Consider the following 115,343-nt stretch of genomic DNA (forward strand, 5'->3'; position numbering starts at 1 on the left):
AACGAGGTAGCTTTCCATACGCCAGTTCGTTGACCAGGGTGCTTGGGTCGCATCGATGTAAAAACCAGCGCCGATGCCAAAGTCCCAGCTATCGCTGGCTCCCGGCAAGGCTTGCAGCGCTGGGCTCCGCGGGCTTGTGTCCGGCGCAATCAGTGCCAAACCTAACTCGCTGGCTAGGCGCTGCGCCCCAGCCTTAGTAGTGAAGGTCTCTTCGTTGCAGGTCAGACCCGCAAGATAAAGCAGCGCAGGCACACGGCTTTCCGTCGCCTGCGGAGGCAGGTAAACCGAGAACTTCACCGGCAAACCGATTTCGATCGAGTCATGTTGAAAGAAGCCCTGCACGCCACCAAAACAGTTGTGCTCGGAAATAGTAGTCAGCATGTCCATCAGAACAGCACCACACCCCGGATCGATTCACCACGCTTCATCAAGTCAAAGCCCTTGTTGATGTCTTCCAGCGGCATGGTGTGGGTGATCAGCGGGTCGATGCTGATCTTGCCCTCCATGTACCAGTCGACGATCTTGGGCACATCGGTGCGGCCGCGGGCGCCGCCGAAGGCCGAGCCTTCCCATTTGCGGCCGGTGACCAACTGGAAGGGACGGGTGCTGATTTCAGCCCCGGCTTCGGCCACGCCGATGATGATGCTGCGACCCCAGCCCTTGTGGGTGCATTCCAGCGCCTGGCGCATGACTTTGGTGTTGCCTATGCATTCAAAGCTGTAGTCGGCGCCGCCATCGGTCAACTGGACAATCGCATCGACGATGTTGCCACCCGCGGCTTCGATGTCCTTGGGGTTCAGGAAGTGGGTCATGCCGAAGCTGCGGGCCATGGCTTCGCGGGCGGGGTTCAGGTCGACACCGATGATCTTGTCGGCACCGACCATCTTCGCGCCCTGGATCACGTTCAGGCCGATACCGCCCAAACCAAACACCACCACATTGGCACCGGCTTCCACCTTGGCGGTGAACAACACCGCGCCGATGCCGGTGGTGACGCCGCAGCCGATGTAGCAGACCTTGTCAAACGGGGCATCCTTGCGGATCTTGGCCAGGGAGATCTCGGGCGCCACGGTGTAGTTGCTGAAGGTACTGGTGCCCATGTAGTGAAAGATGGGCTGGCCACCCAGGCTGAAGCGGCTGGTGGCGTCGGGCATCAGCCCTTTGCCCTGGGTGCCGCGGATCAGTTGGCACAGGTTTGTCTTGCGCGAAAGGCAGAACTTGCACTGGCGGCATTCGGGGGTGTACAGGGGGATGACGTGGTCGCCCTTCTGCAATGTCGTGACGCCGGGGCCTACATCGACCACGATGCCCGCGCCTTCATGGCCGAGGATGGCGGGGAAGATGCCTTCGGGGTCGGCGCCACTGAGGGTGTAGTAGTCGGTGTGGCAGATGCCGGTGGCTTTGATCTCGACCAGCACTTCGCCGAACTTGGGGCCTTCCAGGTCCACGGTTTCTATGGTCAGGGGGGTGCCGGCTTTCCAGGCGACTGCGGCTTTGGTTTTCATGGTTTAGTGTTCCGTATGGTTTAGGTTGAAATATGCGAATGGCTAGATGCCGTGGAGAAACCAGCCTCCGTCGACCAACATGTCGGTTCCAGTCATATAGCTCGCCATGGGCGATGCCAGGAACAGCGCCGTGTTAGCGATTTCGTAGGGCTCAGCTTGTCGGCGCAGAGGGATGTTGTTCAACACACCACTGTCCTCCAACTGCCGAAATAGCTCCGGCTTGAGATTGCCTGGTGTCGCGGTCAATCCCGGAGAAATGGAATTCACACGGATATCGTGGGGGGCAAGTGCAATCGCAAGATTGCGCGTCATCGCAATCACTGCGCCTTTGGAGGCGTCATATGCGCAATGGTTGGCCATAGGCTTATGCGCACATATCGACGACAAGTTGATAATCGCGCCACCGCCTCCCTGCTGCTTCATCCGCCGCCCAGCAGCACGCGCACCAAAGAACATTGCCTTGGTGTTGACGGAGAACATTCGATCCCAGAAGGCCTCGTCTATTTCGTCTATCGGCCGTAACGGGTAGATGCCGGCGTTGTTCACGAAAGCATCAACAGATCCATGCGCGCCAATGGCCACATCGATCAGGGCTTCAAGGTCCTCCTCACGGGTCACGTCAGTGCGAACATAGCGCACGTCGAAGCCTTCGTCTGCGAGGACTCCAATACGTCCGGGCTGGATATCTCCAACAACCACAGAGGCACCCGCCTCGGCAAAGCGGCGCGCTATAGCAAGCCCGATGCCGTCGGCCCCGCCTGTCACCACAGCAGTCTTGCCGCTGAAATCAAGGAGGTCCGACAATGGAACATACGGCCGCTGTTGGTAAGAAGGCTGTTTACGCATGGACTGAGTCACGTTAGGTCTAGTAGATGGATCGGACGATTCCACCGTCGACACGCAATGCAGCACCATTGATCGCACTGGCTCGCTGACTGCACACGAAAGCGACCAAATCTGCGACTTCGACTGGATCGATGAGACGAGCAATAATCGAAGTGCTACGGTTTTCAGCAACGAAGCGCCGTTCAGCCTCTTCATACGACAGTTCCGGAAACAAGCCCTGCACAAAGGTACGCACACCCTCTGTCCGCGTCGACCCTGGAACAACAGCGTTTACCGTAACGGCAGTTCCCTTGGTCAGTTCCGCCAATACGCGGGAAACCGAGAGCTCCATGGCCTTTGAGGCGCTGTAATGCGGCAACTCCGGCGCAGGTGCGATCGCGGCCTCACTCGCCAGAAAAACGATACGGCCACGTCCTTGCTTCAGCATGCCCTGGATGTAGTGCCGGCTCAGCCTCACACCGCTCATGACATTGACGTCGAAGGTCTCCAGCCACTGCGCGTCGGTCGTCTCCGTAAACGGAATGGCTTCATAAATACCGAGGTTGTTCACAAGGATGTCGACAGCGGGCAGCAAGGCGATGGTCTCGCCGCAGCCTCGCGCATCGCCATTGTTGGCCACGATGCCTTCCAGGCGGGCGCCGCTTACGCTAGTACGTATGTCGTTGATGGCGGCATCCACCGCTTGCACGGTCCGTCCATTCACGTAGACAGTAGCGCCTTCACGCGCCAGTGTTCTGGCGATTTCTCGCCCGATGCCACCTGTAGACGCCGTCACAAGGGCGTGCTGGCCATTTAGTCCGAGATCCATGATCTTTTACTTTCAAAGTTAGACAATTGGAGAAAGACGTTCGAGCTATCAACCGTCGAATCGGGGGGCACCGTTGTGCGCTGTCAACCCACCGTCGACAGGTAAGTTGACCCCGCTAATAAACGATGCGTCATCCGATGCGAGGAAGGCTACGGCTGAGGCAACCTCCGCTGGCTCTGCAATGCGGCCCATGGGATAGGCCTTGGCGAAAGCCTCATCGACTTGATTCGGATCAAGCTTGGCAATCGCCGCTTCAAACATGGGGGTTCTGACCGAACCTGGGCACACCGCATTCACCCGAATACCAAACTTCGCGAGATCCAAGGCCATACTGCGCGTTAGATGGGTCACGGCGCCCTTGCTAGTGGCATAGGCTGCCTGGCCAAAATCCCCCCCTAAACCAGAAATCGATGACAGGTTGACAATCGCAGTTGGACGGCCAGCTGCTTTGAGCAACGGCAGTGCAGCAAGCGAAAGCCGCATCGTGCCGTCCACATTAACGGCCATGAGATTGCGCCACTGCCCCATGTCTGTGTCTTCGAAGCTGCCTCCATAGTGGATTCCCGCGTTATTCACCAGTACGTCGAGGCGTCCGTGCAGTGCGCGGACCTCTTCAACGATCTGGAGAACCTGCGCCTCGCTCGTCACGTCCAATTCGACTGCCGATGCGACGAAGCCTTTGGCATGCAATGCGGAGACAACGGCGAGCGCTGCCGGATAGTCACGATCTGCAACAAGCACGATCGCGCCCTCTTGCGCAAGCCGGGCCGCTATAGCCGCGCCAATGCCTGAACCGGCACCGGTGACCAGCGCGACGCGTTGATGAAACCGATCCATCTTGCAGTTCCTCACACAAACTTGGTTACGCCACCATTGATCGCCAGCTCAACACCCGTGATGAAGTCCGCCTGGTCAGAAGCAAGAAACAGCACCGCTGCAGCGACGTCCTCAGGTCGTCCGAGACGGCCCGAGGGAATGTTTGCGGTTTTCAAGAAGATATCGATGGCCTCCTCCCTGCCGGAACCATATTTGGCAGCCAAGGAGTCCAGGAATCCTCCGGGGCGGTCCCACAAGGCTGTACGGACATGGGCTGGTGAGACGACGTTCGAACGCACGCCCTGTCCGGTGAACTCGGTTGCCAAGATCTTCGACAACATCAAGATCGCTGCTTTGGAAACGCTGTAGTCCGGCAAAAGCGGGTGGGGAATGCGTCCGGTCTCAGAGGCACAATGGATGAGGGCACCACGTTTGCGTTCCAGCATATGGGGCAAGACCGCGCGGCTCATGCGTACATAGCCCATCAGATTGAGGTTGAAGGTCGCTTGCCAGTCCTCGTCGCTGATCTTCAAAAAACCATCCCGTGCGGTCGCAACACCAGCGTTGTTGAAGAGAATGTCAATCTGGCCAAAGCGCTCCAAGGCCTCGCGCGTGAGCAGTTCAGCAGCAGTCGCTTCGCGCATATCCACCTTCACCGCGTGCAAGGCATCGTTCGGTTGCGCGGCAAGTGCTGAGATGTCCAGGTCGGCCGCAACCACCCGCACGCCCTCGGCAAGAAATTGTCGCGTCGTTTCGAATCCGATGCCGGCGCCCGCACCAGTGACGATCGCTACTCGGCCGCTCATACTTTTATCCATGTTTATCTCCGTTTAGTTATCAGGGAATGATTCGTTCGTGGCGCAACTGGTCGAATAGATCCAGGAACGAACGCTGTGTGTCCTGGAAGCCCAGGAAGCCGAAATTCCGGCTCTTGTTCATGTCGTTAACGCACTCCATGGGACGGCCAAGATCCAGATCCGTATGCCAAGCGGACGCCAGCTCACCAAGACGGTTTGGCTGCAGGCGCTGCGTCTGCACAAGCAGCTCCCAGAGTGGCTCCATGTCCGCCATCTGTTGCTGCAATGGCACCGGTGTGCCTGGATAGGGTGCGGCATCAATGCCAAAGTAGCCGCCTATGGCTCCCCAGAGTCTTTGCCAGCGAAAAACATCACCATTGGCCACGTTGAATGCCTCATTGCGGGCCTCTGGCGTAACGGCTGCCCATGCAATGTGCCTGGCAAGGAGCCGGGCATCTGTGACATCCGACAGGCCTGCGTACTGCACGGGTGATCCAGGAAAGATGAAGGGCCGTCCAGTAGCCTTGCAAACCGAGGCGTATACCGCCAAGGTGACGCCGATGTTCATCGCATTGCCCACCGCGTAGCCGACGATGGTGTGCGGACGATGAACGCTCCATCCATAGCCGTGGCGCTCCGCCAATTCGAATACAACGTCTTCCTGGACGTAATAGAAGTTGTCGATGGGTAGGCGTGGCTGGTCTTCACGGAACGGTGTCTCCGGCTTGTTCCGCGCATACATCTCGAACGGGCCTAGATAGTTCTTCGTGCCCGTGACCAAGGCCACATGCTGAACAGCAGCATGCTTGGCACCACAGACTGCCTGCAGAACGTTACGCACCATCGCACCATTGACTCTGCAGTTCTCAACCTCACTGGACATTCGGGTCCAGGTGCAAAAAAAGACATGGGTGATGGGTGTCTCCGCAAGTGCGTTGCGCGTTGCCTCTGCATCAAGCACATCGACTGCGATGTGCCGGAGTTGCGCTAGACCTTTTGGTGGTTTACGGGAAATCCCATGGACCTCCCAGCCCCCTTCGGATAGCAGCTGGCGTGCGAGGTTGCTTCCCACGATTCCAGTGACGCCAACAATAAGTGCACGTTTTATAAACATGAGAAATCCTTCCCAATCAGATGAAAAATAGGGCCAGTGGTCAAGCCACTTGCTTTCGGCTGTACAGCCCCACCATGACGAGAATGACCAAGCCATAGGAGATCTGCTTAACCGCTTCAGGCACCCGCAGGAGCGACAACATGCTGCTCATCAAGGTGATGAGTAGGACGCCGGCAACCGTTCCGCTGTAACGTCCCCGCCCACCCAAGATGCTGGTGCCGCCCACAACCACCGCGGCGATGCCCGGCAGCAGGAAGGGGTCCCCCATGCGCTGGTACGACTGGCCTGCGTAGCCCGCCAGAAGCAGCCCTGCCAGCGCACTGCAGATACCGGATGCAACAAAGGCCCCTAGGATGACCTGGCGTGTGTTGATCCCCGACATGTGGGCGGCGATCTCACGTGTGCCAACGGCATAGATGTAACGCCCCATCAAGGTCCGCCGCAAGACCCAGACAATGGCGATGGACACGACGATCCATACCAAGACCGCATTGGGAACAACTCCGAAAATCTTGCCCGATCCAAGAAGAGCCATTCCCGGGGAAGGAGCGCTGGACACAACAGTATTCCCCGCATAAAAGGCCACGGCACCAAGCAGAATAGTGTTGACCGCCAGCGTCCAGATCAGCGAAGGAATGCGCAGGTACGCGACCCCTACCCCGTTGAGCAATCCTATGCATGCACCAGCCACGAGTCCTGCAAGTGGTCCAAGCTCTGCCCAGATGCCGCCGTGTGCACGGGCAACCGACGTGGAAACAGTGGCTGCCACAGTCAGCGTCCAAGGTACAGAAAGGTCGATATGCCCAAGCAGGATGACCAGCGTTGCACCTGCGGCGATAACCCCTAAAAAGGCACCACTCTGCAGCTGCAGAAGCAAATACGTTGGCGAGAAATACTGGCTGTTAATGGCTCCGCCTAGTAGCAGGAGCGCCACGAGCGCCAGCAGGACGGCACCGGTTGGTGTCTTCAGTTGATGTTGCATTGGCAAAGGAATCATTTGAATATCTCCAGACGGTTGCGGATACGCAGCAGGCGAACGGATCCCAGGGCTACAGCGCAAATCAATACCAATCCTTCAAATAAAGGTTGCGCTAGCGGTGGTACACCGGTGAAGAACATCAAGCTGCCGATAGTGCGGAGCATGAAAGCCCCAGCGATCGTGCCGACCACACTGGCGACGCCCCCGCTAAGTACGGTGCCACCGAGCACTACAGCGGCGACGGAATTCAGCGTGTAAGGAAGACCTACAGAGGCGTCTCCACTGGCCGTCTGGAAGCCGAGGAAAAGACCGGCCATTGCGGCGAACAGACCAGCCACTGCATAGGCCACAACCTTTGCTTTATCGATCGAGAGTCCAGACATATAGGCCGCCTGCTCCGCGGAACCCAGTGCGAATAAAGTGCGTCCAGTTAAGGAACGGCGAAGCGGCTCCCAAACAAGAATGACGACAACAGTTAAGGCAATCAGCGAAGTGGGGACGAGATCGCCCAAAGTGCCAGTCATGGTGTCACTTAGGCCCGCGCTGACCTCTCCGCCCGGTGTCGGCCTCACCAACAGTGCGATTCCGGTATAGATCGTACCTGTCGCCAATGTGGCAACAATCGGCTGAATCCGCGCATAAACAATGATCAGCCCGTTTACCGTTCCACACGCCGTCCCCACTAGCAGCACGGCGGCCACTCCCAGCGCCACCTGGATAGGATCACCCTGCACCAGCTCCGACGCCACGCAGTTGCTCAAAGCCATGATGGCACCGATGGAGATATCTATACCACTGGTCAACACCACAATCGTCTGACCAATCGCGACCAATGCCAGGGCGACGCCCTGGTTGGACCACGCTGTGAGTACGGTTGGCGATACCCCACGCGGGTGAATCATCAGAAAGGCGACCAAGAGTCCCGCCAACAATGCTAAAGCCAAGAGCGTCCTGGCGTTGTGCCGCACATAGAGGGTTGTATTTCTCATGCTGCGCACTCCCAGTTCTTAACGCTCGCCGAACTGTCATTCGCCGGTGCATGGCCGAGCCCACGCAGTTGCTCCAAGTTCATGGCATGCATGAGTATTTTTTCCTCGTTCAGCTCACTACCTGCCAACGATGCCCGAACCTTGCCGTCGTACATCACCAAAACCCTATCGCACAGACCAATCAGCTCATCACAGTCCGTGGAATAGAACAAGATCGCGAGGCCCTTCGCGGCAAGATCGCGAAAGAGGCGATAAATTTCCTGCTTGGTCCCGACATCTACGCCGCGCGTAGGATCCATCAGCAGCAGCAACCGCGGTTCCGTCGCCAGCCATTTCGCAAGCACGACCTTCTGCTGGTTGCCACCCGAGAGCGTTGAAACAGCGATCCCGGTATCCGGCGCTTTAATCTGAAGCGTCTTCACCAAGTTGCCTATCAGCGCCATTTCCTCGTCATGATCGACAACACCCCAGTGGCTAACTCGGTCTAATGCCGCAATACCCAAGTTATCGTGAATTGACTGCGCCAACATCAAACCCTCGGTTTTTCTGTCTTCAGGAATCAGTGCCATACGGTATGCGTGATGCTTACCTCCACGGGGACCACTTGGTGCTGCGGGCTGCTCGCCAACACGGATATCGCCCCGTACGTCCCGCAGTAGACCGCCTAGCGCGAGCATCAGCTCACGCTGGCCCTGGCCATCCAATCCACCAAGGCCAACGATTTCGCCTGGACGCACTGAAAGGTCAACCCCTTTGAGTTGGGTTCCGAAGCGCAGATCGCGCACTTCAAGATAGGGCCTAAATGCAACCGCTGGGGGTAAAGGTTTGGCAGGATAGACCTGCGCAATGGGGCGTCCGATCATGAGACGGACGATTTCCTCGTGTGGCTTCGATCCCGCGGGAAAGGTGCTCACATGCTCACCATTACGGAACACGGAACAGGTGTCCGCAAGCGCATCGACTTCATGCATACGGTGCGAAATAAAGAGCACGCAGGTACCTTCATCACGCAGTCTACGCAGCAGGCGCATCACTTTCTCCACATCCTCGGCTGTTAATGCGGACGTCGCCTCGTCAAGAATCAATACGCGTGGACGGCGAATGACGGCCTTGGCGATTTCAACGATCTGACGCTGTGAAAGTGGCAGATCGATGCAACGCTCCTGCAGATCAATCTGTCGGTCACAACCGATCTGGGCCAGCGCCTCGCGGGCGAGTTCGCGCTGCCTGCGGCGATCTATGAGTCCGAAGGCATTTCGCGGCGGATTGGCGAGGCATATGTTGTCGGCTACGCTCAGGTGCGGAACCAAAGACAGCTCCTGAAATATGCAGACAATGCCCTGATCCAGCGCATGTAGAGGACCAGACATGCTCAGTTCAGCCCCATCTAGACGAACCACACCGGAGTCAGGTCGCACGACACCGGCCAGCGTCTTCATCAGCGTGCTCTTGCCAGCGCCGTTTTCTCCGAGAATGGCGTGAATGGAGCCGCTGGCGGCTTGGAAGGACACGTCGTTCAGCGCCGTGATGCCTCCATACCGCTTGCTCACCCCTATCAACTGCAGGTAGTTCGTATTCACACGTATCTCCACTTGGGTGGTTCGACTAGGTTGTCCAAAATCCTGCTCTCAGTTGTTGTCGGGGTTGAACTTGTTAATTTCGTCAGGGGTAAAGCTGATTCCACAGCTGCCGTAGCTGGACACCGTTTCATAGCTGTCTGGGAGGTCCGGGAAGTAGTTGACGTTTGCCTTCATATCCTTGGTCAAGACGTTAGGAGTCGGCAGGTTCACGAGAGAGGGCAAAGCTTTCCCTTGCAGCAAGGCGATAGCCGCATTCATGGCAACAGGGCCCTGGCCAGGGGATGTGGACACAGAAATGCCTGGAATCTTCTGATCGACCAAGGCTTTGACAAAGCCGTTCTCTGCGTCGCCCCCGACCGGGACCGGCGGATGGTTTGCGGCTTTCATCGCGCTAGTCACACCCCGGCAACCGTGTTGGCACACCACGGCATCGAACTTCCCGTTGACGGCAATCGCATCAGCGACGACTTTCTGGACCGTTCCGGTATCCCAGTTGCCAGTTACTTCGACGACCGAAATGTCCTTGTACTGGTCGAGAATCTTGCGTACACCCGCGTGGCGATCGCGATCGGTTGAATTTCCAGGGAGACCGCGAACTTCCAGTACCCGCCCCTTTTTCACAGGCATCAGGTCGACAACGGCCTTGGTCTTGATGTCGCCCTCGAACTCGATCCATTCGGGTGTGATCCGCACCACATCAGGGCTGTCCACCGGGTTGTCGAATGAGACCAGTACAGTGCCAGCCTTTTTCGCACGGCGGATGACCGCATCGAACGCCTTGGGATTGACGGCGATGAACGCGATGGCGTCGTAGCCTGCCTGTATGAAGTTGTCGATGGCCGCGATTTGGCTGGCGACGTCCGCCCCCGTGCTGACAACCTTCAGCTCCTTGATGTCCTTCGCAACATCAGGTCGAGCAGCCCAGGCGCGGGTTTGCTGAATCATCTGCATCCGCCATGGAATACCCGTATGCCCGTTGACCAAGGCCACACGATAAGGACCCTTGCGTGCCGGATAGCTGATGGTCGATGAAACCCCTGCGGCAGGCTTGTAGCAGGCGGGCATAAAAGTATCCGCTGCATGGGCGAGTGATGCGGTTGCAGCCAAGGCCACGGTCGTGATGAGTGGCAAGGTGCGAAGCAGGTATTGGTTCAGCTTGGGGGTCATGGTTTGTCTCCGGTTTTTTTAGAAAGGCAGTGGAAAAATTGAGTCGCTAGGCGACTTCATGGGCGGGAAAATTCATTTCAATCGTCACCCCTGACGGGTCTTCGAAAAAGACCTGGTGCAACCCAAGGCCAGGCACGGTGCGCTCCCGAAAAGCGATCTCATCACGCTCCAGGCGTGCTCTGAAACCTCGAACGTCGGTTGCAATGAAAGCGAGATGATCAATCGCACCGGTCCCGGTCGCATCAGCCTTGTCGCCCAGGTAGTCGAGTAAACCCTGCGGGCTGTCTAGATCTACCCCAATGAGGTGGACCACGCCAAAGTCCGCTTCGTCCGCACCGTTGTAGAGCCACGCACCCGGAAAGTTGAAGGCTGGTCGGAAGCCCTCACGCAGCCCCAATACCCGTGTGTAAAAACGCACGGCCGCCTCGAGGTCCGCAGTTCGTACGGAATAGTGGCCCAGTTTTGAGATGGACATTTTTCAAACCTTTAAATGATCGATTGATCAATAGTAATTTTAAAAAAACAGTTTTTCCATATGGTTTTCCCTAATCCCCCCGTGCTCGCATCGGGCTCCACAATTTGTCTACTGCCATTGAATAGCAGTTCTTCTGGGCTACTTTCCAGAAGGAATCTCCTCTGAAATCGCACGTAATCGGCAAGATCGCCTAACATGCACCCACACAACTTTTCTTCTTACGCGTTAGTAGAGAAAAGGCCTAAGAAAAATAATGTTCAATTGATCATCAATGAAAAATAAAACCATTGCCGGTGTTGCGCAATCGATAGCGGACGTAGTTGCTGTGGAGGCAGTGGCTCCGGCTGTGCGCCGTCGCCTGGCACCGGAGGACCGCGAACATTTGATCGTTCAGAAAGCCATCGCTTTCTTTGCAAACCATGGCTTCGAGGCGAGCACGCGAGACCTCGCCAAAGAGCTGGAGATCACGCAGTCACTGCTCTACCGCTACTTCCCGACGAAAGATGCGTTGGTGGAGCGTGTATATGAGGAGATCTTTGTTCGGCGCTGGAATCCGGAATGGGAGGAGTGGCTTGCGGACCGCTCTATGCCGCTGGGAGATAGGCTCAAAAAGTACCTACAAGACTACGCACGCTTCATTCTCCGTAGCGAATGGGTACGCATCTTTATGTTCGCAGGCCTCACGCGCGGAGGGATCAACCAAAAATACCTTTCTCGGCTGCGGGAGCGACACTTCAAGGTGATTGCCCGCGAGATGCGGCACTCCTTCAGCATTCCTGACCCCGCAAATGCCCAGGAAGAAGAGGACGAACTTGAGCTGGTTTGGGCCATGCACTCCAGCGTCTTCTACATCGGGGTCCGCAAATGGGTCTATGAGCAACCCGTCCCCAAAAACCTGGATCGGGCCATTGCCTTCCGCGTGGATGCGTTCCTGGGTGGTACCCCCGCTGTGCTGAAAGAATCGCGCAGCGATCGCGCTTAGGTCAAGGCTCAATCTTCACGGTTTCGTACAGGAAATCGAGTACTACACGAACCCTGGCAGGCAACTCCAGTCCAGGCCCCACAAAAACCGCGTGGACGGCCTCGACATCGCCTGGATTGAACTGTTCTAGCAATGGAATCAATCGCCCCGCAGCGAGGTCCTGGGATACGTGGAAGTGGGCGAGACGAGCAATACCAACCCCTTCAAGCGCGAGCATACGCATAGTCTCGCCGTCGCTGACTTGCAAATTTCCCAGAGGTACCACGGCAGCGCGACCACCTGCATCGGTGAATGGCCATGTCCGGGTGTGACGGGAAAATCCGAACTCCAGGCAGTTATGCGCCGCAAGGCTAGCAGGCTCGGTCGGAACTCCATGGCGCAAGAGATATTCTGGCGAGGCCACCACCACGTACCGACTGGAACCCAGATCCCTGCTGACCAAGCTCACGTCTTTGAGCGGCCCAGTTCGGATGGCAATGTCAGTTTTTTCCTCCCGCACATTTACGACCTGATCACTTAGCACGAGGTCAAGGCGGATATCGGGATAGCGCTGAAGCAACGTGGGAACGAGAGGAATAAGGCAGTGCCTTCCGAACGGCACATTTGCGTTGACGCGAACCTTGCCTCTCGGTGTCGATGTGCGAGATGCTTCCCTTTCGGCTACCGCCATCGATTCCAGAATTTCCTTGGCACGGGCTTCAAAACTGGCCCCCTCTGGGGTCAAATAAATTCCGCGTGTCGAACGAACTAAGAGACGTGCGCCAAGGCGCGCCTCCAGCCGAGCGACCAACTTGCTCACGGCCGACGGAGTCATGGACAGCCGCCTTGCCGCCGCAGAGAAATTCTGGGACTCCACGACCTGCACAAATACTTCCATCTCAGCAGAACGGTTTATTTCCTGGCGACTCATGTGAATCTATTTCATAGTTGTTGTTCCAATTGGTAGTCTAGCGCGCATAACGGGAACCCCATAGAGTTGTCGTCATTCGTCAACAAGGAGTTCCACATGCTATTTACCCCCCATAAATTTGGTCGACTTACGCTCGAGAATCGCGTTGTTATGGCCCCCATGACCCGTTCACGAGCAGACCAGCCCGGCGACGTGCCCAACGCGTTGATGGCAACCTACTATGCGCAGCGTGCGAGTGCTGGCCTGATCGTTAGCGAAGGAACCCCGATTTCAGAGGTAGGTAGAGGCTACTCGATGACCCCAGGTATTTACTCACCAGCCCAGGTGGCAGGCTGGAAAAAGGTAACCGATGCGGTACACCGCAATAACGGGAAGATCTTTGTACAACTATGGCATGTGGGCCGTCGCTCCCATTCGTCAATTTCGGGGTTCACGCCGGTATCTGCTTCGTCAGTCAAGGATCCGGACAAGGTCTACGGGCCCCTTCCAACCGGTGGTTTTGGAATGATTGAGACTGAAAAACCGCGCGCAATGACGCTCGCGGATATCGAGGACACCATCGAAGACTTTGTGGCGGCAGCCGAAAACGCCATGGAGGCCGGTTTTGACGGCGTGGAGCTGCATGCGGCTCACGGCTATCTGATTGACCAGTTCATGCGGCTTGGGAGCAACACCCGGACCGACGTCTACGGAGGTAGCCAGGAAAAGCGGATTCGCTTGCTTGTGGAGATCACCGAAGCAGTCGTGAGTGCGATCGGTGCGGACAAGGTCGGGATTCGTGTATCGCCATTCGTGACAGAGGGCTATGCGGAAGAGGATCTTGAGATTCCTGCGGTGACATTGAAAGCCCTCAAGGCATTGGCGCCCTTGGATCTAGCCTATGTCCATTTTTCGGAAAACATTTCGCGGTATACCCCCATGCCGGAAGAGTATCGAAAAAGCGTCCGCGAGATCTATCGTAACCCGATCATGGTGGCCGGTAAATACACGCATGAAACCGGACGGGCAATGCTGGAAAGCGGACTCGCCGATCTCGTCGCATTTGGCCAGCCCTTCATCACAAACCCTGATTTCGTTACACGAATCCAGCAGGGGCACGAACTCACGCCGGTGAACTACGACGCACACGCGACGTTCTATGGCGGGGATGGAAAAGGTTATATCGACTATCCAGCGCATGCGACTACCGGTTCGGCTTTGGTCTAGTCTGCCAAGTTAGCACGAAGGCTGCTCAACATCGTGAGTAGCGTTGGTGGCACGTCATTCAACTGGCGTGCAATGGACTACCCCCAGCAGGTGCCGGCAGTTTGAACTGCCGGCACCTTATTAAACTCTAGTGCGCAAGTTCAGCGAATAACTATCGAGGGCCCCATCGCCCGTTCGATGCCGGCGCCAACCGTAGCTACCGTTTAGCCAGTGCTTTGATGACCTTGGCATGCGTTGCCATGACGCGCTTCGCGGCGGCCATTACCCCCCTGATCCCTCTTTGCCTGTCAGGTCCATGTGCACCGGGCGCACCGGCTCCCGCTGCTCCTTAAGAACTAAGCCATACGTTTTCTTCATGATGGACCTACTGGATGTGTTGGGTTGTGCTTGCGCGCCATAGTGGATGCCAGAGCTGAAATGCACATACAAATGGAATGCCGTCGGTCACCGAATCCGCCAGATCGGTTCCTTGAATTTCACCCACTCCCTGTAGCCCGCCCTCAACGCTCTGGCATCGGCCAAGGCATGGTGAGGGAGAAGTCCGTCCGTGTAGATGCCCGCTTGTGCATGCTCAAATACGGGATGGTTAATGGTCGTGCGTCCAAGCAGCCGCATTTCAGCAACTTTGGATGGAACCAGCTGATCGCCTTTCATTGCTAGGGTCTCCGTGAGCAAAACGCCGTCGCCAGAATAGTCAAAGATGACGATCGCTGGCTCCGGTAAAGCTTGGAGCCAGGCATGGATCCGAAAGGCCAATTCGACGCGGCTGCAGGCGGCACCCGCCACGCGACCCAGCTGGGGTAATACGTTCTCACGAACGAAATCGCTACAGCCCTCGGCCGCGTAGTCGTTCCGCTCAACGTAGAGCTCCCTACCGTCGTCGGCCGCTAGTGCAAGGCTGATCAAGTCCGGCTTCTTGCCAAACCCTGTGAATTCGGTGTCAAGGAATACAAGCACGATTGAGTCCTCAGCTGTTCTCAAAGGTCACGGCCCATACCTGGTAGCCGGCATTTTGCGCCCGGGGCGCCCCTGTTCATATAGGCCTCGCTTCCGTCAAAACTGAAGTGGGAAACCTCGCCGGCAAAGTTTTTGGTGTCCGAACGTGGACGCACACCCCCAGGAGCTCACGCAGCTCATGGCGGATAGCAAAAATGCTAAAAGATGTGGTCTTCGGCGTTGGATCGATCAAAATCTCCAGGTCACCTTCCTCGCTGGCATCATCCCCAGGACCATGGCCGATGGCGCGTGGATTAGAGGCGTGGTGCGCCCCCACAATGCGATGAATGTGGTCGCGGTAAATTTTCACTGCTTCTGACGGTCTCATTGATTCAAAGGCGAGTTCCGCCAGTTGCGCTGCTCCAAGCACGATAGCCTGCCATCAACGCGCGGGCATCTGCAAGGGCATGGTGGATCGGAAGTTCTTCCGTATAAGCCGCATGCGCAGCGGCCTCAAACGCCGGATGTGCGAAAACCGAACTGTCCACAAACAGTTGCTTCCCGAAGGCACCAGGCGGATCTTTCTTAGGCCTGCCCAGCAAGGCTAGGGCCAGCAAATGCCAGTCGTGGTGCGAATCAAAAACGAATGTCGGTGGCTCTGGAAACTGCGCCAACCACTCTCGCAAACGGTGGGTCAGATCCATGCGGCTGCAAGTTGCACCGGGGATCCGACCCAAAAGCGGCAATACCGTTTCCTGTACAAAAAGGCTGCAGTCCTTCGCGTGGAAGTCGTTTCGCTCACTGTAGAGCCCCCTGCCGTCCTCGGTCACCATCCCGACGCTGATCAGATCGGGATACGTTAGCCGCGTGAATTCGGTGTCCAAAAAAATCAGCATGCTTCGGATTTCCTTAGGTTTTCCAGCTTCGAGACCAGCTGCGCCAGTGCGGCAGGGTCCGACAGTCCTAAATTGCCGTCCGTGTGTACTAGTTTGTCCTGGTCTTCGACAGTCCAGCCTTCAGGCTGATCGTCCACAGCGACCCAATGGGTCAATCCTGCGCGCCCAACGTATCGCTTGATTTGCTGGTACCGCGTTGCCTGGTCGTACCAAGTGAATCGCATGCGGAATCCTGCCAGCGGCGCGGCCATGGCGCTGTGCCAGGTCGCGCCGACGACGTGCGCGCGCAGCGCAGGCGGCAGCCAGTCACGGGCGCGGCTGTACGACAGCTCTCTTGCCCAGCTCGTGCTGAGAACGATCTTCACCTCGGGGAAGTCAGCCAGGACTTCAGTCAGCAACGGCGCCCACATGAACAACTCACCGTCCCCCTTTAGCATGGGGCGGCCATTGATCAAATATGCCGCATCGGGGTGCAACACGCCATCGAAATCCAAAAACAGTGTCATGTGTGCGCCTGGCTCCTTCGATCGTTGGTATGTGTACCCGCTGCCATCGCTTGAAGCGGGCTCCTCATCGCAATCTTCATGATGAGTTGCCGACCGCCAAAGTCCAGAACTCCCGCACTGTGCAATCCTGCAACGAAGTCGGCACCATCGAGATCTTGGAACACCAGACCCTCCGCTCTATCGATCGGCTCCCGCACCCGCCAGATTGAACCGACCTCGCGGCTTGACCACCGGCCAGTGGCGGAACTCCACGGCGGCACGATACAAACTAATCCAACCAGTGTTTTGCCGTCAGCGTGTTCGAGCCGATCTACAAGATCACGATCTGACGACACGCCCCAGGTTGCGTGCCGTGCGGCATCGCCGGATCCAACGAGGAAAGTCGCCACGAACCAGGGATGGGAATAGGTCAAACGGAAGGCGAGCCAATGTTGGGCACCCAACGCCACCAAGGCCTTCGGAAATGGAAATGCGAGCTCGGGAACGGTTTCAAACATGGGATCGGACTCGCGAAAATGGGCTTCGATGCAAAGAATATGGCTGCGTTATATAAAACGCGTAAATTATGCAAGCCCATCCTCATAAGTGCTCCGAGATTGGGGATACACGACCCCGAGGCCTGTGGATAGATTCGCTTTCGGAATACGGGCCAATCTGCGCTACGGTGTCTGCCCATGGTGCCCAATGCTTAAGTCTCTACACAGTCGACACAATGACGTTTTCCTAGGCCTGCTGCGAAGCAGGCGTGAATTGCTGCGCCTGCGTCAGTTGGATCTGGCGACGCGCCTTGGCCGTGGCCAGGCGACCGTCAGCAAGGTGGAACGTGGCACGCGTCGGCTGGATGTTGTAGAGCTTTGGGCTTGGCTGAACGCCATGGACATCGACTTCGTCGAGTTTGTCCGGGAGCTAGACCAACGACTGAAACTGCACTCCGTGCCAGAGGCTAGGTTCAGAGCGGGCAGCCATCGGATTGCACCCGTAACGCGCAGGAAAAGGCGGAGCACGGACGGCTAGCGCTCTACGTCGAACGATCCGTCCAATGCGTCCGTTTGGTCGCTGGATAGCAATCTGAGCGTTTATTCCGGTCAACAAAGCCCGCCAAAACACGGAGGTTTGAAATGAGTAAACCAGCCCCGCCGCCTGATTTCCAGTCTTGGCTCGACTACGCAATCGCGACTATGGACATCGGAGGTGCATGCCTGGAACACATTTTTAGTGAGGACGAGGCGCCATTTCAGGACGATATCCGAGCTGCAGCCCAGGAAGAACTTGACCACCTCCGAAGCAAAGCAGCCATGCCGTGGATCGGTATTCTGGAGAACTGGCAGATGGCACTTTCAAAGAAGCTAGGGCGCTCCGCCGAAGACGTTCTGGAAAACAACCTAGTGGCGACGGATTTTTCAGATGACGGTGTCCATGTCCAATTTCAAGATGGCTCCGATCTGACGTTTCGGCGGGCGTTTTACGTAGGCGCAACACCCGCTGAGGGAGCCATTTATCGTGTCGCAGTGTTTACGGAGCATTGCGGATACCACGAGTTCTGGATCGGACCAGGGGACCGGATTTCGGCAACGTCAATATCTGGCGCTTCGTACACACCCTCCGACTAAGACTTGGCATGGGATTCCATGACATCAGTCGGTGGTGAATTTGGAAGCCCTGAATTCGACAAACTGATGGACGAAGACACGCAGAAATTTGCGTCAGACTTGGCCCGGTGGATCCAACACAGCAGCGCCTCACATGTGGCTCTGCAACTGGAGGAGGACGAGGCAGCAGACGCACGCAATGTCCAACTTGCATTGCATGAGCTCGGGCAAGACGTCACCATTGACGTCGCCGCTTCGGTTTGGAAGCAATTTTCACACAATCCTTGATGGCAACCTGGATGTCGGGCGCGGAAACGGTTCAGTCGGCGGCCAGAACAATATATCTAAATTGCCCAAGAGATCAGTCGAACCACGAATTTTGAACGGCGGCTGACCGACCGCCCGAATCGTGAGACTAGCCTGCCCGGAAGCTTGTACTGGTGAGGATCGCCCCTGCTCGATCTCACTGCATCAACTTGCGGCGACTCCAGTACTTGGGGAAAAAAAGTATTGTTCTGCGTTTTAAATAACGTGGCCTGAAAAGGACGAAAACGAGACGCTTGGGCTGATGCCCTCCCGTCTTAAGAACTCTCCCCCCGCTCGCGGCAGACCACCGGGTGCAAGAAGCTTTGATGCCAACGTGGCCTCGGCCTTCGGTTCAATCGTGCGGGAAGATCGTTTGGCCGCGGGAATATCGCAGGAAACTTTGGCGCATTTTGCTGACGTCGAACGGTCGTACCTTGGGAGGATCGAACGAGGGGAAAGTCAACCCACCTTGTTTGTTGTACTGAAGATTTGTTCGGCCCTAGGTAGCGACAGCGGGAGCGTAGTTAGCCGGGTCGAAGATTTCATGCGACGGGGAAATCGGTCAGCTTTATCTAAATCAAAGTAAGCGGATGCTAGGTGACCAAGCGCCAAGTGTTGCAGTCAGTTTGACCAGGTGGGCCGGAAACACTTGACCAACCAAGTTACAGAATTGTCAGTGCTTCTAAGGGCCCTATGACAAATGGCTCTGATCAAAGAAAATCGGTAGAGTGCTCACACCCCATAGACAGAGCTGGTAGGTCCAACAATAGCAACAATTTTTTGGATAGCGGTCACGTAGCCGATCTTATAGATCACACGCCCCTTGGCATTCAAAACTCGTCCATGATCGTCTTGTGTCCACCCTTCATCCTGCATCAGCTTGTCGCTGATAGAGTGTCGCAGCGCTTCGCTCTCTGAGTCGGTGAGGCCGGTGGAAGCCGGCAGGATCTGGATCGTATCCCTGGGTTGGCTCGCACTCGTGATTCTCTGGTCGATCACCACTTCGGTGTTCGCCTTCAGCAAGTTCACTTCGCCCCGCAGCTTCCTGTTTTCAGCCAGCACCGCGCCCATGACGGCGCGCACAGCTGGATCGGGAATCTTGTCGAGAACAGCATAAACAGGGTTCTCGTTGAGCTTGCGTACCTTGCGGGTTGCAACACCGGTATGGTCAGCCCATGCTTTGATCAGACCTTTGAAGTCATCGCCGGTCTTGTTATGAATGGTTGATTTGACCGGTCCACCACGCTCCTGCGCGATCTTGGAAATCATCGCCACCGAAAAGTCTTTGCTGCCGCGCTCGTGCTGCTCCCGGCACACGGCATGGATGATGTCGAGATTCTTGATCTTGCGCGGCGTTGCGCTGGCCTTGAGTTGCTCCAGTAGTTCATCAGGGTGCATCGTTGTCTCCATGAGGTGCGTGCAATACGCGTTCGGCACGCACGGCATCAAGGACTTCACGGGCGGGCGTTCCGGCGACCTTCTCGGCGAGCAGATCCAAGGTTTCGTCGACAATGCCTAAATCGCGCAGCCGACGCGAGCCTTCCACGTACTCCAGTGCGCCCTGGAGTGAGCCAGTGCGCGCCTGAATAAGTTGCATTACGGCATTGCCCACCGCCAGTTGTTGCGTGGGGTCCAGTCGGAAAAAGACCGGCGGCATTTTGTTGAATTCGAGCATGCAATCCAGTAGTTGACTGCGCCTTAAAACCGGTTTACGGGCATCGATCTCCGGGTAGATCACGGCGTTTTCGCAGAGGACTTCGATGTGGTGCAGTTCCGAGGAGGTCTCGGTGAGGGCCACTTTAATGTCGCGCATTTCGCCGACCGCCACCAACTGCACCCCGTCCTTGTTCGCGTCCTGCATGATCTCCAGCGAACGCGCGATCAGGTAATAGGTGGCCTGCATGTCGTTGACCAGCATTCCCATCGCTTCCGCCTCCGCTTCGTAGCGTTGCGAGAGCCGTTCCAGCTCGCGGGTTTCGGTGAACAACTGCCTGCCACGCTCACAATCAGCACGCCGGTTTTCCATCAAGGTGACTTCTTCGTGCAGCTCGTTATGGCGTTCAGAGCGTTCGTACGCCTCGTAGCTGACGGCGTGGAAATGCGCCTGCAGGCCCGGCAGGAAGGCGGGGCCAGTCAAAAAGAAACGGCAACGCACGCAGTTGCGCTGCTGCGGGTAGCCAGAGACGGGGGCATAGAATTTTTCAGCCAACCGCATCGTGATTTCCTCCCCTCCGACGTCACACATGGAGCCACCGACCGGACAGATGCCCTTGTCCTCGAAGACGAAGGTGGCCGCCGACTTCTGCCCTATAGCACTACGCAGGGCATCGACGCTCACGCTGGCGAAGCGCTGGCTGACCTGTTCCATCGTGGCATCCATTAAGAAGCGCCGATGGTTGGACTCGTCCGCCGCCAATACATTGCGCTCGGCAGCATTCAGCACCTCCTTCATATAGGCGTGCCCGAATTTGGTGTAGTAGAGAGTCATGATGATGCGGGCATGCCCGGCGATCAGCTTGGAGACTATGGCGATGGGTAACTGCAGATCCAACACTAGATAGCTGATCAAGGATACCCGCAGTGCATGTGGAGGATAGTACGTCGTTGTTGAAGTGGAATGATCCACAAACTGGATGGGCGTGCCGTCGTCCAGCGTCTCGCCACGCTGTTCAAGGCGGGCAAGGAGCAAATACCAGGGACGATCGAGCGCGCCCTGTGTCAGAGGCTTTCGCCGATCAGTGCCTTCAGAATTAGCAGCCGCGTCGCGGAACAGAAAGCAAGCGGTGCCGCGAGCTTCCAGCACCGCGGGGTGGGGCGGGGTGCGACCGAAGTGCTTGGCTTCCAGGTCGCACCACTTTGTCGGTGTACTGATCGGGTTGTAGCGCTCCTGCCACCGACGCAATTTTTCTAGCCAATACAGCACCGTCTCGTGGGCCCAGGGAATGACATAGCCTTTGGCGTTCTCCGGCTTGTTGATATCCGCGGTTTTGTTGGTGTTGATGAACAGGCCTGCGCCGGATTCGTTAGCGCTGCGGTGGAAAACGCCGCGTTGGTAGGGACGCGTGATGCTGCCGGTGGCGAGAGGACTATCGTTCAGCACGAAGCTGCCGCCTTGCGCACCGTGCACATAGCGCCAGGTGTCGGCTTCGCCGGAGTCCAACATACGTACCTGAGACGTGCGCAGCGGCAGCTCCAGTTTCACGTAGAGCGCCACAGCGCGTACCGGCGACCAGATCTCGGTCACGCGGGGCGGGAGCACAAGTACTTCCTGTTCGTACTTGGTCGTATAACGCTCGCGCCACACGCAGTCCGGGTCGTCGACGTTAACGAGGTGGGGAAACACTAGCAACCAGTCCCCACTGCGGCCCCCTCCCTCCAGCGCCTGCTGCGCCCAGACCCAATCTCGGAAATTCGGCCCCTCGGCCAGCATCCTGCGCATTTCCTTGATGTAGCGGATCGAAAGGGAGGATTTGGTGGTTTCCGAGGGTCTGGCGATTCCGGACTTGGACAGTCGCACCACGGGATTGTGCAGTTCGTACGGCACGATCCGGGGCCCGTGATCGTCCTCAATGGAGAGTTTTGCAAGGAGCGCCCAGTCGATGAAGTCGACGACATAATTATTGAATCTAATGTCCGCAGCGCTAAGCGAACCGACTGACCCTTTCGATTTGACCTTGAGCAGCACTTCACTGCAGTTCGGTTTGGGGGTGCTTCGGGTCAGAAACACCATGGGATGGCGTGATAGATCGCAGCCCAGGATGTAGTGAATCAGAAACTTGTCGACAGCCATGCGGCGACCGGCCACATCTGCCTTCTGAGCGCCCAACCACTCAGCAGCGAGCTCCTGCCAATGCAGCATGCGCGAATCAAGGATCAGAACGTGCGCGAACGTGAGGTCTGACTGCTGGCCAGTTTGCTTGGCTCGAAGACGCGAAAAAGGATTTCTCAGTTGGATGGGTACCACCCGATGACCAGCGGCATCGGGTGGTGCCAGTTTCGTGCGGAGAACCCAGTCGAGAAAATCGAATATCTTGTCGTGCAGTGCTTTTGCTCCCCCTTCGCTTTTCGAGTCCAGCTGCAGCGTTGCCCAGAGGTCGGGCAGCTGGATGCCGGCGTCAAACAGGGTTGCAGGGTGCTTGTTCAGTGACTGAGCGTGTAGGTAGCGCAAGAAAAAGGCGCGGAGCGCAGCGGTCGTGTTGCTTGTGTGTTTTTGCTGCGTGTACCACTCGGCGACCAGCACCCGCCAGTCCTCGAAGGCCGGATCGAGGGCCAGCAGGAAGCGGAACTCTGGCTCGAAGTTTTGGTCGGTCCCTTTGATTCTTTTTATCATCTCAGGGTCTCCTCAACAGTTTCGGGTTCGGGCCACTCATCAGTCCCAGTGGGTCGACGTCCTTGAAGCCATAGCGCAACAGGTCGGGTAGCGGCAGTACCGCGCCGGCCTTCTCGCGCTCAGCAGCAGCCTCCAGTGCCCGCATGAGCTTGGCCCGATCCGGCTCGGTATAGACCACCTGCGATTCGAGCGACTTGTGGTGCAGCGCCTTCTTGCGGTAGATCGGGTCAATCCCGGCATCAGCCAGCGCCTGGCCGTAGGCATGGCGATGCCCATGCGGCGAAGTGCCCAAGGCTTTGGCGGATTGCAGCCCTATGCGCTCGACGGCACGACGATGTTGGCGCTCGAACGAGTCAATGGCATAGGGCTTGCCTGTCTTAGTCACAAAGGCAAAGGGATGGTCACAGTCCAGTTGAGCCCGCTGCGCCATGTACAAAACCCAAAATTGCCAGAACAGTTCACCCACCCGTTGCGGATACCAGGTGACGTACATGAAATGTGCTTTGGAGTCGAGCGCATTGCCTTTCCAGCCCGCGTGCCACTGGTCACTGCTGGCATATTCATCGCGTGGCCGCATGGCGTACTTGCCGCTCAAGTACGCCAGACGGTTGCATTTGATGGGTTTGCCCTTGGCATCCGGCCAGTCCGGTGGCGCGGTGCCCAAGCTCGGGTGGTAGATGCGCACCTGGGCCCCATCCGCCTCGGATATCACGTCATGTACATAGAGATGAAACGGCTCGGACATGCGTAGGCCACCGTAGTGCATGAGGAGCGTGATCAGAATGTCACGCAGATTCAACCGTTCTTCCAGGCGCGGACTTTTCTGCTTACCCGGCACGATAAATCCCTTGAACAGCAGATCATTGATGCGCTCCTCGGGAAACTTCTTGACCGGCTCATGGTCAATGATGGGCGTGCGCTTGAGCAGGACATTGCGGGCTCGGGTCATGCAGAGCGAGGCGGTTTCGCGATCCCAGGTGTGCGCAAGAAAGGCGCGGTCCCGTTTCTGGTGCCACGCCGCCCAGGCCAGCATTTCTTCGCTGCGTGTAGCCTGGCGCCACGGGTTGAGCGGCTTGGTGCCGTCGGCACAAGCCATCCAGTCCGAGAACCCCGAGATACCCTGAACCAAGGCCTGCACGACCGCTTGGCTGCGGCCCTGCCAATACAGTCGGCTGGGATCGGTGCCGTCGTTGCCCACGGTGCCGGTATACAAGCGCTGAGAGAAGGTTTGGAACAATTCCTGAGGGTTTTCAAAGGAATCGTGATTTGCTGCTGCATAGTCGATCAAAAGACCAACCGCTTGGGTGACCTTGAGCATCCACGCATGGCTACGTACATGTGCATGCGCCAGTAAGTAGTCGACCAGCGGCTGCAGGGGGCCATGTTCGGTCACAAGGATGGGGATTTCCGTGACTACGCCAGTATTGTCACGGTGTACCTTGCCACGTACGGTGGTGTGCTGCACGCAGGCCATCCTTTCAAATTGTCCGAGCAGCCACGGGTTAGCGCGGCATATCAGTGATCTGGATTGCTATGGCAGATTTTGCAACTTCTGCTTCGCCGATAGAAGCCCCTCCGTTCGGGCAGCTTCAAGGTAATCGGCTTCATGATCCTGGAAGCAGGATCGTGTATGGGTACATACAACGATCGGGGGGCCTCCGGCGGCCTGGCAGGGGCCTGACAAAGAACTTCCGGAATTCGGAATCCCGCTGGCCGGACTAGTAACCGGCTTACTATTAGTACTCTCTTTACACCATAGCTATTGGATCCGGAAATAAAAAAGCCACTCTCAAGATCGAGAGTGGCTTTTTTTGGATATCAATAGTAACGACTATCTACACCATATATCCGAAGGTGGTTCTTTACTTTGCTGGCAGCGCACCCTACAAAACGGCGGACTCTTTAGCTCTCGCGAAACAGTCCGGGCGGTTTGCTTAAAAGATTTAAGCGGCTACAGGTGCGGCAGCCAGTGCCTTCACCTTGGTGCTCAGGCGGCTCTTATCGCGAGCAGCCTTGTTCTTGTGGAAGATGCCCTTGTCGGCAACCGTGTCCACCACGGCTTGCATCTTGGCAAACAGCTCGGTGGCTTTGGTCTTGTCGCCAGCGAGAACGGCTTTTTCAACGTTCTTCACCGCGGTACGGTATTTGGAACGCAGCGAGGTGTTCGCAGCGTTGATCTTGATGTCCTGGCGGACGCGCTTACGGCCCGACGCAAGGCGTGGGTTCTTTTTCTTTGGTTTGGTTGCCATAATAGTATTCCTTAGGTGTTAGAGGATGTTGCCAGCAAAGCCCACGATTATAGCAGCCAGGCTGGCAGCTTGCCCGACCGGGCTACACTGGGCAGGTGAGTCTCTTCAAATCTGCTTCCACCATCTCCCTGTTGACCCTGGCGTCCCGCGTGGCGGGCCTGGTCCGCGACCAGCTGTTTGCCGCCACTTTTGGCGCCAATGCCATGACCGACGCCTTTTACGTGGCGTTCCGCATACCCAACCTGTTCCGCCGCCTGTTCGGCGAGGGCGCGTTCAGCCAGGCTTTTGTGCCGGTGCTCGCCGCCAGCAAGGCCAAGCACGGGATGGAAGCCACCAAACTGCTGATCGACAGCGTCGCCACCCTGCTGACCTGGGTACTGGTGTTCACCTGCGTGCTGGGCGTGCTGGGGGCGCCGCTGCTGGTCTGGGCCATGGCCGGCGGCTTGCAGCAGGAACCCCAGGCCTACGGCGCCGCCATCACCATGACCCGCTGGATGTTTCCCTACATCCTGTTCATCTCGCTGGTGTCCATGGCCTCCGGCATCCTGAATACCTGGCGCATCTTCGCCGTGCCCGCGGCTACTCCCGTGTTGCTGAATGTCGCCATGATAGGCGCCACCGTGTGGGCTACGCCCTGGTTCCGCAACCACGGCATCGAGCCGATTTATGCGCAAACCGTGGGCGTGATGCTGGGCGGCGTGCTGCAGCTCGGCGTGCAAATCCCGGCGTTGAAGCGCCTGGGGCTGTTCCCGAAAATAGGGGCCAGTTGGTCGGTAGTGCGCGCTGCGTGGGAAGATGAAGCTACCAAAAACGTAGCAAAACTGATGGTACCCGCACTCCTGGGCGTGGGTGTGGCGCAAATCTCGCTGTTCATCAACACCCAGATTGCCTCGCGCTTGGCGCCGGGTAGCGTCAGCTGGCTCAGCGGCGCCGACCGGCTGATGGAATTCCCCACCGCCATGCTGGGCGTGGCCCTGGGCGCAGTGTTGATGCCGCAGCTGGCCGGCGCCAAGGCCGCCAATGCGCCGGAAAAATACTCGGCCATGCTGGACTGGGGTCTGCGCCTGGTCGTGCTGCTGGCGGTGCCCTGCTCGGTCGCCTTGCTAACCTTTGCCACGCCGTTGGTGGCGGTGATCTTCCACTACGGCGCCTTCACCGAACGCGATGTCGGCCAAACCGCGCTGGCGCTGATGGGCTGGGGCGTGGGCTTGCTCGGCGTGGTGGCCATCAAGGTACTGGCGCCCGGCTTCTACGCCAGCCACAACATGAAAACCCCGGCGCGCATCGCCATCGTGGTGCTGGTCATCACGCAGCTAATCAACTTGGCGCTGGTACCCCTGCTCCAACACGCGGCGCTGACACTGTCGGTCGGCCTGGGTGCACTGATCAACGCCTTGTGGCTGCTGATCGGCCTGCGGCAGCGCGGCAGCTACCAGCCACGCCCCGGCTGGTGGAAGTTCAGCCTGCAGGTAGTGGCAGCCAGCGCTTTATTGGCAGTATTTTTGATCTGGGCCGCTGGCGCGGTGCCATGGACCCGCTTTCCGGACGCAAAATTAGAAAGAATTGGGCTTCTAGCGCTTGTACTGCTTGCGTCAGCAGCTATTTATTTCGTAGCACTTTGGGCTGCAGGCCTGAAGTTACGTAAATTGCTCCGTCCGGATGGCAATCTAGCTTGACGCTGCCCCAGCGCTCCACTACAAACACGTTATGCAGATCCGCTTTGAAGCCCCCACCGCTCTCGAGTATTTCTCTACCCTGGTGCAGAGCGACGAGCATTTCCCCCTGCTGGAAGCGGTCGCCAGCCTGGCGCAAGACGAATACCCCGAGCTCGACATGCAGCAGGTGCTGGGCGACGTAGACCAGCTGCAGGCACGCATGAAGCGCCGCCTGCCCAGCGATGCCGCCCCGCTGCAGCGCCTGCGCGCCCTCAACCAGTTCTTCTACCGCGACCTGAACTTCGGCGGCAACGTCAACGACTACTACGACCCCGACAACAGCTACCTGAACGCCGTGCTGCGCACCCGCCGCGGCATCCCCATCTCGCTGGCCGTGCTGTGGATGGAGCTGGCCCAAGGCATAGGGTTGGTGGTGCGTGGCGTGGGCTTTCCGGGCCACTTCATGGTCAAAGTCAACCTGCCCAAGGGCCAGGTGGTGATGGACCCGTTCACCGGCCAGTCGCTCAGCCGCGAAGAGCTGAGCGAACGCCTGGAGCCCTACACCCGCCGTAGCGCCCTGGTGGATGATTTTGAAGTGCCGCTGGGCCTGTACCTGCAATCCTCGCCGCCGCGCGACATCGTGGCGCGCATGCTGCGCAACCTGAAAGATATCCATACCGCGCAAAGCGACTGGCCACGGCTGGTCTCGGTGCTGAACCGGCTGATCGTGTTGCTGCCTGAGGCCTGGAGCGAATACCGCGACCGCGGCCTGGCCCATGCCGCACTGGGCCACAGCGCCCTGGCGGTGACTGATCTGGAAAAGTACCTGATCTGCTCGCAAGACGCCCTGGACCTGGACGCGATCTCCGAACGCCTGAGCCTGCTGCGCCGGGCCAAAAACTGACCTCCCCGTTGCCGCAAGCGCGCGGCGTAGGCCGGATCGCACCGCGCCTGGGTTCCGACCGAAAGGCAATGGTCCATTTAGCGCAGACAACTTCTGGCTACAATGTTTTTCATCTGTAAAGATTTATCTTTTGCCCTAAAAATTCAAATAAACCCAGTTATTAATGACTAGATTCCTCCAAATACTATTCATTTTCTTTCTGGGTTTGGCAGTAAATGCAGTGGTTCTTTTAGAACCCAAAGCGATTAGTGGTCCTGATTTACGCATCCACTACCAATGGACGGTGCAATTCATCGAAGCCCTGCGCGAAGGCATTATTTACCCGCGCTGGGCGGCGCTGAGCAATCTCGGACTGGGTGATCCGACATTTATTTATATCCACCCCCTGTTTTATTATTCTGCTGCGGCAGTGCACAAGCTCACGGGCAATATATGGAGTGCCATTCTGTGGGTTCCTGCGCTGTCCAATAGCGTCGCTGCGGTAATTGCATTTATTTCACTCAGCCGCGCCGTCAATACCAGCATTGCATTTGCGATGGGCGTATTGGTCGCACTGTCGCCCTATGGTTTTCATTTGGCACATTACCAGCAATTCTTGCCGATGCACTTCGCTATATACGCGCTGGTGCTCTACATGGTGGCCTGGGCTTTGCGGACCGGGCTGGCACGCATGGTGTTGCTGGCCTTGGCGGTGGGCATGCTTGCTGCGTCCCACATTCTGATGGCTTTCATGGTGCTGATGGTGACGGCCCCCGTGGCTGTGCTGCATGCAGCCCGTGAAGCGCCCAAGCTCAGGCTCCGTGCCCTGGTCGGCGATGGCCTGGGTGTGGCATTGGGGCTCAGCCTAGCGGGCGTGTACCTGTTGCCAGCGCTGACGTCGCAGCAGTTGATTTCGCCCTCGGGTTGGTACCAGCCCACTTATCTGGATTGGCGCAACTCTTTTCTCTTCCAGTTTTTCACGTTGCCGCCCACAGGTTTCCGCTGGTTCCACTTGCAATGGACCATCCCCGCCTTGACTCTGGCAATTACGGTATTCAGCATCTTCGCCATCTGGCAAACACGGAGTCAAAAAACGCGTGTCTGGTGGCTGGCTGTGGATGCCACGGCGATCACGCTCTTGGCACTGCTACTGGGTTCCGAGCTCAGCTATGGATTGTGGGAGCATTCTGAAACATTGCGGCGCCTGCAGTTTCCGATTCGCTTTCTCGGCGTGGCCAGCATCACCAGTCTTTTCGGTTTGGGATATGCGGCACCCCTACTGCTCGCCACGCCCCGGCGCATATGGGCGATGGCCGCAGTCGTCTGTGCATTGCTGGGCTCTGCGGGCTTGCAAGGCCTGTTGGAATTCAAGTTCTCCCAGGAAGCGCAAAGCGCTCCCAGCCTGTCCATCCCAAGGGATAAATTCATGGGCCAGCCGGAGATGAAGCCTGCGGGTGCCGGCGACGCATGGAGCAGCTATGCCAAAGCCGGGGGCCTTGCAGCCGAATGCAAAGCGCAGAAGCTGGCTTGCGCCACCACGCTGGACCTGACACACCACAAGATGTGGGCTATCCATGCGACAGCCCGCACCGCATCCCTGCGCTTGCCGCTGCTCTGGTATCCGGGGTGGGAAATCCGCGTCGGCCCACAAGCCGTACCGCAACCCAAAGACCCGGCCAGCGGACTGGTCACGGTACAAGTCCCGCCGGGCGACACTGTGGTCGAAGCCGTCTGGGTAGGCCTACCGGCCCAGAAAATCGGCGCCATCCTATCGCTGAGCGCCTTGATTGCCCTGTGCATGATCACGCTCAGCCTGTACCTGCAGCGCTTCAAAAGCGCGGTGTAAGCGTTTGAATATGTGGCGCCAGTTTTTACGGTTTGTGAATAGCGGAGCCATTGGCACCGCGGTGCACTACACGCTGCTGTGGCTGCTGGTGAACCAGTGGGCGGTACAGCCGGTATGGGCGTCCACCTGTGGCGCAGTGGCGGGTGCCGCCACGATCTACGGCCTCAACTATGTGTGGACTTTTGCCAGCGATCTCCCGCATCGCCGCACCTTGCCGCGTTTCATCGCCATTGCGCTCACCAGCATGCTGCTGAATCTGGCCATCATGTATGCGCTGACGAAAGGTCTTAAGCTGCACTATCTGCTGGCCCAAGTCGTGGCCACCGGCGTCTGCCTGGGTCTGAACTACCTGGCCAGCCGGTACTGGGCCTTCAAGCCGACTACAACCTAGACACTCCAGACTACAGCTATGAACAACGATTTTCTGCTCTCGGTTGTCGTACCCGCCTACAACGAACAAGAAGTATTGCCCGAGCTGCACAAGCGCCTGAGCCAGGTGCTGCAGGGCATGGGCGGCCGCTATGAAATCATCATGGTGAACGACGGCAGCACCGACAGCACGCTGGCAGTGATCAAGGCCTTGCAACAAGCAGATCCGCACATCGGCTACGTCAATCTGAGCCGCAATTTCGGCAAGGAGATTGCCATGACGGCCGGCCTGGATACCGCCAACGGCGACGCGGTCATCGTGATCGATGCAGACCTGCAAGACCCGCCCGAGCTGATTCCTGAACTGGTGCAAGGTTGGCGCGAAGGATTCGACGTGGTCTTCGCCCGCCGCCTGAGCCGCGACGGTGAAAGCTGGTTCAAAAAGGCCACGGCTGCAGGCTTCTACCGGGTGATCAAAAAAGTCGGCCGTGTCACCATTCCCTCGGACGTGGGAGATTTCCGGCTGCTCAGCCACCGGGCGATCCTGGCCCTGCGCGAGCTGCGCGAGCGGCACCGCTTCATGAAAGGCTTGTTCGCCTGGATCGGTTTCCCCCAGAAAGCCGTGGACTACAAACGCGATGCCCGTTTTGCCGGTGAGACCAAATGGAATTACTGGAAGCTGTGGAACTTCGCCCTGGACGGCATCACCTCTTTCAGCATTGCGCCGCTCAAAGTAACGTCTTACATCGGCCTGGCGACAGCAGGTATCTCGTTTCTCTATGCGCTGTTCATCCTGTACAAAACCATCATGCATGGCGACCCTGTTGCCGGCTATCCGTCTCTGATGGTGGTGATGCTGTTCCTGGGTGGCGTGCAGCTGATTGGCATCGGCATCATTGGCGAATACCTGGGGCGCATGTTTGACGAGACCAAAGGCCGGCCGCTGTATTTGCTGGACGAGGTCGTGCTGTCGCACCATGCACTCCTGGCTCAGCAGGTCGCATCGCCCACGCTCCACGTGTAAGCTATCAACCGATGCCCGACGAAAGACCGTCGGTACCCGACAAAGCCCGTGTGCAGCAGTCGTTCTTTATGGAGCCCCAGTGAACAGTAGTTTTTCCGTTTACCTGGACCTGATCCGCATTCTGGCGGCCTGCTTCGTGGTGTACGCGCACTCCAATCTGCGCTGGCTGATCCCTGAAAAACTGCCTCTGGCCGACCATGCGCATTCGGCGGTGACGGTTTTTTTTGTGCTCTCGGGGTTTGTGATCAGCTTCATATCCGAGCGGCGTGAAAATTCGGCCAACGACTACATCGCCAGTCGAGCCTCGCGCATCCTTTCACTCTCTGTCTTGGCGGTGCTGCTGACACCCATACTGGACATGGTCAGCCGGCCGGCATTCTTCGCTTTTTTTTCCAACGCCGTGCCCAACGACCATTGGCCGGTTCGTATTGCGGCCAGTCTGGCCTTCGTATGCGAAATCTGGGCCGTATCGATCATGACGTTTTCCAACGTCCCGTATTGGTCGCTGAGCTACGAGGTCTGGTACTACGTACTGTTTGGCCTGTACCTGTTTGCGGCCCCGAGCAAGCGCTGGTTGTGGATCGCCGCGGTCAGCCTCTTCATCGGCCCCAAAATTCTGCTGATGGCCCCGGTTTGGCTGGCCGGCGTGGTGGCCTACCGCTGGCGTGCCGAAGACAAATGGCCGCTGGGACTGGCCGTTGCCCTCTGGGTGCTGTCGGTACTGGCATTTGGGCTGTACCACTACTTTGACCTGATGCGGGCCTTCAGCGATGTACTGCTGCAACTGGTCGGCGAATGGACGCACACGCACCTGACCTTCTCGCATTACTTTGGCGCAGACTGGCTGCTGGGCGCCATCGTGATGCTGAACTTCATGGCCGCCCGCAGGATAGCGCCCCACCTTGCGCAGTTGCCGCATGGCATCGCGAAAGCGATTGGCAAGGCCGGCGGCATGACCTTCGCCCTGTACATCATCCACTTCCCGTTTCTCTACTTCTGGGGCGCGGTGCTGGGGCGCCAGACACCGGGCTGGGGCTACTACGCCGCCGTCATCGGCTGCACCGTACTGTCCACCCTGGCTTTCGGGCTGCTGGGCGAATGGATACGCCCGCGGTTGCGCAAAGCCATCACCCAGCAGCTGCAGCGCTATACAGGCCGAATCCAGGCACCCGCAAAGCCCGCTTGAGCGTGGAAGAACGTGTTCACGCAGCCGCCAGATGAACCTGCCGCTTGCGGTACAACACCAGGGTCGCAATCAAGCCGCAGGCGGCGGCGAATGACATCCACAGCGCAGGTGCCGCCTTGTTCCCGGTGGATTCAATCAAGGCCGTGGCAATCGCCGGCGTGAAGCCGCCAAAAATCGCGGTAGCCAGGCTGTACGCCAGCGAGAAGCCCACCGTACGCACCTCCACCGGCATCACCTCGGTCAGCGCCACCACCATGGCGCCGTTGTAGCTGGCATATAAAAAGGACAGCCACAGCTCTACCGACAGCATCTTGTAGAAGCTGGCGTTCTCGGTCAGCCAGGCCATGGCGGGGTAAGCCGTCAGGATGGTCAGCACGGTGAAGAACAGCAGGATCGGGCGGCGGCCGATGCGGTCCGACAAGCTGCCCATCACCGGCAACCAGATGAAATTGGAGATACCCACGCACAAGGTCACGACCAAGGCATCGGGGGTGCTCAGATGCAGCACGCTCTTGCCGAACGTGGGCGTGTACACCGTGATCAGGTAGAACGACACGGTCGTCATCGCCACCAGCATCATGCCCGAGACCACCAGGCCCCAGTTGTCCAGCATGGAGCGGAAGATCGCCCGCGTATCCGGGCGGTGTTTACGCTGCTTGAACTCTTCCGTCTCCTGCAGCGACCTACGCAGCACAAACAGCACCGGCACGATCAGGCAGCCAATCAGGAAAGGGATGCGCCAGCCCCAGGCGCCAATCTCCAGCGGCGTGAGCCACACGTTCAGCGCGTAGCCCAAAGCCGCCGCCACGATGATGGCCACCTGCTGGCTGGCCGACTGCCAGCTCACATAAAAGCCTTTGCGGCCGGGGGTAGCCATCTCGGCCAGATATACCGACACCCCGCCCAGCTCGACACCCGCCGAGAAACCCTGCAGCAAGCGGCCCGTCAGCACCAGCGCCGGCGCCAGGTAGCCAATCGAGGCAAAACCGGGCACGCAGGCGATCAACACCGTGCCCAGCGCCATCAGCGCCAGGGTCACGATCAGGCCCTGGCGGCGCCCTACCCGGTCCACATACGCCCCCAGAAAGATCGCGCCCAGCGGGCGCATCAAAAAACCCGCGCCAAAAGTCATAAAGGTCAGCATCAGCGATGCGAACTCGTCCCCCGCCGGAAAGAAGGTCTTGGCGATATAGGTGGCGTAGAACCCGAACAGAAAGAAGTCGAACATCTCCATGAAGTTGCCGCTGGTGACACGGAGTACCGTGCCGAACTTCGAGGGAGCCGGTGCAGTGGAAGCTGTCATTTTTGTACGTTGTAAACAGTGGGGAACGGCTATAGCCTGCTTAGACCAGGAGATAGCCCTGGGCGCAGTAAAGACCGGCGCCAACCGGTCTGGGTTCCACTCTTTACCTGTTTACCGCCCAGCTTTACACACCGGGCGCCCGCGTCAACGGGTAGCCGGTTTGTCGGCCAGAAACAGCGCTTGCAAGTCGTTCAAAAAGTCAAAGCCGCGCTCGGTCGGCCGCACCCGCACACCGTCGCGCTCCAGCAAGCCTTTGCGCTCGCCCTCGGCCAGGCCTTTCTGGATGCTGGTCAGCGGCAGGCCGGTGCGTTCGGTGAACTTGGGCAGCTCAAAACCCTCGCGCAGGCGCAGCGCGTTCAGCATGTACTCGAACGGCAACTCGGCGCGCGGGATGTCGTCGTCCTGCGCCACAGCCTTGCCGGCCAGCGCGTTGTCCATGTACAGCTTGGGTTCGCGAAAGCGCACCTGGCGCACGATGCGGTGGGCAAAGCTGAGCTTGCTGTGCGCGCCCGCACCAATCCCCAGGTAGTCGCCGAACTGCCAGTAGTTCTGGTTGTGCACGCAGGCATGGCCGGGCAGCGCGTAGGCCGAGATCTCGTAGCGCTGCATGCCGGCCGCCGTGGTCATCTCCGTGATCTTGTCCAGCATGTCGTAGCCCAGGTCGTCCTCGGGCACCTGCGGCGGAAACTTGGCGAAGTAGGTATTGGGTTCGATGGTCAGCTGGTAAATACTGATGTGTTTAGGCCCTAGCGCAAGCGCTGTCTGCATATCCCGCTCTAAATCTTGTAGCGTCTGGCCGGGCAGCGCATACATGATGTCGAGGTTGAAGGTGTCGAATGACTGCGCCGCCTCCTCCACCGCCGCAATCGCCTGGGCGCTGTCGTGGACCCGGCCCAAGGCTTTCAGATGCGTGTCGTTGAAGCTCTGCACGCCGACGGACAAACGCGTCACTCCGGCGCTGCGGTAGGCGCGGAAGCGGTTTTTCTCGAAGGTGCCGGGGTTGGCTTCCATGGTGATTTCGCAGTCCGGCTCCAGCTTGAGCCGAGCGCGGATGTCGCCGATCAGCCGGTCGATGGCCTGCGGCGAAAACAGACTGGGCGTGCCGCCGCCAATGAAGATGCTGTGCACGGTGCGGCCCCAAATCAGCGGCAGCGCCGCTTCCAGGTCGGCCATCAGCGCGTCGATATAGCGCTGCTCGGGCACTTCGCTGGTCGGCACGGGCGCGGCCAGGCTGGCGGCCGGGTGCAGAGTCTGCGCACCATCGGCCCGCAGCTCGTGCGAGTTGAAGTCGCAGTACGGGCACTTCTTCAGGCACCAGGGCAGGTGCACGTACAGCGACAGCGGCGGCAGCGCGGCCAGCTGCAGCAGGCCGGGGCGCACGTAGTGTTGCAGGTCTTTCATCACATCCAGCGTTCACGTATCAGCGCCAGCATGGCGCGCGACGACTGGCCGCGGTGGCTGTTGGCGTTCTTCACCTCGGGGCTGAGCTCGGCAAAGGTCTTGCCGAACTGCGGCAGGAACATCACCGGGTCGAAACCAAAGCCGTTCTCGCCCTGCGGCGCGCGGGTGATCTCGCCCACGGCGCGGCCGACAGCGATCAGCGGCTCGGGGTCCTGTGGCGAGCGCACGGCCACCAGGGTGCTGACCAGCGCGGCGCGGCGGTTCTCGATGTGTTGCATCTGCTCCAGCAAGGCACGCACATTGTTGTCGTCGCCCTTGGGGTAGCCGAACTGGGTGGCGTAGTACGCCGTCTGCACACCCGGCAGGCCGCCGAAGGCATCGACGCACAGGCCGGCATCGTCGGCCACGGCGGGCAGGCCGCTGTGCTCGGCCGCATGGCGGGCCTTGGCAAGGGCGTTTTCGACAAAGGTGTGAAACGGTTCTGCGGCTTCGGGAATGCCGAGTTCACCTTGCGCCACCAGTTCCAGGCCCAACGGCGCGAACAGGGCCTGCAGTTCGAACAGCTTGCCGGCGTTATTCGATGCCAATACGATTTTCATAAAAAATAGGCCTCTAGCGCTTATTTCATCTGCGGTAGCAGCTCTTATTTCGATAGCGACTGCTGCTGCAGGGCCATCAGCTCGACAATGCCTTTTTCAGCCAAGGCCAGCAGCGCGTCCATCTCGGCGCGGGTGAAGGCCACGCCCTCGGCCGTGCCCTGCACTTCGACGAAATGGCCGGCGCTGGTCATCACCACATTCATGTCGGTGTCGCAGGCCGAGTCTTCGGTGTATTCCAGGTCCAGCAGCGGCGTACCACCGACGATGCCGACCGAAATCGCCGCCACCGGCTGGGTGATGGGCGTGGCGCTGAGTCTGCCGCTGGCCAGCAAGGTGTTGACCGCATCCTGCGCCGCCACAAAGGCGCCGGTGATGGCGGCGGTGCGGGTGCCGCCGTCGGCCTGGAGCACATCGCAATCGAGGTGGATGGTGCGCTCGCCAAGCTTCTTCAGATCGAACACGGCGCGCAGCGAGCGGCCGATCAGGCGCTGGATTTCTTGCGTGCGGCCACTCTGCTTGCCACGTGCGGCCTCGCGGTCGCTGCGGGTATGGGTGGCGCGCGGCAGCATGCCGTATTCGGCCGTGACCCAGCCTTCACCGCTGCCCTTTTTGTGGCCGGGCACCTTTTCTTCGACGGAGGCGGTGCACAGCACCTTGGTGTTGCCAAACTCGATCAGCACCGAGCCTTCGGCGTGGATGGTGTAACCGCGGGTAATGCGCACCGGGCGCAACTGGTGGGCGGCGCGGCCGCCATTGCGGAGGAATTCGGTCATGGTCTGGACTTTAAAAATAGGGGAACACAGGGCCTGAACGCAGCGATTCAGGCGCGGAAATTCAGGTGCGCTTGGCGGCGGTGCGGCGGATGGCTTCGTTGATCTCGGCAATCGAGCGCTCGATGGCTGCATCGTCCAGGTCGTCCATGCCGCTGTCGGTACCGCCGGCCTGGAACGAGGAGGCAAACGCCCCATCCTGGATGGCGTCGGTGGAAATGCCACGGGTGGACTCGAACATGTCCGGGGTTTCCCACTCCAGCGCCATCACGGTGACGTTGTCGCTGCGGGCCCCGGCCACGCGCAAGGCCTGCTCGACCAGGTCGGGCACGGCCTGCGATACCGGCCCGGAGCTCAGGCCCTTGACGATTTCTTCGTCGCTCAAGCTGTCCCACAGGCCATCTGAACACAGCATGATCTTGTCGCCCTGGTGCAGCACGATGGGGCCGCCAACCTCGAAGGCCGGCTTCACCGGCGAACCCAGGCAGGTGTAGAGCACGTTGCGGTTGATGTTATGGCCCAGCTGTGGCCCGCCTTCGGCACGGTGCTGTTCGGCGTAGGAATGGTCGCGGGTGCGGGTCAGCAGCACGCCGTCGCGCACCACGTAGAGTCGCGAATCGCCGCAGTGCACCCAGGTTGCGCTGCTGCCCTGCACCACCGTCGCCACCAGGGTGGTGCGCGGGGTGTCCAGCATGCCTTGCTTGCCTGCATAGCGCAGGATCTGGTCGTGCGCCGCCAGCAGTGCGCTGCCCAAGAAGGCGCCCACCTGGGACAACAAGGGGCGGGCCTGCTTTTGGTACAGCGCCGACATGGTTTGCAGCGCCACCTGGGCGGCAATCTCGCCCTGGGGGTGGCCGCCCATGCCGTCGGCCAGCAGGAACAGACCCGAGCCGCGGGTGTAGCAGTAGCCCATGCGGTCTTCGTTTTTCTCGCGGCCGCCCTTGCGGCTTACCTGGAATACGGAAAACTTCACTTGGCGGGCGCTCCGAAGCCGGTGGCTTCACGCACGTTTTTCTTGGTGTCGGACACCAGGGTGTCGAACTGCAGGCGCAGCTTTTCGGCCACGGTCAGCTTGGTGTAGCGGCGCTCGCCTTCGCGGCTGAGTTCTTTTTGCAGCGCAAACACCGACTGCGGGCGCGACAGCGGGTCGATGGACATGCACCATTCGACCACTTCGATCAGGTTGTCAGAGTACACCCCGCGCAGCCGCGACAAGGCCAGGGTGATGCGGTCTTTTTCCACCCGCTGCGGGGCTTCGTTCGGCGGATAGCCCTGCATGCAGGCATAAATGCAGGCGCCAATCGCGTAGATGTCGGTCCACGGACCCATGGAGGCATCGCGCCGGTACATCTCGGGGGCGGCAAAGCCGGGGGTGTACATGGGACGGATGAAGTTGCCTTCCTTGTTCAGCACTTCGCGGGCCGCGCCGAAGTCGATCAGCACCGCCTTGTTGTCGTCGGTGATGAAGATGTTGGCCGGCTTGATGTCCAGGTGCAGCATCTTGTGCTGGTGCACGATGCGCAGGCCGCGCAAGATCTCGTCGAACAGGCTGCGGATGGTGGATTCGCGAAAAACCTTTTGCTTGCGCAGGTCGCGCGAGGTGATGATGAAGTCCTGCAGGGTCGCGCCCTCCAGGTAGTTCATCACCATGTAGACGGTTTCGTTCTCGCGGAAGAAATTCAGCACGCTGACCACCGACGGGTGGGAAATCTGCGCCAGCGAACGGCCTTCTTCAAAAAAACTCTTCAGGCCCAGTCGGTACAGCGACAGCTTTTCGGGTGGCACCTGCGGCAGCAGCTCGCCCGTGGCACGGGTGGCCAGCGAGCTGGGCAGGTATTCCTTGATGGCCACCTGCCCGCCCGAGGTATCGCCGGCCAGGTACACCACGCCGAAGCCGCCGGACGACAGCCGCCGCACGATACGGTAACCACCAACTACGGTGCCAGGGGGAAGCGTGGCCGGCTTGATCTTGGACATAAATTTGGGTGGGTGGGGCAACGCCGCAAGCGAACCAGTTATTCTCGGGCCATTGCAACGATATGTACCTCTAATGCCAGTTTACAGCATGACCGGCTACGCCAGTGCCCAGCACAGCAGCGCCACCAACAGCCCGGAATCCGAGTCCAAAAGCACGGCCAACCGCCGCCTGGGCATCGAGATCCGCTCCGTCAACAGCCGTTTTCTGGACCTGTCATTCCGCCTGCCAGACGAGCTGCGCAGCCACGAGCCAGCGCTGCGCGAAAAGGTCATGGCCCAGCTCAAGCGCGGCAAGGTTGAAGTGCGCGCCGCCATCGAAAGCAGCGGCTCCAATACCCTGCCCGACCCCTCGCCGCGCCTGATGCAGCGCGTCAACTCGCTGCAGGACTCGGTCAAGGCCTGGCTACCCCAGGCTGCACCGCTGAGCGTAGCCGATGTGATCCGCCTGGCCAGCAACGAACAAGCCCCAGCCCACGACTGGGCCGAAGACGTGCTGCCGCTGACCGATACCGTGCTCAAAGCCCTGGTCGCGGCCCGCCAGCGCGAAGGCGACCGGCTGGCGACGATGCTGGTCGGCCACCTGAAGCAGCTGCGCAGCCTGGCCGCCAAAGCCCTGCCGCTAGTGCCCCAGCTGGTAGAACAGCAGCGCCAGCGCTTCATCGAGCGCTGGAAGGAAGCCATGGCCCTGGCCGATGGCGCCACCCTGCCCGAAGCCGCGCAGGACCGCGCGCTGACCGAAGCCACCGCCTTCGCCATCCGCATCGACGTGGCCGAGGAACTGACCCGCCTGCACTCGCATCTGGACGAGATGGAAAACATCCTCAAAAAGGGGGGCGAAGTCGGCAAACGGCTGGACTTCCTGATCCAGGAACTGCACCGCGAAGCCAACACCATGGGTTCCAAATCGGCCGCCCTGGAGCTGACCCGCATCTCCGTGGACATGAAGGTGCTGATCGAGCAGATGCGCGAACAGGTGCAAAACGTCGAGTAAGCCACGATTGCTATACTATGTATAGCAATCTGCGCTTAAACCATAAGCGCTGGATGCCGATTTAACCCAAATCCCGGCTGACCGGGCACTGCATTCGCGGTGCCCACCCTCCATGAAACTGACATCCCTCCTGCTGCGCTGCGCGTGGCTGCTGTACGGCCTGGCACTCTGGGCCGCTCCCGCGTCGGCAGAACCCGTGGCACTGGATGCCCGGCTGCTGGACGCACCCATGGCCTCGCTCAGCCCCAGCCTGGCAATCCTGGAAGACCCCGGCCACAGCCTGGCCCTGGCCGATGTCATGCAAGCCCGCATCGCCGAGCGCTTCCAGCCGCCGGCCAGTGCCAGTGCTGCGCTGAATCTCGGCCATTCCCAATCGCGCTACTGGCTGCGCCTGCGCTTGCAGAACCCCAGCGGCCAGCCCATCGAACGCATGCTGGAGGTCGGCTACGCCCGCCTGTCCCAGCTCACGCTGTACCAGCCAGCGGCCGACGGCGGCTACCAGGCGCAGGCCACCGGCAATGCGCTGCCGTTTGCCACGCGCGCCTATGCGAACCGCTATTTCGTCTTCCCTATCGCCCTGCCCGCCCATGCCGACCAGTGGCTATACCTGCAGGTGCAGTCCAGCAGCCCCCTGATCGTGCCAGCGCGGCTCTGGACGCCACCGGCCTTCCACGCCTACGAACGCAACGACTACAGCGCCCAGGCCTTGTACTTCGGCATGGCGCTGACCATGGTGCTGTTCAACCTGCTGCTGTACTTTGCGCTGCGCGACCGCGTGTACCTGCTGTATGTGCTGTTCGCCAGCTGCTTCACCCTGACCCTGGCCGAAGAAAACGGCCTGGCCAAGGAGTTTCTGTGGGGCGACGCGCCGCTGTGGTCGAACATCGCCACCGGCGTCGGCTTCTCCTGGTCCTGCGGCATCTTCCTGGTCTTCATGCGGCAGATGCTGAACACCGCCACCATGCTGCCGCGGCTGGACCGGGCCATCCGGCTGCTGGTGGCGCTGTTCCTGCTGTCGCCGCTGGCTTTTCTGGCCTATTTCGACGCCGTCATCCAGCCCGCCGTGGCGCTGTGGAGCCTGACCATGCTGCTGATTCTGGGCGTGGGCCTGTACGGCGCGTTCCGGCGCCAGCGCACCGCCTACTTCTTCGTCGCGGCTTTCGCCATCGGCTGTTTTGGCGGCATTGCGGCAGGCCTGAAGGCCCTGGGCTGGATGCCCAGCAACCTGCTCAGCGTGAACCTGCTGCAGCTGGGCTCGGCCATAGAAATGCTGCTGATGGCCCTGGCCCTGGCGGACCGCTTCAACCTGATCCGGCGCGAAAAAGCCGCCGCCCAGCAGGCCGCGCTCGACGCCCAGCAGCTGATGCTGCACAACCTGCAATCGCACGAGCGCCTGCTCGAAGCCCGGGTGGCCGAGCGCACCGATGCGCTGCAGCTGCTGAACCGCCAGCTCGAAGCCCTGAGCACCACCGACGGCCTGACCGGCATCGCCAACCGGCGCCATTTCGATGAAGTGCTGGCCCGCGAATGGCGCCGCGCCGCCCGCACCGGCGAGCCGCTGGCCCTGGCCATCCTCGACGTGGACTGGTTCAAGAAATACAACGACCACTACGGCCACCAAGCCGGCGACGACTGCCTGCGCCAGGTGGCCAGCATTTTGGCCAGCCACGCCGGCCGCGCCAGCGATCTGGTGGCGCGCTACGGCGGCGAGGAATTCGTGCTGGTGACCCCGGCCACCGACGGCCACCGCGCGCTGCAGCTGGCCCAGCGCATCTGCGCCGACATCCAGGCACTGGCCTTGCCGCATGCGGTGTCGGAGTTCGGCTGCGTCACCGCCAGCGTCGGCGTGGCGGCCCTGCTGCCACAAGAAGGACAAATGCCCGAGCTGCTGCTGCACAGCGCCGACAAAGCGCTCTACCAGGCCAAGGCACAAGGGCGGAACCAGGCGCTACTAGCTTAAACCAACGCTACAGTTAATATAGCTACCCGCGCCGGTGGGATATGCGCCAGGGCCGTATTTTATTGAATTACAAGCGGACGGGAATGCCACGCTCGGCCATGCGCGCTTTGGCCTGGCCCACGGTGTATTCGCCGTAGTGGAAGATGCTGGCGGCCAGCACCGCATCGGCACCGCCCAGGCTCACGCCGTCGGCCAGATGGTCGAGGTTGCCAACGCCGCCCGAGGCAATCACCGGCACGCTGACCGCATCGGCCACAGCCCGGGTCAGGGCCAGGTCGAAGCCCGACTTGGTGCCATCGCGGTCCATGCTGGTCAGCAGGATTTCGCCGGCGCCACGGCGCGCCATCTCGGCGGCCCAGGCTACGGCGTCCAGGCCGATGTTCTTACGGCCGCCGTGGCTGTACACGTCCCAGCCCGGGCCACGGATGGCCGCGTCCTCGGCACTGCGGCGCTTGGCGTCGATGGCCACCACGATGGCCTGGGCGCCGTACTTGGCCGATGCCGCGTCAATCACGTCCGGGTTGCTGATGGCGGCGGAGTTGAAGCTCACCTTGTCGGCGCCGGAATTCAGCAGCCGGCGCACGTCTTCCACGGTGCGCACGCCGCCGCCGACAGTCAAGGGGATAAAGACCTGCGAAGCCACGGCCTCGATGATGTGCAGGATCAGGTCCCGGCCGTCGCTGGTGGCGGTGATGTCCAGAAAGGTCAGCTCGTCGGCGCCCTGGTCGTTGTAGCGGGCAGCAATCTCCACCGGATCCCCGGCATCGCGCAGCTCGACAAAGTTGATGCCTTTGACGACCCGGCCTCCGGTCACGTCCAGGCAGGGGATGATGCGTTTGGCGAGCATGGAAACTCCAGGAGAAACAGATTAAACGAGGCTCAGGCTTTGCCAGCCGGTCCAGTGCGCGTCGGCCGCCAGCGTGATGGGCGTGTTGACCTGCGCGGCCTCGACGCAGACCATCTGCAGATAGCCATCGGCCGGCATGTCGGCGATGCTGGCGCACTTGGCCGCGCCCGGGTTCCAGACCACGGTATCGGCCAGGTTCTCACTCTGGGCAATGCGCAGCTGCTGCGCGCCATCGACCAGGATCAGCGGGCCGGCAGGTGCCTGGTAGACGCGGTCGACCTCGCCGTCCAGCCGCACCACGCCGGGCTCCAGCCGGTTGGTCTGAGCCACGTCGTCCCAATAAGGTTGTGCGGCCAGGCCGTGCAGCTCCAGGCGGGCCAGGTTCTGCACCCGCAGATAGGTGTGCAAGGCCAGCGCAAAGTCCAGCGGCTGGCTGCCGGTGTTGTGTACCGAGAACGCGAACTTCAGGATGCCAGGCGCCAGTTCGACGCGCAACATGGCGCGGAAGGCATACGGCCAAAGGGCCAGCGTGGCCGGGCTGCTGTGCAGTTGCAGTTCCAGCGCATCCGCCTCGGCATCGGTGGCCGTGCCGGCCGTCCAGGCGCTGGTGCGTGCAAAGCCGTGCTTGGGCAAGGGGCCGCGCATATTGAACTGCGGAAAGCACAGAGGCACGCCGCCGCGCAGCGCGCTGCGGCCGTCGAACAGTGCATTCGGGCTCAGGTACAGGCGCTCGCGGCCATCGCTGGTCCACGACAGGATGTGCGCGCCGTGCACAGCAACCAGCACGCTGTCGCCACACGCGTGGCGTAAGCGCAGGCAGGGCTGGTGGTGGAGGGTTTCGGCGCTGATCTGCAGATCAGACATCGCCGTAAAAGGTGTCGGCGCGCTCTTGGGCGGATGCGAAATCCAGGTCGCCGGTGTAGATGGCGCGGCCGCAGATCACGCCTTCAATACCTTCTTCTTCGACTTCGCACAGACGTTCGATGTCGGTGATGTTGCTCAAGCCGCCGGATGCGATCACCGGCGTGTTCAAGGCCTGGGCCAGCTTGACCGTGGCTTCGATGTTGATGCCGGTGAGCATGCCGTCGCGGCCGATGTCGGTGTAGATGAAGGATTCGACGCCGTAGTCCTGGAACTTCTTGGCCAGATCGACCACCTCGTGGCCGGTGAGCTTGCTCCAGCCGTCGGTGGCGACCTTGCCGTCCTTGGCGTCCAGGCCCACTATGATGTGGCCGCCGAACGCGGTGCAGGCGTCTTGCAGGAAACCGGGGTTCTTCACCGCTGCCGTGCCAATGATGACGTAGCGCAGGCCGGCATCGAGGTAGCGTTCGATGGTGTCCAGATCGCGGATACCGCCGCCCAGCTGCACGTCAATCTCGCCGCCCACTTCTTTGAGGATCTTGCGGATGGCCATTTCGTTCTTGGGCTTGCCCGCGAACGCGCCATTCAAGTCCACCAGGTGCAGCCGACGCGCGCCCTTGTCCACCCAGCTACGGGCCATGGCGGCGGGGTCTTCGCCGAACGTGGTGGTTTGGTCCATGTCGCCTTGTTTGAGGCGCACGCAATGGCCGTCTTTCAGATCTATCGCAGGAATGAGAAGCATGGTGCCGTGAACAGCAAGTGGAGAAAGGAGATTAAGGGGCCCAGTGCAAGAAGTTGCGGTACAAGGCTAAGCCGTGCTCAGCACTTTTTTCTGGGTGGAATTGGGTTGCGAAAATGTTATCACGTGCAATGGCTGCAGTGAACGTGTCGCCATAGTCCGCCAGGCCTGCGCTGTGGTGCGCATCCGACGGTTTGACATAAAAACTGTGGACAAAATAGAAGTAGCTGTTGTCCGGCACCTCGCCCCACACCGGATGGCGCTGGCCGCCGGGGCTTTGCTGCTGTACCTGGTTCCAGCCCATTTGCGGCACTTTGAAGCGGCTGCCGTCGGCCTGCAGGCGGCCAGCCAGGTCAAAACGCAGCACACGGCCAGGGATCAGGCCCAGGCCGGGTGTGTCTTGCTCTTCGCTGTGGTCGAGCAGCATTTGCATGCCGACGCAGACGCCCATCAGCGGCTTGTTACGGGCCGCATCCAGCACGGCTTCTTTCAGGCCCGAGTCGTGCAGCTCGCGCATGCAGTCGCGCATCGCGCCCTGGCCGGGCAGTACCACGCGCTCGGCGGCCAACACGTCTTCGGGTTTGGAGGTGACCACCACGGTGTAACCGCTGGCGACAGCCACATGCATCACTGCCTGGGATACGGAAAACAGGTTGCCCATGCCGTAGTCCACCACGGCGACCGTTTTATTTGCTATCAATGTCATAGCTGCTTGCGCAGAAGGAATGTGCTTGAAAAGCCGATTCTACTGAAAACTTTACAGAGAACCCTTGGTCGACGGGATCACCCCTACCGAACGCGGGTCCAGCTCCAGCGCAGAGCGCAGCGCGCGGGCAAAGGCCTTGAACACGGTTTCGGCCTGGTGGTGGGCGTTCACGCCCTTCAGGTTGTCGATGTGCAAGGTCACAAACGCATGGTTCGCAAAGCCCTGGAAGAACTCGTAGGTCAGCTGGCTGTCGAAGCTGCCGATCATGCCGCTGGTGAACGGCACATGCATTTCCAGGCCAGGACGGCCCGAGAAGTCGATCACCACGCGGCTCAACGCCTCGTCCAGCGGCACGTAGGCGTGGCCGTAGCGGCGGATGCCCTTTTTGTCGCCGACCGCCTTGTGCACGGCCTGGCCCAGGGTGATGCCCACGTCTTCCACCGTGTGGTGGCCGTCGATATGCAAGTCGCCTTCACAGGCGATGTCCAGATCGATCAGGCCGTGGCGGGCGATCTGGTCCAGCATGTGGTCAAAGAAGCCGATGCCGGTACTGAGGGTGGACTTACCGGTGCCGTCCAGATTCAGCTTGACGGTGATTTTGGTTTCGGCCGTGTTGCGGCTGACTTCGGCGGTGCGTTGCAGAACTGGGGCGGTGGGGGTAGTCATATGGAGGTTTGGAAAGCGGCCAGCATGCGTTCGTTCTCTTCGGCGGTGCCAATGGTGATGCGTACGCAATTTGCCAGCAAGGTATGCATTTTAGAAACGTTCTTGACCAGCACGCCCTGGGCCTTCATGCCATCGAAGGTTTTTACCGCATCGGGTACGCGCACCAGCAGCATATTCGCGTCGCTGGGCCAAACCTTGACACCGGGCAAAACCCCCAACGCTGCGGAAACGATAGCACGCTGCGTACGTATTTCCTGCGCCTGCGACGCAAATACCTCTAAATGCGACAGTGCGAACAACGCGCACTCGCAGTTCAGCACGCTGACGTTGTAGGGCGGGCGCACCTTGTCGATCTCAGCCACCAGCGCCTGCGGGCCGATCAGGTAACCCAGGCGCACGCCGGCCAGGCCGAACTTGCTCAGGGTGCGCATCAACAGCACATGGGGATGGCGCGCCAGGCGATCCAGGTAGCTTTTGCTGGAAAACGGCTGGTAAGCCTCGTCGATCACCACCAGGCCGGGCGCGGCCTCGATAATCTGCTCAATGGCCGCGTCGTCCCACAGATTCGCCGTCGGGTTGTTCGGATAGGCCAGGTAGACGATGGCCGGCTGGTGCTGGGCCATGGCGGCCAGCATGGCGGGCGTGTCGAGCTCGAAATCGGCCGTCAGCGGCACGCCGACGAAGTTCAGGCCCAGCAGCTGTGCGCCCATGGCGTACATCACGAAGCCCGGTACCGGGGCCAGCACGGTCGCACCCGGCCGGTTGCAGGCAATCGCCAGCAGATTGATGATTTCGTCCGAGCCATTGCCCAGGATCAAGCCGTAGCCCGCCGGCAGGCCAGTGTGCGCGGCCAGCACCTGGCGCAGGTAGTCGACTTGGCCGTCGGGATAGCGGTTCAGCGCGACTTCGCCCAGGCGCTCACCCAACGCGGCCTGCAGGGCGGGTGACAGCCGGTGTGGGTTCTCCATCGCGTCCAGCTTGACCATGCCGGTCGCATCCTGCACCACGTAGGAATGCATGGCCCGTACATCGGGGCGGAGGGTGTCTAAAGGGTTTCTCATGGGGCTCTTTTTGCGTAGCGTTGGGCCAATACCGCGCAGACCATCAGCTGGATCTGGTGGAAGATCATCAAGGGCAGCAGCATCACGCCGACGGTGTGGGCCGCAAACAGCACCTTGGCCATGGGCACACCGCTGGCCAGGCTTTTCTTCGAGCCGCAGAACACAATCGTCACCTCGTCCTCCTTGGAGAAACCGAGCCAGCGGCTACCCCAGGTGGTCAAGGCCAGCGCCAGGGCCAGCAACAGGCAACAGGCAGCCACCAGGCCGATCAATACGACGGGCGGCACCTGCTTCCACAGGCCTTCGACCACGGCCGCACTGAAGGCGGTGTAGACCACCAGCAGGATCGAGCCCTGGTCGACAAATTTCAGCCCGGCCGCATGGCGCTTCACCGTGTCGCCCACCCAGGGCTGCAGCAGCTGGCCGGCCACAAACGGCAGCATCAGCTGCAGCATGATGCGGCCAACCGCATCCCAGGGGTTGGCGGTGGACACGCCGCCCGCCACCACGATCAGGCTGACCAACAGCGGCGTGATAAACACCCCAATCAGGCTGGACGCCGATGCGCTGCACACCGCCGCCGCCACATTGCCGCGCGCCATCGCGGTGAAGGCGATCGCCGACTGCACCGTGGCCGGCAAGGCGCAAAGGAACAGCATGCCCAGCGCCAGATCGGGCGTCAGCATGGCCGAGAACAAGGGCTTGAGCCCCAGGCCCAGCAAGGGGAACAGCACGAAAGTGCAGCCCAGCACCAGCAGATGCAGCCGCCAGTGGCTAAGGCCCGCCACCACCGCCGCGCGCGACAAGCGCGCGCCGTGCAAAAAGAACAGCAGCGCAATCGCCGCCGTGGTCAACAGCTCAAAACCCTGGGCCACCAGGCCTTGCGCGGGCAGGATGCTGGCCAGGGTGACGACGGCGATCAGCACCAGGGTGAAGTTGTCCGGCAGGAAACGGGGGCGTGTCATGGGATTCGGGTGGGCAGTGTTGGCCTATGCGCTACTGATTTAATAGCTACACAGGAACGGTGGATATGCGGCAGCAGCCTATTTTACGTTTGGATCTGACACCCTTGCAGGGGCCGGGCTAAGGCCGCAGCACCTACAGCCCCCAGTAGTCCGCCAGGATCAGCGCCGCCTCGGCGGTAAACGCGCCCTGCTCCATCTGCTGCAGCGTGGTCGCCTGGTCCCAGAGTTCGAAATGCTCGACCTCGCCGTCCTGGTTTACGGGTTCCATGCCCTCCGGCACGGTGCAGGCGAACCAGTCTATGTGCTCGACCACGTAGCCGGCGCCACCACCGTCGTCGGCCGGGCGACGCGTAGTGACTTGGCCGCCGTAGCGCAGGCCGTGCAGTTGGTGAAGATGCAGGCCGGCCTCCTCCCAGGTTTCACGCTCCAGCGCGCTGTCCAGCGTGTCGGCGGCCGAGACCATGCCGCCCATCAGCGTGTCCCACAGGCCAGGGTCATTGGGCTTGCTGAAGGCGCGCTGCTGCAGCCAGACCCGGCCATCCGGTGCCGCGCCGACCAGATGCACCGCGCGGGTTGTCGTGCCGAGCACGCGGATCACGGCGCGTTCTACGGTGGCGACGACCTGGCCGTCGGCATCGGGCACCGCCAGCTGCTCGTTGCGCCAGACGTGGGCCAGGCCAGCGTCGCGCAGGGTGCTGGCTAGCAGGGCCAAACTTTGCGTGGCATCGCCATGGAGTTGCCAGCCCGAAATCCCTTCGTGCTCCACTTTAGATAGCACCTCGCGCAGATTAAATAAGTGCTGCGGGCCAACTTGGCTTAAAAACCCGGGCTCCACCGAACCGATCTGCGCGCTGCCGGCCCACAGCGGCACGCGCGTTCGCAACGGCGGCTGGTTGGCGCCCGCACGCAGTCCGTCCAACCAACGCGCAAACGACGGCGTACTCACAGCGTGAGGATGGTGCAGCCGGTAGTCTTGCGTGCTTCCAGGTCGCGGTGCGCCTGCTGCACCTCGGCCAGGGGGTAGCGTTGACCAATGTGGATCTTCACCTGGCCGCTGGCCACCACGGCGAACAAATCGTCGGCCATGGCCTGGGTGCTTTCGCGCGTCGCCATGTGGGTAAACAGCGTGGCGCGGGTCAGGTACAGCGAGCCCTTGGCACCGAGCACACCGGGTGCGAACGGGGGCACCGGGCCCGAAGCATTGCCGAACGAGGCCATCAGGCCGAAGGGGCGCAGGCAGTCCAGCGACTTCTCAAACGTGTCTTTGCCCACCGAGTCGTAGACCACCTTGACGCCAGCGCCGCCGGTGATCTGCTTGACCCGGGCGACAAAGTCTTCTGCTGCGTAATTGATAGCATGTGCCGCGCCATTGGCGAGCGCCAGAGCACATTTTTCTGCAGAACCCGCGGTACCGATCAGCTGCAAGCCCAGGGCCTTGGCCCACTGGCTGGCGATCAGGCCGACGCCGCCGGCCGCGGCGTGGAACAGCACAAAGTCGCCGGGCTGCAGGCCGCCTTGGGGCTGGGTTTTCTTCAGCAGGTACTGCGCCGTCAGCCCCTTCAGCATCATTGCCGCGCCGGTCTCGAAGGAGATCGCATCGGGCAGCTTGCAGACGCACATAGCCGGCATCACGCGGCGCTCGCAGTAGCTGCCGGGTGGGTTGCTGGCATAGGCGACGCGGTCGCCGACCTGCAGGTGGGTTACGCCCTCGCCCACGGCTTCGACCACGCCGGCGGCTTCCATGCCCAGCTGCACCGGCAGGTTCTGCGGATACAGGCCGCTGCGCTGGTAGACGTCGATGAAGTTCAGGCCAATGGCGTGGTGGCGGATACGGATCTGGCCCGGGCCGGGTTCGCCCACGGGCACCTCGACCAGGTGCAGTTCTTCGGGGCCGCCGTGCTGGCGAATCTGTACGGCTTGGCTGGAATAGGACATCAACAAGGCTCCTGAAAATAGTTCGCCCGCATGGTGCCACGAAACACGCGTTACAGTGCGCGCCATGCACCAACGCCTGACATTCCAAACCGCCTTGCTCCTGACCTTGCCGCCCCTGCTTTGGGCGGGTAATGCGGTAGTCGGCCGGTTGGTCCACACGCTGGTGCCACCGGTCACGCTGAACTTCATCCGCTGGGCGCTGGCCTTTGCCATCCTGCTGCCGCTGGCCGGCTGGGTGCTGAAGCGCAACAGCGGGCTGTGGTCGCACTGGCGCCGGTTTGCGCTGCTGGGCCTGCTGGGCGTGGGCCTATACAACGCGCTGCAGTACATGGCGCTGCAGACGTCGACGCCGATCAATGTGACCCTGGTGGGCGCCAGTCTGCCGATGTGCATGCTAGCCGTGGGCGGACTGTTTTTTGGTGCCACGGTGACGCGCCGCCAGGTGCTGGGCGCCCTGCTGTCGCTGGCCGGCGTACTGCTGGTGCTGAGCCGCGGCGAATGGCAACAGCTGCTGGGCCTGCGCCTAGTGTTGGGCGACATCTTCATGCTGCTGGCCACGCTGTCCTGGGCGTTCTACAGCTGGCAGCTGAGCCAGCCGAAAGACCCTCCAGCGATACGCGCAGACTGGGCGGCCTTCTTGCTGGCGCAGATCACCTTCGGCCTGCTGTGGTCGGGTGCGATGACGGCGGCAGAATGGGGCTTGGGCGCGGCCCCCATCCAGTGGGGCTGGCCGCTGGCCGCCGCGCTGGCCTATGTGGCCATCGGCCCGGCGATACTGGCCTACCGCTGCTGGGGCGCGGGGCTGCAGCGCGTAGGACCGAATGTGGCGGGTGGCTTCATCAACCTGACGCCGCTGTTTGCCACGGTGCTGTCAGCTGCCTTTCTGGGCGAATGGCCGCACCTGTACCACGGCCTGGCGTTTGTGCTGATCGTCGGCGGGATCGTGGTGTCGTCCAAGCGCTAACGCCGAATGACTTTACGCAGCAGGTTCTTCACATCGGTATAAAACGGCTGTGGGTCGCCTGCGTTCCACACGTAGTAGCCAACGCCGGGGCGGAAGAAGTCGCGCACAAAACGCCATACCTCGGCTACGGGACGTACCGGAAAGGTCCGATCGACGATCTTGCCCGGCTGCAGACAGATGCGCACCAGGCGCTTGAGCTCGGTGCTGACCATGCGGCAGCGCTGGCCCCAGCGCACAGGAGGCAGCACCGGCATGTCCAGACCACTTTCCAGCGCATAGGAGATCACGCCGAACCCTGCGCCGCATTGCACCGCCAGCGGAAAGCTGCCCCAGTAGCGGCCATTGATTTCCATCAGCACGGCGCGGCCAGTGGCGGCGTCCCAACGGTACTCGACCATGGCCACACCTTCCCACCCGATATGGCGCAGCAAAGCAATCGACTGCTCTTGCAGGTCGGCATGCTGGTCCAGCGGCACGGCATCGCAGACGCTGGAGAAACCGCCCTCGGGCGGCCACTCGGCCACGCGCAGATGCTGGAAGCGGCGCACCGCCTGGCCTTTGTGCATGTAGAAAAACTGGCCCAGGCCGGTGCCAGGGCAATAGGCTTGCACCATTGGCCATTCGCCCACCGGCTGGTAGCGCGCGGCAGCAGCCAGGAACTCGGCAGGGGTGTAGACGTATTCGGCCTTCAGCAGCTCCAGCCCAGCCGGGCCGAGCTTGCGGGCGATGGCGTTCGGGTCTTTCCACTTCAACACCGCAGGGAAATGAAAGCGCGCAGCCAAGGCCTCGGCCTCGGCCATCGATGTGGGTTCGGCGGTCTCGGGCACAGCAATGCCAACCTCGCGCGCAGCCTGCAGGGTGCGCTGCTTGTCCAGCACCATGGTCAGGGTTTCGGGCGTGGGCACTACGGGGCGCACGCGGCCGAACGCATGGCGGTTCTGGGCCAGCCAGCCCATGTTGACCTCAGACACGGCGATCAGACAGCAGGGACCAAGCTCTTCGCCCAGTGCCACGATGGCGGCGATCAGCTCGGGGCTGCGCGGCTGGGTGATCACCAGCTTACGCGCCAGGTAGCGCGACGACAGGCCGATGGCATCCGGGTCGTAGGCGATGCCGATGACGGTGACGCCCGCTCGGCCGAGTTCACGCACCAGCCCCAGGCCGATCTGGGTTTCCAACCCCAGCACGATGCAGGGGGGACGGGGTTGGGGAGTGGGAGACATGGAAGCAGTCAAGGTAAGCGCCGTAAAGCTTGTTCTACATAACGGCGAGCAGTCGACGTCCAGCCTACCCGCGGCTGCGAGACCTTGGCCGGGCCGATGGCGGATGCGGGGCCAAAGCTGCCAACGGTGAAGGTATCGCGGTGCTGGCCCAAGAAGGCGCAGAGTTGCGCAAAGCGCTTCACCACCACCCAATCGGGCTGCGACAAGCCGGGCTTGAGCATTTCAAAGTTGTGCGATACCAGTACGAAGTGCGCCATGCCCGCCCGCTGCGCGCTCCACAGGGCATCCCGCATTTCCGCAAAACTGCAGGCGCCCACCTGGGCAGGCCGGTCTTTCCCGAAACCATCCTGGAACACCGTGACCGGGAAGGAGGTGACACCATCGACAGCAAACACGGACTCCAAGTCGCGGCCCTGCAACAGATCCGGCGCGCTCACCGCATGACAACGGTTTAGGCTGCTATCGAGAAGCAGCTGATTGCGATGCAGCGCGGTAAAGGTGTCTTGGTTGGCCGCAAAGCTGCCGGAGCGGAATGCAGTAATAGGACCGCTGCCCGCGGCCTCCAGCATCTGTTTGCCGCAGGCTATCAGCGTGGTCTGCTCTTCCAGGGTGTAGTAACTGAGATGCTGGCGTTTGCTGGCGCAGTCGGGAATCAAGGGCTGCAGGGCTTCGTCGGTCCACTCAGGGTGCAAATGCAGCTGTACATCCTGCCCAGCGGCGCGGATCAGCCCGACGATGGTGTCCAGGTACGGCTGGCCAAATCGGGCTGCAAACAGGGGCTCGACAAAGAACACGCCCTTTAGACCGTGCTGGTTGAGCAGCTCCAGGGTTTTGGGCAGGGCATAGTCGCCGTGGGCAGAATGGCCGTAGACATAGCGCTCGAAGCAGGCGGGGAATGCCCGGTCCAGGTCATTCCAGCCGTTGCACCAGACTTCGATATCGAATGTCAGGTAGACATTCATTGCTTGATGCACGGGCTGCCGGCCGCGCGCAGGTCGGCGACCAGGCCGCTGACCGCCGAGTGGAGCAAGGTGAAACAGGTCCGAAAATAAGCATCCGACAGCACATGGGGGTCATGCAAATGGATGCGGTGCGGTGCCGCCCAATGGCCCAGCAAGGCAATCGACGCAGGCGGGATGCCCGCGGCACGCAATTGCTCTGCATGGCGGATCTCCATGACCAACAGCAAATCGGTAGGACGGAACTGGTAGTCCGTCAGGTCGGTGGCGGTATGGGCAGACAGGTCCAGGCCGAATGGACGGGCCGTCGCCACGGCTTTATGGAACGCCGGTTGCCCGGTCATGGTGGACAAGCCTAGCGAACAAGTGCTGACGCCTTGCGCCCGTGCCACAATTTCCGAGAACGCGCTGCGGTTGATATTGCCCAGGCAGACGAAGACCAGGCGGTCTACGTCCTGCAGGCGCGGGTGCAGATACTGCTCTACACGACCCGTTGCAAACTCCAGTTGCCCCAGCACGACCCGCACCCAGCCGCGCACGGTGCCGTAGTTGGTGTCGACCATCTTCTGTAGACGGGCTAACCAACGGCTCACGCGCGGACTCCGGTGAAGATCCAGTGGCAACTGCGCTGATGCCGGCAGTTAAGCCGAGCCGAAGGGAAAAAGAGAACCATCATGTAGCGAAAAAGTACCAGAGTTGCAGCTTGCACAAGGAAGCTAGGTGGGTTTTACGCGCGCAGCAGATTGCCCGCAAACCGCGCGCCGAAACGCATCTTGCTGCGGTCCCAGGGCGTGAAGCGTGGAATCTGAAACAGGTCGGTCTCGACATGGGATGCGCCCCAGGTGGTGGATACCGCGGCATCGAAGCCGAGGTCACGCACGATGGATACGCTCTCCGGTGAATAGTCGGCACCCGGTTTGCCATTCGGGTAGGCAAAAAGGCCTACCCGCTCACCCAGTATCTGCTCCAGCAAGCGGCGACTATCGGCGATTTCTGCATGGGCGGCATCCGCGCCCAGCTTGGCCAGAATCGGATGGGAGCGGGTATGCGCACCAATTTGCATGCCCGCACTGCGCATCTCACGCACCTGCTGTGAGGTCATCATCAGATCATTGGGCAGCTGCACGCCTGCACACACGGCGATTTGCTCGGCAAGCGCCTTGCGCTCCACGACGGGCAGGTACTTGATGTGGCCAATGATGGACTCGATAGCCTGGCGCTTTTCTGGCAATGTGCCGAGCGCATGCACGCCCAAGTGCCCAGAGCCATCGGGCTTGGCCAGGCTTGACAAATCAAGCTCCGCCAAGGTGCAGCCACGCACTGACTCAATGACCGAGTCGTTCCACATGCGACCGCCATCGAGGAAGTCGGTGGCGATGAAGAAGGTTGCGGGCAAGCCATAGCGCGCCAAGATGGGCTGGGCGACGGTACGGTTGTCGGCATAGCCGTCGTCAAAGGTAATGGCGACGGCCCGTTCGGGCAGTGTCCGCGACTGCAATTGCTGAGCCGCCAGATCAAGCGGCAATACATTGCACCAGGATTTCATCCACCGGCAAATGGAATCAAACGTGATGGCATCGACTTCGCTGGGGAATATCGGATCTGACTCGGGCAGTACACGGTGAAAGATCAGGACCGACAAGCGGCCACGTGCACCGGCAGGCGACAGCTGCTTCAAAACGGTTTTAAACATAGCTTTAGACCGCGGCGGGCTTGCGTGCCAGCCCGGGGATATTTCTCCAGCCTGGCACGTAGGCGGGTTCGCGCTGCCAGCTACGTTTCTCCACCCATACCCGGGTAAGAACCACCAGCACCATCACGTTGTAAGGCAAGTCAAAATAGGCGAGGCTCAGGAATGCGCCACCCACGGCATAACCGACCAGGCAGACCTGGCACATCGCACCGAGGTCGGCGCACCAGGCGGCTTCTGGAATTTTGGCTGCCTTGGTGCGCAACCATCCAGCCGAACGCCAGGTTGCGATCCAGAGAGTTAAAAATAAGAACAATCCGACAAAACCGTGGTTACCTAAAACCTGAAAATAGATGCTGTGCGCAGCATGCACCTTGTCTGGGTAAGGCGAGTAGATAGCAAACAATTCAGGTCTAGCCGCATCAAAACCGACACCAAGTGGGTAGTGGAAAGCTATGTTCCAGGCATTCCACCACGCAGAAATGCGGCCCATGGATGAGTCATCTTCCTGATAGTCCCCCATAGAAGACATACGCCCCATCCATGCATCAGGCATAAATGCCACCAGCAAGGGAACCACCAGAGCCAAGGCGGCGCCCACCATAAGCTTGTTTTTGCCATTCCACCAAAGGAAGATCGCCATAGAACTAATGGCCAGCAAGGCCCCGCGTGAATAGCTGCCGAGTGACGCAACCGCACACAACACAATACCAACAGTCATAGCATAGCGGGCCCAACGCCCCACCAATTGCATTTGCAAAAACCGTAGCAAAGGAATAGCCATCACCAAAGACAACGCAAACTCGTTGTTGTCTTCGATAAAAGAACCCGGGGGACCCCAGACCCTAAAGTTCCCGCCCGTCAGCAAAGTAAATAACCCCCCCTTAGCTCCCAGCAATGCCAGTGAGCCAGCAGCCACCCACATCAAAGCCAGAATATGCTTCTTGGAGTGCAGCAGCGTCAAAGCCACCAGAATCATCATGTCAATCTTCATGACCTTGTTCCATTGCCAGTAGTCTCCAGCTCTATCGACCCCGAACAGCATGGATAAGGTCATCCAAATCATGAAGATAAACAGTACAACGACCACCCGCGATTTGAATGGGGACGCTCGGTCTTTAGTAATAATTAAACCCAAGACTGTTGCGACAACAGATATTGCAGCCAGCGGTGCATCGTACGCAAACCCATACGAATAGCGATGTGGGTTCATGATGCTCAACCAAGTCCAAAGCATGACACCAATCCAAGGCTGTCGCAGTGCAGCGATGGCACCTGCGAGCACTATGGCTACGATAAGAATGTCACGCATGTTGGCGGCTACCTTGTTTAGACAGCATGGCTGATGATGTAGCGAAATTTACCGGATTTTTCTGCCGCGATGGAGTCCACCAACTCCACCTGCACTGCGACCCCCTGGCCCAGCCGACGCCGGAATCCGGCCACGATCTGGTCGACCATAGATGGCTGAAACTCAGGCCCTGCAACCACTTGCACGCGGGTCAACGCACGTGACTCTTGCACTACCTTGAAAGACTGCACACCTGCCAGATCGCGCAAGATATAAATGAGCGAAAGCCCATGCATGACCGTGCCATCGGCAGCAATCACGAAATCGGTACTGCGACCCTGGATTTCCTTGAGCATGGGCAAGCCGCGGCCACAGCTGCAAGTACCAGTGTCTAACACGCCGATGTCACCCGTGCGGTAACGAATGAAAGGAAAGTCGCCGGTTGCCAGATGGGTTACGACAATCTCGCCCGCAACGCCTGGCGGCTGCACCACACCCGCTTCATTGACGATCTCCACGATCAGATCTTCGGCCGTGAGATGCATGCTACCTGCGGGGCATTCGTGGGCGATAAAACCGGCGTCTCGCCCACCATACCCGTTAGCGACTGAGCAGCCAAATACTTGGCTAATGGTGGCACGCTGGTTGTCGTACAGGCGCTCAGATGTGACGAATGCGACTTTGATGCCCAGGTCGTTCATGGCTACACCCCGCTTCTGTGCATGCTGGGCAATATGGGTCAAAGCCGAGGGGTAACCGAAGAGCATCTTCGGCCGGGTACGGCGAATGGAGGCGATAAAACTATCGAGTTTGGCCTCGGACATTTCAAAAGCAGGCAGCAATTGGGTACGAAGTATCTGATCACGGACATGCTTGATACGGTCTTGCCCGCCCAGTTCGATTGGCGAGCCCCACACCACAATTTCGGCGTCCCCAATGTCCACATCCCACCAACGGGTGGCTCGCCATTTAGCGGCCACATCATGGCTGACACGCTGCCTACCAATATAAAAAATCAGCGGCTCGCCACTGGAGCCACCGGTATTGAAACGGGCCAATCCTTGGGCGTTATCGGCTTTCAATGACTCGGTATGGGCCCGGATCTTCGATTTATCAAGAAACGGAAGTTGCGCGAGCTCGGCCACATCGCGAATTTGGTCCGGCTGGAAACCGATCTCGGCAAACATGTTCCGGTAGTAAGGAACATGGGCTTGGGCATGGCTCAGCAATTGGCGCAGCCGCGCCAACTGGAGTGCACGAAGCTGGTCCACTGGCCACCACTGGGATGCGTCCATCTGCTTGCGTACAGCTACCGTGGTGTGTTTTTTCAAACGCTCGTGCAGTGGAAAAAACAGCCCCGAAACCAAGCGCGTATAGAGTCCAGACATGGTTTTAAGGTCCCTTGGCGGACGTGGGCTGCAGAATCAGCTCTTGAGCAGAACCCGCTGCAATGGCTCGGAATTCCTGCAACAGTACAGCGACCCGCTGGTCCCAGGAGTTGTCACGGGCATAGTCCATGATGAGCTGTGGATTCCAGGTTTGACCAAGCGCTTTCTGCATGGCCTGCAACAAAGCGGCTTGGTCTTCAAAAGGAACGACATAGCCCAGATCGGGTTGGCACACCACCTCGCTATTACCGCCCACATCGGTGGTCACCACAGGAAGACCGCACGCCATTGCTTCCAAGAACACATTGGCCCAACCCTCGTTACGGGTGGAAAGCACAAACAGATTGGCTGCAGACAAAGGCAGCTTGAGCTTATCGGGAGGCATCGCGCCCAAGAAGTGCACGACCTCCTGCATACCTAAATCGGCAACTTGCTTATGCAGCTGCGCCGTCCAATCCCCTTCTGCGCTAGGGCCTCCGACCACTAAAAACCGGATGGCCGGAAATATCTTCTTCAGGTCGGGTAGACAGGCAATCACGCGGTGAAAACCCTTGCGCTCACACAGTCCACCAACAGACACCAATACCGGGGCGTCCAACGGCAATCCCAAAGCCTGCCGCGATTGGACTTGCGGGAGCGCATGAAATTTTGCTAGATCAACCCCATTGCCAACCACGCGGACTTTGTCTGCAGGTACCCCCATCTCCACTGCTGTTCGCTTCAATGCATCTGCAACTGAAAATATCCGTGCGGCCCGGGCCATGGCCTTCTGCATCAAACGACGGTGGGAAGGACTCTTGGCCAGGCGTGCTTCGGTGCCCCGCAAAGTAATCGTCACGGGAAGCGTCAGCCAGCGTCCCAGAAGCGTGGCCGCATAGCCATCTGGATACGCAAAATGGGAATCAATGATTTGAAAGTCAAACTGGCGTTTAAGGCGCCACAGCGTGGACAAACTGCCCAGCGCCATGAAAAGCCCGTCCAAGGACTTGAAGATACCCGGCACAGAAAAATACCGCGGGTAAAAGATCTCTACACCTGATTGCAACTCTGACCGCGGGGCATCTGGTCGGAAGTGCGGACGCCATTTGCGAATCAGGCTTTGAAAAGGAAACCATGGAACAGGAGCCACCACTTTCAGTGGCAAAGCTTGACCCACGCGGAACATGCGCTCACGGATAAACAGCCCAGCATTCGGCTGCCCTGGGTGCGGAAACAGCGAGCTGAACACAACAAGCCTCGGCTTGTTGTCACGCATGCTCGGCTCGCTGGGCAAGCAATCGCTCATACACAGGACGATAGCGTGCAACGCTGACGGGCCAATTGCGCTCAGTTTCTACAAAAGAGCGCGCTTGGGCTCGCAGTGCGGGCCAGCGATCTTGATTCGCCAGCAAATCAAGTACCTTGCTTGCCAGTGCATCCGCGTCATCCGCCTTGAACAAGGTCCCTGTTTTACCGTCTTGTATCAACTCCAAATGTCCACCGACGTCGGACGCCGCCAATAATCGGCCCTGTGCCATGGCTTCCAGCGGCTTCAGCGGAGTTACCAACTCTGTGAGACGCATGGAGTGCCGTGGATATGCCAAGACATCAACCAAGTCGTAATAACGACGCACCTCGGCATGTGGCACACGCCCTGTAAAAACTACTTTGTCTTGTATACCCAAGGCTTGTGCCTGGGCCTTCAGAGCCGCGTCTTGTGGCCCGCCTCCCACCAGAAGCACCCGGACATTAGGCACGCGTTGCAGAATCTGCGGCAAAGCATTTAACAGTACATCCAGGCCTTCATAAGCGTAAAAGGAGCCAATGAAACCAAGGACCGTGCTACCGGCCAGGCCCAATTGGCTCTTGAGCGCCATATCCGGCACGCCCCCAACATCAAACGATTCGATATCCACCGCATTGGGAATCACCGTCACGTTCTCGGCAGGAATTCCGCGTGCCACGATATCGGCCCGAAGGCCTTCACAGATGGTGAACACATGGTTGGCGCGCTTGAGCGCCCTGGTCTCGAGCCGGCGCGTAAATCGGTAGCGTAAACTGCCCTCCTCGGTTGTTCCATGGTCTACGGCCGCGTCCTCCCAAAAAGCACGCACTTCGTAAACGACCGGAATTCCCAATCGCTTGCCAACCCGCAGCGTCGGAAGCGCATTCAATACGGGAGAGTGCGCATGCAGTATGTCGGGACGTACCAGTTCTGCGACCTGTTGCAAACGACGTTCCACTTGGCGCATCAATGCCAGTTCGCCCAAACCAGGTAAACGTCCAGCGACAGCGGGCGCAGCAGTGCGATAAAAGTGCCAACCGTCTACGGTTTCTTCCAGCGGGCCATCCGCAGTGTGCTTGGGTGTCGTGAGGTGAAAAGTTTCCCAACCCAGCTTGCGTTGCTCTCGCAAAATAGACAGCGTTCGAAAGGTATAACCACTGTGCAAGGGAATGGAATGGTCCAGCACATGCAATATCCGCGTCATACGGGCGCAGCCTCCATCGGAGCAGACACCTGTACATCCGACTGCATAACATTGCGCAAAAATGCCTCAAACATCAGCAGAGTCCACAGCGGAGCGCTGTAGTCACGCGCGCCCGAATCATGAGAATCCACCAAATGCTCAAGGTATTTGCGGTTGAACCATCCCGTTTCCGCTAACCGTGGGCCGAGCACGGCATCACGTACCCGCTGGCGCAGTGGCCCCCGAAACCAGCGGGCCAAGGGTACTGAAAACCCCATCTTGGGGCGGTACAAAATATCGTGGGGCAGACGAGGCTCCATGGCCTTCTTCAACAGATACTTGCCTTCTTGCCCCTGGACCTTTAACGAAGATGGCAGTGTCGCCATCCATTCAACCAACTCGTGGTCCATCAACGGCTCTCTTACTTCCAATGAATGGGCCATGCTGGCACGGTCCACCTTGGTATTAATGTCACCCACCAAATAGGTTTTCAAATCGAGGTACTGAATCAGCGCGAGTGGATCATCGGTATTCGCCCGGCCTGCATGGTAGTTAAATACTTCCTGCGCGTTGTATCCCGCAAGCTCGGTCTTGAATCGGCCACTGAACAACTGCTCACGCATCGGGTCACGCAAAATCGACACGGAGTGGAAATAGGCTTCTACCGAGTTGCGAGAAAGACCTTCAAAAGTAGTTTTTGCCCTGAACATCCGCGGCGCCCAATCGGCCTTTGGATACATGCGCCCCAGGGTTTTAAACAGAGGTTGCCGCAGCGCCAACGGCATAGAGGAGCGCATTTTCTCCTCCATCAAGTGCAAGCGGTAACGCCGATAGCCACCAAAGGTCTCATCTCCACCATCGCCAGATAAGGCTACCGTGACATGCTTACGCGCCAATTGACATACACGGTAGGTAGGGATGGCTGAACTGTCCGCAAACGGTTCGTCGTACAAACTCGCCAAAGTGTCAATCAGATCAAAGTCATCACTTTTCACCATCTCCACATGGTGATTGGTGCGATAACGATCCGCCACCGTCTTGGCGAACTCGGATTCGTTGAAAGCCGGATCATCGAAAGCAATCGAACAGGTATTTACCGGCTCCGTGGATATCTGGGCCATTTCGGCCACCACAGCGCTAGAGTCAACGCCACCGGAAAGAAACGCACCCAAGGGCACTTCGGCAATCATGCGCAAGCGCACCGACTCCTTGAGTCGCCCATCAAGTTCGGTACAGGCCTCTTCCACGCCGATCTGGTTGTCCAGCGAGAAACGCACATCCCAGTATTGTTCGGGATCCGGGATCGCATGTCCACGGAGGATGGTCAATGTGTGGGCGGGAGACAGCTTCTTGGCCTGCCGAAAAATCGTCCGCGGCTCGGCGACATAGCCCAGGGCAAAATACTCCTCGACGGCCAAAGGATCCATGTCACGCTTGAGGCCACCATGGGCCATAAGGGATTTGAGCTCCGAACCGAAAAGCAACATGCCGTCGTCCAGCAAGGCGTAGTACATCGGCTTCACCGCCAAGCGGTCACGGGCCAGAAAGAAGGTGCCTAGATTGCGGTCCCACAAAGCAAAAGCAAACATGCCGCGGAACCGTTTGACGCAATCCTTGCCCCAGGCCTCCCATGCATGAACGATGACTTCGGTATCACTGCGGGTGTGGAATACATGCCCCAGAGCTTGCAGCTCAGGAATTAGCTCTTGGTAGTTGTAAATTTCGCCGTTGAACACCACCACAACCGAACCATCTTCATTGAAAAGCGGTTGCTGGCCGGTAGCGAGATCAATGATCGATAAACGTCTATGCCCCAAGCCAACACCAGGCTCCAGATGCATTCCGCCCTCCACAGGTCCCCGATGGCGCTGGGATTCATTCATCCGGTGCAAAACAGCCCGATCTATGTCACGGCCACCACGAGTATCAAAAATGCCGGTGATTCCACACATGGTATTTATCTGGTTGTTGGAGGTAATTGCAAATTGCCCAACGCGGGGCGCAGCAGCTGATCGTACAAGCCTTGGTATGTACCAACCATCGCTTGCAGACTAAATTTTTCTAGAACGCGCAAACGACCTGCAAGGCCCATGGATCGGGCCAGTTCGGGCTCCGAAGCCAACTGCAGCAGACTTAATGCCATGGCTTCAACATTGGCCGCCGGGATGATGTGTCCGGTAATTCCATGAACGACCAAATCGGCATTACCTCCAACGTCGGTCGCGACAACCGGAAGACCACTGGCCATCGCCTCCAAAATAGTGTTGGAAATGCCTTCGGCCAAAGATGGCAGCACAAAACAATCCAGACTTCGCATAATGTCAGGAACATCACTACGCTCACCCGGCAACCAGGCAAGATCAGCTACGCCAGCAGCGTCCAGCACTGCCTGACACTGGGTACGCAAGTCACCATCACCCACCAAAACAAGACGCAAGCGTGACCGGAGTACCGGCGCGATTTCCAGAACACGGACAAAAGCGCGCGCCAATGTGACCTGGTCCTTCACTGTTTGCATGCGGCCGACCGTACCGGCAATCCACAAGCCAGAGCCGGTAAACGGACATCCTGCGACCACCAAAGAACACCCCGGCTGCGATGGCGAAAACAGAGCCAAATCAACACCGTTGTAAACCTGAGTCACTTTAGAAGAAGGCACTTTTACCTTCTCTACCAAGTAATAAGCCAAATCGCGCGATAAAGCCAAGTAATGGTTAACAAATGGGCTGTAAATACGACGTATCCATTGGAACTTTCGATTACTACCGTCTAAATCCCCCACGTCTCGGCCATGCTCACCGTGAATCCGGACACCAACACCGGCAAACCAGGCTGGAACGACAACCTCCAAAGCCGCAAGATTACGCGTATGGACAATATCCGGGCGCAATTTCCTGAAAATTCGAAATAACTGGGGATACAACTTGAAAGCATGGCCTGGGGATTTATTCAGAGCAAAAAAATCCACATCACCTCTAGTAATTCTATGGTGGAAATCAGTAACTTCCGTCAAGGCCAAAACCACATGTCGATAAGAATCAATCGACATATGATTAATCAAATTGACAACTCCATTTTCCAGCCCGCCAGTATCAAATCGATACACAACATGCAGTACCAGAGGACGCTTATCCTTTACAGTCGCCACAATTTATAGCCGGCGGCTTGTATTGCACCGCTATCAAATGCCGATTTAACATCAATAAAAGCGCCACCTTTAATTAATTTTTTCCCGAAATCCTCTACGGATAGCTCCGCATACTCTTTATGAGCAACGGCAGCCACAATGGCATCAGCGCGAGGCAAATCATCCCACGACAATAATCGAACGCCGTATTCGTGCATAGCCTCTTCAGCCTCTGCTTGCGGGTCAGTTACAAAAATCTCAACGCCGTAGGATTTCAACTCATTAATAATATCAATTACTTTAGAGTTACGTAAATCACCACAATTTTCCTTAAAAGTCAATCCAAGTATATTAACGCGAGCGCCTTTAATATAGCTACCCGCGGAAATCATATGCTTGATCGTTTGTTCGGCAATAAATTTACCCATACTGTCATTAATTCGACGACCCGCCAAAATAACCTCCGGCTGATAGCCCAACATAGCAGCTTTATGGGTAAGATAATAAGGATCCACACCGATGCAATGCCCGCCAACCAAACCCGGTTTAAACTTCAAAAAGTTCCATTTTGTTCCGGCCGCCTCCAAAACTTCGGTAGTATCAATTCCAATTTTATCGAAAATAATTGCCAACTCATTCATGAGTGCAATATTCAAATCACGCTGTGTGTTCTCAATAACCTTGGCAGCCTCAGCAGCCTTAATTGAAGATGCGCGATGAACGCCAGGAATAATAATTTTTTCGTAAAGCTCAGCCACTTTTTTTAAAGTAGTCGGAGTATCACCCGAAACAACTTTTAGAATTTTTGTAAGCGTATGCTCTTTATCGCCAGGATTTATACGCTCGGGCGAATAGCCCACAAAAAAATCCTGCTTCCATTTCATACCGGACTCACGTTCAAGAACCGGTATACAAACTTCTTCTGTAGCACCAGGATAAACCGTAGACTCATATACGACAATTACTCCCTTCTTCATGTTTCTACCAACACTGGTACTAGATCCAATGAGAGGATGGAAATCCGGAATATGCGCAGCATCGACTGGTGTAGGAACGGCAACAATAATAATATCTGCCTCGCCCAGCATTTTCGGATCAGACGTATAAACTGCGCTAGATGCCGCACGCATCTCCTCATCAGACAATTCTCTAGAAGGATCTACACCCTTTTGGCAAGATTCAACTTTGGAAATTGAGATGTCAAAACCTATCGTTCGAAAATGCTTACCAAACTCAACGACCAAAGGTAAACCAACGTAGCCCAAACCAATTACTGCAACAACGCTCATATCAAAATCTCATTCAAAATTAAGACTAAAAACCACTCTTTAGATATTTATCAACGACATCAAAGTTTTTATTCAGAAATTCATTCAACAGAAAAACTGATTTACCATCACTTTTTTTCTCCGTATATAAAATTATGACGGCAGAATCGTCCTTGTGCCCAAGCAGTCTTTGCAGGACGCTATAGATTTTAGCTAAATGATCATTTTTAGTGAGTATTCCATTTATCCAGTAGACCTGCCAGACAAGCAGCCGAGCGTCAGTTAGTTGCCCCCCTGCGGTGGTATCTCGTAACTCTGTAGCCTTGACTGGAAATCGGATAGGACCCGCCTCAGCCTGCCCGCTTGCCACGCCGACTGGCGCCCAGTATCGATCATTACTTGCAACCAATACGTTATCAGAGCTTACCAGCTTCTTATCATAACTTTGCTCATGATAATAACCAATATACAAACCAACATTATCATTCTCATTATTAGAATAACAATTATTTAGTTCAAGTGAAGCATTCTTAAAAACAGGCTTCAATTCTGCACACGAAGACTTGGGGGAAAGTACCCAGCCAGTCTTTAAAACCAAAGATGTTTCAGAGGGAGAAGTATATGAATAATTTTTATTATATAAAAATTTCTGCACCAACCAAGGCAGAGAAATAATAATAATTAAAAAACAAGACAATGCGATCAAAGGAACAGAGTGAAAAATCTCCGAAGATAATTTTTTTTCCCCAACGGATAATTCAACAACACGAGATGGCTCAGCCCATCGTGCACCCGCCATAAACATTAAAACAATGACCAAACCAAAAAATAACCATCCATAGATAATATGATCAACTCCCACCGCAAGCTTATTCCCCGAAAAATGTCCTAACATGACAATGAGATAAGCGCGAATCCAATTCGCAAAAATGGGAACAATGATTGAAATCAGTATAAAAAAAACTCGGCGACGGAAAGACTGGTAGTTGAGATAAGCAAAAAGAGTTCCCACTGTCAACGAGGCAATCAGATAACGCACTCCACTACAAGCTTCCACAACTGACCAATTTCCAGAAGGAATAACAAATTGCAGTCCTTCACGGTAAACAGGAACACCACTAAGTCGCAATGCAAAAACTGTGAAATTAGCGGTCCATTCCATCAATTGAGGAAAAAGAAACTCACCAAGAGGTACGGAAAAAAATAAAAAGAAAAGGGGGAAAATAATTATCGATGTGATAGCCCATCCAAAAATAGCAGGTACCAACAATACCAATAATGCGACCACACACAATTGTGTAACAGAGTTCACAAATGCCAGGTCACCCAAAGACCAAAAGAAAATAATTCCAAGTAAAGGAATTAAAACCCAGAAATTAACTTGAGGAACTCTTGTGGAAATCAATACTCGTTGTCGCCAGATAAGCCAAAATACAATAGGGGCAACAAAAAAACCGTGTGTAAAAGTTTCGGAACGAAGCCAAATAGATACCATTCCCCAGAAAGTATCGCGGAACAAAAATAATACCAAAATAAACAGCACGGCAAAAGCCAATATAGATTGGCGCCAAGCTTTAGAATAATTATATTCGTCTTGATTCACAACACGCACCGAGTTTCAGGAATATCAAGGTATCTATTGATTCCCATCAAGTGGGCCGTCCAACTGTAGCTCTCTAAAACTTTGAGCCTGCCGGTACATCCCATCTCTTTAGCCAGATTTGGGTTATCTAGCAGCATACTAATTTTCAAAACGAAATCATCAACGGTCTCAGCAGCAAAAATTTCCTGACCATTCAGTGCATCGATGGCGTCAACACAAGTCGCTGAGGCAACTACTGCTCGGGCCATTGCCATAGCCTCCAAAATTTTATTCTGAATTCCACGTGCAACTCGCAACGGAGCGACGACAACCGAAGCATGCTGTAAATAGGGCCTCACATCCGACACAGTGCCAGTAACAATAACGTTGTCCGAAGCCAAATCAAGCACAGCAGACGTTGGATTTCTTCCCACAATATAAAAAAATAATTGTGGATATTTTTCACTCAACTTTGGGAGTATTTCACCCACAAACCACAATACTGCATCAATATTTGGCCAATAATCCATCGCTCCAGTGAATACAAGAGAATACTTAACGGAGTCTTTCAAATTCGATGAAAATGGCGATGCACGTAATTCACGCGGTGAAAAATACTCGGCATCAACCCCATTATTTAATGCACTTATTTTTTCCGAAAAATCAAATGACAACCTCTTAAATAAATTAACTTCATTTTCAGTTACAAAAAATGAATGCTCAGCTTTTTTAGAAATTTCACTCTCATATCTCAATAAATTCCGGCCTTCCCTGCGATACAACCATGACATAGGCCATTTATGTCGATTAGCATACTCAGTCCATTTAGCTGAATCGACATCCACAAAATCTACCAAAAATCTAAAATTCGGTATATCTGATACATACTGAGCCATCGCAGAGGAAAAAATCACTGCTATATCGATATTATTTTTTTTCACAGCATAGGATACCCATTTTTCAAAAGACGAACTACGATAATAGGTCAACGAAAGAGAGTCATTACCTAAAAGTCCGGCAACACTACGTACTTTCGAAAAAATAGGATTTAATTTCTCTATATGTGCATCAACACACATTTTTTTTACAACATCAATATATTTAAAATCATCAGGATCATCAACAAATGTTCCAAGAAATATATTGTATTGAGAAGAAAGATGTTTAAGAAGATTGTACGATCTAACCTTATCACCTTTATTTGGGGGATACGGAAGTCGATGTACCAGATATAACAAATTTTGCAAGATACTCAGCCCAAGCTTCTAACTATAAACGGGCCAATTGCGTTTGCCATAGAAATAGGCATACGACGCCAAACATTAATTAAAAACTTATATTTAACATTACTGGGATTATTTTGTGGAACATCGTCACGTTTGTATAAGCAATATTCATAATTTAAAGGAGTAGGCTCAAACCCCCAGTTTTTCTTAAAAGAAAATGAGCCGGTACCATTTTTACTACGTCCGTAATCAAATATTTTCAATCCACGAAGACACGCCCGACGCATCAACTCCCAATATTTGAAATCATTTGCCGCCAATTCCCGAGCAGACAAATCATCACCCGCATAATAAGGAAGAACTTCATTTCGGAAATAAAAACTAAACACACTACTTAATGGTCGCCCATCGGCGGAAGCAATTGTTAATATTTCACAGCTATCGCCAAATTCATCTATTAACGCTTGAAAATAAGATATTGGCATTGCAGGTGTTCCATGCCTATGTACGTTATCTGCATACAAATCGAAGAATCGCTCTACGCCAAAATCTATTTCGCTGGTCAAATTATTTTTTATCCCTTTGCGAATCATGGCACGCTGCTTCCGCGGAACCGCCAATAAATTTTCCTCTTCCGTTGCAAATATTTCTTTTCGAAAGGTAACGTATAAATCCTGCAAAGGCCAATCTTCATGTTGGCGAACGGTATTTCTAAACTCCAAATGTGAAACTTGAAGTCGGATCGCTATTTCTTTTGCCTCATTTTCCAACGCATCTATGACCAGGGAATTTGATGCAGCACATCCCCCATAAACAGCAAATGGCAAGCTAGCCAGTGAATTGCCAAAGAGCAAGCTGTTTACATGAGCCAAAGGTAAAACACCTCCAATTTCCCCATTGGCTTCCGCGTACAAGAAATAGGTATCGTGTCTAAATACTTTCCGTATAACGTTTTGCCATCCCGCAAGATGAAAAAATGTAGCGGTTGAGCACTTAGATACAAAAGCATCCCAACGCTTTGCTGTAGCAATATCTCCAAATGCAAGTCGCTTGATTAGCAGCACGGGCGCAGACTCAGACACTGTCGACACCATTATATTCTTTATTCAAAAACACATAATCCATTCTATCCCAATGAAAATCATTTAACAGTTTATGCAAACGATTCTCCATTTTATTGATGTTGATGTAATGTCTGAATTTTGTCTTTTGATTAATACCAATCACACGTGGTTGCTGAACATCGATCTCCCAAGGATGAAAATAAAAAATAGCTGGTTTATTTTCTTTGTTATTTATTTGATTCAAAAGCCATTTTGACAAAAAATATGGAAAGAGCCTAAAGTACCCACCCCCACTTGATGGAAGATTTTCATTAAATAATTTAACGGTTGTGATCGGTATTTCCAAAAAATTACCGCTAATTTTTACGGGGTATCTAGAAAAGTTTGGCATGCCATAATGGTCATGCTTAATAGGATAGATACTTGAACTATATCTATAGCCAGCACGCTCCAAGCACTCAAACACCCAAAAATTACTAGCGCCAATAGAAAAACTGGGCGCTCTATAACCTTTTATTTGCACGCCAGAAATATCTTCAAGAATCTTTTTTGATGAATCTATATCAATAAAAAAGTCTTTTTCCGAAAGATCACTAGCTCTTTCATGTCCGTATCCATGACTCGCTAGTTCATGACCTTCACTAACAATATCTTTGACTAATTGAGGATAGCGCTCAGCAATCCATCCTAAAGTAAAAAATGTCGCCTTAACATCATGATGACTCAATATTTCCAATATTTTATTTACATTTCTCTCAACGCGACACTCACAATCATTCCAGCTAGAGCGTGCAATATATGGTGCAAATGCAGATACCTGAAAGTAATCTTCTACATCAATAGTAAGTGCATTAAAAATAGTATTATTTTTCACAAAAATAACTATGGAACTAGGGTTGCATCCACTGAGCCAAGTCGGCTACGATACGCTTAGCAGCATTACCATCCCAGAACTCTGGAATATTTCCGTGCTTTCCATTACCTAAAAATATTTCATTTACTCCAGAAATAATCGCATTTCGATCTATCCCAACTAGGGTATTGGTACCTTGTTCAATCGTAATAGGTCGCTCGGTATTCTCACGCAACGTCAAACACGGAACACCCAAAGCCGTTGTCTCCTCCTGCAATCCACCAGAATCGGTCAATACCACAGAAGCATCAACCAACAAGCCCAACATTTCAAGGTAGCCTTGGGGTGGTAGAAGAACCATCCGGCTCGAATCGATCAGGGATGACAATTCAAACTTGTCAATATTGGCTCGAGTACGAGGATGAAGTGCAAAAATCAAAGGCAACTTTTTGGAAACTTCAGCCAAAGTTTCTAGTAACCCACGCAATGTCTCAGGTTGATCGACATTGGAGGGGCGATGCATAGTCACAACACCGTAAGGTTTACCAACTCCAAACAGGCTGTGATTAACACCGGATGAGCGCAAAGTTTCCATGAAGCTACGTGCATGTGCTCGACTGTGTAGCAATGAATCAATCATGACATTCCCAACGAAGCACAGCCGATCAAGGCCAATACCTTCACGTCTTAAATTGTCTTCGGCGCTACGCTCCGTGGTGTACAGCCGATCCGCAATCTGGTCGGTCAAAATACGATTTATCTCCTCAGGCATCGCGCGATCGTTACTGCGTAAGCCTGCTTCGACGTGTGCAACAGCAATCCCTTTCTTGACAGCCACCAAGGTACAAGCCAGCGTTGAATTAACGTCACCCACAACAATGACACACCGCGGTTGGTGCGCATCAAGAATGGGTTCAAAACGCCTCATGACCTCTGCTGTCTGCACCGCGTGGGAGGCAGATCCCACTTCCAAATTGATATCCGGACGAGGCAATTGCAAATCGTCAAACAACTGGTCACTCATATCCCGGTCATAGTGCTGACCTGTATGAACTAGCAAAAAAGGCAAAGGAGGCACGTGTTGTGCTAGAGCGCGTAAAATAGGCGCCATTTTCATAAAATTAGGTCGGGCACCTACTACGCAAATAATAGGATTAGAATTAAATGAAGTTTTATTCAGCATTTTTATTTTCTTCTGCGGATTGATCTATTGGCTTAAATATTTCTTTAAAAAAAGATAACATTTCTGAATTCACTCTCTCCAATCGCAACATACTTTGCTCCAATCGATCAAAGCGATTTTCTTGCTGAGCGCTCTCAATTTCGTTTATTTTACTTACAATCGATATATCTAAATTCTGATTCAAGTTAAATTTTTTCGAAGTCAAAATCCGACCCATATTAAATCCAACCTCCTCTCTTTGAGGTAATGAATTTAAATACGTTGGGAATATAGATTTCTGAGCAGGTCCGGATTCCTCGTGAATTTCACGAGCAACTTCACTTACATCAACAGCTGTGAGTGCATCTTTATTCTCTAAAAAACCCAACAACAATAATCTATCACACACAGAATTTATACGTCTTGGTATTCCACCACTCACATTAAAAATTTCATCAAATGCGGCTGCATCAAAATTGGGCCGGCCAGTACCACCCGCACATTTCAAGCGATGTTCTATATATCCCTGCGTTTCTTCCAAGTCCATGGGACCAATGTGGCAGGCAGCAATAACTCGTTGTCGGAGCTGTTGCATTTGTGGATTCTGTAAAATATCCCGAAACTCTGGTTGCCCCACTAAGAAACTTTGAAGCAATGCCTGCTTGCCAAATTGAAAATTTGACAACATTCTGAGTTCTTCCACTGCCCGAGGAGTTAAATTTTGCGCCTCATCAATAATAAGCAAACAGCGTTTACCTAGACTTGTTTGACTCACTAAAAATGCCTCTAAGGCCATTAATAAATCAGCCTTAGACACATCTTTAGTTCGAACTCCAAATGCGGCGCCTACCATGCGCAACGTATCTTCTGCATCTAGCTGTGTACTAACAAGATTTCCTGCAACGACTTTTTCAGAATCTAAACTATCTAATAATCCACGAACAATAGTTGTTTTTCCGGCACCTATTTCACCCGTGATTACAATAAACCCTTCGTTACGAAGAACACCATACTCAAGATATGCTTTAGCTCTTTTATGTTGCTTACTAGCAAAATAAAAAACAGGATCCGGATTGAGCTGAAATGGTTTGGTGTTTAAACCATAAAATGATTCGTACATAAGCTAGAACTGAACAGTTAAGCTGCCTAAAACAGCAGTTTCTTGATAGGGATTAACTGTACTTGACGACAATACACGCCGTGCCCCGACTGTAGCAAACATCTTTTGCGATATCTTAGAAGATATATTTAAATTTATCGATTTTATCTTTGAACCTTGTGTGACAGTGTCACCATATGTTCTCTGTATTGAATATTGCGAACTTAACGAGGTATCTGGCGTTAACTTATGAGAATAAGTGGCGCTTAATCCATTTTGTCGAATATTTCCAGATCTAGAAAAATCATCCACGTTCACCGAAGATCCATTAATACTTTGACCAACACTTCTGGTAATCGAAAAACCAACTGTATCCCGAACACCGAGCAACATAAATGACAAATCTTTTGTTCGCTGTATCGACGCACTTGAGGTCAAATAGCCATTTATAGTTGATGGATCAGAAATCAATCCATTATTCTGTAAAAAATCTCGAACCAACTGAGCTCTCTTAATTGGGTCTGGTTCAATTGAAGAAAATTGCAGGAAAAGTAAATCATAGAGAGAACCGGTACCTGCATTCAATGTATTGCTACTTGACACAGATACATTTTTTGAATCATTAAACGCCCAACTTGTGCGCGGCGTACGATGTTCAATAGTCAATCGATGCATTTTACCCAGAAGCTTATTTTCAGCGTTAAACGACAATTTTGTGGTTTCTGCTGGCGTCCAATTAACACCATAACCAGAAGTTCTAAAACTTTGCTTTTCAGCGACTACGTAATTCGCCGTTTCACGACCGGTAGTAGCAGAAAAACTTAACTGCCTATTTAATGAATAAGTTAAGGATAACTTGAGATCATCAACTTGAGTTTTTTCACCATTACTTCGTGTATTTTCTTGGCGTGAAATATTTGTACCCCAGCGCAACCTCCCAAATAACTCATCACCATTTACTGCTAAAGAGTACTGATTTTGATTCGAGTTTGCACTTTCTAAAGTTTTCGCACGTGTCGAAGAAAACCCGTATCTTGCTTCATAGTTTGCATTATTCAAAAATCGTCCGCGCAAATATGGAGAAATATTGTAGGTAGAAACTTCAGTTTTATTTGAATTACTCAAACCCGACGCAACCGATTGGGATCCAAATGCTGAAATAGTTTGCTGCGAAATTGCCGCTGAAACATCAATGAATGCGAAATTATCTAATACTTCAGCCGAAGCGGAAGAAGCTAGTAAATTTTGCAATGAATTCTTGGAATTTCCACTATAGATATATTGATGCAATGAATAATCAACATATCCTCGAATACGGCCAGAACTCCTGTTAAATTTAATACCTGGACTTATTTCACTAATCCACCCAGAGTCGCCAGATCCACTTTTAAGCGATACATTATTGCTCCAAGTTTCCCCCAAAGATAGACGAGGAACTATTGAAATACCTAGAGAAGAGGCAACAGCGGATTTAAAAGAATCTGGAATATCTTGAGCTATCGAATTAGACAAGTTAAAAATATACAATAAAACAATAGAAGAAATGCGTGATCTTCCAAAAATGTATTTTGTCGCTATTTTATTCATGAATAATTTTCAATAAATTAATCACGCACTTTGTTGTCCATAGCCGTATCCATATCCGCCATATCCGCCATACCCACCTTGGGAGCCACTTCGAGCTTGGTTTAATACCATCAACTTTACTGGACAGGCCTCAATTGAAGAGAGTGCATGTTGTACATCTGCCTGCAGTGTTTTTTCAGCATGCACCACCATGACGATTTGCCCCATATGTGTGGCCAAAACTCTAGACTCGGTAGTAAGTAACAGTGGTGGAGAGTCAAATATGATAATTCGATCAGAATATCTATTTGCTATATTTTTTATAAGTTGACTCATGGCATCACTGGCAAGTAGCTCTGTGGCACGCAGATGCGGAGTTCCACTTGGAAGCAATGTAAGTTTGTCAATGTTAGTTTTCAGTAAAACACTTGATAAATCGTCCACATCGCCAACTAACAAATCTAATAAACCGGGACTAGCTGGCAAACCTAACATCCTTAGCACCGAAGGTCGAGCAACATCTGCATCAACAAGCATTACGGTATTATCTAGCTCAGTAGCTATGCTCATAGCCAAGTTAATTGCTGAAAAGCTTTTTCCCTCGCCTGCCAACGCGCTTGTGACCATAATGAGGTTACCATTTTCAATGGTAGAAGCACCTCGCCCCATCGCATTGGTGATGAGTGGACGTTTAATGACGCGGTACTGGTCAGCTATCTGGGAACGTGGCGCATTGGGACTTACGATTCCGGCGGCAGCAATCGCATCTAGATCTAAAATAACTTTCCGAGATACAGAGATAGTTTTTTTTGAAGAATCCTGTGAGATGATTGGTGCCACGGGATCAACTTCGACGTGATTCACCCGATCCTCTAACTTAATAGCAGGTATAGGTTGCACGTTGTTTTCTAGATCAACACCTGCACGACGAAGCTGCTCTAGGCGCTTCGTAGCCTGTTCAATTAAGCTACTCATGAAGTTAACCCACCTGTCCAGAAATGAAGGCTAACGTACCAATAGCCACGATAAAAAAACCAATTAATCCGCACGAAGCAAATGCGAACTTTCTTAAGTCTGAATGTTCACGCCTCTTTGCTGCGTCATTCATAACTAATGTGACCACGCCCAATAATGGGAGATCAACTGCACTACGCAAAGCTCTCGCATCATGGAAAACAGGACGCAACTGACTTGCCGCAAATGATGCAAAACCACCTGCCCCCAGAGCCACCGCTAAAGCTAAAAGCAATAATAGCAAGCGATTTGGTGCTACAGGTTTCGGAGAAACGCGAGGAGGATCAATCAATCTAAAATCGGCGACACCTGCCGCAGATTCCAAATCACCAGATAAAGAAGCAGACTCTCGACGACTTACCAGATCTTCATAATTCTTCTTATTAATTGCATAATCGCGATTCAACTGTGCGTATTCCGCCTCAGTTTGTGGTGCGGTCTTCATAGATTCACGAGCACGTTCATAGCGAGAACTATATTCGGCAACCCTAGCTCTGAGCGAAGCAACCTGCACTTCAGATGTGGCCAAAAGACGGCCTAACTCTTGTACAGCTAAACTATTATTTGCCGGAGAAACTGGATTAGCTATAGCCGTCTTACGCAGCTGCAAAATCTCCTTTCGTTTCAACTCCTCTAATTCTTTTATCATCCGGCGTGCACCAATTACGTCCGGATGTTGTTCGGTAAATCGTTGCAGCAATCCATCCAAGTTTCTTTTTTGAGTCTCGATTCGAGAATCAATTTCAGGCGTTGCCAGAGATTGAGCGGACTCCTGCAATAAGCTTTTGGAGGAATTATTAGCATTTTGCGCCTTCTCTCCTTCCAGCTGGACTTTCGCAGCGTCCCGAGCGTTTTCGGCCTCCCTCAGCTCCAATTTCGCTTGGTTAAGCTGCGCACTAACCTCACCCAATCTCCCTGCAATATCGGTGCCACCATTTGCGGTTTGTACTTCAATATTTCTTAATTTAAATTCTTTCAAGCGTGCTTCAGCCGATTCAAGCTTCGCCTCATAGGTTTTTATTTGCTCATTAATAAACTTCTTTGCAGCATCAGTATCTTTTCGACTATCTCCAAGACTAGATTCAACAAATATAGACACCAAAGACTGAACTACTCGTTTGGCCTTCTCTGGGTTCGAATCTTGGAATGAAAGAGTGTACAAATTATCACGAGCGGTACTCTTTATCTGAAGTGTACTCATCAGGCGTTCGATTAGTCCGTCCTGTGCACTTTTAGACGCATTACCCAGATCAAGATCAGCCATGCGAATTAGTTTTTCAACATTCGGCCGAGTTATGAGTGTTCGACTCAACATTCCCACTTGCTGATCAACATTAGGCTGTACTGCAAGACCCGACATCAGGGGCTTAAGAATAGATTGGGTGTCAACATAAATACGAGCGGATGCCTCGTATTTATCAGGAACACGCAATACTATACCTGCACCAACCAATCCGACAAACCAAGCAACTATTACACCAAGCCAACGATGTTTCCACGCACCTTTGGCAAAGGTTAAAATTTGGCCAATTAACTCGTCCATTGATTTATTTATTTAATGTTAACTAAGTATATTCGACAGTATTTTTCCAGTAACATTATTAATTAAAACCAACCCTGCGGAATAATTAAAATATCACCAGGCCTCATTTCCACATTTCCGGAAACATCGCCACGTCGAATTAAATCTTTAAGACGAACCGAATATCTTTTATCCCCTTCGGAAGTGCGCAATATGGTGGCACCATTTCCATCAGCAAAATCTGTTAAACCGCCAACCGCAATCATTACATCTAAAACTGTCATCTTGTTTTTATAGGGTAAGGTTTGTGGTTTAGCAGCCTCCCCTACCACACGAATTTGTTCACTATATGGCCCAATAAACCCAGTAACAATGACAGTCACCACCGGGTCGCGAACAAATTTAGACAGTGCGCCCTCAATTTCACGAGCAACTTCGACAGAAGTTTTCCCTTGTACAACTAATTCATCGACCAACGGCGTAGTCAGTTTTCCGTCAGGGCGTACTGGTACTGACATAGATAATTCAGGATTACGCCAAACAATAATATTAAGAGAATCGCCGGGGCCAATAATATAGTTATAGCCGGAGGCAGCAGCAGCGGCGGGCGCTGCAGGAAATTTGGTTGAGAAAGTGGAGCATGCCGTCAATGAAAAAACAGCAATTACAAGAATCAACCGAATACTCTTTGTCAAAACAGCGTTGAAATTTTTCAAAATATATCCCCTGTGCATAACTTAAATTCTACCTATCGCGTCTATGAATGTAGCTTATTTCACACTGCGCACGTTATCGAAAATTCATCCTTTTCACACTAAGTCACGCCATCAGATCAACTGCTACCACACAAACGTGTCAGAACCACCACTTGCATACCCTAAACCCGCTACGTCAAGGTAATTTTCCATGCAAAATAGGTCTAATAAATTTAAGAAGAAGGCGTTGAAGAGGGTTGGAGTTGCCAAAAGGACGCCAGGTAAATTTAAGCCGTTGATGGTAGCCGTCAAAGTGCATGCCCCAAGGAGCAGCTCTGATGCCCCCACGGCCCAACAACACCTTGAGCACCGAAGTACCCATGACGCCGGAACACAGATCACATGCCATGATCGTGGATGGCCCACGCTTTTCTTGGAAATTTACCGCCTCGGGAGCAACCAGATAATTCCGATTAAGCATGGCTGGAGATAAGCCGGCAATGAAGCGGGCGTACTGCTCCTGCTGATCGAAGCCCTCGACCTTAAAGTAGTCCTCAAAGCTCATTCCATCCGGTCGAAAGTATAAAAATGCAACGCCCATTCCCAGAGGTGCAGCCGTCAACGCGGGTATGCCCTTTTCACGACATTTAGCAAACACCAGGCGTCGAGCTGGTAATGCAAAGAAATCTAGACTGTCGACATAAACATCAACATCACGCAAAAACTCATCTACGTTGTCCGCGTGTACGCCATCGGGCAGAAGTCGCAGATCCAATTCTGGATTGATATCACGTCCCATGTTAGCCAAGGTATCGAGCTTGGACTGCCCCATCGTCGACATGAATGCACCTGCTTGGCGATTGATGTTATGCACATCAAACTCATCAAAGTCACTGATAGTGAATTGACTAATCCCAAGCCGTGCGAGCGTCAACAAGTGCCCCCCACCCACCCCCCCTAATCCAGCTATCGCAACACGAGATTTGCGCAACTTATCCTGCTCAGCGAGCGTGACCCAACCAATGTTGCGCGAAAAGGCGCGGTCATAGTCGAAGGTGATCGGGTTAGCCATGGACGCGCTCACTTCCTAAATTTTTGTATTGTGCCCCGACGTCAGAAGGAGTCATCGCTTATGTATCTCGTTATAGTAGTCATGCAACATTAGATAGTGGCGCAGATGGCGCATTCACAAGGAAACCTTCGTGAGCAGTGACACACTGACGCATATTCTCGAACTCGCTCGCTGGGCACCGAGCGGGGACAATACGCAACCATGGCGATTCGAGATAGTGAACGACAAGCAAATCCGGGTGTATGGCAACGACACACGCGAGCATATCCTTTACGACTACGATGGGCACCCCAGTCACATTGCCCATGGCGCTTTGTTGGAAACGATGCGGATCGCCGCGTCGGGTTTTGCACTGGCAAGCCAATGGACTATTTCTTCGCCGAACGACGATCGCAATCCCATCTACGATGTTCGGTTCGAAAGCAATCCCACCATGGTCCGCGACCCGTTGTTCAACTCCATCGAAGTGCGAACAGTACAACGCCGTCCAATGAGGACTTCCCCGCTTACCAACCACCAACGCAAGGCACTTACTGACGCTGCAGGTACAAATTTCAGCGTTGAATTATTCGAATCGCTGGATGATCGCATCCGGATAGCCAAACTACTCTGGCACAGCGCAAAAATTCGTCTGATTTGTCCGGAAGCGTATCCAGTACACAAGGATATTATTGAATGGCGTGCTCGTTACAGCAAAGATCGCATCCCTGAGCAGGCCGTTGGCGTTGACCCCGCTACTGCCCGCCTAATGGAATGGGTCATGGAAAGTTGGGAGCGGGTTAACTTTTTTAACCGGTATCTTATGGGTACAGTAGCACCTCGCATTCAACTTGATCTGCTGCCGGCAATCTGTTGCGCAGCCCATTTACTGGTTAAGCCGAAGCACAAACCCGCAGAACTTATTGACTGGGTAAATCTGGGTGTAACGGTGCAACGTATCTGGCTTACCGCCACACGAGAAGGACTTCATTTACAGCCGCAAATGACTCCCATAATCTTCCGCTGGTACGCTCGCGCAGGACGCCATTTCTCCAAGGAGCCGGGCTTGTTTGATTTAGCTCTCAAATTGGCAAGTAACTTTGAGCGGCTAGTCCAATCACCTCAAAATGAAGATTTTGGATTTTTCGCCAGAGTTGGCATATCACAACAACCGAAAAGCCGCTCCATCAGGCAAGACCTTGCTTCACTGATGAAGGCTTGAGGTGCAACAGTGCCGTCCCTCCAACAATCAGCACAATTCCAAAAGCACGGAGGGCGGTAATTTCCTCATTAAAGATTGCCGCACCCGCAAGCACCGTAACGGCATTAGCCACAGCAAGCTGTAAAGGCACAATGACTGCAGCCCTACCACGCTGAAAAGCGGCTTGCAATAAGATCAGGCCGAATACGTTAGCCAAGATAACCGCCAATAACAGAGGATCAACTATGACGGCCCACGTCATAACAGTTTGTCCAGCAGCGGAATAGGCTACGGTCATTGCCTTCGTCAAAACCGCGCCAGAACCAAAGCAAAGCCCCACAACCAATGCCAGAAAAACCTCTGGCCGAAGTGCCCAACGGTTGGCGAACAACAACGTCAATCCGGCTAGCACCGCGCATACCAATAATATTTGCAGATGCATCGTATTAAATGAAGTGGCATACGACACCTCCGCATTCCAAGCTAGTGCGACTGCTCCCAGCACCGTCATCAACACGCCCCCCCACTCAACTATCTGAAGCCGTTCTTTGAGGAATACCACGGCCAAAATAACTAGCAGTAAGTCACCTGCAGACATCAGCGGCTGCACCAAGCTGATATCGCCAAGGGCCGTTGCTTGCACAAACAGCACCCAGCCGAAACTCGTCATGACGAACCCGAGTACCCAGCGCCAATCCGTCGCAAGTGAGCGGATTACTTGCCATACCGGTGCACCGCCAATCTTTGGCTGACCGTCGGCCGACAATTTCCAGAGAAAGTAGCCCAACTGAATCAATACAGTAGCGGCTAGCGTGATGAAGACTACGGCCATACAGGGTGTGAAATTGTGAGCCCTCATAATATACGGAGCGCAGCCGGCACGACATCAAATTGCTGTCGATATTTTTTACACCAACTCCTGAGGCGCAAGCCTACTTCACCATATTTTCTTCGCAAGCTGTTGATTTGTATAGGAAATTATCAGATTGGCACGGACCATGCATTTGTTCCATAGGCAGGTGCGGGATTGTCCTCACTGGCAATCAGATCTTCAACAGGTTTTCAGGAGTTAACGAAATGAAAAAATTTACAAAGTTCGCTTTGACAGCATTGATCGCAGGGATGACGATGGCTGCTCAAGCTTCGGTTGTCATTGACGACTTTGACGTCAATCAAGGTGTGGGTCAATTGAGCGATGCCAGCGCCGATGGATCTGGCGTTTACAACAGCGTTACCGGCCCTGCCTCAAGCATCTTGGGCGGCGAACGCGACATGTTTATTACAGCCCTGACTACCGACGGTTTTGGCGCACAAGTTTCGACCAATGTGAGCGGTGGCCTGCTGAAGTACAGCACGGACACCGGTGCGTCTGGTCGCTCCATTCTGAAATGGGACGGCGTTAACGGCGTCGCAGGCGTATCAACTGGTAGCGAAGCGAACTATCTGGCAACCCTGAATCCTACCGGCTTGGGTGGCCTGAATCTGGCTGCAAGCGGATCTGGTTTCAAGATTAAGGTCAAGGAATCTGATCTGGGCTTTGATTTCGCAATCACAGTTTACACAGATGCTACCCACTGGACTACTCTGGTTCTGTCGTCGGAAGCCCATCACAACTTCCTGCCTGACAACACTCCTATCGATTTTGCTGACTTCTTCGGTGTAGCCAATGAAGCAGGCACGATCCTGAGCAGCGGAGCACTGCGCTTCACCGGCACCGGCGGTTCTGCCGATTTGTCCAGTGTTGGTGCAATTCTCGCAACGATCAATTTCACCGGTAGCGAAGCCGAGATCGATCTGCAAATCGGCGACGTGCGTACCGTACCTGAGCCAACATCGATTGCATTGTTCGGCGCAGCTCTGCTGGCCATGGGTGCAGTTCGTCGCCGCAAGACTGAAGTTAAGTAATCAGCTTTCTGCTTGAAAAAAAGGGCACTTCGGTGCCCTTTTTTATTATCTCGGTGTGATTGAGCAGCCATCTACGGAAGACAACTAGACAAAGAACCCCACCCAGTCAATCGCAAGTGGGTCGGGATCGAGGCGCTTCTTAACGGAAGTAAGCAGGGACGAATGGACAGGAATTTTCTGAATCGCGATAAGCTGCAACGGGTTATCCATCAAACTGGCGATTCAAGTACGGGGCTATTCGACTCTATGTCGTGACCGGCACCCAGTACCGCTCTACAGCTTCGGCTTTGCCCTGCATACGGCCAGCATAGGCCTGTAGGGTTGCTACACAGTCCTGTCGAGACGTGAAAAACTCATTAAATTGGCTGCTGTAGAGCGCCATGACATCTATTTTTTTCCCCAACCGATCTGATATCTGAACCACCAAGGGTTCAAGTGCCAGCTCTGGCTCCATCGCGATTTGCTTGCGATATCGCGCCATCAGACGATATAGATAAATACTCACAGCGGGGACCGCTAACTGACGGACGACCCACGGCTGGAGGTTCTTCATCAATGCAGTCTGTCCATACGCGCTGGCTGCTTGCCGCCAGGCGTTTAAGGCATTGGCCGGAGCCAGACTGAGATCCGCTAGACCACGCTCATAATGAGCAATCTCATTGAGGCGATAACGGGTGCTATGGGGTATGCAGCAATAGGGAGCATCCTCATAAAAAAGCAGGTTTTTACGATCAATCCAAGGCTCGAAAACCAAGTGTGCCAGCACGTGGTCCACGTGCCAGCCTATGCCCAACGGCACGTAAATCTGTTCAAAATCCAACTCGTCAAGCAACGCGAACAACTTTTCGCGTAGGGTTGGCAGCCATTCCATATCTTGCGCGACGGGCGGACGAAACAGGTTTCCCAAACGCTGATAAGCATCGCGGCGAAACGGTGCGTCCAACTCCTGCAAGCTGAACGATTCAAACCCCAAAAATCCAGCCGCATCGGCCTCCTCTTGATGCCGTTCATCGCCCAAAACGGCGCCATGCAATTTCAACCCCGACAAGTACCGGGTGAACAAGTTGAGCACCAACACTGGCCCTTCCTCAACTAGCTTGGAAATGACCCCGCCGCACGAAAAAACTGCATCATCCAGATGGGGAGAGATAAAAACAGCGCGGTAATGCGTGTGGCGAGGCTTATCCATGGTGACCTAGCGCAAGCACATTGCGGTAGGCGGCCCCCAATGCCTCCACCACCAACTCCGGACGATAGGCACTGGCACGCTCACGGCCCGCTTCGCCCTGCGCGGCACGGGTAGCAGGTTCTGCTGCCAGCAGCAGCAAACGCCGGGTTAAATCATTGACCGAATCCGGATCAACGATAAAACCATTGACGCCTTGCGCAACCAACTCCTCTGCAGAAACGATAGCGCTGGTAACAATGACAGGACGCCCAAACCACATAGCTTCCATCACCACCAAGCCTTGTGTCTCCATCAAAGATGGCAACACAAACACATCACAGGCAGCGTAGTAGCGCGCCAGTGTCGGATGATCAAGAAAGCCTAGGAACTTGACCTTATGTTCTATGCCCAGCTCGGAACACAACGCTTCCAATGCATCGCCCTCGGGCCCATGACCGGCAATCCACAAGAAAGCGTCCGACACGCTTCTTTGTAACTCTGCAAAAGCCTTGATGAGATAAGGAATATTTTTCTCAGGCCCAAGTCGTCCAGCATACAAAATTGTGAAACCAGATGGGCGTTCAGCAGGCACCACATCTGCGCTAGCTTTGAACACCACAGGGTTTGTAATGAAGCGCACAGGGGTTTCCACGCCCTCACTGGATATTTGCTGCGCCAACTTGAGTGAAGGCGCAATAACCAGATCAAAACGATTGTTAAAAGCCACCATCATCTTCCGAATCAATCCTCGGAATGGCCGCATGGGCAATGGCTGCGTCAGGACCTCCGCACTGAAATGGTAGGTGGAGATCTGAGGCAGCTTGAGTGATTCGGCAACGCGACACACCTGCCACATCATGAAGCCCACGTAATGGTGGTGCACAAGATCCGGTTGTATCTGCTTGAGGATTCCACGCACAGTCGCGGTCGAAGGTAGTGCCTGATAAAACCCGTATGCCTTAAGAGTAAACACCCGATAAACGGTAACTCCTTCCCATTGCTCGATTTCAGGTTCACCTTTGCGTCGGGTGGTGATAACGGCAATTTTGTGACCACGCCGGGCCAACTCAGACGCAACCAGCTTGATATGAACTCCAACCCCGGTCGCTGCAGGCAAAAAATCGTCGGAAACCATGCAGATGCTTAGCGGTGTTGACATATTCAAACCTCAAAAATAATAGGTTCCAAGCATTTGTATGACGCGACGATCGGGCAGCACCCCGTATTCGCTGGAAGGCCGGCCCATGTGTTGTTGAAGCTGTAGGGCCACATCGAATTTGGACCAATGGTGCCGCAGCTCAACCCAAGCCAATCGACTGTGGTCACCCGCATTCACGCGCAGGAAAGCTGTCAAATCCAGATCCTTGAGCCAGAGGCTTTTCTGGGTCACATAAATCAAGTAAGCCTTACGGGATACCAGCTCCTGGAGCCGCTGGGCCTCCAGCAAGTAGGCGACCTGGCTCGCAGGCATTGCCCCCACAGCAGCCCAATCGGACTGCTTCAATGCAAAGCCGTTGTACTGGTACTCGGTCGTAACAGAAAGCTTGCCAAGCGTTGTGTAAGTAACACCACCGGTAAATCGATTCCGGGCGACGTCAGTGCCCGGCAATGCCAATGCACGACTCAACAGATCCGGCTCCTTGCCACGCGACCATTCCAGATGGGCAACAGCAGCATCCGACAACAACGCCGTAAGACTACTCCCCACAGTCGCCGGCTTATCTTGTTCCTTGTAGAGCAATACCTGGCTGCTCACACGTTGGGAAAACTGTGTACTGAGGGCCATCAGACCACGGTTCCGATTGTTGGTAGACCCAAGGTCGAGGCTCCAGCCATCGCTACTAGGTCGATTGGCTAGTTTTGGCGAATATGCCACCGACAACGCACCGTCGGACCACAGCCGCTGGCCGCGCAACATGACGGTGCCAAGACGATTTTCCCGCAGTGCAAATGGATTGGCTGTGGTCTGGTTGCGCAAGCTGCCATCGCGAAAGAAGTCGGTCGGGTTGTAGCCATAGCCAGGTCCATAGCGCAGATTGATTCGGCCAAACTCCACGACCGTATTGTTGCCTTCGGGCTGCCAGCTCAGATAGGCCTCGCGCAAACTATTGATGGTTGCGTCAGCACCGGCATCTGCAGGATAAACATGGTCAAGACGATCAGAGACAACAGCGCTATAACCCTGGCCAAGCTTCATAGAGTGCGAGAAGTCGAACGACGCCCGTCCGATATTGTTGCTATCCGTCTGGTAGCGCTGGCTGGCATTGCCCAACGCGCCCTCGACAAAAATCTTGGTACGTCCGCTAGCTTCGGGGGCAACTTCGGTGGCGCTTTCGAGACTGAGTGCATCTGCATCCATATCAGCGCACTGCGCAGGCAGTGCCTGCATCAACGCCATAGCAAGGGCAGAACAAAGCACGGAACGATTGAAAAAATGCATGGGCTTACTCGGGTTGGAAACGAGGCAAATAATCTCGCTGCAGCCATGTATCGGGAATGGCGCGTGCGACATAGTCAGAGAACCGCATCAGCGTGACCGATTGCGGATTGAGCCCGTCAATGATGACGGTCTCGGTGGGGCGCTCTACACCGAGTTGCGACTGAAATCGGCGGTAGTAAGCTGTCTTGAGCAAGCGCGACGACTCGGCAAAGAAGCGTGCCTTGATTGGCCGGTTGTTCTCCACATCGACCCACATTTCTATGCTGGCGTACGTTACATCCGGTGCCGATGCGGTAAGACCCAGCTTATGCGCCTTACGCGTACGACGCTCACCATCCTGCACTTCTTCTTCGCCCAGCAAGGTTGCACGGTAGTCCTTTGCCCAGTTCACGGTCGCCACGTCACCGTTCGATGCCTGCCCCAGCAGCCGCTGTTGCGGCGACAAGCGAACACTCGCTTTCGCCACCGGGTCGTAAAACCAAAGATCATTGCCATTCTTGAGCATCAACTTTCCCGCATCTCGGGCCGGCAGGACAAACCGGATCAGGCTGGAGAACTGTCCACTTTGCGGCAATGTGCGGGAATAGGTGACCAGCGTGCTGGTGTCAACTTGTTTGCTGGCCTGAAACTCAGTCAGGGTCACAGTCACGCTGAAGGGTCGCCCGGGATTGCGGATCGCATCACTCGCGGCCAGGATTTCGTCCGCATCGGGTGCGGCATATACAGCCCCACTACCCAGCATGCAGGAAAAGAAAAACACAAACAGAGACTTCATGGTGATGCAGCTTCCTTTTCAAACGTGGCGCAAAGCCTCCACGACGTCCAGCTTCGCGGCCCGGTGCGCAGGCCACCAAGCAGACAGGACGGCAATGCAGATGAGGCCAAAGGTCGTGCCTAGGATCATGCGGGTTTCGCCCCAGACCGTCAGAGTCAGCGGCAAGGGGTCGACTCCGCCAGGTGGTGACCATGTCAAGCCCATCTGGTTGGCTATGCCGGAGACGAGCAGCGCCACCACGACGCCAAGTACTGCTCCGCTCATGCCAAGCAACATCCCCTCAGTCACGAACAGTTGCCGAATGCCCGACCGCCGTAACCCAATGGCACGCAAAGTGCCGATCTCCACGGTGCGTTCAACTACCGCCGTATTCATGGTATTACTCACCGTGAACAGAACGATAGCGCCGATCAAGGCAAAAATGAATCCAAAAATCGTATCGAACAACTGGATGGTTTGGACATAAAAAGGGTTCAAGGTCCGGAAGTCCAACACAGCCAATGGCTGACTCACCGAGAATTTTTCCAGTATCGGCGCCAGCCGTACCAGTGCTGCCGGGATCTGCTCAGAGTGCTTGAGCTGGATAACGATAGATGTGACTTTGGGTTCAGACTTGCCGTAAATCAGCTGCTGCGTCTTGGCCAGATGCATCATCACGTAGACCTCATCGAACTCCTTGAATCCCTGCTCTTCCGCACGTATCACCTCCAGCGACGCAACATTCGGCGCGCCACGGGAGTTGCCTGCGAGCACTTCGATTCGGCGTGAACTGCCCTGCGCAGGACCTGATGCTGCGGGCGTTTCCAGCAAGCTGAGCTGGGCAATATCGTCTGGGGCCGCAGGGCCGTCCACTTTTTTCTCTTTTTCGGGCTTGGGGCAACGTGCAATCTTCAAGGCATCGCACAACTGCAGCACCCGCGCCACACCCGTGCCCACAATCGCAGCATCTGCAGGCGCACCTTCCAGCGCAAACACCGGAGAGCCGCTGCGCAGGCCAAAGTCGTTCCAGCGCCGCATGCGGTTCACATCCTCGGCCACAAAACCATTCCCGGTAATCGTGCGAGACACCCCAGCCGCGTAATTGCCGGCAATGCCGCCAAACTGCAGCGTCGGCGTGGCCACCAAGACCATGTTGCGCAGCACTTCATCGTTCTTGATAGCGGCCAAGATCTTTGTGTAATCGGCAATCCCGTAAGAAGTCGGGTTGCCGCTGCCATACAGGAAAAAATCCCGGTGCTGGATCTGCAAATGGCCACCGTTCTGCACATACTCGGTATGCATGGTCTGGTTGATATTCGTGCTGTAACCGCCAAACAGCAAAACGGAGGTGGAGCCAATCGCCATGGCCAGCAAGGTCGCCAAGGAGCGCCGCCGGTTCCGCAGCAGATTGCGCACTGCCAAAGACAAAATCATTATGTGGTCTCCTCCACGCCTTTGCGGCGCACACCACGGATCGCGCCGTCGTGCAGGAAGATGGTGTCGTCCGCAGCCTTGATCACCTCGGGGTCGTGGGACGAGAAGATGAAGGAAATCTGGTAGCGGTCGACCATGCGGCGCATCAGCGTCAAGATGGCGGCCCCGGTCTGGCTATCCAGATTCGCGGTAGGCTCATCGGCGATCACCAGTTTGGGCTTGCGGGCCAGTGCGCGGGCAATCGCCACCCGCTGGCGTTGCCCGCCTGACAACTGCCCAGGCAGGTTCTTCGCCCGGTCACTCAAACCTACGGCCTCGAGCAGCTTGGGCACACGCTCACCGCGCTTCTTGGCCGAGATCCCTGCCAGCAGCAGCGGATACTCAATGTTTTCATAGGCGCTCAGCACCGGCAGCAGATTAAAGTTCTGAAAAATGAATCCGATGTTCTTGGCGCGGAAATCGGACAGAGCGTCGTCGGTCAACTCTCCCACCTTGCAGTTCGACACGATGACTTCGCCTTTATCCGGCTTGTCGATGCAGCCAATCATGTTGAGCAGCGTGGTTTTGCCACTGCCAGACGGGCCTAACAGCACGGTGAAGCAGGCTTGGCGCACAAAGATATCGACACCCCGGATCACCGGGACGCTGACGGAATCCAGGTGGTAGGTTTTCTCGATCTGCGTGAGAACGGCCACAGGCCGGTAGCCTTTGGCTTGCTCCTCGGTTTGTTCAGTCATCTTTCGCCTTTATTCATGCCGTAGCCGCTACAGCTTATCGGCAAGCCGGGACAAGCAATTATTACCGGATACTGTAAGAAATTATTTCGAAATGATAGGGTTTAAACCCCGCCAATTCACTATTCATCCGCGGTAGTGGCCCGTGAAGCCGTGCTGTCACGGGCCAGCGCCTCCACAGCCGCTAAACTGAAGTTTTTCGGCGCCACTCCATGAACTTCCTGCGGCCTCCCCCTGCAACCAAATTCCTGATGGTCTGCAGAGCCAATATCTGCCGCTCGCCAATGGCGCAGGCGGTGGCGCAGCACCTGGTGGAACAAGCAGGCCTGGCACGCGATATCGTGGTGGACTCGGCCGGCACCCATGTGGGCAGCGCCAAAGCCAAGCCGGATGCCCGGGCCCAGACGCTTTTATCCCAACGCGGATATGCGCTCGGTAAAAACCGTTCCCGCCAAGTCATTGCCAAAGATTTTGACCACTACGACCTGGTCCTGGCCTTGGACCAGGCGAACCTGAACGACCTGCGCCAGCTGTGCCCGGCCGAGCACACCCACAAACTGCGCTTGCTGCTGGAATACGCCGAAGGCGTAGACCTGCGCGATGTTCCAGACCCCTACTACGGCAATCTCCAGGGCTTTGAGCATGTGCTGGAACTGTGCGAGGCCGGTGCACGCGGCTTGGTGGCTTCCTACCAAGCCTTCAAGCGCTAAACCTCAGACCTTGTAGTAGTCGCGGTACCAGGCGACGAAATTGCGGATGCCGGTCTGCACGCTGGTGCCGGGCACAAAACCAACCCAGTCCTGCAAGGCATCGGTATTCGCATAGGTGGCGGGCACATCACCGTCCTGCAATGGCAGCAGGCGTTTTTCGGCCTTCTGGCCCAGTGCATCCTCGATGCAACCAATGAAGTCCAGCAAAGGCACAGGATTGTTGTTTCCGATGTTGAACACCCGGTACGGCGCATTGCTGGTGGCCGGGTCGGCCAATACGGGGTCGTACTGGGGATCGGGAGCGGCAACGCGGTCCAGCACCCGGATCACACCTTCGACGATGTCGTCCACATAGGTGAAATCGCGCTGCATATTGCCGTGGTTGAACACGTCAATGGGCCGGCCCTCGAGGATCGCCTTGGTAAACAGGAACAAGGCCATGTCCGGCCGTCCCCATGGGCCATACACCGTGAAGAAACGCAGGCCGGTGGTCGGCAAGTTGTACAGATGGCTGTAGGTATGCGCCATCAACTCATTCGCCTTCTTGGTCGCCGCATACAGGCTCACGGGGTGGTCCACGCTGTCGTGCTCGGAGAACGGCATCTTGGTATTGCCGCCGTAGACGCTGGAGCTGGACGCATACACCAGGTGCTGCACCTGGCTATGGCGGCAACCTTCGAGGATATTCACAAAACCCAGCAGATTGCTGTCTACATAGGCATGCGGGTTTTGCAGCGAATAGCGCACGCCGGCCTGGGCGGCGAGATGGATCACGCGGTCGAATTTTTCGGTAGCAAACAGCTCGGCGATGCCGGAGCGGTCGCCCACGTCCAGCTGCACGAACTTGAAGTTCGCATGCGAGGTCAGACGCTTCAGACGGCTGTGCTTCAGGTTGACGTCGTAGTAGTCGTTCAGATTGTCCAAACCAACCACCTGGTCGCCGCGCGCCAGCAACTTCAACGATGCCGTCATGCCAATGAAGCCCGCGGCCCCCGTCACCAAAATCTTCATGACCCAATCCTTCGACTTGTACTATTGAAGGTCGATCTTAACTGGCCTGCCGCGTAGTATTCTCATTTAAGGCACACCTGCGAGGGAAACCGACCATGTTGAAAAAGATACTGCTAGCCAGCGCCCTGCTCGCCCCCCACCTGGCAGGCTCGGCGCTGGAGGTCAACCAGGCCACGGTCGCCGAGCTGGACGGCATCAAAGGCATAGGGCCCAGCCTGTCGCGGCAGATCCTGGCGCAGCGTGACCAGGGTAAGTTCAAGGACTGGGCCGACTTCCTGGCCCGGGTTCCCGGGGTAAAGGCCAAGACCGCCGCCCGGTTTTCCGACCAAGGATTAACGGTGGACGGCGCCACCTACCCACAGGCACCGGCCAAACCCTAGGCGGCCGCCCGCAGCGCCCGCCGATTCGCCTCAGCCCGCAAGCGGCTGAAGTTCAAGGCCACCAGCAACGCGCCCAGCGCCCCGGCCAGCAGTACCCAGCGGGTGCCCGCGTAGGCCGTCAACGCCCCGCCGGCCGCCACGCCCGCCGCCTGGCCCAGGAAGAAGCAGGAAGCAAACGAGGACACCGCCGCGCCCCGGCGCTCGGGCGCCATCTGCGTGGCATTGATCTGCAAGGTGTTGTGCAGCATGTAAAAACCCAGGCCCATCACAAAGCAGGCCGGAATCGCCCACCACCAGACCGGCGCCAGCCCCACGGCCAGCAAGGATGCCGCGATCAGCACGCCGCCCCAGCTGCTCAGCCCCACCTCGCCCAGGCGCCGCACCAGGGTGGCCGAGAAGATGGCAAACAGCAGGCCGCCAAAGCCAAACCACATCACCACCGCCCCGGCGGTAGACAGCGACACGCCAAACACGCCATGCAAATGGCTGGCGATGAAGGCAAACGCGCCGTACAGAAAAGCCCCCTCGGTAAACACCGTCAGCAGCACCACGCGCGCCCAGGGCTGGGACAGCACCTGGCCGAACTCGCTCAGCATGGTGCGCCGCGGATGGCCTTGCACCGCCCGCTGCTGCCGCGCCGAGGCCGGCAGCTGGCGGTTCACCATGAACAGCACAGCGCTGATGGTGGCGAAGCCGACGCCAATAACCAGGAACGGCAGGCGCCAGCCCACGCTGTCGGCCGCAAAGCCGCCCATCCACACCCCTACCGACAAGCCCATGATCTGCCCGATCAGAAACCGGGCCAGCACCGGCTGGCGCCGCGCATACGGCACCACGTCGCCAATCCAGGCCATGGACAGCGGGATGATGGCCGCCGCCGTCGCCCCGGCCAGCAGGCGCGCCACCAGCAGTTGGGGAAAAGTCTGCGCCAGGCCGCACAGCGAGGCGGTGATGGCGCAGGCCGCGCAGCCCCAGGCGACCACCAGGTACTTGCCAAAACGGTCGCCCAGCGGGCCGAACAGTAGCTGGGCCAGCCCATAAGCCACCGAGAACACCGTGATCACCCCGGCCGCATGGCCGATGGAGATGGAAAAGTCGCCGGCCAGCCGCGGCAGCAAGGCGTCGTTGATGCGCAAGGACACACCGCTGGCAAATGCAGCCAGCGACAAAGCGAGAACCGCCGTGCGGGGAATGGGAGCGTCGGCGTTGGTCATGCGCGATTGTCGCGTCCCCGGGCAAACCCTTGCTGGCCTGGGCCCAATGGAAACGCTATATTTTCTATAGCTGCTTGCGCAATCTATCTGTGCACCGGCGGCCCAATTGGCTCTGCATCTGGATTGCATGCAATCCAGATCCGTAAAGTTTTGCCCGTTGGCACTGGACAAGCTTGTGGATAAGTCGGGCAAACCACTGTATGCCGAAGCTAAGTACATGTTTTCAAAAGCTAAAGCTTATGCTGCCCATTTAATAGGCAGGTCGAACAAAGCGTCTTCATCGGCAGAATCGCCTACCATGGCCACCCCTGGTTTATCTGCGTGAAGGAGTTTTTTATGTGGCGACCTCTTGCCCATGCACTCGCCGTACTGCTGGCCGGCGCGGTGACGGCCTGTGCGGCCCCGGCGGCTAGCACGCTGGACAGCCAGCTCCAAGCCACGCGCTGGCAGCTGCAAACCGCCACCAACGGCCAGGGCCAGCCCATCACCGCCCTCTTCCCCACGGTCGCGGGCACCGAGCGGCATTTCGTACTGGAATTTACTGACGGCCGGCTAGGCATACGTGGCGGCTGCAATGCCATGGGCGGCAGCTACCAGATCGGCCCCGGCGCGCAGCTGCAGGCCGGCCCGCTGATGGCCACCCGCAAAGGCTGCGAAGCCCCGCTGATGCAGGCCGACGCCACGCTCAGCGCGCTGCTGGCCCAGGCCTGGCAGCTGCGGCTGGACCAGGGGCCGCCCCAACTGCTGCGGTTCGGCTCGGCCAATGGCCAGACACTGGTGTGGACGCGTGCACCCGCACCTTGATTGCTATCACTTAGATAGCTGCTTGCGCATACAGAATAAGCGCTAACGGGCTACTTAGCTCAAAGAAGCAGATCAGGCTGCGGCTGTGACCGCCGGCTGGCTGCGTTTGTGCTTGATGACCAGCCGGTCGGGCGACAAATACTGCGTGAGGTAGATGTCGAAGGGCATGGTGTCGGCGGCTTCGATGTCTTTCTGGGCCTGCACCGATGCGACGCTCATGGCTTCGAACTTGGCCTGCTGCTCGGCCGAGAACGGCAGGTCCAGCAACGTAGCCTGGGTCTGCGCCGACTGGGCGGCGATGAAAGGCACGAAGGCGCTACCGTAATCGTTCTGCATGGCTTGCAGCACCCGGGCCGACGACAGCAGGTCGGGATTCGCCAGCGCCGCATCGGCGGCCACCAGCGCGTCGCTGTACAGCGTGCCGCCATGGGCTGCGTCCAGCGCCGCGGCAATCGGCCGGCACTGGGCCACCAGCTCGGCGCCCCACTCGGTCAAAGCCACTTCCTGGCCGGCGCGCTCCAGGCGCAGGCCGGGCTCGCGGCCGCGGGCGGCCACGCTGTGCTGGTTGTGCGCAAGTTCGGTGATTTCCTGCGGCGTGTCGGGCGGGCTGTCGGACAGCAGGCAGTGCAGCAGGAACACGTCGATGAAACGCATGGTCTGCGCGGTGATGCCGACGGGCACGAACGGGTCGAGGTCCAGCAGCCGTACTTCCACATATTCCACGCCGCGCTCGCGCAGCGCATGCAGCGGGCGTTCGCCGGGGTGGATCACGCGCTTGGGGCGGATGGTGCCGTAGAACTCGTTCTCGATCTGCAGCAGGCTGGTGGCCAGCTGGTTGTAATCGCCGCCGGTGCCGCGCACACCCACCGCCTTGTAGGCCGGATACGGCCGGGTCAACGCGTCTTGCAGCGAGGCGCCATAGCCTTCCAGGCTGTTGTAGCTGACGGCCAGCGAGGCCTGGGCATCGCTCTGGTAGCCCAGGCGGCCCATGCGCAGCGAGGTGCCGTGCGGCATGTACATGGTGCGCTCGTTGAGCTGCTGCAGCTCGTGCTGACGGCCGGCGACAAAGCTGGAACACACGGCCGGCGAAGCGCCGAACAGGTATAGCAGCAGGAAAGCATGGCGGCGGAAGTTGCGGATCAGGCCGAAGTACTGCTCGCTCGTTACCTCCGGCAGCGACCAGTTGTAGTGGATGCCCGAGATGGTCTGCATGCGCCGGCCATAGCGGTGCCCCAGGCCCATGCGGTAGACGCTCTTGGCGCGGCCCACGTTCGATGAACCGTAGCGGCCGATGGGAATGGTCTCGTCGGTCGGCAGGCCGCAGGGCATGCTGGACACCCAGAGCATTTCATTGTCGCCCTGCGCCTGCAGGGTGCGGTAGGTGAACTGGTGGACTTCGGTGAGTTCGGCCAGGCAGTCTTCCACGCCGGCATGCACGCCGGTGATCAGCTCGACCTGCGATTCGCTGAAATCGGTGGTGATGTGCGGGTGCGTGAGGGCCGAGCCCAGGGCGGCGGGGTGCGGCGTCAGCGCCAGGCTACCGCCGGGCTGGGCGCGCAGGCTTTCTTTCTCCAGGCCACGGCGTATGCCCTTGAGCCTGTCGGGCGAAAGCGCGGCTAGGCGTTCCAGCAAAGCTGCTGGGGTAGGCACAGGGGAACTGCTCATCTGGGGTATATCCATATAACGAAACCGGGCACGGAAGGTATCACAGGCTGGCCCGGCGTGCAGCGCATACAAAAACGCCCCCACCCGCGTTGGGAGGGGGCGACAGGCGCTGTGCGGCTCAGGGTTTTGTGGTTTGCGCGACCACGCTGCCCGCATCCCAGCCGCCACCCAGTGCCTTGTACAAGCTCACCACGGCGTTCAGCTGGCTGCGCTGGGTGTCGATCAGGCCGGACTCGGCCTGCGCCAGGTCGCGCTGGGCGTTCAGCACTTCCAGGTAGCTGGAATAGCCGTTCTTGTAGCGCAGGTCGGCCAGACGCAGGGTGCTGCGCAGGGCTTCGATCCGCTTAGCCGTGGTGGCGGTGATCTCGCGGCCGGCGGCCACGTTGTTCAGCGCGTCATGCACATCGCGGAAGGCGTTTTGCACCGTCTGCGTGTACTGGGCCACTGCCTGCTGCTGGCGCGCGTTGGCGGCGGCCACCACGGCGTCGATGGCGCCGGCACGGAAGATCGGCTGGGTGAGATTACCCACCAGGTTCCAGAACAGGGAGGCCGGGTCGAACAGGTCCGACAGGTCTTTGGACTGGTAACCCACCCCGGCCGTCAGGCTGAGCTTGGGGAAGTAGGCGGCGCGGGCCTGGCCGATGTCGGCATTCGCCGCAATCAGGTTTTGCTCGGCGCTCACCACGTCGGGCCGGCGGGCCAGCACATCCGAGGGCAGATCCGCAGGAATCGCCTGGGCCGTGTACAGCGCGCCCAGGTCGGCACCGCGGGCCAGCACCGGGTTCATGATGTCGCTGGGCTTGCGGCCCAACAGCACGGCCAGCGCCGACTCGGCATTGGCGCGGCTCTGCCGGGTTTGCTGCAGCGTGGCCTGGATGCCAGCGGCTTCGGATTCGGCCTGGCGCAGGTCCAGCTCGCCGATCACGCCACCCTGGAAGCGGCGGTTTTGCAGGCGCAGGTTTTCGGTGCGGGTGGCCATGGTTTGCTCGCCCAGCACCAGCTGTGCATCGAGTGCGCGCAGAGCAAAGTAGCTCTGCGCCACGTTCGCATACAGCGTGGTCAGCACCGTGCCGCGGCTGGCGGCCTGGCCGAGCAAGCGGGCCTTGGCAGCTTCGTCGGCGCGCGCGTACTTGCCCCAGAAGTCGATCTCGTAGCTGGCGCTCAGGCCCAGCTGACGGTCGTTCGAATAGGGGTTGGCGCCCGGGGTAAACGAAGCCGAATTCTCACTGCCCTTGCGGCGCGTAGCGCTGGCATTCAAATCCACTGTGGGGTAGAAGTTGGACGCATTCTGGTCCAGCGTGGCGCGGGCTTCGGCAATGCGGGCGGTGGCCAGGGCCAGGTCCTGGCTGTTGCTCGCGGCTTCCTGCAGCAAGGCGTCCAGCACCGGGTCGTTGAAGCCCTTCCACCAGGCCAGCCAGTCCACATTGGTGGCCGTGCCGGTGCTCGTCAAGCTGGTTGGCAGGTCCAGCGCCGGACGCTGGTAATTAGGACCAACAGGGGCTATACCGCAGGCACTAACTGCGCAAGCAGCTACCAAAGTAATAGCAAATGACCGGATTGTGCGCTTACAGACCATGTTGCGCTCCTTCGCCATGGGCGGGTTTGTTCAAACTCTTGAAGTCGTCCGGCGTGCTGCGGAAGTGCCAATCGTTGACCAATTTAAAGAACAGCGGCACCAAAAACACCGCCAGGAAAGTAGCTGCCAGCATGCCGCCCAGCACACCGGTACCGATGGACTGGCGCGCTGCCGCACCCGCACCGCTGGAGAAAGCCAGTGGCACCACCCCCAAGATGAAGGCCAGCGAAGTCATCAGAATCGGCCGGAACCGCAGGCGGGCCGCTTCCAGCGCGGCGGCGACGGGCGACAGCCCCTCGTGCACCTTCATCATGGCGAACTCGACAATCAGAATTGCGTTCTTGGCCGACAAGCCCAGCAGCGTGACCAGACCGATCTGGAAGTACACGTCGTTCACGTAGTTGCGCAGATACACCGCCACCAGGGCGCCGAAGATGCCGAACGGCAGGGCCAGCAGCACCGAGAACGGCAGCGACCACTTTTCATACTGCGCGGCCAGGATCAGGAAAATCATTACAAAACCAGCCACCAACGCCAGCGAGCTGGAGCCGCTGCTGCGCTTCTGCTGGAACGCGGTACCGCCCCAGTCGAAGCCCACATCGCTCGGCAACACCTTGTTGGCTGCGCGTTCCATGGCGGCAATCGCCTGGCCCGAGCTGTAGCCGGGCTTGGGGTCGCCCAGGATCTGGATCGACGGCAACGCGTTGAAATGCTGCACCGAGTCCGGGCCGGCGACAAACTTCACGTCAGCGACCGAGCGGATCTGGATCATCTGACCGGTCTTGGAGCGCACATAGAGCGCGCCGATGTCGTCCGGCTTGGAGCGGAACTGGCCTTCGGCCTGCATCAGCACCTGGTAGATACGGCCGCTCTTGTTGAAGTCGTTCACGTAGTAGCTGCCCAAGGTGGCCGCCAAGGTGTTGTAGATGTCGGCCACGGCGATGCCCATGGAACGGGCTTTTTCGGTGTCCACACTCACGTAGAGCTGGGGCGAATTGGCCTGCCACAGGGTTTTGACGCCTTGCAGCTCAGGCTGCTTGTTGGCTTCTTCCAGCAAGGCCGGCAGCAGTTGCGCCAGGCGGCGCACGCCACCGTCACCCTTGTTCTGCATGTAGAACTCGAAGCCGCCGGTCTGGCCCAGGCCCTGGATCGCGGGCGGACTGAACGCCAGCGGCAGGCCTTCCTTGATACCGCCCGTCTTCCTGAAGAACTCGCCCACCAGGTCTTTGGCCGACTGGTCGCGGTGTTCCCACGGCACCAGGGGGAAGAACATCGTGGCTGCCGACGACTTCAGGCCGCCGCCACCCAGGAAGTTCAGGCCCACCAGGCTGAAGGTGGTGTCGATGTTTTTGTTCGAACCGACGGCAGCTTCGATCTGTTTCACCACATCGTCGGTACGCGCCAAGGACGAGCCTTCGGGCAAGATGGCCGCGGCAATAAAGTAGCCTTGGTCTTCATCGGGCACCAGGCCGCCGGGCACGATCTTGAACAGCACGCCCGTCAGCGCACCCATGCAGACAAACAGCAGCAAGCCCAGCACGCCGCGCTTCAGGAAGAAGGCCACGCCCTTGGTGTAGCGGTGCGTCAGCTTCTCGAAGCTGCGGTTGAACCAGCTGAAGAACTTGTTCTTGCGTTCGGCACCCGGCTTGAGCAACACCGCGCACAGCGCCGGCGTCAAGGTCAACGCGACCACACCGGACAGACACACGGCAATGGTGATGGTCACCGAGAACTGTCGGTACAGCTCGCCCGCCAGGCCGCCCAGGAAGGCCACCGGAATAAAGGCTGCGCACAGCACCAGCACAATGGCGATCACCGGGCCGGTCACTTCGCGCATGGCTTCGATCGCGGCTTCGCGTGGGCTCATGCCCTCTTCGTGCATCAGGCGCTCCACGTTTTCCAGCACCACAATCGCATCGTCCACTACGATACCAATGGCCAGCACCATGCCGAACAAGGTCAGCGTGTTGATGCTGTAGCCCAGCAGATGCAGGCCGGCCATGGTGCCGATCAGCGACACCGGCACCGCCAGCGTCGGGATGATGGTGGCGCGCCAGCTTTGCAGGAACAAATACACCACGATGAACACCAGCACCATGGCTTCCACCAGGGTCTTCAGCACTTCGCGGATCGACTCGGTCACGAAAGGCGTGGTGTCGTAGGGCGTCGAATAGGTCAGGCCTTCAGGGAACTTGGTCTTGAGTTCGATCAAGGTCTTTTCCAGCGCTTCGCGGGTGTCCAGTGCATTCGCACCGGTCTGCAGGAAGACACCGATAGGCACGGCGGGGTGGCCGTTCACGCGGCCAAAGAAGTTGTAGTCCTTGGAGCCAAGTTCGACTCGGGCCACGTCGCGCAGGCGCACGATGGAGCCCTTGTCGCCGCTGCGGATGACGATATTGGCAAAGTCCTCGGCTTCCAGCAGACGGCCCTTGGCGGTCACCGTCAGGGTCAGCTCTTCGGTGTTGTTCGGCGGTGCGCCGATCTTGCCGGCCGCGTACTGGGCGTTTTGCTCGGTCACGGCACTGCTGATGTCACCCACGGTGATACCCATCTGGGCCATGCGGTCCGGGCGCAGCCAGATACGCATCGCGTAGTCCTTGGCACCGAAGATCTGCACATTGGTGGTACCGGGCACGCGCTTGATCGCGTCCAGCACGTTCTGCGTCAGGTAGTTGGAGATGTACAGCGCGTCATAGCGGTCGTCGGGCGCATAGAACGCCGCCACCGCCATGAAGCTGGACGAGCTCTTGGCCACCGTCACACCCTGGCGCTGCACTTCCTGCGGCAGCTTGTTCAGCACCTGGTTGACGCGGTTGTTCACGTTCACCGCGGCGATGTCCAGGTCGGTACCCACGTCGAAGGTGATGCTGATGGCCACCGCGCCGTCGCCGGACGAGGTAGAGCTCATGTAGAGCATGTTTTCAACGCCGTTGATGGCCTGCTCGATAGGCGCGGCGACGGTGGTTTCCAGCACTTCGGCCGAAGCACCGGGGTAGACCGCGCTGACGCTGACCACCGGAGGCGAGATTTCCGGGTAACGCGAGATCGGCAGCACACGCATGGCGGCCAACCCGGCGAGCACCAGGAACAGCGATAGCACCGTCGCGAAAATCGGACGGTCAATGAAGAACTTGGAGAACATGGGTCTGTTGCTCCTTATTTCGCAGCAGCAGATGCAGCACTAGCGGGCGCAGCAGGTGGTTTTTCTGCTGCGGCAGGCGCGGCAGGCGGTTTGCCATCGGCAGCCTTGGCCACATAGGGCACGGGCTTGACGGTCATACCGGGCTCGTGCGCCTTGATGAAGCCTTCGACCAGCACCCGGTCGCCGCTTTGCACGCCCTTGGTGACGATCCATTCGCCCTTGGTCCAGCCGTCCAGCTCGACCGGACGCGGTGCCAGCTTGTTGTCGGGGGTGACGAGGAACACGATCTTGCCCATGGGGCTGTCGATCACGGCACGCTGGGGCACGCTGATGGAGTTAGGCCGGCTGGCGCCGCCCAGCAGCACGCGCACGAACTGGCCGGGGCGCAGGCTGCCATCGGGATTCGGGATCTCGGCGCGGGCATCGAAGCTGCCGGTGGCCGGGTTCACCTTTTCGCTGGCGAAATTCAGCTTGCCGGTGCGCGGGTACAGGCTGCCGTCGGCCAGCTTCACATTGACGCTGAAGCCCAGGCTGCCATTGGCCGAACGCTGGCCGGGCACGGCCAGTTGGCCGGACGACACTTGCTTGGTCATGCGCAGCAAGTCGCTTTCCGAGATACTGAAGTTCACGTAGATCGGGTTGGTCTGGACGATGGTGGTCAGCAGGCTGTCGCTGGCCGTGACCAGGCTGCCGTCCGACTTGCTGGCGGTGCCGGTGGTGCCACTGATGGGCGCGACCACCTTGGTGTAGCCCAGGTTCAGGCGGGCTTCATTGGCTTGGGCCTGGGCCTGCTTCAGCGAAGCCTCGGCCGATTCCAACGCCGACTTGCTGTCGTCGAATTCCTTCTGGCTGATGGCCTTCTCGGCAATCAGCGGCACCAGGCGGGCCTGATCGCGGCGGGCCTGGTTGACCTTGGCTTCGGCCACAGCCACCGTGGCTTCGGCCGAAGCGACCTGGGTCTGGAAGTTGGAGGGGTCGATCTGGAACAGCGGCGTGCCGGCCTTGACGGTTGCGCCTTCTTCGAACAAGCGCTTGTTCAAGATACCGGCGACGCGGGCGCGGACTTCGGTTTCACGCGAACCGGCGGTCTGGCCCACATATTCGAGCTCCACCGAATGCGACTGGGCCTGCACCGTCACGACCGACACTTCGGGCGGCGGCATCTGGCCACCCGCAGGACCGGCCTGGGAGGCAGACTTGCCGCAGGCCACCAGGGCCAGTGGCAGGGCGGCGAACAGAAAAGGTGCCATCCACCGCCGGCGCAACGAGCGCACATGGGGGTGATCGGTCGATGGAGCGCTGGAAGGTGCAATAGACATAGACATAGAAGTGTTTAAATGGTTGATGTAGTATTACATACATTCATGCATGTTTATCTCAAATTGGGTAGTAACCCTTAAGCAACCCCCATACCATGGCTAGAAAAACCAAAGAAGACGCAGAGCTTACGTACGCTGCGTTACTGGACGCCGCGGAACAGGTGTTTTTTGACAAAGGTGTGGCCCAAACCACGCTGAACGATATTGCCGCTGCCGCGGGCATGACCCGTGGCGCCATTTACTGGCATTTCAAAGACAAGGCCGATGTGCTGCAGGCCTTGATCAAGCAAGCCATGTTACCCATGGAAGCCATGCTCGTCGAGTTGGACATGTGTGCCGAGACCGATCCGCTGGGCGCCCTGCGCTATATGTGCATCCACGCGCTGACCAATCTGGCCCGGTCGACCCAGCAGCAAAGGATTTTCAGCATCATTTTTCTGAAGTGCGAAAACGTCGGCGAAGTCGTCACGGTGATGGAAGACAAGCTGGAACGCCGCGACGAATGCATGGCGCGGGTGCGGCGCAAACTGCTCAAGGCGGTAGAAATCGGCCAGCTGCCGGCCGACACCGATGTGTTCCTGAGCCAGCAGGTATTGAACAGCTTCATGGGGGGCACCATGCGCGAATGGCTGATGGCGCCGCACTTGTTCGCGCTGGACACCGCCGCCCCGGCCATGGTCGACATGGTGCTGGCCGGACTGCGCAGCAACCCGCCGCGCCTGCCAGCCCCGTAAGAAGCTGCTCCACATTCCTCGGCTACAGTGCAGGCCATGCAAGGCCTGCACCTCACCGCCGATCTCCACCGCTGCCGCTGCGCCTCGGCCTGGCTGCTCGACGCCACCCTGCTGGGCGTGGCCTGCCGCGACGCGGTGCAAGCTGTAGGCCTGCAGGCCGTGGGTGAACTCTTTCATACTTTTCCGGCCACAGCGCAGGGACCTGGTGGGGTCACAGCTACTATTTTGCTAGCAGAGTCACATTTGTGCGTGCACACCTGGCCTGAGCAGAGCGCGGTCACTCTAGATGTCTATGTGTGCAACTTTGGCGCCGACCACTCGGCCAAAGCCCAGGGCTTGATCGATGCGCTGATTGCACTGTTCATGCCGGCGCAGGTGCAGCGCAACGCCTTGCAGCGCGGCGCCATTCCCAGCTGATGTTCCGCCCGCAACTGAACTTTCACCAACGCATCACCGCCCTGGTGTGGATCCGCCGCGGCCTTGTTCTGCTGGTATTGCAGGTAAGCCTTGCCGGCCTGGTCAAGCATCTATGGTGGCCCGTACTGGTAGCCGTCCTGGGCGTTCTGCTGTGGAAAGCACTGCACTCCTGGGAGCTGAGTGTGCGCCGGCAGTTCATCCGCGACGCCGAGTTCCCGCACTTTCTAGTGCCGAAGATTCTGGCCGCCCACCCTGGCCTGCAAGAGCGCGACGCCGAACTGGTGTTGCGCGGGCTGCGGCAGTTCTTCATGGCACATTTGCGCAGCAACCGCAAGTTCGTCGGCATGCCCTCCAAGGTGGTCGACACCGCCTGGCATGCCTACATCCTGCACACCCAGGGCTATGCGCTGTGGTGCCAGCGGGCTTTTGGCGGCATGCTGCACCACACCCCCGCCGAAGTCATGGGCAGCAATAGCCGGCACAACGACGGCCTGCGGCGCACCTGGTATTGGGCCTGCAAGGAAGAAAGCATCCACCCGCGCAAGCCCACCCGCCTGCCCCTGCTGTTCGCGCTGGACGCCAAGTTCGGCATCGAAGGCGGCTACCGCTACACACCCGACTGCAAAGCCGTGGGTGCACAAAGCGATGCCGGCGGCTACTGCGGCACCGACCTCAGCAGTAGCAGCAGCGGAGGCTGCGGTGGCGGTGATTCCAGCAGCTCCGACAGCAGCTCGGACAGTAGTTCCAGCAGCAGCGACAGCGGGGGTTCCGACGGCGGCGGATGCGGGGGTGGCTGCGGTGGCGGCGGGGATTAGGCCGCGGGTATCATTCTGTTTCAACCCAGCTACCGGAGCACACCATGGCCTTGATGGACTTCATCCGCAAACAGTTCATTGACATCATCCAATGGACCGAAGACAGCGACGGCACGCTGGCTTGGCGCTTCCCCATGGCCGACATGGAAATCCAGAACGGCGCCGCGTTGGTGGTGCGCGCATCCCAGGTGGCCATCTTCGTCAACGAAGGCCAGGTGGCCGACGTGTTCGGCCCCGGCACCCACAAGCTGACCACCCAAACCCTGCCGGTACTCACCTACCTGAAGAACTGGGACAAGCTGTTCGAGTCGCCTTTCAAAAGCGATGTCTACTTCTTCAGCACGCGCCAGCAGATCGACCAGAAATGGGGAACGCCCCAGCCCATCACCATCCGCGACAAGGACTTCGGCGCGGTAAGGCTGCGCGCCTTCGGCAATTACAGCTTCCGCGTAGCCGACCCCAAGCTGTTCCACACCGAAATCTCCGGCACCCGCGACAGCTATGGCGTGAACGACCTGGACGGCCAGTTGCGCGGCTTGGTGCTGCAGAACATCAGCAATGCCATCGCCAGCAGCGGCATCCCGTTCCTGGACCTGGCCTCGAACCAGCTGGTGTTTGCGCAGGCGCTGGCCACCCAGCTGACGCCCGAGTTTGCCAAGATCGGCCTGCAACTGGACGGCATGACGGTGCAGAACGTCTCGCTGCCCGAAGAGCTGCAAAAAATCCTCGACCAGAAGATCGGCATGGGCATGGTCGGCAACGACATGGGCAAGTTCATGCAGTACCAGACCGCGCAGGCCATCCCCAAATTCGCCGAAGGCGCGGGCACGGGTGGCGGCATTGCCGGCGATGCCATGGGCCTGGGCGCGGGCGTGGCGCTCGGCCAGGTGCTCGCGCAAAACCTGCAGGCGGGCCTGCAAGGCGGCGCGGCGCCGACAGCACCCGCAGCGCCAGCAATAGGTGTCAAACCCGAAGAAGTCATGGCCACGCTGGAAAAGCTCGGCGAGCTCAAGACCAAGGGCATCCTGACCCAGGAAGAGTTCGACGTCAAAAAGGCCGAATTGCTGAAAAAGCTGGTCTAGCCCCACTCCCGCTTCGTGGCGAACCCTTCGATCCAGCGCGCCTACCGCGCGCCCTGCCCTGGCTGTGGCGCGCCGGTTGACTTCCTGAGCGCGCAGTCCAGCCACGCGGTCTGCGGGTATTGCCAGAGCACGGTGGTGCGCAATGGCGAAACCCTGTCACGCATCGGCAAGATGGCCGAGCTGTTCGACGACCACAGCCTGTTGCAGCTGCAGGTCTCCGGCCAATGGAAGTCGCAGAATTTCACCTTGGTCGGCCGCCTGCAGTACAAGTACGCCGAGGGCACCTGGACCGAATGGCACGCGGTACTGGCCGACGGCAGCAGCGCCTATCTCAGCGAAGACAACGGCGCCTATGTGTTCAGCACGCCGCTGCTGGTCCAGCGCGAAATTCCGGCAGCCGAACACTTCCGCATCGGCGCCACCACCGCCATCAATGGCAAGAGCTTCAGCGTCGCTTCCAACCAGCAGGTCTCGCTGCTGTCGGCCCAGGGCGAGCTGCCGCATCTGCCGGCACTGGGCACTCCGTTTGCCATGGTCGAGCTGCGCAGTGCCGCAGGCGAAGTCCTCAGCCTGGACTACGGCGTGCAGCCGCCCGCCACCTCCCTCGGCAGCGCAGTGTTGCTGGACGATTTGAAGCTGGTTGGCCTGCGCGCCGACTCCACCAAGGACGAAAAAGCCCGCGAGTTCAGCTGCCCCAGCTGCGGTGCGCCGGTCACGGTGGCCCTGGCCAGCAGCAAGAGCATCACCTGCGGTTCTTGCCACAGCCTGATCGACCTGACGTCCGGCATAGGCGCCGAGCTGCGGCACGCCAGCCAGGACGAGCCGGTGCAGCCGCTGATTGCGCTGGGCAGCACCGGCAAGCTGCAGGGCGTGGACTGGCAGGTGGTCGGCTTTCAGCACCGCATGGGCAGCGCGCCGGGCGACGACGAGCAATTTGGCTGGGAAGAATATCTGCTCTTCAATGCCAAGCGCGGCTTCATCTTTCTGGTCGATTCCACCGAGGGCTGGAGCGTGGTCAAGCCCACCACCGGCGCACCCGAAATGGCCGGCAGCGGCCAAAGTGCCACCTACCTGGGCAGCCGCTACCAGTTGAAGGAAACCTACAACGCCGAAACCACCTATGTGCTGGGCGAGTTCTATTGGCAGGTGCAGCGCGGCCAGAAAACCAGCAACCGCGATTTCAGCAGCGGCAAAAGCCTGCTGTCGCTGGAGCAATCGGCCCAGGAAGTCACCTGGTCGGTGGGCAGCAAAATCGACAGCGCCCTGGTGGCCAGCGCGTTCAAGCTGGAAGGCAAGAAAGACCTGCTCAAACGCAGCGACGCAAGCCCGCTGAGCAGCGGCTTGAACGTGAGCCTGAGCACGGTGCTGTGGATTTTTCTGATTCTGCTGGTGCTGGCGCTGGTGTTCAGCCGGCGCAGCAGTTGCGACCCGAATGTAGAGAACTGCAGCTCCTCGGGCAGCTACCGCAGTTCGGGCGGTTCGTTCGGTGGTTTTTCCACCGGCGGCGGGCATAAATAGTTACGGCTTGCCACGCAAGTCCCCCTCATTTCAAAGGAGATTCCCATGGATATTGAATGGTTGAAAGCCGGAGTCGTCGTGGGCTCCATCGTGTACGCGCTGATTGGTGTCTTGATTTTTGGACTCTGCTTCGTGGTGATGGACAAGCTCACGCCCTACAAGCTGTGGGAAGAAATCATCGAGAAACAGAACCTGGCGCTGGCGCTGGTGGTGGCCGCCATGTCTCTTGGAATCTGCATCATCGTGGCGGCCGCGATCCATTGAAACTGGCTGAGAAATCCGGGCCGCGCCCGGTCGAGGTGGCACTGCTGGCCTCGGTATTCGTGGTCTCGGCCTGCGGTCTGGTGTACGAGTTGGCGGCGGGCGCGCTGGCGTCCTACCTGCTGGGCGACTCGGTGTTGCAGTTCTCCACCATCATCGGCACCTATTTGTTTGCCATGGGCGTGGGCTCGTACCTGTCGCGCTTTTTCGAGCGCCAGCTGCCAGCGCACTTCTTACGCATAGAACTGCTGGTAGCGCTGATAGGTGGAGCGCTACCAGCTCTTCTTTTTATAGCAAACGCCTATCTGCCCGGCGCCTTCCGCCCGCTGCTCTACAGCCTGGTGCTGCTGGTCGGCACCCTGGTGGGGCTGGAGATTCCGCTGGTCATGCGTATCCTGCAGCGCAATGTGGCGCTGAAAGACCTGGTGTCGCAGGTGCTGACCTTCGACTACCTGGGCGCGCTGGCGGTGTCGCTGGCCTTTCCGCTGCTGCTGGTGCCGCAGTTGGGCCTGATCCGCACGGGCCTGCTGTTTGGCCTGATGAACGCCGCCGTGGCGGTGTGGGCGCTGTGGCTGTTCCGGCACGACCTGCGCCAGTTCAAAGCCCATGCCCTGGCCTGCTTTTTCACCCTGGCCGCACTGGCTGCCGGCATGGCGGCCGCCGACCACATCACCAGCTGGGCCGAAGACAAGCTCTACCAGGACCGCGTGGTGTTTGCCAGCACCAGCCCCTACCAGCGCATCGTGGTAACGAATGGCGTGGGTGAGGGCAAGGCCGGCTACCGCCTGTTCCTGAACGGCAATTTGCAGTTCGCACAGCGCGACGAATACCGCTACCACGAAGCCCTGGTGCACCCTGTGATGTCGGCCTACTCGGCCACGGGAGCGGCACCCAAGAAGGTCGCCGTGCTCGGCGGCGGCGACGGCATGGCAGTGCGCGAAATCCTCAAATACCCGGGCGTGGAAAGCATCACCCTGGTCGAGCTAGACCCGGCCATGACCACACTGTTCAGCCAGCAGCCGGCACTGGTCCGGCTCAATGGCGGCGCGCTGCAGTCACCCAAAGTCCACGTCATCAACACCGACGCGTTCAACTGGCTGCAAACCACCTCGGACACGTTCGACGTGATCATCGTGGACTTCCCCGACCCGACCAATTTCGCCATCGGCAAGCTCTATACCAATTCGTTTTACAGCCTGCTCGACCAGCGCCTGTCCGCCAGCGGCTACGCCGTCATCCAGACCACCTCGCCGCTGGTGGCACGCAAGAGCTTCTGGACCGTCGCGACCACCATCGAATCCGTCGGCCTAACCGCCACGCCCTACCACGCCCACGTGCCCAGCTTCGGCGAATGGGGCTTCCTCATCGCCAGCCGCCGGCCTTACCGCATCCCCGGCACGCTGCCGTCCGGTCTGCGCTTCCTGAGTCCGCACAGCCTGCCTGCGCTGTTCGACTTCCCGCTGGATATGGCCCGCGTGCCGACCGAGGTGAACCGCTTGTCGAACCAGGTACTGGTGACGACCTATGAGGCCGAATGGGGCAAGGTGGTAGCGCGTTAGAGACTGCCCTACAGTGACGCCATAGCCACCCGCGCAGCGGCCAGATCCCAGGCCGCTTGGCCCACGGTTTTGAACACCGGCACTGGGTCGCTCAATGTGGGCTTTGCTCCGAGCACAGACGCCAGATCGCGCACCTGGGACCAGTTCACCCCCGCCTGCAGCAAATCGCCGGCTTCGTGCCGCGCGCCGCCCAGGTCATCCACCACGATCTGCCGGCTATGCAGCAGAGCCGGGGGAAATTCGGCCATGTCCGGCTTGAACGCGCCTACGCCGATGGCCAGAGTTTGCGCGCCGATGTGGGCGGGAATGACCGGCGTGCGCGATGTTGTCAGGGCCAGCACCAAGTCGGTCGCCGGTAAGGCATTTTGAAGATCACCAACATCCATAGCGATGGCACGGACGTGCGGATGTCGGGCCTGCAGGGCTGCGCAGAATGCCTGGGCAGCCGCCAGGCTACGCCCCGCAACCCAGAACTGCGCCAGACCCAGATGCTCGACCAGCGCATCCACATGGGCGGCGGCCTGGGCGCCGGTGCCGATCAGCAAAGCCGTTTTGGGGATGTGCGGCGCCAGCGTCTGGATGCCCAGCAGGGTGACGGCCGCGGTGCGGCGCGCGGTGACAGTGGGGCCGTCCAGCAGGGCCAGACGCCGGCCGGTAGCGGTGTCCATCACCACCACCTCACCCTGGATCACCGGCAGGCCTAGCGCGGCATTGCGCGGGTGCACGGTGACCAGCTTGGTCACGCTGAGGTCGGGACCTACGGCCGGCATGGCCAGCAGCACGCCGCCTTCGGCCATGGGCACGACAAGGCGCTCGGGCGCCTGGATTTGCTGCTGCGCCAGCTCGCGCGCGGCCTGGGCCACGGCGGGCACCAGCTGCGCATAAGGCAAGGCCTGGAGCGTCTGTTCTGCATTCAGTATCTGCATGGCGGGCCTTAGCGTAGAAAGAAGCCGGTGGGGAATGGGTCCAGCTCTTCCAGCACCCACTGATGGTGGCCCATGATGTGGGCGCTGCCGGTGACTTCGGTGAGCGCGCCGTCGAAGTTGCCGACCTTGACCGCCTGCGTCACCTTCACCTCGAACTTGCTGCCAACGATGCTGCCGTTGATGTAGTTGGCGCCCAGGGCTAACTGGCCGCGCAGGAATAGCTGGGCGGCCCGGCCCGAAGTGCCGGTGCCGGTTGGCGAGCGGTCCACCTCGCGGTCGGCAAACACGCAGACGTTCGACTGGTCCACGCCCGCGCAATTCGGCGCGCTGTCGATGATGCTGCCGTACAGCTGGTCGAGCCCCGGCTCCAGCGGGTGCTGGATCTTCACCTGGGCCATCACCGCGGCCTTGGTTTCTGCACCCAGCTGGATCAGCTGACGGACCAGTTCCGGCTTCACCGTCAACCCCGCCTGCTCGGCATTCAGGTAGTAGTAGAACGCGCCGCCAAACACGATGTCGCCGCGCACCCGGCCAAAGCTCGGCGTCTGCACCTCCAGATCGCGCAGGTAGATGAAGGCCGGCACGTTCTTGAAGGTCACCTTGCCCGCGCGCTGGCCGTCCCACTCCACAAAGGCTTCGATAAAGCCCGCGGGCGCATCGAAACCTATGCGCGTCAGCGGGCTGGTGCGCTCCACGTAACCCAGCTCCACCAGCACCTTGCCCAGGGCGATGATGCCGTGGCCGCACATATCGCTATAGCCCTCGTTGTGGATGAAGATCACGCCAAAATCGGCGCCGGGCGTGGTCGGCGGCAGCAGGTAGGCGCCGTACATATCGGCATGGCCGCGCGGCTCGTTCATCAGAAACTGGCGCAGGTCGTCGCGGTGGGTCTTGAGCCAGGCGCGCTTTTCCAGAATGCCGGTGCCCGGCACGGCGGGCAGGCCGGAGGTCAGGATGCGCAGCGGCTCCCCGCCGGTATGGGCATCCACGGTCTGGATGCTGCGGACAAGATTCAACATGGCGGGCTTTCAGTACGAAGTGGGCAACTTGATCTGGTTTTATTTTAACCAAACTGGTTTTAAAATAGTTCCAATTTATGAAGCACCCCGCCCCCTCCGTTAGCGAAGCCACCCCCACCCAGCTGCGCGTGCCGCAGCTCTACGAGCTGGTGGCCGAACGTCTGAAGCAATCCATCCAAGATGGCAGCTACCCGCCGGGCTCGCGCCTGCCCGCCGAACGCGACCTGGCCACCACCTTGGGCGTGGGCCGCGCCACGGTGCGCGAAGCCATGGGAGAGCTGGTCAACCAGGGCGTGGTGCAGACCAAGCCCAACTCGGGCTCCTTCGTGCGCGACACCGCGCTGGAAGTGATGCGCAGCCTGAAGACCACCGCGGCGCAGGCCGACACCAGCCCGCTGTCCACCCTGGCCGCACGGCTGGCGATAGAGCCGCTCATTGCCCAGTTTGCCGCCGCCGTGGGCGGCCGCGACAGCGACATCGAAGGCCTGCTCGACCACATGGAGAACACCAGCGACCTGACCGAACCCGCGCAGCGCCGCGCCTGGAACGAGGCCGACCGCCAGTTCCACCACCGCATCGCGCTGATGACCGGCAACCCGGTGATGGTGGGCATCGCCCAGGTGGTGGCCGCGGCGGTGGACGAACCGCTGTGGCGCCAGCTGCGCGACCACGGCATCCATGACGCCGCCCGAGCCCGGCTGTATGTCTATGAACACCGGCTGATCTACGAAGCCATTGCCACCGGCAACCAGGAGGCGGCCGGTTTTTATGTGCGCCAGCACCTGGAGCGGGTGCAAAAAGACATGCTGACCGCTTAACCTCAGCGCATGCAAGACAACCACCCCCTGCACACCCCCCGCGAACCCTGGGTCGACGCGCTGCGTGCGCTGGCGTTGCTCGGCGTTTTCGTGGTCAACATGGTGGGCTACGCGCAGACGCCGGACTACCCCTTGCCTATAGGTTCGCCGCTGCCGGCCGGCTCGGTGCTGGCCCAGGTACTGCACGGTCTGCTGCTGGCCCTGGTGCAGGGCAAGGCCTGGCCGCTGCTGTGCTTTCTGTTTGGCTACAGCCTGTGTGCGCTGCTGCGCTCGCGCTACCGCAAACTGCTGTGCGTGGGCCTGTTGCATGGCAGCCTGGTCTACTTTGGCGACATCCTGACCGCCTACGCCGTGTGCGGCCTGGTGGCAACGGGCTGGGCCGGTGTGCGGCCGGCCCGGCTGCTGCGCATCTGGCGCTGGTTGAGCCTGCTGGTGGTGGTTTTGCTGCTGGGCAACGGGGTGCTGCTCTGGCAATGGAAAGACGGCGACTACCCGCCGTTCTCCGCGGCCGACACGCTGGTGGCTACCGATAGCCTGCAGGCCTTTATCGCGCTGAACGCCAGCAGCTACCTGGAAGGCCAGATCGGCTCCTTGACCGCCTTCTTCCCTCTGCTGCTGTGGCTGACCGTGGCCGGCATGCTGGCACGGCGCTTTCGTCTGCTGGGCAGCCGGCGCGCCGCGCGCCTGTTCTGGGCTCGGCATTTCGGCCGCTCGCAGCTGGCGCTGGCTCTGCTGCTGAACCTGGCACTGGGCGCCGCCTCGGCCTGGCTACACCGGGCGGGCACGCCCCACCCCATTACCCTCAGCGCCTTCTTCGTGCTGGGCGCACTGCCCGGCATCTGGTTGGTGGCCTGCCTGCTGGGCTTCGGCATGCGCCACATCCACAGCCGGTCGCAGCTGCCGCGCTGGGCCGGCTGGCTGGCCCCGGCCGGGCACCACACGCTGGCCATGTACTTACTGCTATCGCTGGGCATGGCGCTAGGCCACGGCGCGCTGCGCCAGCTCGGCGGCGACACTGCCCTTACCCTGGCGATCGCGCTGCTGGCCTGGCTGGCTGCGGTGGCGGCGGCACGGACTGCCAGCCGGCACGGTTGGCGCGACCCGCTGGCACGCTGGCTATCGCGGCGACCGGATGGCCAACCCTACCGCTAAAGCCCCATGCACCGCCGTCACTTCCTCGCCACCGCCACCCTGCCCTTGCTGGGCTGCACGCCCACCCGTGAGATCGCTGGCGGCTTTACCGGCATCGCCTTTGACCGTGGCCACCAGCTGCGCGATACACGCAGCTGGCCGGCACCATCCACCATCCGCCGCACCGACGTACTGATCGCCGGCGGTGGCGTGGCGGGTCTGGCGGCGGCACGGGCCCTGCGCCTCAAAGGCGTGGAGGACTTTGCGCTGCTGGAGCTGGAAGACAGCGCCGGCGGCAACAGCCGCAGCGGCACGGTGAACGGCATTCCCTGCCCGCTGGGCGCGCACTATCTGCCGGTGCCCAGCGACGATGCTCCCGAGGTGCAAGACCTGCTGGAAGAACTGGGCCTGCGCCAGCGTGTGGCCGGCCGCTGGCAGTATGCCGAACAGCATCTGTGCCACAGCCCGCAAGAGCGTCTGTTCTTCAACGGCAGCTGGCAGGACGGCCTGCTGCCGGTGCAGGGCGTAGGCCCGGCCACGCTGGCGCAGTACCAGAAGTTTGCGACGCTGGTGGAGCAGCTGCGGCAACAGGCCAGCTGGACCATTCCTGCATCCAAACGACCATTCACGCAGGTACACCAAGCGCTGGCAGCTATCACTTTCGCAGCATACCTGGACCAGCACGGCCTGGGCGACGCGCAGCTGCGCTGGTACCTTGACTACTGCTGCCGCGACGATTACGGCGCCGGCCTGGCCACGGTGTCGGCCTGGGCCGGTATCCATTACTTTGCCAGCCGGCATGGCTTCCACGCGCCGGGGGGCGACAGCGGCGAACGTGACAGCGTTCTGGCCTGGCCCGAGGGCAATGCTTGGCTGGCGCAACGCCTGGCCGCACCACTGGGTACCCGCCTGCATACCGGCCAGGTGGTGGTGCGCATTGCCGAAACCCGGCAGGGCGTGGAGCTGGATGCCTTCAACACCGCCACCCAGGCGCTGGAGCGCTGGCAGGCGCGCCGCGCCATCGTGGCGCTGCCGGTGTTCATTGCCGCGCGGGTGGTGCAGAACCCGCCGGACTTTCTAACCCAGGCCGCCAAACGCACGACCTACGCGCCCTGGCTGGTGGCGAACATCCATATCGACGCGCCGCTGCAAGACCGCCCCGGCGCCGCCCCCAGCTGGGACAACGTGCTGTACCGCAGCCCCGGCCTGGGCTATGTGGATGCCATGCACCAAAGCCTGCTGCCGGTGCCGGGCGCCACGGTGCTCAGCTACTACCGCGCGCTGGGCGACGTGCCGAACGGTCGGCACCAGTTGCTGGAAAAACCCTGGGCTGCCTGGCGCGACGAGATCCTGGCCGAGCTGGGCGCTGCCCACCCCGACATCGCCGCCAAGGCCACCCGCATCGACATCACCCGCTACGGCCATGCGATGGCTATACCCACGCCTGCAGTTTCAAGCCAAATCGGCCTGCAGCGCATATTGCACCAGCGTCAGCAGCTACAAAAAACGCAGCGCCTGGCATTTGCGCACAGTGACTGGGCGGGCTACTCGGTGTTCGAGGAAGCGTTCACGCTGGGGCACCAGGCGGCCTAGGCCGCGGGCTGGTCCCAGGTCTGCGCCGCGCCGCCGCTGCCGGCCACCGAGTACAGGGCATTCGGTGCATTGCGGGTTTGCTGGAACACTTCCAGCGTTTCGCCGCGCATGGCGGCGTAGATGTGCAGGTTGGACACGCCGAGCACCGCGCCCAGCTTTTCCAACCCAAAGAAAATCGCGCCGTAGTGGATCAGGCCGCGCCAGTCGCGCCGCTGCAGCAAGTCGCACTCTTCGTCGTTCAGGCCCACCTCTCGCATATGGGCCGGGCCATCGGCCAGGAAGCGCTGGCGGTGCGCGGGCACGGCCATGTCGCGCAGAAACCGGTTCAGCCGCAGCGCCTTCACGCTGCGCGCAAAGTTGAACGGGTAGCTGCCTTGCAGGCGCTCGGCCCCGGCCATTTGCACGGCCATGGCAGCCCGGTGCCGCTCGACCTCGCCGGCGATCACCGGGCCGGCCAGGTTTTCGTAGACCACCGCCGCGATGCCGGTCATGGACGGCAGGTAGTAGGCCTGGTGCAGCTTGCGCACCTGGGATGAGAGCGCGCCGCGCATGGTCAGCCACATCATCACCTCGGCGCCTTCCATGCCGCCCAGCGTGGCCAGCTCGGCGTGGGTCAAGGAGGCCAGGCGCTCGGGGTCGTTCTCGAACAGCTCCAGGAACTGCATGTCCCAGGGCGTGTTGTTGAAGCCGGCGCGCTCGCCGTGCACCTGGTGCGACAGGCCGCCGGTGGCGACGATGACCACGCGCAGGTCTTCGGGGTAGCTCTCGATGGCGCGGCGCAGCCCCTGGCCCAGCTTGTAAAAACGCCGGGCACTGGGCAGCGGAAACTGCAGCACGCCCATTTGCAACGGCACGATGTTGACTGGCCAGCCTTGCGCGTGCTCCCACAGCACCGACAGCGGCGAGAAGCAGCCGTGGTCCAGCGGTTTGTCCTGGAAGAAGGACATGTCGAACTCGTCGGCCATCAGCGACTGGCCGATGTGCGCGGCCAACGCCGGGTGGCCGTGGATGCCCGGCAGATCGCGCGCGCCGCCACCCTCGTCGGCCACCTCAAAACGCTCGCCAATGCCCAGCGCGAAGGCCGAATAGTGGTCGAAGAAGAAGGAGGTGACGTGGTCGTTGTAGGTGACGATGGCCACATCCGGCTTCACTTCGGCCAGCCACTGCTTGACCGGCTCCAGCGCCTCGAAGATGGGGGCCCACACCGGGTCGGCCTGCTTGTCGCGGTCGAAGGCGAAGCCGATGGTGGGGGTGTGCGAGACGGCTACGCCGCCGATGATTCTTGCCATATGGCTGCTCCGGAATAACGATTTCAAAATGACGGCCCCCGGCACACTGCAAAACGGGTGTGGCCAGGTGGCAGGCATCGGCAGCCCTTGCTTGGAATTAGCCACAAGGCTGCCGATCTCCCAAAGATGCAATATCTGCTGTTAGTTACCAGCGGCCAGCTTCTGGTCGATCCATGTGAAGGCGTCCAGCACGTCGTAGTTGCCGGCGTGCCCCTGGTCCCAGAAGAGGGCGTAATCGACATCCTTGACCTTGGCATCGGCCTTCAGGGCGCGGCTCAGGTTGTAGGCCACCGTGAACGAAGTGTCGCGATCACGCGCGCCCACACGGACACGCCAGTGCGTCGTGATGCCAGCGGTCTTACCCACATAGGGCAGCGCGTTGATCATCTTGTACTGGTTCAGCAGATAAGCCTGCTGGGGGTTGGCGGCCCAGGTGTAGCCGGTATTCGCCAAGCCCACATTGCTTTGCGCGGCATTGATGGCGTCACCGCCGTTGTTGTTGTTCCAGGCGTACTCGGTGAAGTTGGAATACACCTGGGCAGCGGTACCGAACAGATTGGACTCGCCGCCGCTGTAGTTGCCGTAAATAGTGGCGCCAGCCAGCGTGGTGTCTGCCGTAGCAGTCGCTGCAAGGGCGGCGGTTTGACCGACTTGGTCAAAAGCCGGCACGGCCTTGAGCCGGGACTGCTTGGCAACGAACTTCAGGTAGTTCGACATATTGAAGTTGGTGACCGTGCCGCCCGCATCCACATTGATGAAGTCGTTCTTGTAGTACAGGGTTCCGCTTCCGCCAGCCACACCATTGGCCGCAGCGCTGCCGTATGCGTTGTAGGCGACGAAGGTCTTGCCCGCCTTGACATACGCGCTGGCGGCTTTCTTGAATTCGGTCTGCAGGGCAGCCAGCATGTTGTCGGTGGTCAGTGCCGTGCCATCGTCGGCCTGAAGGCCCAGGCCGGCTTGGTAGGCCACGAACTTGTTCATCAATGCGGTGCTGCCGGCAGAGTCTGGGTTCGAGGCGCGTACCAGCGCATTGCCATTCGCGTCGACGATCAGCCCAGCCTTCTGGTCCGCCGAGACCAGCGTACGCGTATCCAGCACATTGAACATCCATTCATAAGCCAAGTCGGCACTGCCCATGTCCTGGATCGGGCAGTAGGCCGAAATCGCGAAGACGCTGTCACTGACCGAACTCTTGCCGTTCGTGTCGATGCCCGCCGCACCAGCGGCTTTCAGGTAGGGGAAATAGTCCTCGCTGTCGCCCGTGGCGCCGAGTTGCGTACTCTGCGCACCGCCGCCGCTGGTGCCGTTCACCACGATGCGGCTGGCGTTGCCCGGCATGAGGCCGTCGTTCAGGCGCAAATAGCGCACAGCGGCCTTGGCGTCGACAATCGCGGCCGGCGCCTTGCCCTGGTAAATGCCGTCGTCGTACACGCCGGCGGGGGCCACCGCACCCCGGCTGCGCGAGGCCATGTTGATGTAGACGAAACCGCGGGCCAGCGCAGCCCCCTTCTTGTCGGTATCGCTGGTGCTGACGTAGGTGCCGCCGTTGACGATGTCGGCACCGGCGTAGTTGCTGCCGGTGATGGGGTCAGTGCCATTCCAGCCGCCCTTGCCTCCTTGGTAGCTGGCCAGCCAGCCGGCGTTGTTGACGTTGAGCAAAATCGCATTGTCTTGCTTGGCCGCATCTACCTCGCGCACAAAGATATTCATGTTCTGGTAACCGCAGGTCTGGTTGTCCACCGCTCCGGCGGACTGCGTAGGCGCCAGCTGCATCGGCTTGCCGACATAGCACACCTCCCGGTACCAGCGTACCGGCGTACTCACGCCGTCGAGGGTGACCGTGATCGTCGTGTACTTGGTCTTGTCGAAAGCCAACTGGCTGTCATAGACACCTGGGCCGGCCGCGCTGGACGTGGCGCTGCTGTCGCCGCCACCGCAGGCCGTCATCAGACCGGTAACCGATACCGCGGCGATGGAGGCCGCAACTGCGCGATGTTTGAATTGTTTGTGCATGCTTGTCTCTTTAGGTTGAATGTGGGTTCTGCAAGCTGCGATATTTCCGGCACAGGCCGCTCTTACGCTCGGGTTTTGGGCTCCCGGCCTTTGCAGGTCTCTTGCGGGACGGATTGTGCGAAGCGCTCCGCGGCTTGGGGAGACGTTGATTCCAAGCCCGCGATAACCCGAAGTTATCGCCGCAGGCGCAGCCGGGCCGCGCCGCCAGACGGGGCAAAAACCGGCTTGCGCGGGGCCGCCCGCAGAGCGAGGGGAGTGTCAGTACGGCATGGCCTGCGCACGCTCTATCTGGTGCGCGGCGCGGTGCAGATGCGTGATCAGGTGGCGCAGCACCGGGGATACCGCCGAGTCGCTGCGCAGAATGGCGCCCACCTGCAAGGGGTAGCCTTTTTCTTCGATGTCGATGATGGAGATGAACTGCGCGACCACCGGATGCACCGCGATCTGCCGCGGCATCAGCGCCACATAGTCGCCCGAACTGACCAGGGCCAGCAAGGCCAGGGTGGAGTTCACCACCGCTCCCACCGCCGGTGCCGGCAACTTGTGGCGTTCAAAAAACAGCTTGGCGTAGCCCGATTCGCTGTTCGGCCCGGTATAGACCCACCGGGCGGTTTGCAGGTCCGACAGCTTGCGCGCCTTGAGCCAGGGGCTGCCCTTGCAGACGGTGGCCACCATGCTGGTCTGCATCAGCGGTTCGACAAAAAACTCGCCGGTGGACAGATCGTCGGGGATACCGCCGACGGTTACATCCACCTCCCCCGAACGCAGTTTTTGCAACTGCGCCACGTACAGCTCTTCGCTGACCCGGAGTTTGACCTCGGGGAATTCCTGTCCGAAGGTGCGCAGGGTTTCGGGGATCAGCAGCATCACGGCCAGGGGTACGGCGCCGACGTGCAGATGGCCAACCATGCGGCCACCGATCTGGTTGATTTCATCCACCGCCGCCGTTAGTTCGCGGTCCACTTTGACGGCGCGGTCGTAGAGCACTTTGCCCTGGGCCGTGGGCACCACGCCGCGGGAGGTGCGCAGCAACAGGGGCGCGGCCAGCTCCAGCTCCAGTTCACGAATCATCTTGGTGATCGCCGGCTGGGAAGCCCCGACCCGGCGCGCAGCGCCCCGCAGGCTGCCCTCTTCAATCGCCGCCACAAGCACGTTCAGGGTTGCAAGTTTCATTGTCTGGTTCCGGTCTCAAGGCATTTACCTCAGTGGAACAATGTACCGATATCCATGGGTTATCGCGATGCGTATCTCAGCATCTTTTAGATATCGCCGGCCGCGCCGATAATGGGCGCCCCCTCGGAACGTCGATGGAGGGCTACTCCTGTGCCCCGCCGAAACCCATGCGCAGTGCCGCAGATCGGTAGGGCCAAAAATGCCACAGCACGGATTCTGAAAATAATATATGATACACATCATGCGAAATACAAAGCACAACGTCAGAAGCACGGCCAAGGAAGCCTCACACGAGCGCATCGTGTCCGCTGCAGCGCGGGCAATCCGACGCAGCGGCTACGACGGCACCGGCGTGGCCGACATCATGAAGGAAGCCGGCCTGACCCATGGCGCCTTCTACGCCCACTTCGCCTCGCGCGAAGCCATGCTGGCGGAAGCCGCAGGGCGGGCCTGTGCAGATTCGGCAGCCATAGCGGCAGACGTGGTTGCCAGCGTGCCCCCAGAACAGGCTTTGGCCTACATGCTCCACGCCTACCTCTCGCGAGAAAACCTGGAGCAGGTGGAGCAAGGGTGCCCTCTGGCTGCGCTGGGCTCGGAGACCGTACGCCAAACGCCCGAAGTCCGGCGCGTGACCACCCGGTACATCAAGGAAATGGTCGATCTGGTTGCCCGCCAGTCGCCTGACTGGGGGCAGCCCGGTGTCCACGAACGCGCTCTCGTGACTGTCGCCACCATGGTCGGCACCTTGCTATTGGCCCGCGTCGTCGACGAACCTGCGCTCTCCGACAGCCTGCGCGCGGCTGCCTTGAAGCACCTACCCATCGCCTGAAGCCACTGAAACCCATTGGTTTTTCGCTCGCCCGAAAATATGATGAATATCATACGAATATCAAACACTGAAGGAAAAACAGCATGACTACAAATAACAAAGTGGCCCTCGTAACCGGGGCCTCGTCGGGCATAGGTGAAGCGACCGCGCTGCAGTTGTCAAGAGCCGGCTACAAGGTGTACGGCACCAGCCGGCGCGGTGGCCAGGCGGTGCAGCGATCGTTCGAGATGCTGGCCTTGGATGTGACCAGCGACGCATCGGTCGACACCGCATTCCGGCATCTGATGCAGTTGGAAGGTCGCATCGACCTGCTGGTCAACAACGCCGGCTTTGGCGTGGCTGCAGCCGGAGCGGAAGAGAGTTCGATTGCCCAGGCCCAGGCTATCTTCGACACCAACTTCTTCGGCATGGTACGGATGGTCCGCGCCGTCGTGCCACAGATGCGCAGCCAAAAGCGCGGGCGCATCATCAACATCGGTTCGGTGCTGGGTTTCTTGCCTATGCCGTATATGGCGTTGTACTCTGCCACCAAGCATGCGGTGGCGGGCTATTCGGAATCGCTGGACCATGAACTGCGCACCCAGGGCATCCGCGTCTCGGTGGTCGAGCCCGCCTACATCAACACGCCCTTCGATGCGAACCTGATGCGGCCCGATGCGCCGCTGGACGTGTACCGGGAAATCCGCGCAGGCGTGGAGAAGCGCGTCAAGGAAGTGCTGGTGGGCGCGGACGGGCCGGAGGTCGTGGCTGACATGGTGTTGAAGGCGGCCACGGCCACGCAGCCCAAG

108 protein-coding genes (2 of these 108 only partly in view) are annotated in these 115,343 nt (G+C 58.0%); 32 read left to right on the forward strand and 76 right to left on the reverse strand.

The window, feature by feature from the left end:
• The 12 genes in view from fghA to BLT66_RS06545 are tightly spaced (at most 48 nt apart) and all read right to left on the reverse strand, a layout consistent with a single transcriptional unit that may run on beyond the window.
• Positions 1-387, reverse strand: partial view of an S-formylglutathione hydrolase gene (gene fghA / locus BLT66_RS06490; protein ID WP_176954979.1) — the 5' end (the start) only. The gene continues 504 nt to the left of window position 1, outside the view; only the first 387 of its 891 coding nucleotides appear in the window; the start codon lies at positions 385-387; the stop codon falls past the left edge of the window.
• Positions 387-1,505, reverse strand: a complete 1,119-nt coding sequence (locus BLT66_RS06495) for an S-(hydroxymethyl)glutathione dehydrogenase/class III alcohol dehydrogenase (protein WP_092756767.1) — start codon at positions 1,503-1,505, stop codon at positions 387-389. The genes fghA and BLT66_RS06495 overlap by 1 nt, the downstream gene beginning before the upstream one ends.
• A 42-nt stretch (positions 1,506-1,547) precedes the next feature.
• Positions 1,548-2,351, reverse strand: coding sequence for an SDR family NAD(P)-dependent oxidoreductase (locus BLT66_RS06500; protein ID WP_092756768.1), 804 nt, complete (start codon positions 2,349-2,351; stop codon positions 1,548-1,550).
• Between the two features lie 19 nt (positions 2,352-2,370).
• Positions 2,371-3,159 (reverse strand): SDR family NAD(P)-dependent oxidoreductase, encoded by a 789-nt coding sequence (locus BLT66_RS06505; protein WP_092756769.1) that lies wholly within the window; start codon positions 3,157-3,159, stop codon positions 2,371-2,373.
• A 48-nt stretch (positions 3,160-3,207) separates the two neighbouring features.
• A complete protein-coding gene (locus BLT66_RS06510) occupies positions 3,208-3,996 on the reverse strand; it encodes a meso-2,3-butanediol dehydrogenase (protein WP_092756770.1) in 789 nt (262 codons plus the stop codon).
• An 11-nt stretch (positions 3,997-4,007) separates the two neighbouring features.
• Positions 4,008-4,793 carry an SDR family NAD(P)-dependent oxidoreductase gene (locus BLT66_RS06515; RefSeq protein WP_092756771.1) on the reverse strand — a complete coding sequence of 262 codons (786 nt, stop codon included), beginning with the start codon at positions 4,791-4,793 and terminating at the stop codon, positions 4,008-4,010.
• A gap of 19 nt (positions 4,794-4,812) precedes the next feature.
• The gene (locus BLT66_RS06520; RefSeq protein WP_369821578.1) at positions 4,813-5,982 is read right to left on the reverse strand and encodes an SDR family oxidoreductase; all 1,170 of its coding nucleotides are present in this window, start codon (positions 5,980-5,982) and stop codon (positions 4,813-4,815) included.
• Positions 5,927-6,883: an ABC transporter permease gene (locus tag BLT66_RS06525; protein ID WP_092756773.1), complete on the reverse strand. Its 957-nt coding sequence runs from the start codon at positions 6,881-6,883 to the stop codon at positions 5,927-5,929. The genes BLT66_RS06520 and BLT66_RS06525 overlap by 56 nt, the downstream gene beginning before the upstream one ends.
• Positions 6,880-7,854: an ABC transporter permease gene (locus BLT66_RS06530; protein WP_092756774.1), complete on the reverse strand. Its 975-nt coding sequence runs from the start codon at positions 7,852-7,854 to the stop codon at positions 6,880-6,882. The genes BLT66_RS06525 and BLT66_RS06530 overlap by 4 nt, the downstream gene beginning before the upstream one ends.
• Positions 7,851-9,434, reverse strand: a complete 1,584-nt coding sequence (locus tag BLT66_RS06535; RefSeq protein ID WP_255406792.1) for a sugar ABC transporter ATP-binding protein — start codon at positions 9,432-9,434, stop codon at positions 7,851-7,853. Before BLT66_RS06535 ends, BLT66_RS06530 begins: the two co-directional genes overlap by 4 nt.
• Before the next feature lie 48 nt (positions 9,435-9,482).
• Positions 9,483-10,601, reverse strand: a complete 1,119-nt coding sequence (locus BLT66_RS06540; protein ID WP_092756775.1) for a sugar ABC transporter substrate-binding protein — start codon at positions 10,599-10,601, stop codon at positions 9,483-9,485.
• Between the two features lie 46 nt (positions 10,602-10,647).
• Positions 10,648-11,076: a VOC family protein gene (locus BLT66_RS06545; protein WP_092756776.1), complete on the reverse strand. Its 429-nt coding sequence runs from the start codon at positions 11,074-11,076 to the stop codon at positions 10,648-10,650.
• Positions 11,077-11,347: 271 nt separating this feature from the next.
• On the opposite strand from BLT66_RS06545, the gene BLT66_RS06550 reads away from it, so the two are divergent.
• On the forward strand, positions 11,348-12,058 hold the full coding sequence (locus BLT66_RS06550) for a TetR/AcrR family transcriptional regulator (RefSeq protein ID WP_092756777.1): 711 nt from the start codon (positions 11,348-11,350) through the stop codon (positions 12,056-12,058).
• Position 12,059: 1 nt separating this feature from the next.
• Here BLT66_RS06550 and BLT66_RS06555 read toward each other — a convergent pair whose 3' ends face one another.
• Positions 12,060-12,968 carry a LysR family transcriptional regulator gene (locus tag BLT66_RS06555; RefSeq protein WP_092756778.1) on the reverse strand — a complete coding sequence of 303 codons (909 nt, stop codon included), beginning with the start codon at positions 12,966-12,968 and terminating at the stop codon, positions 12,060-12,062.
• Positions 12,969-13,064: 96 nt separating this feature from the next.
• Here BLT66_RS06555 and BLT66_RS06560 point away from each other — a divergent pair, with 96 nt between their 5' ends.
• Positions 13,065-14,174: an alkene reductase gene (locus BLT66_RS06560; protein ID WP_092756779.1), complete on the forward strand. Its 1,110-nt coding sequence runs from the start codon at positions 13,065-13,067 to the stop codon at positions 14,172-14,174.
• A 444-nt stretch (positions 14,175-14,618) separates the two neighbouring features.
• Here BLT66_RS06560 and BLT66_RS06565 read toward each other — a convergent pair whose 3' ends face one another.
• The 4 genes from BLT66_RS06565 to BLT66_RS06585 form a co-directional block, all read right to left on the reverse strand.
• The gene (locus tag BLT66_RS06565; protein WP_092756780.1) at positions 14,619-15,131 is read right to left on the reverse strand and encodes a hypothetical protein; all 513 of its coding nucleotides are present in this window, start codon (positions 15,129-15,131) and stop codon (positions 14,619-14,621) included.
• Positions 15,132-15,502: 371 nt separating this feature from the next.
• Complete coding sequence (locus tag BLT66_RS06575; RefSeq protein ID WP_092756782.1) at positions 15,503-16,006, reverse strand: hypothetical protein; 504 nt, start codon at positions 16,004-16,006, stop codon at positions 15,503-15,505.
• On the reverse strand, positions 16,000-16,512 hold the full coding sequence (locus tag BLT66_RS06580; RefSeq protein WP_092756783.1) for an HAD domain-containing protein: 513 nt from the start codon (positions 16,510-16,512) through the stop codon (positions 16,000-16,002). Before BLT66_RS06580 ends, BLT66_RS06575 begins: the two co-directional genes overlap by 7 nt.
• Entirely contained in the window at positions 16,509-17,009 is a 501-nt protein-coding gene (locus BLT66_RS06585; RefSeq protein ID WP_092756784.1) for a hypothetical protein, read from the reverse strand. The genes BLT66_RS06580 and BLT66_RS06585 overlap by 4 nt, the downstream gene beginning before the upstream one ends.
• A 187-nt stretch (positions 17,010-17,196) precedes the next feature.
• Between BLT66_RS06585 and BLT66_RS06590 the strand changes: the two genes are divergently transcribed.
• The 4 genes from BLT66_RS06590 (at position 17,197) to BLT66_RS06605 (ending at position 18,993) form a co-directional block, all read left to right on the forward strand.
• Complete coding sequence (locus BLT66_RS06590) at positions 17,197-17,526, forward strand: helix-turn-helix domain-containing protein (protein WP_092756785.1); 330 nt, start codon at positions 17,197-17,199, stop codon at positions 17,524-17,526.
• 104 nt (positions 17,527-17,630) lie between these two features.
• Positions 17,631-18,122, forward strand: a complete 492-nt coding sequence (locus BLT66_RS06595) for a hypothetical protein (protein WP_092756786.1) — start codon at positions 17,631-17,633, stop codon at positions 18,120-18,122.
• A 3-nt stretch (positions 18,123-18,125) separates the two neighbouring features.
• Positions 18,126-18,389 carry a hypothetical protein gene (locus BLT66_RS06600; protein ID WP_143029150.1) on the forward strand — a complete coding sequence of 88 codons (264 nt, stop codon included), beginning with the start codon at positions 18,126-18,128 and terminating at the stop codon, positions 18,387-18,389.
• A gap of 280 nt (positions 18,390-18,669) precedes the next feature.
• Positions 18,670-18,993, forward strand: a complete 324-nt coding sequence (locus tag BLT66_RS06605) for a helix-turn-helix domain-containing protein (RefSeq protein ID WP_092756788.1) — start codon at positions 18,670-18,672, stop codon at positions 18,991-18,993.
• A 146-nt stretch (positions 18,994-19,139) separates the two neighbouring features.
• Here the strand turns inward: BLT66_RS06605 and gmtX are convergent, their stop codons facing one another.
• The 4 genes from gmtX to rpsT form a co-directional block, all read right to left on the reverse strand.
• Complete coding sequence (gmtX, locus tag BLT66_RS06610; RefSeq protein ID WP_218922561.1) at positions 19,140-19,805, reverse strand: gamma-mobile-trio protein GmtX; 666 nt, start codon at positions 19,803-19,805, stop codon at positions 19,140-19,142.
• Positions 19,795-22,737, reverse strand: a complete 2,943-nt coding sequence (locus BLT66_RS06615; RefSeq protein WP_092756790.1) for a gamma-mobile-trio integrase GmtZ — start codon at positions 22,735-22,737, stop codon at positions 19,795-19,797. The genes gmtX and BLT66_RS06615 overlap by 11 nt, the downstream gene beginning before the upstream one ends.
• 1 nt (position 22,738) lies before the next feature.
• The gene (gene gmtY, locus BLT66_RS06620) at positions 22,739-24,202 is read right to left on the reverse strand and encodes a gamma-mobile-trio recombinase GmtY (RefSeq protein WP_092757051.1); all 1,464 of its coding nucleotides are present in this window, start codon (positions 24,200-24,202) and stop codon (positions 22,739-22,741) included.
• Positions 24,203-24,680: 478 nt separating this feature from the next.
• On the reverse strand, positions 24,681-24,986 hold the full coding sequence (gene rpsT / locus BLT66_RS06625) for a 30S ribosomal protein S20 (RefSeq protein ID WP_176954981.1): 306 nt from the start codon (positions 24,984-24,986) through the stop codon (positions 24,681-24,683).
• Positions 24,987-25,081: 95 nt separating this feature from the next.
• On the opposite strand from rpsT, the gene murJ reads away from it, so the two are divergent.
• The 6 genes from murJ (at position 25,082) to BLT66_RS06655 (ending at position 31,949) form a co-directional block, all read left to right on the forward strand.
• Positions 25,082-26,662 (forward strand): murein biosynthesis integral membrane protein MurJ, encoded by a 1,581-nt coding sequence (gene murJ, locus BLT66_RS06630; protein WP_092756792.1) that lies wholly within the window; start codon positions 25,082-25,084, stop codon positions 26,660-26,662.
• A 31-nt stretch (positions 26,663-26,693) separates the two neighbouring features.
• A complete protein-coding gene (locus BLT66_RS06635) occupies positions 26,694-27,545 on the forward strand; it encodes a SirB1 family protein (protein ID WP_092756793.1) in 852 nt (283 codons plus the stop codon).
• 163 nt (positions 27,546-27,708) lie between these two features.
• Positions 27,709-29,370, forward strand: a complete 1,662-nt coding sequence (locus BLT66_RS06640) for a 6-pyruvoyl-tetrahydropterin synthase-related protein (RefSeq protein WP_143029151.1) — start codon at positions 27,709-27,711, stop codon at positions 29,368-29,370.
• 34 nt (positions 29,371-29,404) lie between these two features.
• On the forward strand, positions 29,405-29,761 hold the full coding sequence (locus BLT66_RS06645; protein WP_176954983.1) for a GtrA family protein: 357 nt from the start codon (positions 29,405-29,407) through the stop codon (positions 29,759-29,761).
• Between the two features lie 18 nt (positions 29,762-29,779).
• Entirely contained in the window at positions 29,780-30,763 is a 984-nt protein-coding gene (locus BLT66_RS06650) for a glycosyltransferase family 2 protein (RefSeq protein WP_092756796.1), read from the forward strand.
• Between the two features lie 79 nt (positions 30,764-30,842).
• Positions 30,843-31,949 carry an acyltransferase family protein gene (locus tag BLT66_RS06655; protein WP_176954984.1) on the forward strand — a complete coding sequence of 369 codons (1,107 nt, stop codon included), beginning with the start codon at positions 30,843-30,845 and terminating at the stop codon, positions 31,947-31,949.
• 16 nt (positions 31,950-31,965) lie between these two features.
• On the opposite strand, the gene BLT66_RS06660 is transcribed toward BLT66_RS06655, so the two are convergent.
• The 6 genes from BLT66_RS06660 to BLT66_RS06685 all read right to left on the reverse strand — a co-directional run bounded on the left by BLT66_RS06660 (position 31,966) and on the right by BLT66_RS06685 (position 37,999).
• On the reverse strand, positions 31,966-33,252 hold the full coding sequence (locus tag BLT66_RS06660) for an MFS transporter (protein WP_092756798.1): 1,287 nt from the start codon (positions 33,250-33,252) through the stop codon (positions 31,966-31,968).
• A gap of 144 nt (positions 33,253-33,396) precedes the next feature.
• On the reverse strand, positions 33,397-34,653 hold the full coding sequence (gene hemW / locus BLT66_RS06665; RefSeq protein WP_092756799.1) for a radical SAM family heme chaperone HemW: 1,257 nt from the start codon (positions 34,651-34,653) through the stop codon (positions 33,397-33,399).
• Positions 34,653-35,252, reverse strand: coding sequence for an RdgB/HAM1 family non-canonical purine NTP pyrophosphatase (gene rdgB, locus BLT66_RS06670; RefSeq protein ID WP_092756800.1), 600 nt, complete (start codon positions 35,250-35,252; stop codon positions 34,653-34,655). The genes hemW and rdgB overlap by 1 nt, the downstream gene beginning before the upstream one ends.
• Positions 35,253-35,296: 44 nt before the next feature.
• Positions 35,297-36,025 (reverse strand): ribonuclease PH, encoded by a 729-nt coding sequence (gene rph, locus BLT66_RS06675; protein WP_092756801.1) that lies wholly within the window; start codon positions 36,023-36,025, stop codon positions 35,297-35,299.
• 61 nt (positions 36,026-36,086) lie between these two features.
• Positions 36,087-36,995: a PP2C family protein-serine/threonine phosphatase gene (locus BLT66_RS06680; RefSeq protein ID WP_092756802.1), complete on the reverse strand. Its 909-nt coding sequence runs from the start codon at positions 36,993-36,995 to the stop codon at positions 36,087-36,089.
• Positions 36,992-37,999 (reverse strand): serine/threonine protein kinase, encoded by a 1,008-nt coding sequence (locus tag BLT66_RS06685; protein ID WP_092756803.1) that lies wholly within the window; start codon positions 37,997-37,999, stop codon positions 36,992-36,994. The genes BLT66_RS06680 and BLT66_RS06685 overlap by 4 nt, the downstream gene beginning before the upstream one ends.
• A 73-nt stretch (positions 38,000-38,072) precedes the next feature.
• On the opposite strand from BLT66_RS06685, the gene BLT66_RS06690 reads away from it, so the two are divergent.
• Positions 38,073-38,990: a YicC/YloC family endoribonuclease gene (locus BLT66_RS06690; RefSeq protein WP_092756804.1), complete on the forward strand. Its 918-nt coding sequence runs from the start codon at positions 38,073-38,075 to the stop codon at positions 38,988-38,990.
• A gap of 112 nt (positions 38,991-39,102) precedes the next feature.
• Positions 39,103-40,950 carry a diguanylate cyclase gene (locus BLT66_RS06695; RefSeq protein WP_092756805.1) on the forward strand — a complete coding sequence of 616 codons (1,848 nt, stop codon included), beginning with the start codon at positions 39,103-39,105 and terminating at the stop codon, positions 40,948-40,950.
• 67 nt (positions 40,951-41,017) lie between these two features.
• Here the strand turns inward: BLT66_RS06695 and hisF are convergent, their stop codons facing one another.
• From hisF to BLT66_RS06740, 9 genes are all read right to left on the reverse strand, one after another.
• A complete protein-coding gene (gene hisF, locus BLT66_RS06700) occupies positions 41,018-41,797 on the reverse strand; it encodes an imidazole glycerol phosphate synthase subunit HisF (protein WP_092756806.1) in 780 nt (259 codons plus the stop codon).
• A 21-nt stretch (positions 41,798-41,818) separates the two neighbouring features.
• Complete coding sequence (locus BLT66_RS06705) at positions 41,819-42,661, reverse strand: D-hexose-6-phosphate mutarotase (protein ID WP_092756807.1); 843 nt, start codon at positions 42,659-42,661, stop codon at positions 41,819-41,821.
• Positions 42,654-43,400, reverse strand: coding sequence for a 1-(5-phosphoribosyl)-5-[(5-phosphoribosylamino)methylideneamino]imidazole-4-carboxamide isomerase (gene hisA / locus BLT66_RS06710; protein WP_092756808.1), 747 nt, complete (start codon positions 43,398-43,400; stop codon positions 42,654-42,656). Before hisA ends, BLT66_RS06705 begins: the two co-directional genes overlap by 8 nt.
• Positions 43,401-43,431: 31 nt before the next feature.
• Positions 43,432-44,103, reverse strand: coding sequence for an imidazole glycerol phosphate synthase subunit HisH (hisH, locus tag BLT66_RS06715; protein WP_092756809.1), 672 nt, complete (start codon positions 44,101-44,103; stop codon positions 43,432-43,434).
• A gap of 51 nt (positions 44,104-44,154) precedes the next feature.
• The gene (gene hisB, locus BLT66_RS06720; RefSeq protein WP_092756810.1) at positions 44,155-44,769 is read right to left on the reverse strand and encodes an imidazoleglycerol-phosphate dehydratase HisB; all 615 of its coding nucleotides are present in this window, start codon (positions 44,767-44,769) and stop codon (positions 44,155-44,157) included.
• Positions 44,766-45,830, reverse strand: a complete 1,065-nt coding sequence (gene hisC / locus BLT66_RS06725) for a histidinol-phosphate transaminase (RefSeq protein WP_092756811.1) — start codon at positions 45,828-45,830, stop codon at positions 44,766-44,768. Before hisC ends, hisB begins: the two co-directional genes overlap by 4 nt.
• A complete protein-coding gene (locus tag BLT66_RS06730) occupies positions 45,827-46,795 on the reverse strand; it encodes a bile acid:sodium symporter family protein (RefSeq protein WP_092756812.1) in 969 nt (322 codons plus the stop codon). The genes hisC and BLT66_RS06730 overlap by 4 nt, the downstream gene beginning before the upstream one ends.
• A 133-nt stretch (positions 46,796-46,928) precedes the next feature.
• Complete coding sequence (locus tag BLT66_RS06735; RefSeq protein ID WP_092756813.1) at positions 46,929-47,741, reverse strand: NUDIX hydrolase; 813 nt, start codon at positions 47,739-47,741, stop codon at positions 46,929-46,931.
• Positions 47,738-48,730, reverse strand: a complete 993-nt coding sequence (locus BLT66_RS06740) for a quinone oxidoreductase family protein (protein ID WP_092756814.1) — start codon at positions 48,728-48,730, stop codon at positions 47,738-47,740. Before BLT66_RS06740 ends, BLT66_RS06735 begins: the two co-directional genes overlap by 4 nt.
• Positions 48,731-48,794: 64 nt before the next feature.
• Between BLT66_RS06740 and BLT66_RS06745 the strand changes: the two genes are divergently transcribed.
• Positions 48,795-49,694 carry a DMT family transporter gene (locus BLT66_RS06745; RefSeq protein WP_092756815.1) on the forward strand — a complete coding sequence of 300 codons (900 nt, stop codon included), beginning with the start codon at positions 48,795-48,797 and terminating at the stop codon, positions 49,692-49,694.
• Here the strand turns inward: BLT66_RS06745 and BLT66_RS06750 are convergent.
• The 22 genes from BLT66_RS06750 to BLT66_RS06855 form a co-directional block, all read right to left on the reverse strand.
• The gene (locus BLT66_RS06750; RefSeq protein WP_143029153.1) at positions 49,691-50,917 is read right to left on the reverse strand and encodes a carboxylate--amine ligase; all 1,227 of its coding nucleotides are present in this window, start codon (positions 50,915-50,917) and stop codon (positions 49,691-49,693) included. The genes BLT66_RS06745 and BLT66_RS06750 overlap by 4 nt on opposite strands.
• A gap of 8 nt (positions 50,918-50,925) precedes the next feature.
• Positions 50,926-51,879: a polysaccharide deacetylase family protein gene (locus BLT66_RS06755; RefSeq protein ID WP_092756817.1), complete on the reverse strand. Its 954-nt coding sequence runs from the start codon at positions 51,877-51,879 to the stop codon at positions 50,926-50,928.
• Positions 51,876-52,469: an arsenate-mycothiol transferase ArsC gene (locus BLT66_RS06760; protein WP_143029154.1), complete on the reverse strand. Its 594-nt coding sequence runs from the start codon at positions 52,467-52,469 to the stop codon at positions 51,876-51,878. The genes BLT66_RS06755 and BLT66_RS06760 overlap by 4 nt, the downstream gene beginning before the upstream one ends.
• A 134-nt stretch (positions 52,470-52,603) precedes the next feature.
• Positions 52,604-53,569: a polysaccharide deacetylase family protein gene (locus BLT66_RS06765; protein WP_092756819.1), complete on the reverse strand. Its 966-nt coding sequence runs from the start codon at positions 53,567-53,569 to the stop codon at positions 52,604-52,606.
• Positions 53,570-53,573: 4 nt separating this feature from the next.
• A complete protein-coding gene (locus BLT66_RS06770; protein ID WP_092756820.1) occupies positions 53,574-54,878 on the reverse strand; it encodes a putative O-glycosylation ligase, exosortase A system-associated in 1,305 nt (434 codons plus the stop codon).
• A gap of 17 nt (positions 54,879-54,895) precedes the next feature.
• On the reverse strand, positions 54,896-56,245 hold the full coding sequence (locus tag BLT66_RS06775) for a phenylacetate--CoA ligase family protein (protein ID WP_092756821.1): 1,350 nt from the start codon (positions 56,243-56,245) through the stop codon (positions 54,896-54,898).
• Positions 56,246-56,249: 4 nt separating this feature from the next.
• Positions 56,250-57,500: a glycosyltransferase gene (locus BLT66_RS06780; RefSeq protein WP_092756822.1), complete on the reverse strand. Its 1,251-nt coding sequence runs from the start codon at positions 57,498-57,500 to the stop codon at positions 56,250-56,252.
• Positions 57,493-58,713 carry a TIGR04063 family PEP-CTERM/XrtA system glycosyltransferase gene (locus tag BLT66_RS06785; protein ID WP_092756823.1) on the reverse strand — a complete coding sequence of 407 codons (1,221 nt, stop codon included), beginning with the start codon at positions 58,711-58,713 and terminating at the stop codon, positions 57,493-57,495. Before BLT66_RS06785 ends, BLT66_RS06780 begins: the two co-directional genes overlap by 8 nt.
• Positions 58,710-60,644 (reverse strand): XrtA/PEP-CTERM system amidotransferase, encoded by a 1,935-nt coding sequence (locus BLT66_RS06790; RefSeq protein WP_092756824.1) that lies wholly within the window; start codon positions 60,642-60,644, stop codon positions 58,710-58,712. Before BLT66_RS06790 ends, BLT66_RS06785 begins: the two co-directional genes overlap by 4 nt.
• Positions 60,645-60,649: 5 nt before the next feature.
• Positions 60,650-61,840: a TIGR03088 family PEP-CTERM/XrtA system glycosyltransferase gene (locus BLT66_RS06795; RefSeq protein WP_092756825.1), complete on the reverse strand. Its 1,191-nt coding sequence runs from the start codon at positions 61,838-61,840 to the stop codon at positions 60,650-60,652.
• Entirely contained in the window at positions 61,828-63,108 is a 1,281-nt protein-coding gene (locus BLT66_RS06800) for a nucleotide sugar dehydrogenase (protein ID WP_092756826.1), read from the reverse strand. The genes BLT66_RS06795 and BLT66_RS06800 overlap by 13 nt, the downstream gene beginning before the upstream one ends.
• 25 nt (positions 63,109-63,133) lie before the next feature.
• Positions 63,134-64,690 carry an exosortase A gene (gene xrtA, locus BLT66_RS06805; RefSeq protein ID WP_176954985.1) on the reverse strand — a complete coding sequence of 519 codons (1,557 nt, stop codon included), beginning with the start codon at positions 64,688-64,690 and terminating at the stop codon, positions 63,134-63,136.
• Positions 64,687-65,916: a TIGR03087 family PEP-CTERM/XrtA system glycosyltransferase gene (locus BLT66_RS06810; protein ID WP_092756828.1), complete on the reverse strand. Its 1,230-nt coding sequence runs from the start codon at positions 65,914-65,916 to the stop codon at positions 64,687-64,689. The genes xrtA and BLT66_RS06810 overlap by 4 nt, the downstream gene beginning before the upstream one ends.
• A gap of 5 nt (positions 65,917-65,921) precedes the next feature.
• Positions 65,922-66,959 carry a FemAB family XrtA/PEP-CTERM system-associated protein gene (locus tag BLT66_RS06815; RefSeq protein ID WP_255406793.1) on the reverse strand — a complete coding sequence of 346 codons (1,038 nt, stop codon included), beginning with the start codon at positions 66,957-66,959 and terminating at the stop codon, positions 65,922-65,924.
• A gap of 10 nt (positions 66,960-66,969) precedes the next feature.
• Positions 66,970-67,833 carry an XrtA system polysaccharide deacetylase gene (locus BLT66_RS06820; protein WP_092756830.1) on the reverse strand — a complete coding sequence of 288 codons (864 nt, stop codon included), beginning with the start codon at positions 67,831-67,833 and terminating at the stop codon, positions 66,970-66,972.
• 16 nt (positions 67,834-67,849) lie between these two features.
• Positions 67,850-68,995, reverse strand: a complete 1,146-nt coding sequence (wecB, locus tag BLT66_RS06825; protein ID WP_092756831.1) for a non-hydrolyzing UDP-N-acetylglucosamine 2-epimerase — start codon at positions 68,993-68,995, stop codon at positions 67,850-67,852.
• Positions 68,985-70,094 carry an XrtA/PEP-CTERM system-associated ATPase gene (locus BLT66_RS06830; protein WP_092756832.1) on the reverse strand — a complete coding sequence of 370 codons (1,110 nt, stop codon included), beginning with the start codon at positions 70,092-70,094 and terminating at the stop codon, positions 68,985-68,987. Before BLT66_RS06830 ends, wecB begins: the two co-directional genes overlap by 11 nt.
• A gap of 3 nt (positions 70,095-70,097) precedes the next feature.
• Positions 70,098-71,660, reverse strand: a complete 1,563-nt coding sequence (locus BLT66_RS06835) for a TIGR03016 family PEP-CTERM system-associated outer membrane protein (RefSeq protein ID WP_092756833.1) — start codon at positions 71,658-71,660, stop codon at positions 70,098-70,100.
• Positions 71,661-71,681: 21 nt separating this feature from the next.
• Positions 71,682-72,614, reverse strand: a complete 933-nt coding sequence (locus BLT66_RS06840; protein WP_092756834.1) for an XrtA-associated tyrosine autokinase — start codon at positions 72,612-72,614, stop codon at positions 71,682-71,684.
• A gap of 4 nt (positions 72,615-72,618) precedes the next feature.
• On the reverse strand, positions 72,619-74,196 hold the full coding sequence (locus tag BLT66_RS06845; RefSeq protein ID WP_092756835.1) for an XrtA system polysaccharide chain length determinant: 1,578 nt from the start codon (positions 74,194-74,196) through the stop codon (positions 72,619-72,621).
• A gap of 62 nt (positions 74,197-74,258) precedes the next feature.
• Entirely contained in the window at positions 74,259-74,825 is a 567-nt protein-coding gene (locus BLT66_RS06850; RefSeq protein WP_369821584.1) for an XrtA/PEP-CTERM system exopolysaccharide export protein, read from the reverse strand.
• 241 nt (positions 74,826-75,066) lie between these two features.
• Positions 75,067-75,942 (reverse strand): ThiF family adenylyltransferase, encoded by an 876-nt coding sequence (locus BLT66_RS06855; RefSeq protein ID WP_092756837.1) that lies wholly within the window; start codon positions 75,940-75,942, stop codon positions 75,067-75,069.
• A 112-nt stretch (positions 75,943-76,054) separates the two neighbouring features.
• Here BLT66_RS06855 and BLT66_RS06860 point away from each other — a divergent pair, with 112 nt between their 5' ends.
• The gene (locus BLT66_RS06860; RefSeq protein ID WP_218922582.1) at positions 76,055-77,143 is read left to right on the forward strand and encodes a nitroreductase family protein; all 1,089 of its coding nucleotides are present in this window, start codon (positions 76,055-76,057) and stop codon (positions 77,141-77,143) included.
• On the opposite strand, the gene BLT66_RS06865 is transcribed toward BLT66_RS06860, so the two are convergent.
• Positions 77,109-77,954 carry an EamA family transporter gene (locus BLT66_RS06865; RefSeq protein WP_092756839.1) on the reverse strand — a complete coding sequence of 282 codons (846 nt, stop codon included), beginning with the start codon at positions 77,952-77,954 and terminating at the stop codon, positions 77,109-77,111. The two genes, BLT66_RS06860 and BLT66_RS06865, sit on opposite strands and share 35 nt — an antisense overlap.
• Positions 77,955-78,199: 245 nt before the next feature.
• Here BLT66_RS06865 and BLT66_RS06870 point away from each other — a divergent pair, with 245 nt between their 5' ends.
• Positions 78,200-79,027 carry a PEP-CTERM sorting domain-containing protein gene (locus BLT66_RS06870; RefSeq protein WP_092756840.1) on the forward strand — a complete coding sequence of 276 codons (828 nt, stop codon included), beginning with the start codon at positions 78,200-78,202 and terminating at the stop codon, positions 79,025-79,027.
• A gap of 244 nt (positions 79,028-79,271) precedes the next feature.
• On the opposite strand, the gene BLT66_RS06875 is transcribed toward BLT66_RS06870, so the two are convergent.
• The 6 genes from BLT66_RS06875 to BLT66_RS06900 are packed head-to-tail and all read right to left on the reverse strand — an operon-like array spanning position 79,272 to position 85,560.
• Complete coding sequence (locus BLT66_RS06875) at positions 79,272-80,216, reverse strand: PIG-L deacetylase family protein (protein WP_092756841.1); 945 nt, start codon at positions 80,214-80,216, stop codon at positions 79,272-79,274.
• The gene (locus BLT66_RS06880) at positions 80,209-81,330 is read right to left on the reverse strand and encodes a glycosyltransferase (protein WP_176954986.1); all 1,122 of its coding nucleotides are present in this window, start codon (positions 81,328-81,330) and stop codon (positions 80,209-80,211) included. The genes BLT66_RS06875 and BLT66_RS06880 overlap by 8 nt, the downstream gene beginning before the upstream one ends.
• 33 nt (positions 81,331-81,363) lie before the next feature.
• Positions 81,364-82,635 (reverse strand): hypothetical protein, encoded by a 1,272-nt coding sequence (locus BLT66_RS06885; protein ID WP_143029155.1) that lies wholly within the window; start codon positions 82,633-82,635, stop codon positions 81,364-81,366.
• 4 nt (positions 82,636-82,639) lie between these two features.
• Entirely contained in the window at positions 82,640-83,410 is a 771-nt protein-coding gene (locus BLT66_RS06890) for an outer membrane lipoprotein-sorting protein (protein ID WP_092756844.1), read from the reverse strand.
• 18 nt (positions 83,411-83,428) lie between these two features.
• Positions 83,429-84,823, reverse strand: a complete 1,395-nt coding sequence (locus BLT66_RS06895; protein ID WP_092756845.1) for an ABC transporter permease — start codon at positions 84,821-84,823, stop codon at positions 83,429-83,431.
• Positions 84,823-85,560, reverse strand: coding sequence for an ABC transporter ATP-binding protein (locus tag BLT66_RS06900; protein ID WP_092756846.1), 738 nt, complete (start codon positions 85,558-85,560; stop codon positions 84,823-84,825). Before BLT66_RS06900 ends, BLT66_RS06895 begins: the two co-directional genes overlap by 1 nt.
• 209 nt (positions 85,561-85,769) lie before the next feature.
• Here BLT66_RS06900 and BLT66_RS06905 point away from each other — a divergent pair, with 209 nt between their 5' ends.
• A complete protein-coding gene (locus BLT66_RS06905) occupies positions 85,770-86,267 on the forward strand; it encodes a low molecular weight protein-tyrosine-phosphatase (protein ID WP_176954987.1) in 498 nt (165 codons plus the stop codon).
• 3 nt (positions 86,268-86,270) lie between these two features.
• Here BLT66_RS06905 and BLT66_RS06910 read toward each other — a convergent pair whose 3' ends face one another.
• The gene (locus tag BLT66_RS06910; RefSeq protein WP_092756848.1) at positions 86,271-87,278 is read right to left on the reverse strand and encodes an NAD-dependent epimerase; all 1,008 of its coding nucleotides are present in this window, start codon (positions 87,276-87,278) and stop codon (positions 86,271-86,273) included.
• 95 nt (positions 87,279-87,373) lie between these two features.
• Here BLT66_RS06910 and BLT66_RS06915 point away from each other — a divergent pair, with 95 nt between their 5' ends.
• Positions 87,374-87,658, forward strand: a complete 285-nt coding sequence (locus tag BLT66_RS06915; RefSeq protein ID WP_092756849.1) for a ComEA family DNA-binding protein — start codon at positions 87,374-87,376, stop codon at positions 87,656-87,658.
• On the opposite strand, the gene BLT66_RS06920 is transcribed toward BLT66_RS06915, so the two are convergent.
• Positions 87,655-88,872, reverse strand: coding sequence for an MFS transporter (locus tag BLT66_RS06920; protein WP_092756850.1), 1,218 nt, complete (start codon positions 88,870-88,872; stop codon positions 87,655-87,657). The two genes, BLT66_RS06915 and BLT66_RS06920, sit on opposite strands and share 4 nt — an antisense overlap.
• Positions 88,873-89,208: 336 nt before the next feature.
• Here BLT66_RS06920 and BLT66_RS06925 point away from each other — a divergent pair, with 336 nt between their 5' ends.
• The gene (locus BLT66_RS06925) at positions 89,209-89,676 is read left to right on the forward strand and encodes an META domain-containing protein (RefSeq protein ID WP_092756851.1); all 468 of its coding nucleotides are present in this window, start codon (positions 89,209-89,211) and stop codon (positions 89,674-89,676) included.
• A gap of 72 nt (positions 89,677-89,748) precedes the next feature.
• Here BLT66_RS06925 and gshA read toward each other — a convergent pair whose 3' ends face one another.
• The 4 genes from gshA to BLT66_RS06945 form a co-directional block, all read right to left on the reverse strand.
• On the reverse strand, positions 89,749-91,341 hold the full coding sequence (gene gshA / locus BLT66_RS06930; RefSeq protein WP_092756852.1) for a glutamate--cysteine ligase: 1,593 nt from the start codon (positions 91,339-91,341) through the stop codon (positions 89,749-89,751).
• Between the two features lie 118 nt (positions 91,342-91,459).
• Positions 91,460-92,935, reverse strand: coding sequence for an efflux transporter outer membrane subunit (locus BLT66_RS06935; protein ID WP_092756853.1), 1,476 nt, complete (start codon positions 92,933-92,935; stop codon positions 91,460-91,462).
• Positions 92,907-96,059: an efflux RND transporter permease subunit gene (locus BLT66_RS06940; RefSeq protein WP_092756854.1), complete on the reverse strand. Its 3,153-nt coding sequence runs from the start codon at positions 96,057-96,059 to the stop codon at positions 92,907-92,909. The genes BLT66_RS06935 and BLT66_RS06940 overlap by 29 nt, the downstream gene beginning before the upstream one ends.
• Before the next feature lie 14 nt (positions 96,060-96,073).
• The gene (locus BLT66_RS06945; RefSeq protein ID WP_092756855.1) at positions 96,074-97,384 is read right to left on the reverse strand and encodes an efflux RND transporter periplasmic adaptor subunit; all 1,311 of its coding nucleotides are present in this window, start codon (positions 97,382-97,384) and stop codon (positions 96,074-96,076) included.
• Positions 97,385-97,473: 89 nt separating this feature from the next.
• On the opposite strand from BLT66_RS06945, the gene BLT66_RS06950 reads away from it, so the two are divergent.
• The 7 genes from BLT66_RS06950 to BLT66_RS06980 are packed head-to-tail and all read left to right on the forward strand — an operon-like array spanning position 97,474 to position 103,764.
• Positions 97,474-98,112: a TetR family transcriptional regulator gene (locus BLT66_RS06950; RefSeq protein WP_092756856.1), complete on the forward strand. Its 639-nt coding sequence runs from the start codon at positions 97,474-97,476 to the stop codon at positions 98,110-98,112.
• A gap of 36 nt (positions 98,113-98,148) precedes the next feature.
• Positions 98,149-98,529 carry an S-adenosylmethionine decarboxylase family protein gene (locus BLT66_RS06955; protein WP_092756857.1) on the forward strand — a complete coding sequence of 127 codons (381 nt, stop codon included), beginning with the start codon at positions 98,149-98,151 and terminating at the stop codon, positions 98,527-98,529.
• Positions 98,529-99,344 (forward strand): glycine-rich domain-containing protein, encoded by an 816-nt coding sequence (locus tag BLT66_RS06960; protein WP_092756858.1) that lies wholly within the window; start codon positions 98,529-98,531, stop codon positions 99,342-99,344. The genes BLT66_RS06955 and BLT66_RS06960 overlap by 1 nt, the downstream gene beginning before the upstream one ends.
• Before the next feature lie 44 nt (positions 99,345-99,388).
• Complete coding sequence (locus tag BLT66_RS06965; protein WP_092756859.1) at positions 99,389-100,426, forward strand: SPFH domain-containing protein; 1,038 nt, start codon at positions 99,389-99,391, stop codon at positions 100,424-100,426.
• A gap of 15 nt (positions 100,427-100,441) precedes the next feature.
• Positions 100,442-101,944 carry a DUF4178 domain-containing protein gene (locus tag BLT66_RS06970; protein WP_092756860.1) on the forward strand — a complete coding sequence of 501 codons (1,503 nt, stop codon included), beginning with the start codon at positions 100,442-100,444 and terminating at the stop codon, positions 101,942-101,944.
• A 45-nt stretch (positions 101,945-101,989) separates the two neighbouring features.
• Entirely contained in the window at positions 101,990-102,208 is a 219-nt protein-coding gene (locus BLT66_RS06975) for a DUF350 domain-containing protein (RefSeq protein ID WP_092756861.1), read from the forward strand.
• On the forward strand, positions 102,205-103,764 hold the full coding sequence (locus BLT66_RS06980) for a polyamine aminopropyltransferase (protein ID WP_092756862.1): 1,560 nt from the start codon (positions 102,205-102,207) through the stop codon (positions 103,762-103,764). Before BLT66_RS06975 ends, BLT66_RS06980 begins: the two co-directional genes overlap by 4 nt.
• A gap of 8 nt (positions 103,765-103,772) precedes the next feature.
• On the opposite strand, the gene BLT66_RS06985 is transcribed toward BLT66_RS06980, so the two are convergent.
• A complete protein-coding gene (locus BLT66_RS06985; protein ID WP_092756863.1) occupies positions 103,773-104,690 on the reverse strand; it encodes a delta(1)-pyrroline-2-carboxylate reductase family protein in 918 nt (305 codons plus the stop codon).
• A gap of 8 nt (positions 104,691-104,698) precedes the next feature.
• Positions 104,699-105,709: a trans-3-hydroxy-L-proline dehydratase gene (lhpH, locus tag BLT66_RS06990; RefSeq protein WP_092756864.1), complete on the reverse strand. Its 1,011-nt coding sequence runs from the start codon at positions 105,707-105,709 to the stop codon at positions 104,699-104,701.
• A gap of 77 nt (positions 105,710-105,786) precedes the next feature.
• Here lhpH and BLT66_RS06995 point away from each other — a divergent pair, with 77 nt between their 5' ends.
• Genes BLT66_RS06995 through BLT66_RS07005 form a run of 3 tightly spaced genes read left to right on the forward strand, consistent with a single transcriptional unit; the run spans position 105,787 to position 109,251 of the window.
• The gene (locus BLT66_RS06995; protein WP_092756865.1) at positions 105,787-106,527 is read left to right on the forward strand and encodes a FadR/GntR family transcriptional regulator; all 741 of its coding nucleotides are present in this window, start codon (positions 105,787-105,789) and stop codon (positions 106,525-106,527) included.
• A 9-nt stretch (positions 106,528-106,536) separates the two neighbouring features.
• Positions 106,537-107,679 (forward strand): DUF418 domain-containing protein, encoded by a 1,143-nt coding sequence (locus tag BLT66_RS07000; RefSeq protein ID WP_092756866.1) that lies wholly within the window; start codon positions 106,537-106,539, stop codon positions 107,677-107,679.
• A 6-nt stretch (positions 107,680-107,685) separates the two neighbouring features.
• A complete protein-coding gene (locus BLT66_RS07005; protein ID WP_092756867.1) occupies positions 107,686-109,251 on the forward strand; it encodes an FAD-dependent oxidoreductase in 1,566 nt (521 codons plus the stop codon).
• On the opposite strand, the gene BLT66_RS07010 is transcribed toward BLT66_RS07005, so the two are convergent.
• The 3 genes from BLT66_RS07010 to BLT66_RS07020 all read right to left on the reverse strand — a co-directional run bounded on the left by BLT66_RS07010 (position 109,248) and on the right by BLT66_RS07020 (position 113,726).
• Positions 109,248-110,540, reverse strand: a complete 1,293-nt coding sequence (locus tag BLT66_RS07010; RefSeq protein ID WP_092756868.1) for a gallate dioxygenase — start codon at positions 110,538-110,540, stop codon at positions 109,248-109,250. The genes BLT66_RS07005 and BLT66_RS07010 overlap by 4 nt on opposite strands.
• Positions 110,541-110,681: 141 nt before the next feature.
• On the reverse strand, positions 110,682-112,553 hold the full coding sequence (locus BLT66_RS07015) for a subtype B tannase (RefSeq protein WP_092756869.1): 1,872 nt from the start codon (positions 112,551-112,553) through the stop codon (positions 110,682-110,684).
• Between the two features lie 258 nt (positions 112,554-112,811).
• Positions 112,812-113,726 (reverse strand): LysR substrate-binding domain-containing protein, encoded by a 915-nt coding sequence (locus BLT66_RS07020; protein ID WP_092756870.1) that lies wholly within the window; start codon positions 113,724-113,726, stop codon positions 112,812-112,814.
• A gap of 229 nt (positions 113,727-113,955) precedes the next feature.
• Between BLT66_RS07020 and BLT66_RS07025 the strand changes: the two genes are divergently transcribed.
• Positions 113,956-114,555 carry a TetR/AcrR family transcriptional regulator gene (locus tag BLT66_RS07025; RefSeq protein WP_092756871.1) on the forward strand — a complete coding sequence of 200 codons (600 nt, stop codon included), beginning with the start codon at positions 113,956-113,958 and terminating at the stop codon, positions 114,553-114,555.
• An 83-nt stretch (positions 114,556-114,638) separates the two neighbouring features.
• On the forward strand, positions 114,639-115,343 hold the 5' portion of the coding sequence (locus BLT66_RS07030) for an oxidoreductase (protein ID WP_092756872.1). 108 nt of this gene lie beyond the right edge of the window; only the first 705 of its 813 coding nucleotides appear in the window; the start codon lies at positions 114,639-114,641; its stop codon lies beyond the right edge, outside the window.

The organism is Rhodoferax sp. OV413, from assembly GCF_900104385.1.
Classification (GTDB): Bacteria; Pseudomonadota; Gammaproteobacteria; order Burkholderiales; family Burkholderiaceae_C; genus Rhodoferax_B.

Coding starts and splice junctions, on each gene's coding strand:
- BLT66_RS06495 (WP_092756767.1), bottom strand. CDS start 1,505: ATGAAAACCAAAGCCGCAGTCGCCTGGAAAGCCGGCACCCCCCTGACC.
- BLT66_RS06500 (WP_092756768.1), bottom strand. CDS start 2,351: ATGCGTAAACAGCCTTCTTACCAACAGCGGCCGTATGTTCCATTGTCG.
- BLT66_RS06505 (WP_092756769.1), bottom strand. CDS start 3,159: ATGGATCTCGGACTAAATGGCCAGCACGCCCTTGTGACGGCGTCTACA.
- BLT66_RS06510 (WP_092756770.1), bottom strand. CDS start 3,996: ATGGATCGGTTTCATCAACGCGTCGCGCTGGTCACCGGTGCCGGTTCA.
- BLT66_RS06515 (WP_092756771.1), bottom strand. CDS start 4,793: ATGGATAAAAGTATGAGCGGCCGAGTAGCGATCGTCACTGGTGCGGGC.
- BLT66_RS06520 (WP_369821578.1), bottom strand. CDS start 5,982: ATGGCTTGGTCATTCTCGTCATGGTGGGGCTGTACAGCCGAAAGCAAG.
- BLT66_RS06525 (WP_092756773.1), bottom strand. CDS start 6,883: ATGATTCCTTTGCCAATGCAACATCAACTGAAGACACCAACCGGTGCC.
- BLT66_RS06530 (WP_092756774.1), bottom strand. CDS start 7,854: ATGAGAAATACAACCCTCTATGTGCGGCACAACGCCAGGACGCTCTTG.
- BLT66_RS06540 (WP_092756775.1), bottom strand. CDS start 10,601: ATGACCCCCAAGCTGAACCAATACCTGCTTCGCACCTTGCCACTCATC.
- BLT66_RS06545 (WP_092756776.1), bottom strand. CDS start 11,076: ATGTCCATCTCAAAACTGGGCCACTATTCCGTACGAACTGCGGACCTC.
- BLT66_RS06550 (WP_092756777.1), top strand. CDS start 11,348: ATGAAAAATAAAACCATTGCCGGTGTTGCGCAATCGATAGCGGACGTA.
- BLT66_RS06555 (WP_092756778.1), bottom strand. CDS start 12,968: ATGAGTCGCCAGGAAATAAACCGTTCTGCTGAGATGGAAGTATTTGTG.
- BLT66_RS06560 (WP_092756779.1), top strand. CDS start 13,065: ATGCTATTTACCCCCCATAAATTTGGTCGACTTACGCTCGAGAATCGC.
- BLT66_RS06575 (WP_092756782.1), bottom strand. CDS start 16,006: ATGCTGATTTTTTTGGACACCGAATTCACGCGGCTAACGTATCCCGAT.
- BLT66_RS06580 (WP_092756783.1), bottom strand. CDS start 16,512: ATGACACTGTTTTTGGATTTCGATGGCGTGTTGCACCCCGATGCGGCA.
- BLT66_RS06585 (WP_092756784.1), bottom strand. CDS start 17,009: ATGTTTGAAACCGTTCCCGAGCTCGCATTTCCATTTCCGAAGGCCTTG.
- BLT66_RS06590 (WP_092756785.1), top strand. CDS start 17,197: ATGCTTAAGTCTCTACACAGTCGACACAATGACGTTTTCCTAGGCCTG.
- BLT66_RS06595 (WP_092756786.1), top strand. CDS start 17,631: ATGAGTAAACCAGCCCCGCCGCCTGATTTCCAGTCTTGGCTCGACTAC.
- BLT66_RS06605 (WP_092756788.1), top strand. CDS start 18,670: ATGCCCTCCCGTCTTAAGAACTCTCCCCCCGCTCGCGGCAGACCACCG.
- gmtX (WP_218922561.1), bottom strand. CDS start 19,805: ATGCACCCTGATGAACTACTGGAGCAACTCAAGGCCAGCGCAACGCCG.
- BLT66_RS06615 (WP_092756790.1), bottom strand. CDS start 22,737: ATGATAAAAAGAATCAAAGGGACCGACCAAAACTTCGAGCCAGAGTTC.
- rpsT (WP_176954981.1), bottom strand. CDS start 24,986: ATGGCAACCAAACCAAAGAAAAAGAACCCACGCCTTGCGTCGGGCCGT.
- BLT66_RS06635 (WP_092756793.1), top strand. CDS start 26,694: ATGCAGATCCGCTTTGAAGCCCCCACCGCTCTCGAGTATTTCTCTACC.
- BLT66_RS06640 (WP_143029151.1), top strand. CDS start 27,709: ATGACTAGATTCCTCCAAATACTATTCATTTTCTTTCTGGGTTTGGCA.
- BLT66_RS06650 (WP_092756796.1), top strand. CDS start 29,780: ATGAACAACGATTTTCTGCTCTCGGTTGTCGTACCCGCCTACAACGAA.
- BLT66_RS06660 (WP_092756798.1), bottom strand. CDS start 33,252: ATGACAGCTTCCACTGCACCGGCTCCCTCGAAGTTCGGCACGGTACTC.
- hemW (WP_092756799.1), bottom strand. CDS start 34,653: ATGAAAGACCTGCAACACTACGTGCGCCCCGGCCTGCTGCAGCTGGCC.
- rdgB (WP_092756800.1), bottom strand. CDS start 35,252: ATGAAAATCGTATTGGCATCGAATAACGCCGGCAAGCTGTTCGAACTG.
- rph (WP_092756801.1), bottom strand. CDS start 36,025: ATGACCGAATTCCTCCGCAATGGCGGCCGCGCCGCCCACCAGTTGCGC.
- BLT66_RS06685 (WP_092756803.1), bottom strand. CDS start 37,999: ATGTCCAAGATCAAGCCGGCCACGCTTCCCCCTGGCACCGTAGTTGGT.
- BLT66_RS06690 (WP_092756804.1), top strand. CDS start 38,073: ATGCCAGTTTACAGCATGACCGGCTACGCCAGTGCCCAGCACAGCAGC.
- BLT66_RS06695 (WP_092756805.1), top strand. CDS start 39,103: ATGAAACTGACATCCCTCCTGCTGCGCTGCGCGTGGCTGCTGTACGGC.
- hisF (WP_092756806.1), bottom strand. CDS start 41,797: ATGCTCGCCAAACGCATCATCCCCTGCCTGGACGTGACCGGAGGCCGG.
- BLT66_RS06705 (WP_092756807.1), bottom strand. CDS start 42,661: ATGTCTGATCTGCAGATCAGCGCCGAAACCCTCCACCACCAGCCCTGC.
- hisA (WP_092756808.1), bottom strand. CDS start 43,400: ATGCTTCTCATTCCTGCGATAGATCTGAAAGACGGCCATTGCGTGCGC.
- hisH (WP_092756809.1), bottom strand. CDS start 44,103: ATGACATTGATAGCAAATAAAACGGTCGCCGTGGTGGACTACGGCATG.
- hisB (WP_092756810.1), bottom strand. CDS start 44,769: ATGACTACCCCCACCGCCCCAGTTCTGCAACGCACCGCCGAAGTCAGC.
- hisC (WP_092756811.1), bottom strand. CDS start 45,830: ATGAGAAACCCTTTAGACACCCTCCGCCCCGATGTACGGGCCATGCAT.
- BLT66_RS06730 (WP_092756812.1), bottom strand. CDS start 46,795: ATGACACGCCCCCGTTTCCTGCCGGACAACTTCACCCTGGTGCTGATC.
- BLT66_RS06740 (WP_092756814.1), bottom strand. CDS start 48,730: ATGTCCTATTCCAGCCAAGCCGTACAGATTCGCCAGCACGGCGGCCCC.
- BLT66_RS06745 (WP_092756815.1), top strand. CDS start 48,795: ATGCACCAACGCCTGACATTCCAAACCGCCTTGCTCCTGACCTTGCCG.
- BLT66_RS06750 (WP_143029153.1), bottom strand. CDS start 50,917: ATGTCTCCCACTCCCCAACCCCGTCCCCCCTGCATCGTGCTGGGGTTG.
- BLT66_RS06755 (WP_092756817.1), bottom strand. CDS start 51,879: ATGAATGTCTACCTGACATTCGATATCGAAGTCTGGTGCAACGGCTGG.
- BLT66_RS06765 (WP_092756819.1), bottom strand. CDS start 53,569: ATGTTTAAAACCGTTTTGAAGCAGCTGTCGCCTGCCGGTGCACGTGGC.
- BLT66_RS06770 (WP_092756820.1), bottom strand. CDS start 54,878: ATGCGTGACATTCTTATCGTAGCCATAGTGCTCGCAGGTGCCATCGCT.
- BLT66_RS06775 (WP_092756821.1), bottom strand. CDS start 56,245: ATGTCTGGACTCTATACGCGCTTGGTTTCGGGGCTGTTTTTTCCACTG.
- BLT66_RS06780 (WP_092756822.1), bottom strand. CDS start 57,500: ATGCGTGACAACAAGCCGAGGCTTGTTGTGTTCAGCTCGCTGTTTCCG.
- BLT66_RS06785 (WP_092756823.1), bottom strand. CDS start 58,713: ATGACGCGGATATTGCATGTGCTGGACCATTCCATTCCCTTGCACAGT.
- BLT66_RS06790 (WP_092756824.1), bottom strand. CDS start 60,644: ATGTGTGGAATCACCGGCATTTTTGATACTCGTGGTGGCCGTGACATA.
- BLT66_RS06800 (WP_092756826.1), bottom strand. CDS start 63,108: ATGAGCGTTGTTGCAGTAATTGGTTTGGGCTACGTTGGTTTACCTTTG.
- wecB (WP_092756831.1), bottom strand. CDS start 68,995: ATGCTGAATAAAACTTCATTTAATTCTAATCCTATTATTTGCGTAGTA.
- BLT66_RS06830 (WP_092756832.1), bottom strand. CDS start 70,094: ATGTACGAATCATTTTATGGTTTAAACACCAAACCATTTCAGCTCAAT.
- BLT66_RS06835 (WP_092756833.1), bottom strand. CDS start 71,660: ATGAATAAAATAGCGACAAAATACATTTTTGGAAGATCACGCATTTCT.
- BLT66_RS06840 (WP_092756834.1), bottom strand. CDS start 72,614: ATGAGTAGCTTAATTGAACAGGCTACGAAGCGCCTAGAGCAGCTTCGT.
- BLT66_RS06845 (WP_092756835.1), bottom strand. CDS start 74,196: ATGGACGAGTTAATTGGCCAAATTTTAACCTTTGCCAAAGGTGCGTGG.
- BLT66_RS06855 (WP_092756837.1), bottom strand. CDS start 75,942: ATGGCTAACCCGATCACCTTCGACTATGACCGCGCCTTTTCGCGCAAC.
- BLT66_RS06865 (WP_092756839.1), bottom strand. CDS start 77,954: ATGGCCGTAGTCTTCATCACGCTAGCCGCTACTGTATTGATTCAGTTG.
- BLT66_RS06870 (WP_092756840.1), top strand. CDS start 78,200: ATGAAAAAATTTACAAAGTTCGCTTTGACAGCATTGATCGCAGGGATG.
- BLT66_RS06875 (WP_092756841.1), bottom strand. CDS start 80,216: ATGGATAAGCCTCGCCACACGCATTACCGCGCTGTTTTTATCTCTCCC.
- BLT66_RS06880 (WP_176954986.1), bottom strand. CDS start 81,330: ATGGTTTCCGACGATTTTTTGCCTGCAGCGACCGGGGTTGGAGTTCAT.
- BLT66_RS06885 (WP_143029155.1), bottom strand. CDS start 82,635: ATGCATTTTTTCAATCGTTCCGTGCTTTGTTCTGCCCTTGCTATGGCG.
- BLT66_RS06890 (WP_092756844.1), bottom strand. CDS start 83,410: ATGAAGTCTCTGTTTGTGTTTTTCTTTTCCTGCATGCTGGGTAGTGGG.
- BLT66_RS06895 (WP_092756845.1), bottom strand. CDS start 84,823: ATGATTTTGTCTTTGGCAGTGCGCAATCTGCTGCGGAACCGGCGGCGC.
- BLT66_RS06900 (WP_092756846.1), bottom strand. CDS start 85,560: ATGACTGAACAAACCGAGGAGCAAGCCAAAGGCTACCGGCCTGTGGCC.
- BLT66_RS06905 (WP_176954987.1), top strand. CDS start 85,770: ATGAACTTCCTGCGGCCTCCCCCTGCAACCAAATTCCTGATGGTCTGC.
- BLT66_RS06910 (WP_092756848.1), bottom strand. CDS start 87,278: ATGAAGATTTTGGTGACGGGGGCCGCGGGCTTCATTGGCATGACGGCA.
- BLT66_RS06915 (WP_092756849.1), top strand. CDS start 87,374: ATGTTGAAAAAGATACTGCTAGCCAGCGCCCTGCTCGCCCCCCACCTG.
- BLT66_RS06920 (WP_092756850.1), bottom strand. CDS start 88,872: ATGACCAACGCCGACGCTCCCATTCCCCGCACGGCGGTTCTCGCTTTG.
- BLT66_RS06925 (WP_092756851.1), top strand. CDS start 89,209: ATGTGGCGACCTCTTGCCCATGCACTCGCCGTACTGCTGGCCGGCGCG.
- gshA (WP_092756852.1), bottom strand. CDS start 91,341: ATGAGCAGTTCCCCTGTGCCTACCCCAGCAGCTTTGCTGGAACGCCTA.
- BLT66_RS06935 (WP_092756853.1), bottom strand. CDS start 92,935: ATGGCGAAGGAGCGCAACATGGTCTGTAAGCGCACAATCCGGTCATTT.
- BLT66_RS06940 (WP_092756854.1), bottom strand. CDS start 96,059: ATGTTCTCCAAGTTCTTCATTGACCGTCCGATTTTCGCGACGGTGCTA.
- BLT66_RS06945 (WP_092756855.1), bottom strand. CDS start 97,384: ATGTCTATGTCTATTGCACCTTCCAGCGCTCCATCGACCGATCACCCC.
- BLT66_RS06950 (WP_092756856.1), top strand. CDS start 97,474: ATGGCTAGAAAAACCAAAGAAGACGCAGAGCTTACGTACGCTGCGTTA.
- BLT66_RS06955 (WP_092756857.1), top strand. CDS start 98,149: ATGCAAGGCCTGCACCTCACCGCCGATCTCCACCGCTGCCGCTGCGCC.
- BLT66_RS06960 (WP_092756858.1), top strand. CDS start 98,529: ATGTTCCGCCCGCAACTGAACTTTCACCAACGCATCACCGCCCTGGTG.
- BLT66_RS06965 (WP_092756859.1), top strand. CDS start 99,389: ATGGCCTTGATGGACTTCATCCGCAAACAGTTCATTGACATCATCCAA.
- BLT66_RS06975 (WP_092756861.1), top strand. CDS start 101,990: ATGGATATTGAATGGTTGAAAGCCGGAGTCGTCGTGGGCTCCATCGTG.
- BLT66_RS06985 (WP_092756863.1), bottom strand. CDS start 104,690: ATGCAGATACTGAATGCAGAACAGACGCTCCAGGCCTTGCCTTATGCG.
- lhpH (WP_092756864.1), bottom strand. CDS start 105,709: ATGTTGAATCTTGTCCGCAGCATCCAGACCGTGGATGCCCATACCGGC.
- BLT66_RS06995 (WP_092756865.1), top strand. CDS start 105,787: ATGAAGCACCCCGCCCCCTCCGTTAGCGAAGCCACCCCCACCCAGCTG.
- BLT66_RS07000 (WP_092756866.1), top strand. CDS start 106,537: ATGCAAGACAACCACCCCCTGCACACCCCCCGCGAACCCTGGGTCGAC.
- BLT66_RS07005 (WP_092756867.1), top strand. CDS start 107,686: ATGCACCGCCGTCACTTCCTCGCCACCGCCACCCTGCCCTTGCTGGGC.
- BLT66_RS07010 (WP_092756868.1), bottom strand. CDS start 110,540: ATGGCAAGAATCATCGGCGGCGTAGCCGTCTCGCACACCCCCACCATC.
- BLT66_RS07015 (WP_092756869.1), bottom strand. CDS start 112,553: ATGCACAAACAATTCAAACATCGCGCAGTTGCGGCCTCCATCGCCGCG.
- BLT66_RS07020 (WP_092756870.1), bottom strand. CDS start 113,726: ATGAAACTTGCAACCCTGAACGTGCTTGTGGCGGCGATTGAAGAGGGC.
- BLT66_RS07025 (WP_092756871.1), top strand. CDS start 113,956: ATGATACACATCATGCGAAATACAAAGCACAACGTCAGAAGCACGGCC.